Below are 108,929 nucleotides of genomic sequence, written 5' to 3' on the forward strand. Positions count from 1 at the left end.
GGTCATCTTTGCCGATGATGGCTGCGGCATGAGTCTCGATGTACGGCGGCGCGCTTTCGATCCGTTTTTTACGACCCGCCGCGACCAGGGCGGCACCGGGCTCGGCCTTCACATCGTCTACAGCATCGTCACCAGCCGGCTCGGCGGCCGCCTTGACCTTGATTCCGAACCGGGACGCGGCACGCGTGTTCAAATCGTGTTGCCGCGCGAGGCACCCCTGGAGCACGCCAAGGAAAAAGCGTCCGTGGCCTGAACGGCTCAAAGGCTCAGTTGGACTCGGCCAGCTTGCGAAGCGTCGCCGTGAAGATCTGACTGGCTTTTCCCACCAGCGCCGTGCCGCTCATCTCGGCGGCGGTGTCGGTGAAGGTGCCGGAGACGCCGATGCCGACCGGGTCCGGTCCGCCGAACAGGGGGGTGATGTCCGGGCTTGGCGTGTGACGCTGGACCAGGATTTCTCCCTTGAAGGTATTTTCCTTCACGCTGTAGCTACCGACATAGAACAGGAAGGCATCACCGCCCAGAATCTTGCCGTCGCGAAACAGCACGACGCCGCTGCCCTTGCCGGAGCGGCCGTCCTGCAGGACGACATGGATCGAATACAGCCCATTCCTCATGGCTTGGCGGCGCCAGACCCCATTTGTTTCAGTTTGTTATGCCAAAGCGCGACCTCTGCCGTCAACGCGACAGGTTAGCCAACGACATCTCAGTCTGCCCAAGCTTTATGCGTATTTCTTGTCACGCTCGAGCAATTCGATCGAAATACCCTGCGGCCCGCGGATGAAGCAGATGCGCACGCCCGGCCGAATGGTGTGGGGCTCCTTGGTGAACTCGACGCCCTTGGCCTTGATCTCGGCTGCGACCGCGTCGATGTCCTTGACCGTCAGTCCGAAGTGATCGAGCCCCTGATAGGGCGTGGCCGGCGCTGAATTGACGCCATCACCCGATGTGACGGGTGCAATGAAAACCATCGCGCCGCCGAGCCTGATGTCGATGCGGCCGGGGCCCCGAACGATCTCGCCGCCGAGAACATCTTCAAGCCAGGCGGCGGTGGCCTCCGGATCGGGACTGCGCAAATGAACGTGGTCCCAAGTTACTACCGGCATACTGCTGTCTCCCAACGATGATTTTTGCGCCGCCGTTGTGGCGGAAAGTATTGCGATACGCCAGCGACTTTAGCGGCGAGGCCGCGGCGTGGCTATCCCCAGGGCCCGCGAGCCGCGCGCCCGTTCGCGTTGGAGGTGTCACGCTTTGCTGCAACCAATTTCGGCTTTGTGAGTTGTGATATCGGCGAGGAAGCTGGCCCACTTGGCCTAGGTGGTGCGACGATGACCGATGGTTTTCTCAATATAGATTCGACCGGAATCACCCCGCGTGTCAGTCTGTCTTGGGGACATCATTCAGATCGCGCTGACGATATGCCTGCGGGTTATCTCAGGACAGCAATTGGTTGGTTGCCGGTCGCCGTGATTTTGGCGGCAGCCGGGTCTTTGCCGTTTCTGCATCTCGTTCGGGCGCCCCGTCCGGCCGTGCATCTGGCCGCCGCCGTTTCGGCGAAGCCGGCCTCGACGGTCGGCCTGGCGAAAGAACCCGTTTTCGATCCCGCCACCTCGGAAGCCGTCGTGCCGCAGCAGCCCGCGCCGGTCGACCGTCTGAAGATCGCGTCGCAGTCCTGGCGCAGGGGTGGCCTCGGCTCCAACGCCCTGGTGACGATGACGCTACGCAACGACAACAGCTACTCGGTCAGGAATATCGATATCTCATGCACCTTCCAGCGCCCGGACGGCAGCTATCTGACCAGCCGTTCGCGGACGATCACCGATGTCATCAGCATGAAGAGCCGGAAGACTTTCGCGCGGCTGCATGTCGGGTTCGTCAATGTGTACGCCGCCAAGGCGAAGTGCTCATTGGTCGCGGCAAATCACGTTTAGGTTGACGCCCGCTTCCTGCTCAAAATGACACAAATTGGCCCGGCTTCCGTCGAACCTTTTCCCGTGTTGAGGAACAAATAAAGTAATCGCCGGTTGAGCTTCCGAGCCGTGTTGCCGTGCGGGATGGAGCGCAACCAAATGCCACTGATGCGTTATTTTGCTTTCGTCGGTGGCGCCTTGCTCGCGCTCCTGTTCATCGCGAATGCCTGTTTACCGGCCTTGCCGGCGACGGAAGCTCGCTCGACCGCCGCCACAGATCTTTCCGTCATACGCATTCATTCCAACGCAAAATGGCCGGAGCGTGTGGTCTTCGATACGTCGCGTCCGACCATCGCGCCAGTTCCGGCGCCTGTGCTGGCGGAAGCGGCCCCTGCGCCGCAGCCAGCGAAGGCGGCGGCTACGCCGCCGATAAAAACCGGGGTGCGGGAGGCTTTTGCCCAGGTGCAGACCACCCCCGTCCATGTGGAGCCGAAGCGGAAGCGAAAGTCAGTGGCCAAGAACTACGGGTACGGCGGCCAGCCGCGGATTCTGGTGGCCCAGCAGCGACCTGCCGCATTTTTCGGCAACAACCTCTGGTAAGCGGACGGATCGCTCTTTTAGCGGCGCTGTCGCTGCCTGACGCCGATCCAGGTGCCCGAACATCCGTCGGATCGGTCATAAGTTCCCGAGCCTGAATCCCCCGACAAGCGCCCCTCGGCCGTGAGCGTCATTCCATTGCCGGCGCCAACCGTGTGGATGATCCCCTCCGGCGTGACGTTTCCGCCACCGCCACGGACGATCACCTTACCACCCCTGATAACTGCCGACACCGAGCCCGCACCGCGGCATCCAGCGCCCGTGAAGATCCACCGTCCGTCATAGGGATTGACCTCTGGCGCCGACGGAAACGTGGGGATGTCCACAATTGCCGGAGCCCGGTCTTTCTCCGAATTGGAGAGAAACGCCAGCCGCGTATCGCTGGCGCTGGAGACGGTGACGCCGGGCAGGATGGAAGCGGAGACGAACAGCAGCGCCAGGCATGCCAATCGCGTCGGGTTGAACGTCGTTCGTCCCATTCAATTGCGCCCCCGAGAATGGCCCGATCTATACCATGGGACCGGAGGCTGAAACCAAGGCTGAATCGGCCGTCGCGGGAAGGTCAAGTCACGCAGATTCTCGCCCGCACCCGGATGCTTTCGAACAGATGCAGCCGGGCGCGGCACAAAGAAGCGATCACCACATCGTCGGCGTGCCAAACAACGGCTGACCCTGCTGATTGAAACCGCATTCTCCGGGGACGAAGGCCGGATTGTGCAAACAGGCATTATCGAGCGAACTGTCCCAACTACCTCGCTGACGCCATTTGCTCCAGGCGAGGTAGTCGCAATACTTGCTGTGGGGATTTCCGGCTTCTCTGGTTGCGCAAAAGAGACTCTGGCCGGGATGGGCGGGAGTGGAGACGAGGTGCCGCGCCATCACGGGGGCCGTGAGCGCGCAAAGAAGGGCGGCGGCAGCGCCAAGAAGTCCGAATTTTGTCATGTGTTCCTCCCTGAATTTTCAGGCAAACATGAAGACCAAAGAGTATCCGCGAAATTCCCCCCGCCGTTCCTAAAAGATATTTGAAGCGGAGCGGCTTGCCACAGCCATCCGTTGCGCCCGGCGGCATCTCCGGTCGGCGCGCTAACCGGGTATTAACCCTATAAGTCCATGATCCAAGTCAGTTTTGGGTGGGCAATCGCGGACGGAGCCGTCGCTGAAGCGCTCACGCGACGGCTCCGTCGTTTGTTGATGATCTGAGGCTGATGCAAGTGACCAACGCATTGGAAACACAGCCAGAGGCAGAAACGCCGGACAAAGGAAAGCAGCTTGAGGCTGCAAACCAAAACATGCCATCCAGCCGCAAATCGATCTTGCTGCTGGCCTTGTTTGCTTTGATCCTCAACGGTGGGGCCGCCATCTACACGCTGCCGTCCTTCGAGATTGCCATGCCGGATTTCAACGGCATGGTGGCCGAACTGCTTCCTCACGCGTCAGCGCCGATACCGGATCCGATCGTCACCGCGGCGCTGAAGGATATTCAGTCGACGCACCTGCAATATCTGGCCGCGATGCAGGAAAGCGGAGCCTCGATTGCGCACAACACGATCCTGTTGCAGCGCGGGGCCGCGACCCTCGATTCCCTGAAGCAGGGCCTGGCGGCTCAACAAACCGACGTGAAGAAGCTTACGGCTCAGCTCTACGTATTGGCGGCGAAGGTCGACACGTTACAGAGTGCCGTGACGCCGGAGACGACCGGCTCACTGCCGCAGATGCGGGGCCGCGCCCGTTTGTCGGCGCTGGCGCGCAAGAAAACGGTGCGGCTGCCCAAGCCGGCCGGACCTGTCTCGGTTGGTGGCGCACCGCTTAGCTTCGCTCCCCCACCGCCGACGCGACCCGCGGTACAAAATCCGGAAGGCTAGGGCACGGCAAGCCGAACCGAATGCCGTCGGCCGATCAGGCTAGCGTTCAAAGCTCGTTCTGGAATAGCCCGGCACCTAATGCGCGCCCTTCAATGTACATGACGTTGTACATGTGGTTGTGGTGCCGTGGTCGCATTTCCTGCAGGCGGCCACGCACTGATCGAGTATTTTGGGACTGTAGTTGGCGATCAGGTCTTTCGCGCAACTGTTGATCGATCCCGTGGTTTCACTTTCGGGCGAACATGCGACCAGCCCGAAGGCCAGGATCACGACCAAAGCAGCGAAACGATTCATCGGGCCTCCAGCAGGCGCCTAAATCGAGATATCGAAAGCCGTGTTTTGCGACGAAGGTTTCTGGGAGTTTTCGAATTGCGTCACCGTGGCCTGATCAGCCGCGATGATTTTTGCCGCCGCCTTGGCAGCTTCATCAGCGGCGAGTTTGGCCAGCGCCTGGGCCAGCGTTGTCGCGGTCTGGGAAGTTGAACTGCTGATGGCGGTCATGGCAGCCTCAATCGGACTGAGGCTATCAACAATCAGTTCATATATTGTTAATCACGCCGAGGCCGCGCGCGCTTAGGAATTGTCTTCTTCGTCTTCCGCCAGCTCCTCGTCCAGTTCCGCCTGTTCGAGCTCCTCGATGGCGAAATCGACGACCTCGATCGCTCGCTGAACTTCAACAATCGACCGGATGGCGTTGTCGGGGGCGTCGCTGGAGGCGATGGCCTGGGCCCAGGTCAGGCGCTTATGGACGAGAGCTTCGCGCGCGTTCATCAGGTGCTTGAGGTCTTCGTCGGACATCGCGTTGCTCCCGGCTCTCTCACCGAGGTTAGCAGCGGCTCATGTCGCGAGTGTGTCCTGAGAACAAAATCAGCGTTGGCTGGCGCGGACGGTTTCGACGCACCGACCTCCAATCGCAACCAGGCGCGGGATAGATCGCTTGCGCGCTTTGTTCGGCAACAGCTTCACTGGAACATGTTGCGAGGTGTAGATCACTTTTGGTGCGCCGTCGGCGTGGCGGCTGTCATCAGACCGCCTGAGCGCTTCAAGGAAGAGGATGAATTTTTCCGCCAGCACTGCTGACCTCCAACTCCGTCGGGTTCTCGGGAATGGAGGTTTATTGGGCTATCGCGGTAGCGGCATCCCTCGCTCATACGAGGACCGGCGAACTTGCCGTCGCCGTTGCGTCTGGCGCGCTCGGAAGGATTCGAACCTCCGACCCTCGGAATCGAAATCCGATGCTCTATCCAGCTGAGCTACGAGCGCCTGCCGGTCCGATTATCAGACTTGGACTTGCGGGGCCAGCGGCCTCGCAAGTTGCCTTGCGATCGACGCGGTGAGGTGATCAGAAGCAGGGGTAGCGTCCGCCTTGTGCGTGATAGGCCGCCGATCCCTGCGCGCAGTAATTGTTCGACGGGCCGTCATAGTAGAGGAAGCTGCCGGGTTCCGGTCCCGGCCCGTAATTGTGGGTATAGCTGATCGTGTAAGGCAGCCCATACGCATGGCCATGCCAGTGGTGATGGTGGTAACGGCGTGCCTGGGCCGGGCTCATGGCCATGGCAAGCGCCGCCAGTGCGGCTGCGGTGAGGGCGAGTTTGCGGGAAATCATCAGGAATCTCCGAACGAAGCGAACCCCGGCATTTTAGGGCAAACCGGGCCCCCATCCAGAGGGAATTCGGACAGGCACCAAGGGAAATCGGGTAAATCCCTTCAAAAAACGGTCAGGTAAGCCAGAATTTCGACGTTTTCGGCGTGCTTAACGTTTTTCAAACACAGTCTCGCCAGAGTCATCACCTCTGATCCCCTGAGATTTTCAGCTCGCGATTCCGTTGTTCGACCGTCCATGCGCATCACGCTTCTCGCCCTGATCCTGATCCCGCTATCGGCCGCGTTTCCTGCGCGTGCCGATCTGCACATTACGCGTGACCACGGCGGCTATGTCGAGGAATACAAGGCGAAGTACGCCCGCATCCGCGACAACCGTGAGCGCGTGATCATCGACGGCATCTGCAACTCCGCCTGCACGCTCGTGTTCGGTATCGTGCCGATGAACAAGATTTGCGTGACGCCGCGCGCCAGCGTCGGTTTCCACCAAGCCTACTACGACAAGGCCTTCACCTTCGGCATCAAGGTCACCAGCAGCGAGGGGACGTCCGACCTGATGTCCTATTATCCGGATACGGTGAAGGACTGGATCCGGCGCAATGGCGGGCTCACCACCGAGATGAAGAAGATCAAGAACGGCACCGAGCTCTGGAAGATCGTCGACCCCTGTCCGGAAGAGTGGTGATCGCCTCTTCGCGGATCGCCTTAGAACAGATCGATCGTTCCCGACATCACCGGTACGCAACGCCCGCCGATATAGGTCGCGGTCACGATGCCACCTGTCTTTTCGGCTTCGGCTTTCAGGAGACTGGGCCGGCCCATCTCGACGCCTTGCGCGATCGTCTTCGACATAAACAACTCGCGATCCGGTCGCAATTTTGCGAGCAAGCCGATCAGCGCGACATTGGCGCTGCCGGTTGCGGGGTCTTCGGGGATGCCGTGATGCGGCGCGAACATCCGTGCGCGGATCGCCAGGCCATCTTCGGCAACGTGGGTGTAGATGAAGATGCTGGTGGCCGGCTGCTTTGCCACCTCGCGCAGGTAGACATCGGCGCGCGCGCTCGCTGCTGCGAGCTTCTCGCGTCCCTTCAACTCGGCGATGATGAACGGCGCGCCGCAGGAGGCGATGCAGGGCTTGTGGTTTTTCGTCTCAATGTCGTCCACCGACAGCCAGCAGGCGGAGGCGATCAGTTCGGTCGGGATTTCCGCACCGACCGTCAGCCGCTGCGGAGAGGCAAGGCGTGCGCCGGTCACGGTGGCGCCGTCTTTCAGGATCGAGATCGGGACGAGACCGGCCTTTTCCTCGAAGATGACGCTGTCAGTTTCGATGGCGCGGCCGTAACTTTTGCCGGCGCGGGCCAGCGCAAATGCGGTGCCGACATTGGGGTGGCCGGCGAACGGCATTTCGTAGCGCGGCGTGAAGATGCGCACCTCCGCGGTGTTGGCGGGATCTTTCGGCGGCAGCACGAAGGTCGTTTCCGCAAGATTGAACTCGGCGGCAATCGCCTGCATCTGGCCGCCCGATAATCCTTCGGCATTGAGGACGACGCCGAGCGGATTGCCGGCAAATTGCGTACCGGTGAAGACATCGACGGTGACGAAATGCAGTTTCATGTGCGTGGCTCAGATTTTCCCGGGAAACGCCGCATAATCCGAAAGCCCATTATCGCATATCGCGCGAGCTGTTTCACGGAAAACGCTCGTGATCGGCCGCGGGGCGGTAATCACTTGGCGCGCGTCTTCTCGTAGGCCTTCAGCGCGCGCTCGCGGCCCTTGCGATGATCGACGATTGGATGCGGATAGGTTGTGCCGAGCGTGATGCCGGCGCTCGCGAGCTCGAGCGGCGTGGCCTCCCACGGCTGGTGAATGAATTTTTTTGGGAGCTGCGCGAGTTCCGGCACCCAACGCTTCACGTATTCGCCGTCGGGATCGAACTTCTCGCCCTGAAGCACCGGGTTGAAGACGCGGAAATAGGGTGCGGCATCGGCGCCGCAGCCGGCGACCCACTGCCAGTTGGCGGGATTGCTCCCGGCATCCGCGTCGACCAGCGTGTCCCAAAACCATCTCTCGCCCTCGCGCCAGTCGATCAGCAGATGCTTGACCAGGAACGAGGCCACGACCATTCGCACGCGGTTATGCATCACGCCGGTGTGCCATAGCTGACGCATCCCGGCGTCGACGACGGGATAGCCCGTTTGTCCGCGCTGCCAGGCTTTCAGTGCCGCCTCGTCGTGTTGCCACGGAAAGCTGTCGAAGGAGGATTGCAGGTTGCGCGTGTCGAGATCGGGCACGTCGAACAAGAGATGCCGGCAGAATTCGCGCCAGCCGAGTTCGCTCAAGAACTTGTCGGCATCGCCTGCAAGCGTGTGGCGTTCAGCGACCGCGAAATGCGCCGCGTGCCAGACCTGCCGCGGGCTGATCTCACCGAAGCGCAAATGCGGCGACAGGCCGGAAGTGCCGTCGCGATCGGGCCGGTCGCGGTCCTCGGTGTAGCCGGCGAGAGTGTCTTTAAGAAAATGCTTCAGCCGCTTTCGGGCGGTGCTTTCGCCTGTAGTCCAGGTTGCGCGCAGGCCGCCGGCCCAGTCCGGACGCGCCGGTTCGAGCTTCAGACTTTCGACCGTGTCGCTCCGAAGGCCAGATCCGGGACGCAGATGGCGCGGGGCGGGCAGGGGATCCGGTGGCGCACCCATCGCCTGGATGCGGCGCCAGAACGGCATGAAGACCCGCATGCCTCGGCCTTCCTTGGTGCGCACCTGTTCTGGCACGGCGAGCAGATCGCCAGCAAAACTGTGCACGGTGACGCCGAGATCGTGCAGCACCGAGGCGACGTCGCGCTCGATTGCCTGGTGTGGCGCCTGCGCAATCGTATCCCAGAGCACGTCGCTGGCGGCGCTTGCGCGCACGACTTCCGCAACGATCGCGGCGGCCGGCCCCTTGCGCAAAAGCAGCGGCACGCCATGCGCGGCGAGGCTGTTCTGCAGGCTTCGTAAGGACTGCGCCAGCCACCAGCGCGCTGCACCGCCGATCGGCCGCGCGCCGGGCGACCGCGAAGTCTCGTCGAAAACGTAGAGACAGATCACCGGCCGGCGGGTCGCTGTGGCGGAATGCAGGGCGGGATGATCGGAAAGGCGAAGATCGTCGCGAAACCAGACCAGGCAGGGGGCGTCGGATCGATCAGCCATCAAGGCGTCAACTCGTTTGATGGGCACCAGGTTCATTACAAATATTGCAACCTGGCCTTCCCTGATCCGTACTACATCACAGGGACATCGGAAAAGCGCGAGGAGGCTCGCTTGCAGCGGTATGCCGTTCTTTATCTGGCGACATTGATCGTTCTGATCCCGGTCGACTTCCTGTTTTTAGGCGTCGTCGCCAAAGGCTTCTTCACATCGCAGGTCGGCGAGATGCTGGGCGAAATCCGGCTCGCGCCAGCCATCGTGTTTTATCTGTTGTATGTCGCGGGCATTCTTATCTTCGTCAGCGCGCCGGCGAATGCGACCTGGCAATCGACGCTGCTCTATGGGGCGCTGTTCGGCCTGTTTTGTTATGCGACCTTCGACCTGACATCGCTGTCGCTGCTCAAGCACTGGACCTGGCCGGTGGCGATCGTCGATGTCAGCTGGGGTGCGGTTGTAACGGCGATATCGTCTACGGCCGGGCTTCTGATCGCCAATCAGATCGCGCCGAAATAAAAATGCCCGGCGCGATAGGCGAGCGGAAGCGACGCCGTTCTTCGAACGGCTACGGGCCGGGCATTTTGTCGAAGCGGTCGCGCGCCGCTTACTTCGGCTGCGGCACGATCCGGATGTAGGGCTTCGGCGACTTCCAGCCGTTGGGATAGATGGTCTTGGCCTCGTCGTCGGAGACTGAGCCCGCGATGATGACGTCTTCGCCCTGTTTCCAGTCGGCGGGCGTCGCGACGCGGTGCTTGGAGGTCATCTGCAAGGAATCGATGACGCGCAGAATTTCCTGGAAGTTGCGGCCGGTCGTCATCGGATAGACCAGCACGAGCTTGATCTTCTTGTCGGGGCCGATGATGAAGACGTTGCGGACGGTCTGGTTATCGGCGGCGGTGCGGGTGGCAGCGTCACCCGAGGTCGAGGCCGGCAGCATGTCGTAGAGCTTGGAGACGTTATAGTCGGTGTCGCCGATCATCGGGTAGTTCGGCGCAGCACCTTGCGTCTCGCGAATGTCCTCCGACCATTTGGCGTGCTTGTCGACGGGATCGACCGAAAGACCCATCAGCTTGACGCCGCGCTTGTCGAACTCCGGCTTCAGCTTCGCCAGCGCGCCGAGCTCGGTGGTGCACACCGGAGTGAAATCCTTCGGGTGCGAGAACAGCAGCGCCCAGTTGTTGCCGATCCAGTCGTGGAATTTGATTTTGCCTTCGGTGGTTTGGGCCTCGAAATCCGGGGCCACGGCGCCAATTTGTAGAGCCATTGTCGACCTCTTGTCGTTTAAGCTGGGGATATTTCTTACGGCCAGTATAGGAGGCGGCATTCGTCAAGTGAATGACTGCCCGCAAAAACGGCAGTTTGTTCTCCGCGACGGATCGCCCCTGGCCATCTTTTTTGATAACCCACGGCCTTGGAAAAGATCTCGATCGCAGGAACGGGATACCGTTGCCAAGTCCGTTGCCCCTTGGATGCCACAATCCGGGCTGAACGCCTAGCTCTGGTCTTTCAGGAGGTTGTCCATCTGGTCTGAACCGAGGAAGCTGAGGTTGCGAAGCTTCAGTGTTCCAAGGAGAGACCAGATGAACGTCCACAAGAATGCGCCTTTGACCCCCAAAGGTCGAGAGGTGATGGTGCGAAGCGTGGTCGATGGCGGGCTGAACAAGGCCGACGCGGCTTTCCAGTTCAACACGACGCCGAAGACGGTTGCCAAATGGGTCAAGCGGTTCCGCGCGGAGGGTGTGGAAGGGTTGCGTGATCGTTCCTCCAGACCTCTTTCATCGCCAAGCCAAACCCCGCCAGCCACGTGCACGGCCGTCGAGGCCTTGCGCCGCCGGCGCCACACCGGCAAGCAGATCGCAGCCGAGGTCGGGATCTCGCCGGCCACCGTCAGCCGCATCCTTCGCCGCTTGGGACTAAACCGGATACGCGATCTGGAGCCGGCCGAACCGGAACACCGCTATGAACGCGAGAACCCAGGCGAGATCATTCACATCGACATCAAAAAGCTCGGGCGTTTCGAGCGTGTCGGCCACCGCATCACCCGCGATCGAACCGGCCAGAGCAACAGCCGCGGCGTCGGCTGGGAGTTCGTCCACGTCTGCATTGACGATCACTCCCGCGTCGCTTTCTCCGAGATCAAGCCCGACGAGACGGCTGATAGCGCCGTTCCCTTCCTCAAGGCGGCCGTGGCTTACTACAAAAGCCTCGGCGTCACCGTCACGCGCGTCATGACAGACAATGGAAGTTGCTATAAGGCTTTCGCCTTCCGTGACGCGTGCCGGGACCTGGGCCTCAAGCACATCCGCACCAAGCCCTACACGCCAAAAACAAACGGCAAGGCCGAGCGCTTCATCCAGACCGCACTTAGGGAATGGGCTTACGCCCATGCCTATCCCACATCTGATCGGCGCGCCAAGGAGCTGCCGATCTGGCTGCACCGATACAACTGGCACAGGCCCCATGGTGGTATACGATTTCAAACGCCTATCAGCAGACTCGGTCTAACCGAGGACAACCTCTTGAGGCTCCACACCTAGCCCGTGGCGGGTGGGGAGCAAATGTCAAATCCACTCCACTAGCGTCCACCGAACCCGAACGGAGATCACAGCGACAAATCGGCAACCCTGTAAAGTTTGAGTCTGCCGGGTTTCGAATCATTAACCAGTCGTTTACGCCCGCACGCCAGAACAAGAAACTGAGACTTCAGAAGAGTAACCCCAATGTCTGCCCCGTTGGCCAAGTTGGCCGAAACTGCCGCTACTCTCGAACCATCCAAGATTTCCTGCCGAGACACCGCCGCCCGCGCCCTGGGAATTGTCCGCGACGGCGTCATCACCGGCGAAGGTCCGACCACCAAGGGCCGTGTCCATTTCTCCCGCGAGCTCGATGCCGCTGACGTCGCCTGGTGCGAACGCATCCTGACGGCTTCGGCCGTCGTGGATCAGCCGGTCAGCCGGGCGGAAGCGGAGGCTCTGTTCGAGATCGACGGCGCCGCCACCGAGCGCAGCGACTCCGGACGCTTCGAAGACCTGATCGCCAAGGCCGTCGTTCATCACGCTGCGTCAGCTTCCGGTTTGCCGGTGCCGCCGCGGACGGTGGCGCTGGCGCCAGAAACGGCGATCGAGAGCTGGGCGCCTACCCAGGCGGCCAAGGTCGATGTCGAGGTGTTGAACTGGATCGCGACGCAGATGCGGGGCAGCCGGCGTCACAACCGCACGCTCGCGGCCCTGATCGCCACGATCGTCGGCGTCGCCGCCCCGCTTGCGCAACTGCCGAACATGTTCGACGTCGGCATGTAAGCCGGCGAGAGCAAGATTTCGAAGAAACGGCGGAGGTTACTTCCCCGCCGTTTTTTGTTTTCCGCTTTCGGCGTCGAGGCCAACGGTGCGGCCGGGAAAGCCCGCGACGTCGAAGTAGCGCTGCGACAGCACGCGCTGGAATTTGACCACCGTCTGCAAGCCGCTGGCGGCGGGCTTCGAGGTGATCGTGCCATCGGCCGACTTCGGCACGATGCCGTTCGGCAGCGCCTCCGACATCACCCGGCCTTGCAGGCCGCCCACGCCGGGCGCGCGCAGATCCATCAACTGAGCGATGGTGATGCCAACATCGGCGTTGTTGACCGGCAGCGCGTCGACATAGCCGGTTTTGAAGTCAGGTCCGATCGCGGCCATGAAGTTCAAGGTATCGCCGCGGCCAAAGCTGCCGTGCATGCCCTGGCCCTGACGCAGCACCGTATCGGCGATCTCCACCGAGCAGTTGCTCGGCTCACCGCAGCCTTGCGCCCAGGAGCGGAAGTTGACGACGATCGAGGGCGTCGGCGTTGTGGCTTTGCCCTTCAACCCGATCTGTGACATCTCCACGGTGCCGCGGAAACGTCCGAGCTTGTCATCGACAAACAGGCCGCTGACGTAGTCCTGCTCGAGCAACGCCTTGATGGTCTTGTCGGCGAGCTTCTTGTCGCCTTTCGGCAGATAGATCAGGTCCGATCCGCCGTTGGTGGCGACGACAACATCCGGCTTGGCGGGGTCCTGGCCCAACAGCCCATTGCCGGCCTTGGGATGCGCGCCGTCGGCCACCCTGGCATTGCTGTCGTTGGGATCGAACAGCGGCAGGTCGAGCGCTTTCGCAAGGTCGAGCGCCAGAAAGCCCATGGGCAGGAAATCCTTGGGCGTATCGTCGTAGGAAACCTTCGCCGACGGGCTGGTCTTGCTCTCCTTGGAGATCGTCGAGAAGCCGTGGTCGGAGGCGATGAGGATGTTGGTGTCGGCGGCCAGGCCGAGTTCATCCAGCGCCTTGCGCAGTGCGGCGAGATTGTTGTCGGCATTCTTGATGCCGGCAAGTGACGTCGGACCGTTGATGCCCGGCGTCACCGTGTTGAGACTGTCGCCGTGATTATGCTGGCTGCCGTCGGGATCGCGCGACCAGAACACCATCAGGAAACGTTTGTTGCGCGCCTTGAACAGCGGCAGCACGGCTTTGGTTGCGACGTCGACGAAGTAGGCCTGTTGCTCTGTGTTCGGGACCAGCGTGCCCGGCGTCTTGGCATCGCCGACCTTGCCGTTCTCGCCGCGCGGCGGTGTCGCCAGCGGCAGGCCAGCCTTGGTCAGCGCGGCCTTGATCTCGTCCGACAGCGGCACGCCGTTTTTGCCGCCGGTAGCATCGTCGAATACGATCGAATGGTTGCCGTCCGTGCCGATCTTGTCGGTGTGGTCGAAGATGAGGGTGGGGCCGACCTTGCCGAGCGCGGCGGTGCTGTAGCCCTTGAGCCGCGCCATCTTCAGGATGGTCTCTTCGTTGAGATAGTCGCCGCCAAAATGTTCGTCGACGTCGGCGATCACGGTGTCGACTTCGAGAAACGGGGTCACCGTTCCGCCCGCAGCCGTGACCGGATAGCCGGTATAGATCGTGTTGGAGAAATCGCCGGTATCGCCGAGGTAGTGGCCGGTCGCCATCGCCGACGCGTTCGCCGTGGTGAAGGTCGGAAACATCGAGTGGGAATTCTTGAAGTTGACTCCCTTGTCGCGCACCTCCGCCATGGCGGGGGCCGTCTCCGGGCTGACGATTTTCCCGCGAAGCCCGTCCGGCACGAACAGGATGACGTTGTGGGGGCGGCTGGTTTGCGAATAGGCGGCGTCCGCCGACAGGAAGATCAACCCGGCAGACAACATCATCACGGCGCGGCGCATTGTTATTCCTTAAGAATCGAAACGACGGCCAACAGACGGCCTGTTTCTGTCTAGGTTTGCCACATGACAGAATTGTTACAGCCGGCCGGTGACGCTGTGAAGGCGCGGAATTACCGCTAGCCGAATGTCTTGTTTGTCACCCTCAGGCGCTGGGCGAGCACGCGCATGACCTTCAGCGCAAAGTAGGGGGTTTGGCTGACCAGAAACAGGAATTGCTTTTCGGATACCGGTACCAGCTCGACGTCGGTGATCGCGGTCGCCGTCGCGCTGCGCGGCTCGCTGTCGATCAGGGCCATCTCGCCGAAAATACTTTCCTGGCCGAGTTCGGTGACGGTGCGGTTGCCGATCTGGATTCGAACCTGGCCGCTTTTGATCACGAAAAGCTCGTTGGCTACGTCGCCTTCGCGAAAAATGACGCCGCCCGCCTTGAACGACCGGGCCTCGATATTGTTGCCGGTCAGTACGCCAAAGCTCGTATCTTGCTGCATGGAGAGCCCCCGTTAATCGAACAGTCACATTAGGGGGCGTCGTCAGGTGGAGCAAGAATGCGAAGAACGGATCACCGCAAGTTGCGGGGGGCGTCTAACTTCGCTGGCGCGTGAACGGCCGGCAGTTGTAGGCCTTGCGGAATCCGGCGGCCTTGGCGTCGTCCTCGGAGCAGAACCAGCGGTCCGGACGCGTCAATGCCGGATAGCTCGAGCAAGCCTGAAGATGATAGATGCCGATATTGCCGGTGACCTTGGCGCGAAGCGCATACTTGCCTTTGATGCCACAGCCCGATGGCATCGCCGGGTCCTGCGGAAACAATGCATCCCTTATTTCGCGGTCCTTGTCGGACCGGCAGGCGCTGCCGAGCAGGACGCCGCCTTTTTGTCCGGTGCGGAATTCATGCGGGGCGACGAAGCAACCTTTCCATAGGCCGCGGCGATCGCCCTTGGCGTCGGTCTCGTCCTGGCCAAACCGGCTCTCGCCAGCGGCAGCAAGATTCATCGCGAAGCCGCGCCGAACCAGAAGCTGGTTCAGACTGGCGTTTTCTCCCTGGGCGGTGCAGAGGCCGAGGTGCCATTTCTTGTAGACCGCATCCGGTCCGAGATCCTCGCAATGCACGTCGCGATCACTGATCAGCTTGGTAAGCTGATCGCGCGCGTCGGCGCCGCAGGCCCAGCTATCGGCATGATCGTCGATACAGAGCTGGTCGGCCGCCGGAGCATCGATGCCGCTAAGCCGGTAGGTCACCCCGCCGACGTCGATCGTGCCGCCATCCCGGACGGCCGGGCTGGCAGCAAAGCTTGGGCTGGTGGCGAGAAGAGCCAGGGAAAGGACGAACCAACGCATGATCGAACGGGACAAATGAAAGTAACCTCAGCCAACGCCTAACACATCTTCTCGGCCAATGCTTCGGTCTTGTCGTCGCGGCGGCAATCATGCGGACCTCTGGACCTAGGTGGCTTTTTCCGGCTGGTCGTTGCTACGTCTCACCACCGTGACCGCGCGGACGCCGGTCTGCCCAGAGCAGACGCTCGCGCTCAAAGCCGATCAGGCTTCCCAACGCCGCCGCGGTCAACAGACGAAGCAGCGTCCCGACATTGGACATCTCAGGGCCATAACAGGGCAGGGTACGATAATGGAATTTTATGGGAGAAGAAAAGTTGTGGCCCGGCGGGTACGGACCGAAATGCCGGGCGCCGATCTGGTATGTGCGGTGCAACGGCAAAGCAGACTATTTTACAGCATATAACCCGTTGCCTCGGCTCGGTTTTGCTGTACGACATGGGCTCATAAACCCGCGCGCCGGCGTTGGGATTGGGAGGCCGCAAGCAGTCTTCGCATGTTCAAACGAATTTTGATCGCCAACCGCGGCGAGATCGCCTGCCGGATCATCAAATCGGCGCGCCGGATGGGTATCGAAACGGTTGCCGTTTATTCAGAGGCTGACCGCGACGCCCTTCACGTTGAAATGGCCGACCATGCGGTATTCATCGGGCCGCCGGCGGCGGCCGAAAGCTATCTCGTCATCGACAAGATCGTCGAGGCCTGCCGCTCGACCGGTGCGGAGGCTGTCCATCCCGGCTACGGGTTCTTGTCCGAGCGTGAAGCGTTCCCGCGTGCGCTTCAGAAAGCGGGAATCGTCTTCATCGGTCCCAATCCGGGCGCGATCGCCGCGATGGGTGACAAGATCGAATCCAAGAAGGCGGCTGCCGCTGCCAAGGTGTCGACCGTTCCCGGCCATCTCGGTGTGATCGAAGACGACAAGCACGCCGTGAAGATCGCCGATCAGATCGGCTATCCCGTGATGATCAAGGCGTCCGCCGGCGGCGGCGGCAAGGGCATGCGGATCGCCCATTCCAAGGCGGAAGTCGCCGAGGGCTTCAGCCTGGCGAAGGCGGAAGCGAAATCGTCGTTCGGCGACGATCGCGTCTTCATCGAGAAGTTCATCGTCGATCCCCGTCACATCGAAATCCAGGTGCTCGGCGACAAGCATGGCAACGTGATCTATCTCGGCGAGCGCGAATGTTCGATCCAGCGCCGCAACCAGAAGGTCATCGAAGAGGCGCCGTCGCCGCTGCTCGACGAGACCACACGGCGAAAGATGGGTGAACAGGCAGTCGCGCTGGCGAAAGCCGTGAACTACGATTCCGCCGGCACGGTCGAATTCGTCGCCGGTCAGGACAAGAGCTTCTACTTCCTCGAGATGAACACGCGCCTGCAAGTCGAGCATCCCGTCACCGAGCTCGTCACCGGCATCGATCTCGTCGAGCAGATGATCCGTGTCGCCGCCGGCGAGAAGCTCAAGATCGCGCAGAAAGACGTGACGCTGACCGGTTGGGCGGTGGAATCGCGGGTCTATGCGGAAGATCCTTTCCGCAATTTCCTGCCGTCGGTTGGCCGGCTCGTCAAATATCGCCCACCGGCCGAGCGAGAGACCGGCGGCGTCACCGTGCGCAACGACACCGGTGTGCAGGAAGGCGGCGAGATCCCGATCTACTACGATCCCATGATCGCCAAGCTCGTCACGCACGCGCCATCGCGCGCGGCCGCGATCGAGGCGCAATCGGTGGCGCTGGATTCGTTCTACGTCGATGGCATCAGGCACAACATTCCGTTCCTGTCGGCGCTGATGAACCACCCGCGCTGGCGCGAAGGCAAGCTCTCGACCAGCTTCATCGCCGAGGAGTTTCCGCGTGGATTTTCGGCGCGCACGCCGGACGGAGAAATCGAGCGAAAGCTAGCCGCGGTCGCCGCCGCCATCGATCACGTGCTTGGCGAACGCAAGCGGCAGATTTCCGGTCAGATGATCGGCCGGCCGGTGCGGCGCGAGAGCCGTCGCGCGGTGTGGCTCGACCGCGAGGAGATTGCGCTCGAGATCCTGCGCGAGGCCGACGATCTCGTGATCCGCTTCGTCGAGGCCGATGGCGCGACAAGTCAGCCGCACCGTGTCGCGTCATCCTGGAAGCCGGGCGAACCGGTCTGGCATGGCGCGATCGACGGTGTGGACGCCGCGATGCAGGTGCGCCCCGTTCTCAACGGCTTTCGCCTCGCGCATCAGGGTTTTGAAGTTTCCATTCAGGTCTTCACGGAGACCGAAGCGTCTGCCGCGCGCCTCATGCCGGTGACCGCCGCGACCGACACCGGCAAGAAGCTGCTGTGTCCGATGCCGGGGCTCGTGGTGTCAATTGCGGTCAGCGAGGGCCAGGAAGTCAAGGCGGGCGAAACGCTCGCGGTGATCGAGGCGATGAAGATGCAGAACGTGCTGCGCGCCGAGCAGGACGGCACGGTGAAGAAGATTTACGCGACCGCCGGCGCGACGCTGGCGGTCGATGCCCTGATCCTGGAATTCGCTTAAAACAACGTCAATTGCGAGGAGCAACGCGACGAAGCAATCCAGCGGTTGACGCGCCAGACTGGATTGCTTCGCTTCGCTCGCAATGACAGCGAGGAAGTGTCATGACTTTTGTTCATCGCCGAGAGAAATTGCGCGCGGTCCTGTCCGGATCAACCTGCATCCATCCCGGCTCGGTCTATGACGCGATTTCGATCCGGATTGCCGAGGATCTTGGCTTTGAAATTGGCATGTTCGGCGGCTCGGTGGCCTCGCTCGCGGTGCTTGGCGATCCCGACATTGCGCTGATCACCCTCACCGAATTCGCCGAGCAGATGCGTCGGATGTCGCGCGCCGCAAGCTTGCCGGTCGTGGTCGATGCCGATCACGGTTATGGCAATGCGCTGAACGTGCGCCGCACGATCGAGGAACTCGAGACCGTCGGAGCCGCGGGCCTCACCATCGAGGATACGCTGCTGCCGCCCGCTTACGGCGAGACGAAGACGCAACTGATTTCGCTGGAAGAGGGCGTCGGCAAGATGAAGGCGGCGCTGGATGCGCGGCGCGACCCGTCGCTCGTGATCATCGGGCGCACCGGTGCGGTGTCGGTCTCCTCACTGGAAGACGCGATCGCGCGCGCCAAAGCCTATGAAGCGATCGGCGTCGACGCGCTGTTCTTCACCGGCATCAAGGCGAAGGCGGAGCTGGAAGCGATATCGAAGGTGACGCGATTGCCGATCATTCTCGGCGGCACGCCCGAGGCGATGTCCGATCTCAGTTATCTTGGGGAGCAACGGGTCAGGATCGCGCTGCAAGGCCACGCGCCGATTTCGGCCGCAACGCAAGCCGTTTATGCCACGCTTAAAGCGTTGCGCGAGGGTATACCGCCAAAAGCCTTGACCGGCCTCGCATCCGCCGATTTGACCGCGAAGGTAACGCGCGAGGCCGAGGTGAATATCCGTATCGCTGAATTTCTCAGGGAGAAGCGATGACCATCGCCATCCGCCGGGTCATGATACGCGGCCGGGTGCAGGGCGTCGGGTACCGCGCCTGGGTCGATCACGAGGCGAGACGCCTCGGCCTGCAAGGCTGGGTGCGAAATCGCCGCGACGGAAGCGTCGAGGCGATGTTCGACGGCGAGGAGAAAATCGTCACGGACATGATTGCCTCCTGCCGGAAGGGACCGCCATCATCGCGGGTTGACGGGGTTACGGAGGAAACGGCGAACGAAGACGCTTTGAGGCTACGGCACTCGGGCGAAGCGTTCTCGGTGCTGCCAACGATTTGAAAAACGACGTTCGAGGGAGACTTCAATGACAAGAAAATCTGGATCGACACGAATGGCGGCAAGCCGGCGGCTGGCCTGTTTTGGCGCCCTGGTCGCGCTCGCGCTGCTCGCCGGGCAATTTGGCGCATCGGCGCAGATGCCATCCGGTTCGCTGCCGGGCGTCGATCCGGCCTTGCTTGAAGATGTCGTGGTCGGAAGCCGCATCCTCGCCGATTTCGGCGTGGTCGACGGCTTTGGTCACGTCAGCGCGCGCCATCCCACCAATCCGAACCATTTCCTGATGTCCCGCTCGCTGGCCCCGGCGCTGGTCGCCGCGGACGACATCATGGAATTCGACCTCGATGGCAATCCGGTCGATGCGCGCGGACGCAGCGTCTTTCTCGAACGCTTTATCCATGCCGAGATCTATCGGGTTCGGCCAGATGTCATGTCGGTGGTTCACACCCATTCGCCCGGCGTGATTCCATTTTCTGTGAGCAATGTACCGCTGCGGCCGATGTATCATAACCCGTCGTTCCTCGCCGTCGGCGTGCCGGTCTGGGATATCCGCAAAGACTTCGGCGATACCAGCATGCTCGTCAACAATGCGGCCATCGGCAAATCGCTTGCCGCTGCGCTCGGCGACAAGCCGGTGGCGTTGATGCGCGGCCATGGCGATGTCGCGGTCGGGCCGACGGTGAAGATGGCGGTGTTCCGCGCCTACTACACCGACGTCAACGCCAGGCTTCAGGCGCAGGCGCTCGCGCTCGGTGGGGAGCCAAATTACCTGACGCCGGGCGAGGGCGCGAAAGCCGACCAAACCAATTTCGCCGTGATGGACCGCATCTGGGGCCTGTGGCGAATGAAGGTTCTGCCGACGCTCGCCAAATAGTTTCGCGATGAGTGGAACGCGCGACGGAATGTTTCGCGTTCCCGTGTTCCGGAACTTCGCTGGCTGCCTGATCATCAAGAGGTGAGGGAACGCTGTTCGCGCTTCTCGGGTTGTCCCGCTGCAACAAGCAAAGGGAAACGACCCATGAAATTTGCGACTATGATATTTGTAGGCGCGCTTGCGCTCGCAAGTTCGATTTCGCTGGCACAGGCTGCCGGCGCGGGTGGTAGCGCAAGCGGCGGTGCGGCTGGGAGCGCTGGTGCATCCTCGTCCGGCTTGTCGTCGAGTGTGCCGACCGGCAATCCGCCCGGATCGACCACGGGTCAGGCGCGACCGGGAGCGATGGGCGATCCAGGCGGAGCCGCCGCCAACCCGTCCGGCAATTCGCTGATCAACACATCGCCGAGCGGATCGACTCTCGACCAGACGGGAACGGGAACCAACAACCGCCGCTAATCCCCAGTGCATCGAACAAGACGAAAGCCCCGCTCGGTGCGGGGCTTTTTCGTGCCATTTCGCTTCCCCAACGGGTCTTGACATCCATCCTCATATGTCAGATATTTCTGTTATGACAGAAACAGCCGCCAAAAAGAAACTCCCCTCGGCCGTCGAACGGTTCATCCTTCATTGGGGGGACATGGGCGACGAGTGGGGCGTCAATCGCTCGGTGAGCCAGATTCACGGACTGCTCTATCTTTCCGAAACGCCGATGACCGCCGAGGACATTGCGGACACCTTGGGGATGGCGCGGTCCAACGTCTCCAATTCCATCAAGGAATTGCTGTCGTGGAATCTGATTCGGCGTGTTCCGATCCTGGGTGATCGCCGCGATCACTTCGAGGCCGAAACGGACATCTGGGAGGTCGCCGCGCGTATCGCCGCCGGCCGCAAGGAGCGTGAGATCGATCCCGCGCTCGAAGCGCTTCGTGCCTGCGTCAGTGACGCCGCGGACGATCCGGCGATGGGCGCGGTCGCAAGCAAGCGGCTGAAAGAGATGCTCGCATTCACCGAACTCGTCGACCGCTGGTACGTGCAGATGCTCGACGTGCCACGGCCGCGCCTGGTCGCGCTGATCAAGCTCGGCGAAAAGATCATCAACTTCCTGCCCGGGAAAACCAAATAGGGCGGTGGACGACGGGAGCGTGCCATGACGTCGGCAAGGATTGGATCTTCAGCGTCGGCCGTCTCCCACACAAGATTATTCGATGACAATCGCTTTCGCGCCCTGCTGTCCCCAGAGGATTGGGGACGGTTGCCGGTCGCGATCTGGCGACGTTTTTCCAAGCGTTTCGTTGACGGGGCAACCGCGGTTTATGTCGGCGAGGTCGAGGAAGCGTTCTTGAGCCGCGCCGGCTGGTGGGTGGTGCAGGTGGCCCGATTGATCGGCGGTCCGTTGCCGACCACCACAGCAACGCACGTGCCGATGATCGTCACGGTGACCGAGGACGCCGCAAGCGGCGGTCAGGTCTGGACCCGCGTCTGCGCGCGACGCCGCGGGTTTCCGCAGGTCATTCACTCTGCCAAGCGTTTTGCGGGTCCGACGGGCCTCGAGGAATACATCGGCTTCGGCATCAGCATGGCGCTGAAGGTCTCCGTCAGAAGCGAGGCGCTGGTGTTTTCGAGCGCCGGTTACGTCGCACGCTTTGGCCGCCGGCGGCTGACGCTGCCGGACTGGCTGACGCCCGGCGAGTTGACGGTGACCCATACCGATCTCGGCTGCGGCCTCTTTCGCTTCACCCTTGAAATCGTTCACCCGCGTCTCGGCCGGCTGGTGCGCCAGTCGGCGGTGTTCAGGGAGGCTGCATCATGACGTCGACGCTGCTCTGGATTTTGATCAGCATTCAGATCGCGATGGGCGCGTTCGATACGTTCTACCATCACGAGATGACGGAACGCCTCGCTTGGCGGCCTTCGCAACGGCAGGAGCTCAGGCTTCACGGCGTACGCAATATTCTCTATGCGCTGTTGTTCCTGACCTTGGGCTGGCTTGAGGTGCATGGGCTCTGGGCCATCCTGATCATTGCGGTTCTCATCGCCGAAGTGGTGATCACACTGATGGATTTCGTCGAGGAGGATCTCAGCCGGAAACTTCCGGCAAGCGAACGCGTCAATCACACCCTGCTCGCTCTGAATTACGGTGCGATCCTCGTGCTGCTGATGCCGGTGCTGATCGAATGGGCAGGCCATCCGACCGGCATCGATTTCGTCTCCTATGGCACCTGGAGCCTTCTCGCCGCCGCCTCCGCCTTCGGCGTTGTCGTGTTCGGGATGCGAGACCTGGCCGCCGCCAAACGCCTTGCACGGCTGAGCGAGGCTTCTTCCGAGGGGCTTGTTGTGGTCTTGAGCGAACGGCAAACCGTGCTGGTGACGGGCGCGACCGGCTTTATTGGCAGCCGCCTTGTGGCGAGCCTGACCGAGGCCGGTCATCAGGTCATCGCACTCGTTCGCAACCCAACCAAGGCGGAGGCGTTGCATCCGCCGGTCACATTGCTCACCAGCCTCCACCAGCTGCCGGCCGACGCCAAACTCGATGCGATCGTGAATCTGGCCGGCGAGCCGATCAGCAACGGGCGATGGACGGAGGCAAAACGCCGGAAAATCATCGAGTCGCGCGTCAACATGACCGACGACATCGTCCGGCTGATCGCCCGGCTTGAACGCAAGCCGGCCGTGCTGATCAACGGCTCGGCGATCGGATGGTACGGCCTTTGGCAGGATCAGGTGCTGACGGAATCGGCGAAGTCCCACCTCTGCTTCAGCCACGAGCTCTGCGACGCCTGGGAGAGCGCAGCCAATCGCGCCGCGGACTATGGCGTCAGGGTCGTTTGCCTGCGGATCGGTCTCGTGGTCGGGACCGAAGGCGGTCTTCTCGCGCGGATGCTGATGCCGTTCGAATTCGGCCTCGGCGGACCGATGGGTTCGGGTCACCAATGGATGTCCTGGATCGAGCGCGACGATCTCGTCCGCCTGATCGCCCACGCCGTTGCCAAGCCGGATATTTCTGGTCCGATCAATGCCACGGCGCCGATTCCCGTCACCAACCGGAAATTCACTGAAGAGCTCGGACGGCGGCTCGGACGCCCGGCAATATTCCGGATTCCGGCGGCGCTGCTTCACGGCATGGCCGGGGACCTCGCCGACGAGCTTCTGCTCGGCGGACAGCGCGTCATACCGAACAAGGCGCTGAGTAGCGGCTTCGTATTCCGCCACGAAACCTTGCGCAGTGCATTCGAGGCGATTTTGTGAGGAGGGCAAGATGTCTGGCTGTTTTCGGGCTTTCGGCGGTTGGCTTGCCGGGTGTGTTACCGCAACGGCTCGTTGTTCGTTACGGCTGGATTTGCCGCGGGCGTCGCTTATTGGTGGGTCGCTGGACGGCACGCCAAGGTCGCGCCGCAGGGCAAGGCGGCGTGAAGTTCAGATCGTTTCCGGCTGGCGCTCGAACACGTCCTCGAACGCCTGCCGGAGCGCAATGTCGACATCCGGCGTCGATGGCGTGAGGCCGAGATCGGCCAGGCTGGTGACGCCGTAGCGCGGGTCGGTCACGCCGCAGGCGACAATGCCCTGGAAATGGTTGAGCTCCGGCTCGACATTGATCGAGATGCCGTGGAAAGACACCCATCGTCGCAATCGCACGCCGATGGCGGCGATCTTGTCTTCGAAGCCATTTCCCTTGTCCGGCCGGGCCACCCAGACGCCGACGCGGTCCTCGCGCCGTTCGCCGCGGACGTTGAACGCCGCCAGTGCCCGGATGATCCACTCCTCGAGGCTTGCGACATAGGCGCGGACGTCGGGCCTGCGCCGCTTCAGGTCGAGCATCACGTAGGCAACGCGCTGGCCGGGGCCATGATAGGTGAGCTGCCCACCGCGGCCGCTCTGGAAGATGGGAAAGCGGGGATCGAGGAGGTCAGCCGTCTTGCCGCTGGTGCCGGACGTGTAGAGCGGAGGATGCTCCAAAAGCCACACCAGTTCGCCTGCGCGGCCGGCGGCGATATCGGCCACGCGTGATTCCATCGCGGTGACGGCCTCAGGGTATGGAATCGCCTGGTCCGAGATCAACCACTCCACCGCAGCGCTGCCCGGAGCGCGTGCGAAGGCCGTTAAATTGAGGTTTTGGCGGTCGTTAACCATCGGCTAACCATAACGTGGTGATCTCAACTTACGCAATTTTGCGTTCGTCTGTGCGGTAGCTTGTCCAGTGCCAACTCTCGATAAAGTCAGCGTCGATCTCATGGTGGTTCTGGGAACCACGACGATGCCGATTCACCAGGTCATGCGCCTCAGCCGGGGCGCCATTATCGAACTCGACGCCACCGAGGCGGACGAAGTCAAGATCCTGGCCAACGCGCTGCCGGTAGCGTCGGGCGTCGTGCTCGTCGATCGCAACCGGATCGCTGTCGAAGTCAAGCAAATGCTGCCGAAGACCATCGGTACACGCTGAAGTAGCGCTCCCGCAAATCGTGGAATCCCGGTATTCCTGCCTTGTACCCCCATTGCCGATTTGTTACATCGGCGCCGTTGGCGCGCTGGCGCGCCGACGTTATGCCTTTCTTCTAGCGCTCGTGGCGGAATTGGTAGACGCGCTGCCTTGAGGTGGCAGTGAGTAACATCGTGGGGGTTCGAGTCCCTCCGAGCGCACCAATGGCAATAACTCATTGATGCGAAAGGGTTTCGCGATTTTCTACTCCCACTATGTTACTCTCAAGGGTGTTACTACTCGGTTCTCCACATCTCCCGCTGCTTGATCGCGCGTCTTAGTCTAGTGCTTGCTCTCCTGGTCGTTGCATCTCTATTTGAAACAACTCTCTCCGCAGGAAAACCACCATTTGCCCACGAGAGGGCAGTGGCGTAGCCCTGCGTAGAAATCGGCGGGCTCGTATTCTGATCCGCCAGCGCTACGCGATCTCCCAAGCAGCCCATTCATAATGACATGTGGGAATGGCGCTGCCCGGCCCGACTGTGTCCCTGAGCAGGTCCACTGCCTCATGCTGACGTCGCTCAATCTAAACATGTCAATGTCTCTCCATGTGCGTCCAGCATTTGCTGCTGTAGTTATCGCATCACTATTGAACCAAGGCCGAGCAAAGCTGAATCGCGATTTTCTTGCGAGCGGGCGGTAGCGTAGCCCAGAAATCGGCGGTGTTTATTCTTTCGTCCATGGTCGCCGCGCGGTCTCCAAAAGGACTTCGCGTAATGGAGGCTATGGAAAGCGGCCTAGGCCGCGACAGCCTTTGCCTTCGTAAACGCAATACCCTTGGCTTCTGTGCCAACCGCGGTGAGTACCGCGATGACGATCGCGACCAAGCCAGCCACGGCCGCAAGCGCGAGACCGTAGTTCCCGCCGAAATGTGAGGCGATGCCGGCCTGAAGCGTCGCATTTATCGATGCAAGTAGGTTGCCCAGTTGATACACAAAGCCGGGGAACGTTCCGCGGGCATTTTCTGGCGACAACTCGTTCAGATGCACGGGTATGACACCCCATGCGCCTTGTACAGTGAACTGCATGAGGAACGCGCCGACCGCGAGCAGCGCGGGACTATCCGAGAACGCCCAAAGCGGGATCACCGGCAGGGAGAGGAGGGCTGCCACGACGATGCAGCGACGTCTTCCGAAACGCTCCGACAGTGTGCCGAAGAGAATGCCGCCGCAGATGGCGCCAATATTATAAATCACTGCGATGATACCGACTGCCTGCGGAGACAGCTTGTGTTCGACCTCCAGGAACGTCGGATAGAGATCCTGCGTACCGTGGCTAAAGAAATTGAACGCCGTCATGAGTACGACAGCGTAGATACCGAGACGCCAGTGCGATTTCAGGACTGTCAATGTGTCGCCGCTCTCAACAGCTGCCTCTTTGCTGAAACTTGGCGATTCCGGCACATTGCGACGGATGTATAGGACGAGCAGGGCGGGAATCACGCCGACCATGAACATGCCGCGCCACCCGATGTAAGGGAATAGGACGCCATAGACGATCGACGCCATGAAGTATCCGGCAGGATAGCCGGATTGCAGCAGGCCCGAGACGAAGCCACGAGCATGAGGCGGAATGCTCTCCATTGTCAGCGATGCCCCGACACCCCATTCGCCACCCATGGCGACACCATAGAGGGCGCGTAGGATGATAAATATTGTCAAGTTCGGAGAAAAACCCGACGCGAATTCGAGGATTGAATAAAGCGCGATATCGATCATCAGCGTTGGCCGACGGCCCCAGCGGTCGGCGGCACGCCCAAATATGAAAGCCCCTATAGGGCGCATCGCCAAGGTCAGCAGAATAGCCAGTGTGACGTTTGAAATATCCGTCTGGAACTCAGCGGAAATATCCTTCAATACGAACACCAGCAGGAAGAAATCGAAGGCGTCCAGCGACCATCCCAGAAAGCTGGCCGCCACGACGTGTTTTTGTTCGGTGGTCCAACCTGACAACGCCTCAATGGCCATTGGTGCACCCCAAAACAGAGAAAAAGCACAGCTGTGTCTGTCTGGTAGTTGATTATAGGGGTAATCGATAGCAAGCGAATAGAACGTTCTTGAAACGCACGATATCTGCGGATTTCCATCGAACCCCAGCTGTCTTCTAAACGATGCGCTGGCGGCGGTGGTTGTTAGGCCAAGGGGCCTATAGCGTGCGCGGTGTGGGCGCCTATGGAACCATCGTTTCGAACTGGAGGACTCACCATCGAGCTCTTCGAGCCGCTGCCCGTTCGAACAGTAATCCGTCTGCGTGTTGCCGAAACTTTCTGACGATCAAGGATGTTGCATCTCCGCCGGGATAGCCAACTCCTTGATTGCTTCGCGAATAGGTTGGAATGGACCGAACTTGTGCTGTTCAGGGTCGAGACCGTCGGCGTACGGCCCGTAGGGCACGTCAACGGGTTTCTGGAGCCTTTTGGGGAAATCGTGATCAAGCTGCGCTTTGTGACGTCGCGGCTGTGAATCAATGAAGGCCGCTACATCCCAGGCATCTGTCGTAGACAGAGCTGGACTCCGCCATGTCGTACCGTTCGGCATGTTATTGTGGATGAAGTTTGCGGCATTGATCAGCCGGATCATCCCCGCGCCGCTCGCTGCGTCGCTCCAAACGATTTCGATCATGCGATCGACCATCATTCCCGATTTCACCCGGCCCGTGCCACAGGCGGCATCTTCAGAAGCGGTTTCCGCCGTTCTCGATTCAAAGTCGGCGGACAGCAGTAGCGATCCGGTAGCCGAGAAAGAGCCCCTTAGGGGCACTTGGGGGGCACCATCTACGTGAAATGTGTGACGGCGCGCTGCACGTCGAGTTGGACCCACTTGCCTATCACCGCGGCTTCGGCCGCAGCGACCTCGGCCTAGCGTGCAAAGAAGTAGGATGTTTGCCCCTTAGCCGACTTCTTTGGCTATACGCACGAGGTCCGTTAACGGGGTAAAGCGGGCGTCCCGCCCTGGGCGGGCGAACGAGCATCGCGACCATCGCTCCCGGCCACTTTATCGTTGTGAAGTTCCCGATGAGGTTTGGAGTCGCCTCGCTCGGCGGGCATCTTTGGATTTTTAAAGAGCGGGTCGAGATCAGTGATAATTCGCGCGCCACGCCCAAAAGTCAGATAAGCCCAGAACCATTGCGCGGCGACAAGCATCGGCGCTCGGACACCGATCAGAAAGTATATATGCGCGATACCCCAAAGCCACCAGGCGAGACCGCCTATCAGCTTCACGCGTCCAAAATCCTCGATTGCGGAGTGACGCCCGATAGTAGCGAGATTACCCCGATGCCGATATCGGAACGGTGCCGGCTTGTCCGTGCCAAAAGCAGCAGCCTTGATAACGTCGGCGACATAGCGTCCGCCCTGCTTGGCGGCCGGTGCGAGACCCGGAACCTTAAGGTTTTCCTTCCAGGCGATGGCCGCCGCATCGCCGATAACAAAGACGTCGGGATGGCCCGGCAACGACAAGTCAGGTTCGACCTCGATCCGTCCCGTTTGATCTGCGTCGACAGGAAGCCAACTCTTAAGGTTGGGGACGGTGACGCCTGCCGCCCAAATTATTGTCGCGCTAGGAACCAGCACTTGACCGACAAGCGCGCCTTGATTGCCACGAACTTCAACTCTCTCGTTCAATCGCACTTCAACCCCTAGCCGCTCAAGCTCTCGTTTTGCGTAGGTCGACAGCGTCGGGGGAAATGCGCGAAGCAGGCGATCGGCCGCCTCGACGAGGATCACGCGGGCCGCGCCGGGATCGATATTTCGGAAGTCGCGGGCGAGGGTAAATCTTGCGAGTTCGGCAATCGCGCCCGCCATCTCGACGCCGGTGGGGCCGCCACCGACGATCACGAACGTGAGCTGGCGTCGCCGTTCCTCCTCAGTCATGCCAACTTCAGCCAGTTCGAATGCAAGAAGAATACGCTTTCTGATTTCAGTAGCGTCGACAATCCGCTTCAATCCTGGTGCATCTGTGGCCCATTCGCCGTGGCCGAAGTAGGAATGGTAGGAACCGGTTGCGAGAATGAGGTGATCATAATTGAGAGGGGCGATCAGATTTGACCTCGCGCTTCTTCAGATCGATACCTTCGACTCTTCCCAGCACAACTCGAACGTTTTTGTGTCTCGCAAATATGTTGCGGATGGGCCAGGCGACATCAGCCGGCGACAGCGCAGCTGTGGCGACCTGGTAGAGTAGTGGCTGGAAAAGGTGATAGTTGCGCTGATCGATGACGGTGACGTCGATGGGTTGGTCGGCGAGACGCTTGGCCGCGGCAAGTCCGCCGAAACCGGCACCAACGATCACGACGTGTGCACGACGGTGTGAGGTATTCTTCAACATTGCATCAACCCTGTCATACCAACTTGTTGTTGGCCTCAATTCGCCTGACCCGTGTAAGCAGCACGTATGTGACTGGCGTTAGAGGCTCGTGCCTGAACTACGTGCTCGCTGCGCCGCTTGTTACCAAATCCGGTCGTTGGCAAAATCGATCCTGCGAGCAGCGCAGATCGTCGTGAGTGGATGCGGCGGCGCTGGGGCGGCTGACGGAAGCTGGCACAAAGCGGAACAGAGCCGCTGAAGTAGTCGCAGCGTACAAAGGCGGCGATGACGACGAGCCTCATTACGCCGCCGATCGGGAAACAGGGTTCAGAGTGCTGCGATGGAAAATGGCGCGAGGGCTATTTTCCTCGTTCTCACACGTTACGGCAATCCACGCATGATCTCTTGATCTGCTGCGGAAAGCCACCGGTCCATACATCAGGGCCAAAGCCCAACGTTGGTTCACCCAACTTTCGCTCTGAAGGCCGTCTTGGAATCCTTAACGCAGGAACTATAGTACAGGCATGATGACGCACGCGGACGTTGAGGTTGACGCCGGGAAGAAGACGTTTGCCTCCGGTCTATTACCAGATTTGATAGAGGCGCTACGGCGTTGCCGCAAAGGCAACCTTGTTGCTATCACCAGTAGCGATCCGAGCATCGGGCCCGACATCGAGGCATGGTGCCTGTTCACCCGCAACAGTCTGGTCGATATATCGGTCGAGGCAGGGCGTACGCGGTGGCTGCTCCGGCATGGTGAAGCGCCAGCGAATGTCGGCGAAGATCGGCCGGTCGGTTCTCGTCTGTGGCTTTACACCAACTTCGACTGCAATCTGAGTTGCGACTATTGCTGTGTCCGCTCCTCGCCCAGGGCGCCGCGCCGCGCGCTCGGCCTGGAGCGCGTGCAAAGGATCGCGAGCGAAGCTGCTATGCTCGGCGTCAAGGAGATTTTCGTGACTGGCGGCGAGCCCTTCATGCTGCCCGACATCGGCGAGATTATTGCCGCCTGCGCCGCGGTGGCGCCGGTCACCGTCCTTACCAACGGCATGCTGTTTGGCGGGCGCCGGCTGCAAACGCTACGCGCATTCCCGCGCGAGCGTGTCACCTTTCAGATCAGTCTCGACAGTCCGACGCCGGATCGCCATGATCAGCATCGCGGCAAGGGAACGTGGGGTCGTGCCTGGAAGGGAATCGAGCTCGTGCGCGCTGAAGGCTTCCGCGTGCGACTGGCGGCGACCGTGTCAACGGATGAAGAGGCCGAGGAGTTTTCCCGCTTCCTTCACGCGCATCGCGTCAGCAAAGAGGATCGGGTGATACGGCGGATTGCGCTGCGCGGCACTGCAACTGAAGGCATCGCCTTGGCAAGAGTGGACCTCGTTCCGGAAGTGACGATTACGGCTGAGGGCGTGTTCTGGCATCCGGTCGGAGCCGAGGATGACGATCTCCTGGTTCGCACTGAGATCTTTCCGCTCGCTGAATCGTTCGAGGCGGTTCGCCGCGCCTTCGACCGCGAGCATGAGCACCAGCAGCGGCTGGCAAAGATATTTAACTGCGCTTGATGATCGCGTGGCGACTTCTAAACTGCGGGCCGCTGCAAAAAGCCCTGCTGCGAAGATGCGTCTCGCAAGCTCGCATAAGCGTCGAGCTGCGGTGCGATCCATTGCCGCAATCCCTCCGCCTCAAGCACGGGACGGTGAATCGGGTTGTCGAAACTCATGGTGAACAGCGCCTTGGCGAAGGCGCGCTCCAAGGCAGGATCCAGATCGGAACGCGCTGTGAACATGCAATGATTGAATGGCGGCGAGGTCCAGATCTCGGTAAGCGCACCTTCCGGCACCAGACGTCCGCTCCGCACCGCGTTCCAAAACGGGCTGCCGATGGCGCCGGCGTCGACGCGACCGTCGAGCACGGCGCGAACAACATCGGATTCGCTGGTGCCGGTGTCGCCGTGCTTGCCAAGGTCTGTATTGAAGCGAAGCGATTCGTAGTCCTTCCCTTCGACCAGTCCCTCGCGGTCGAGAAAATACACCGGCAGGATGGCCGCGTGTCCGCTGTCGCGGCTACCGAGCGCGAGCGTGCGGCCTTTGAGATCGGCAAGCTTGGCCACGGGCCCGCCAGTGACCGCGACGATCTTGGTCATCCAGCCCACATCCGTATCGCGCATCGCAATCGGGCGGCATCGCCGGTTGCTCCAAAAGTCGGCTTGAACAAACGCGAGATTGGTATTCCAGCCGATGTCGATGCGCGGTTGTGCATCGCCAGACTCTGCAAGGAGGGCAGCGACCTGCGCCTCGTAGCTTTGAAACAGCACCACCTCGACTGGCACATGCGCTTCATCGTGAAAATATCGCCGCATCCCCTCCCAGATACTGACCACCTTCGGATCGTAGGCGACGGCACCAACCCAGATCGTCCGGCTCATGATCGCTCCTCGCTTTTGCGGGTCAGAACAATGGAATGCCCAATAAAGCCTTGCCGATGAACTCGCGCAATACGTCGCCGGTTGGCGCCATCACGACACCCGCATGGGCATCGCGGAACAAACGCTCGATAGCCATGTGCCTGGAGAACGCGGCACCTCCGCACGCCCGCATCGCTACCGACGTGACGGCAATTGCAACATCGCCCGCGGCCGCCTTGCTCTCAAGCACACGCAGTACAGTGGTCTCGCGCGGGCGCTCGAGATGATCGACGAGATCGTCGATGCGTGCGGCAAGACCGTCGGTGTCGATTTGCATCGTCGCAAGCTGAGCGCGAAGCGTCGGCAGGCTCTCGCCGAGCGTTGCGCCCAGATGTTCGAAACGCGCGGTTTTCAAGTGCGTCACAGTTCCCGCGACCGCCGCACGGCTGAGCCCGAGCGCGACCGCGGATGTTCCGAGGTTGAACAGCGGAAGCACGACCTCCAGCATTGCCTTGAAGCCGGCGCCGTCGTCGGTCAATTGGAAGCCGGGCTCGACCTCGCAATCCTCGAGGGTCATCGGCGCGGACGCGTTGGCGCGCATGCCAAAACCGTCCCAGGGGCCGGCAACAGACAATCCTGGCTTATTGCTGGCCACAAGATAAAGCGTGGAGTCTGTCGGACCTTTCCCGTCCGGCGCCAAGGCCGAGACGACATAGCTTTGCGCGTGGCCGGCGCTCGTCACCCAGGATTTCTTTGCTGTGATGCGCACATTGGCGCCATTGCGCTTGCCGCGCGAGACCGGCGCCCAGAAATGACTGCGCGATCCGGCCTCGCTGAACGCCAGTGTGGAGAGGTGCCGGCCGGCCGCGATATCCTTGAGCGTCGGCGCGACGGTCGCGCCCGCGCGCGCCGATGCGATCGTCGCCGTCGCGCAAATATGCATCAAATAAACCATCGCAGTAGAAGCGTCCGCTTCCGCTAGCGTTGCAACGACCGCGGCGAGCGTTCGCGGTCCGAGGCCCGAGCCGCCGATGTCGGCTGGCAGCGTGATCGCCAGCAATCCGCTTGAGCCGAGCGCGGCGATGGCCTCGGAGGAAAATCGCGCATCCTTGTCGTTTTGCCTGGCTGCCGGTACGAGAATACGATCGGCTATGTCCTTGGCTCTTGAAACTGCGGTCTCATGATCCATGACGGCCCCTCAAAATTGGCGTTGGAAATTTCAAACCCGCACTTTTGCGAGGTCGATGCTAGGTGATCCACAGCTGCAGATCAACACAAGCGGATCGTTTGTGACAAATCTGCGCCTCACCGATGGCGGGTAGCGGCGTGGAATACGGGTCAGTCGTCCCCGCTCAAATACGTTGTCGAAGGCTGACTTGTTGCGGCTCAAATTATGTTTTCTTGACGCCGGGCCATGACTGGCCGGCGCTTGCCCGCCATCCCCGAGAACGGTACCAATGATGCCCACGGCTCAACGAGGTTCGACTGGAAATGGCTGCAAGTGACGTTGGGGTCCCGCCCATCCTCGCGCAAAAGCACTATGCGCAGCCCTCCGCCTTCACGCCGGATAATCTGCTGCGCGAAGCGCGCCGGCAAAAGCGGATCGCGCCGTCCAGCATTCCCGAGATCTGCATCCTCGATCCTGACGGCGACATCTTGCGCAGCCTGCTCGGGCGCGGCGAGGCGCGGCTGGAAAAGGGATGGGCCTGCTATCACACGCAGCTCTATTCGTTCAGTCGCGGCGGAATCGACTTTGGAATAGTCGGCTGCGCCGTCGGTGCTTCATTTGCGGTGCTGATCGCCGAGGAAATGTTTGCATCGGGCTGCAAGTTGCTGATTAGCGTGACGTCCTCGGGCCAGATCGTGCCGCTCGGCCCGCCGCCCTATTTCATCCTCATCGACCGCGCGTTGCGCGATGAGGGCACCAGCTATCATTACGCGCCACCGTCGGATTACTCGTACGCGGATGCTGGATTGATCGCGGCGCTCGACGGAGCCTTTGCGGAATTTCCGGTACCGGTTCTGACAGGTGCGACCTGGACCACCGACGCGCCGTTTCGCGAGACGCAAGCGGCCATCGATGCGATGGCCAAACAAAATCTGATGGCGGTGGAGATGGAGGCCGCCGCCCTTTATGCCTTTGCGCACGTCCGGCAAAAGCCTGTGCTGTGCTTTGCTCATGTCACCAATCAAATGGGACGCGTCGACAGTGATTTTGAAAAGGGCGAGGCCGATGGCAGCCGCGATGCGCTGCAGCTGATCACGATCGCCGCGGATCGCCTGCGTTCGCGGGTCCTGCCGTGAAAGGCGCGGCGATCGGGATCATATGCAAGGCGCCACTCCCTGGCCGCTCGAAGACGCGGCTTGCAACGGCGATCGGGATCGATGCCGCGTCACAACTGTCGGCCTGCTTTTTGCGCGACGTCGCCGCCGCCATCGACGCGGTCCCGAAGAGCCTCGGCCGACGCGGCTATGGCGTCTATGCGCCCGCGGGGACCGAGCACGTCATGCGCGAACTGCTTCCGAACAATTTCGGGCTTCTGTTGCAGGCGGGCGAGGATCTCGGCGAGGTGCTGCTTGGCGCATCGCGCGCTCTGCTCGATGCCGGGCATGATTGCGTCCTGCTGGTGAATGGCGACAGCCCGACCCTGCCGACCCGCTTCCTGGTGCAGGCGATCGAAGCCTTGCGCGAGCCGGGCGACCGGATGGTGCTCGGGCCCGCCAGCGACGGCGGTTACTACCTCATCGGCCTGAAATCTCCGCATCAGCGACTGTTTACGCAGATCGCATGGGGAACGAATACCGTGGCGCGCGCCACGTGCGCGCGCGCGGACGAAATCGGGCTAGCCACGACGCTGCTGCCGGAATGGTACGATATCGACGACGTCGAAACGCTGCGCTGGCTGCAGGAGGAACTGGCCGGGCGTTCACGGCGCTTTCGCGCCGGGGGATTTGCCCCGGCAAGCCGGGCGTTTCTCAATGATGCGCCGGAGCTCAACCTGTGAGTCCGCTCGCGAGGTTGACCGGCATTGCCGCCGCTTTGATCGTTCTGACCTCGGTCACACCTTTTGCTTTCAGGACTCTTGGCGACAATGCCTACATAGCGCTGACCACCGTCGCGGCTCTCTTTACAATCGTCGCCACGCGTCTTGCCGAGCGCGCGCCACTTGATCGTGCGCTGTGGCTTATCTTTTTGGTCGCGCTCCTGCTTCGTGGCTACGTGCTGCTGTTCGATCCGCTGCTATCGAGCGATATTTATCGCTACATCTGGGACGGCAGGGTCCAGGCCGCCGGCATCAATCCGTATCGCTATTTTCCCGCCGATCCGGCACTGGCGTCCCTGCGCGACGCGGCTATCTTCCCGCACATCAACCGGGTCGGTACGGCCGCCACCATCTATCCCCCGGTCGCGCAATTCTTCTTTTTGATTGTCACGCGGTTCGGCGAAAGCGTCACCGCGATGCGGCTCGCTATGCTCGCTTGCGAGGCTGTTATCGTCGTGCTGATCATGCTGTTCCTCCGGCGCATGGAGCAGCCGGTGACGCGCGTGGTCGCCTATCTCTGGCATCCGCTTCCGATCTGGGAGATCGCCAATGGTGGCCATGTCGACGCGCTGATGGTCGCGCTGATGCTGTCCGGCCTCTGGGTTGCGTTATCCGGAAAGGCGCTGCGTGGCGCCGCCTTGATTGCGTTATCGGCACTGGTCAAGCCGTACGTGGCCCCGGTGCTGGCCGGCATCTGGCGCCCGTGGGACCTCAAGATGCCACCCGTCGTCGTCGCCATCGCTGTGCTCTGTTATCTGCCGTATCTGTCCGTCGGCTCGGGTGTGTTCGGTTATCTGACCAAAGGCTATCTGACTGAAGAGGGAATCAACGCCGGCTACGAGCTCTGGTTGCTCGCACTCTGGCGGTTGGTGTTCGGTGAACATCATGGCGATGTCACGGTCTACATGGTGCTGGCTACGCTCATTCTGCTATGCTCGGCATTGGCCGTGGCTTTCCGTTCCGATCGCAGCATCGAAACTAGCCTCGGGAGCATCAATGTGCTGCTGCTCCTCACTCTTCTGTTGTTGTCGCCGAACTATCCCTGGTACTTTCTACTTGTCACGCCGTTTGTTGCCCTGTGCGGTTCCCCGCCAAGCTGGGTCGTCTCGATCGCAGCACTTATGCTGTCCGAGCAACTGGACTGGGATTTCTACATTCCGCGAATAGTGACAAAATCGGTTCTGTTCGGAGGTCTCTTGCTGGCCTGGGCCTTGGCGGCCTGGACTAGGGGCCGGTCAAAGACCGCAAATGTGGGACTGCTGCAATGAGCGTTTCCGGCCAACCGCCAGGCACGCGCACCCCCTTCGATCCGCGCCGCTATCATGAGCAGGTCACCGCCGAGCGCACCGACGTCGCGGAGCGTCCGCCAGTTTGCCTCTATCTGGAAGTGACCAACCGCTGCAACCTGCTCTGCACCACTTGCCCGCGCACCTACGAAGAACTCGAGCCGCCGGCGGACATGGACTGGGAGCTGTTCACCTCGATCGTCGACCAGGCTCCGGACCTGGCGCGCGCGGTGCTGCATGGCGTAGGCGAGCCGATGCTGGTCGCCGACCTGCCGCGGATGGTGAGATATCTCAAGGATCGCGGCGTCTACGTGCTGTTCAACACCAACGGCACTGTGCTCAGCGTGCGCAATGGCCGTGCGCTGATCGATGCGCGCCTCGATGAGCTCAGGGTGTCGCTCGACGCGTCAAACCGCGAGAGTTTCAAGGCGATCCGCGGCCGCGACTACTTCAACCGCATCGTCCGCAATGTGCGCGCGTTTCGCGAATTGCAGGAGCGCGAAGGACACGCAAAGCCGCAGGTCTCGGTTTGGCTCACCGGCCTGAAGGATACGATCGAGGAGTTGCCGGCCTTTGTGCAGGTCGTGGCGGAGGCCGGCGTCAAGGAAGTCTATCTGCAACGGCTGGTGTTCTTTGATGAAGCCACCGTCGGCAAAGCGAAGCCGGACCAGGCGCTGTTCGAACGGCTGACAAAGGAAGAGGCGGCCTATCTACAGCACGCCGAGGACTTGGCGCGCTCGCTGGGTATCACCTTCAGCGCCTCGGGTGCGGCAAGCGAGCCGGGGCTGAGCCTGAAGGCAAGCGGTGACGGTTCGCCTTGGTCGTTGTGCCGACGGCCGTGGTCGTTGATGTATTTCACGGCCAACGGCCGTGCGCTGCCGTGCTGCATCGCGCCGTTCTCACAGCATGGCTACGAGAATTACACACTCGGCCAAGCGGGGCAGCAGTCGTTGCCGGAGATCTGGAACGGACCTGCCTATCGGGAATTTCGTGCGGCGCTGCTGTCGGACAAGCCACCCAAAGCTTGCGCCAATTGCGGCCTGCGCTGGAGCCTGTGACCGAGGTGAGCCACTCGCCCGTCGTCTCAGCGATCATTCCCTGTCTCGACGAGGAGACGGCGATCGGCCAGGTCGTGACCGTGGTACTGGCGCAGAATGTCAGCGAGGTCGTCGTTGTCGATGGCGGCTCAAAGGACTGCACGGTTGAGCGGGCAACGGAAGCCGGCGCGCGCGTCGTCGTCGAGCCGCAGCGCGGCTATGGCCGCGCCATTCAGGCCGGCATCGCCGCCGTGCGCGACGATGCCGACATTCTCGTCTTCCTCGATGGCGATGGCAGCGATCCTGGCGAATTCATCCCGGCTCTCGTCGCGCCCATCGCTGCCGACCAGGCCGTCTTCGTGCTTGGCTCGCGTGTGCGGGGAATCCGCGAGCCCGGCAGCCTCGCGCCGCAGCAGTTGCTTGCAGGTTATGTCGGCGGGCTGTTGCTGCGGCTCTTCTATGGCGCGCGTTTCACCGACCTCTCGCCATTTCGCGCGATCCGGCGGGATGCCCTCAAAAGCCTCGGCATGAAGGAAGAGACGTTCGGCTGGAACCTGGAAATGCTGATGCGCGTTGCGGCCGCGCGTTTGCCTGTGCTGGAGATCGCTGTCGGGCAGCGCAGGCGGATCGGCGGTGTCTCAAAAGTCTCGGGCAACCTCACAGCCGGCCTCAAGGCGGCTTGGTCGATCTCGACCACATTCATCCGCCTTGCGCTTGCCCTGCGGCGCCAGCAGGTCTGATCAGCGCGCCGCGGCGCTATTTTCGCAGGCGACGATGTCCTTTGGAGATTTTCGCGTAGCCGGGTCAGGCGGCGAGAATACCGCCAGATATCCGCCGTCGCCGGCGAGCTGATAGGTAGCGATCTCGCGATAGCCGACCGCGGCGAGTTCGCAACGCAATAGTTCGATCGGTGTGCCGTGCTCCGGTGTCGGTCGCTCCTGATCGACAATGCCGATGCGCGCGCTCGGTTTGAGCGCCGGCGCAAGATTGTAGAGAAAGGCGTAGGGCTGCGCGATCTCGTGATACATGTGCACAAGGATCGCGGCATCAAGTGATGAGGCAGGCAGACGCGGATCGTGCGGTTCGCCGAGCGCGAGCTTCACGTTGCTCAACTTGAGCTGCTCGATTCGCTTGGCAAGCGCGGCGAGATAGTCCGGCGTCACATCCTCCGCAATGACAGTGCCGGTCGGGCCGACGCGCGGCGACAGGCGCACGGTGTGATAGCCGCTTCCGGCGCCGATGTCGGCGACCGTCATACCCGGCTTGATCTTGAGAAGGCGCCCAATCTCGCCGTCCTCATTCAAGGCGTCGCGGCGAACTTCGGCCGAACGGCTCGGGCTGACGATCGGCGCCACCGGGCGCCGCGGCGTTGGGAACTCATCTGCCGGAATTCCCGCTGGCGCCAGGTAACCGACTTCGGTCGCCGATGTGCTCGTCACCGCTATTGCAGCAACGAGCGCCGCTGCGCCGGCCGTCTTGCGTCTCGCGATCACCCGCTAGCCCGCGACGTGGAAAAACCACCCGATCAGCCCCTTGCCATCGCGCACGTCAGCTGCGTTGCGGCGAAGCCAGCCATCAAGGCCGAGACTGCGGCCGGCGGCCCCGATCGAGAACAGGAACATCAGCACGGCCAGGAACATGTAGGTCCACGGCCATTCCGAGGAATTATCGTAAAGTCCGAGCCAGAGTTGCAGCGTATAGGCAATGGCGAGCACGCCGACGAAGCGCACCGCAAGTCCCAGCATCAGCGATCCTGCAAACACCAGTTCGGCGAGAAAAACAATCGGCCCGAAGATCGACATGTGAGTCAACACGATAGCTTTCAGAAAGTCGCGATGAAACTGGAATGCAGCGTTGGTCGACTCCTGCTCGGTCCAGTATTGCAGGCCGCCGGAAAAGGGCAGCGGCAGCTTCCACAACATGCCCTGGAACCACATGCAGCCGATCAGCATGCGAGCGAACCAGACGCCGAGATTGCGGCCGGTCCGTTGCGTCGGATCCTCCTGCCAGTTCTTGAACGCCACCACCGTTCCGAGGATCAACAGCGCGTAGAATAGCGCCAGCACCAGAAAGCGCCACTCTCCCAGTTTTTGAAAATCGCCGGTGTTCGCCGTCAGGAACGTCCAAGCATCGCTAAAGGGATTGGCCATGAGTGCATGCTCCAAGAAATCGATTGGTTATGCTGCTGTGTTCGTTGAGCGGGCGTGCCGCACGATCTTCAGGCGGCACGCCCTTAGGCTACTACGCGCGAGAGGCAGCGTGTATTACGCGGCCATCACTGCGCGTTGATCCACTTGTCCGATCCCGACAGCTTGACCGACACCTCCGTGAAGAACAGCCGGAAGTCTTTGCCGTCGATCTTGCCATGATGATCCATTGCGATCGTGAGCGGGCCGGCTTTCTTGTAATCGGTATAATCCGCCATCACGAGATGGGGCGGGGGAGTGGGCGCGCCGCGGTGGTAGACGATCTGCTGGATTTTCTTGTCGGCGCCGACATAGAGGTCCCAGGTATCGCCAGGCTGATAGCCGGCGTCAGGATATTTCACCGAGACCTTCTGCGCGGATCCTTCACTGAGCGGAAGCTTCTGCATGCCTTCGTCAGTCCCGGCCACGCCGTCCCATGCGATGCGGATCGCAAGGATCAGCCAATATTGATCATTCATGAACATTGGATCGAGCGCTTTGACGGCATCGCTCTGCTTGTCGAGATCCGAGCGCTTGTAGGTCGCCTTGACCTCTTTGCCGTCCTTGTCCTTGCCGTCATAGGAGACGGTGTCTGTCTTGGGGCTCCATTCCCAACTGCGGGCAATCTTGCCGATCGGTGAATCGACATTCCAAGTGTATCGAATGCCATCGATTTGGCTAAATGAATCAAGGCCATAGACTTTGGCAATGTCGATCGTCGAAGAGCTCTGCTGCGCCTGCGACGGCGCTGGCAGAAGCAGTAGCATGCCGAGCGCCAGCAGGATCGCATGGGCTCTCGCGTCGCGGCGCACCTGCGTAACAAAGCAGCTCATATGTGGCTCCCTCGGGTTGTTGATCCGTCGGCCTCGACCGGACCGCGGCCCGGTTCTGGCAGGACGTTCCCTTATAACTCTGGAAATTGCCTGTTGTGTGTTTTAGATGCGCTGATCCCCGAAATGGATCAAAAGACGAATTAGATAATGGAGACAGCGAGTTCGCATTCTTTGGCGAAAGCGGACGTCTGATCCAGCTATGGCAGGGTCTCGCCGGCTGATCGGGGGGGCCGAAAAAGCGAAGTCAGTTCGGAAACTGATAAGGATTTCGTACTGGGCTGGTCCGCTTCTCGTTCTTCCCCGAGGCGGGCATGTCCAATCGAAAGATCGCCGCGGAAATTGTTATTGCGGAACCGACCGTCATCACCCACCGCAACAGCGCTTACGCTCGTATGGGGGTAGCGTACCGCGACCTGCGGCGTCGCACGGACGGCGCGCTATCTAATAATTCGACTACCGGGCGCAAAAGTCCCTCGAGCAGCTTGCGCTCGGGGCGAACGCGCGCCAGCACACGAATACCGAGCAGAATGCCCAGAAGCGACTTGGAAAGATCTTCGGCTGAATGCGCTTTAGTGATGGTGCCATCTCTCTGACCATTGCTGACACACCGAAGGAAGAACCTCTCCACCTCATCGAGAAAGGCGGCGACGATATCGAGGAATTCAGCATCGTACGGAGCACTCTCGATTGCTGAGTTCACCAGCATGCAGCCGCGGCGCTGCTTGTCAGTAAGCGAGCGCTTGACGATTTCTTGCAGGAACGCGACGATAGCGTCGCGAGGGGGTAGCTTTGGCTCTATTCGGTTGATGCGCTCGCGGAAGGTCTGATCCAGATATCGGTTCAGCGCCCGAGCGTATAACGAGCGTTTGTCGCCAAAAGCGTTGTAAAGGCTCGCGCCGGCGATGTTCATTTCGTCGGCTAGATCGCGCACAGACGTCGCCTCGTAACCGCGCTGCCAGAATTTCTCGATGGCAGCGTCCAGCACCGCAGCTTCGTCGAACTCGCGTGGCCTCGCCATAGTCGCAGGTCTCCTTCGCCATCCAGCCCTCAGCGGCCGCAACGCAACTGCATAGCATTCGGGACGGTCGCCTGACAATTGCTGAGGTTCCCTAAAGCCCACCATCGGACCAGATCAGCTCGAACACGGCAATTCGTGGCTTTCATTCTAGATCGTTCGATTTATAATTAAGACGACATCGCGCCATAAGAGAACAACCAGTTGAAATTGGTGGAGGGAACTATGACCGCCCAGTCAGAAAGCGCGCTCGCTGCGACCTTGCGTGATCGATGGCCCTATTCACCGCATTATGCAAACGTCAACGGCTGGCGCATGCACTACATCGATGAAGGGAAGGGGGACCCTGTGGTGCTGCTCCACGGCAATCCGACTTGGGGGTTCCTCTACCGTGACATGATCGGGCCCCTTGTCAGTTCGGGGCGCCGGGTGATCGTGCCCGATATGATTGGATTTGGCCTGTCGGAAAAGCCGACCCGCGAACAGGCCCATTGTCTCGATGGACACATAGCCAATCTGACGGCGCTCATGCGTCAGCTCGACCTCACGCGGATCACGCTGGTCTGCCACGATTGGGGCGGGCCGACCGGGCTCTCATTCGCGATGAGCAATCCTGCTCGCGTTCGTGCGCTCACCATCATGAGCACTTGGGCATGGCCTTCGCCGCCGGCAGAATTTCACACCCGGATTTTTCCATGGCGCATGATGCACGCCCCGTTGGTCGGCCCCTATCTCCTGGGAAATCATGGCGCGCTCGCTGGACGCGGCGTTTACCTCTCCGTGGTCGATCGAGAGCGTTTTGCGCGTGCGGCACAGGCGGCCTATGAGACCGTCCTGCCGGATCCGGCGACGCGACTTCTGACCTGGGTTTGGCCACGCTGGATTCCGCTCGATGAGAACGCGCGGGCCTTTGAGCGGTTCAAATGGTTGGAGCAGAAACTATCTTCCTCCAAGCTTCCGACTTTGATCATCTGGGGCAGAGAAGACGAGGTTTTCGATGCCTCGACATTCGCCAGTCGCTTCAAGCAGCTGCTACCTCATGCCGAGGGACCCCATCTCGTCACTGGCAGGCATTTCCTGCAAGAGGACTCGGCTCCCGAGATCGCCGGGCTGATCACCTCATTTCTCGGTCGCCTTGACGGGAATGGAGGTAAGCATGACTGAAGTTGCCCCCATCAAGACGCCGAGCCTCGAAGGAAAGCGGCTTTCCTTCGCCTTGGCAGAAGACCGCCTGGCGCACTATCCCGAGTTCCGCGATTTTTTCGTCCGAACGTTTGATCTGGACCGAAAGGGACTGAGCGAACCTGGATACGTGCGCGCTCCGTCGGGAAATGCCTATGCCTTGATTTTCATCGGCAGGAGCGGAACTCCCTTTCCGTCAGGTCTGGAGATCCATGCCATCGTGGATGCCATCGAACCGATCGATGGGGATGTACTGGACCGCGATCTCTGGTCGATTCTGCGATGGATGATTGACGGCGTCGGCGTCCCCTGGACCGTTGAGGATTTTGACCGAACCGGACGCCTGTATCGGGTTCCGGCGGCTCCATCAGGCTGATGTGATCGCAACGGATGACTTTTGCACCAAAGCGGCTTGATTCATTCTAGATCACGTGATCTAAAAATAATCGGCCGTAACGATAGCTGACTGAATGAGCCCGGCCACAGTCGACAACCTCCGGGCTCAGCCCGACAGGGCCGGGCCCAACCCCTGGCGTATCGCTGGCTACCGCGTCCAATCAAAATGACAAAGGGGAGAAAGCCAATGATCCGCTTCTATTTCCACCCGACGCCCAACCCCGCGAAAGTCGCGCTGATGCTCGAAGAGGGCGGCCTGGTCTATCAGGTGGTCTCGGTTGATACGAGCAGAGGAGAGCAACATGCGGCGGCGTTTCGCGCCGTCAATCCGAACGGTAAGGTGCCTGCCATCGTCGACACCGACGGCCCAGGCGGAAAGGAAGCCAGGGTCTTCGATTCCACCGCGATCCTGCTTTACCTCGGCGAGAAGACCGGACGTCTGATGGGCTCGCCGGCGGACAAGCCGGAACTGCTGTCGTGGCTGCTCTTTATTGCGACGGGCATTGGGCCGTTCTCGGGACAGGCTGTGCATTTTCAGCATGCGGCTCCCGAAAAGCTGGTCTACGCGATCAACCGATACCGCCGGGAAGTCGAACGCCATTATGAGGTGCTCGATACCCATTTGAAAGGTCGCAAGTTCATCGTCGGCGAGGACTTCACCATCGCCGATATTTCCGCTTGGGGATGGTTGGAGCGAGCCCCACGCGTGCTGCCGGGTGAGGGTGGCCCTCTTGCAGCTTTCCCCAATATCGATCGCTGGTATCGCGCGATCGATGCACGCCCCGCCGCGGCAAGAGCCCGCGCCGTCGGAAAAGATCACGCCTTCAAAAAGGAGGTCGATGACGAGACGCGTCGCGCGCTCTTTCCATCCAACTACCCGAAGGTCGCCGGTTAGCATCAGCGAACAAATCGCGCAGGCAGATTATCGAGTGAGGTCAGATGATACTTAAGGAAAAAAAGGCGCTGATCACCGGCGGTTCCAGCGGCATCGGATTCGCGATCGCTGAAGCGATCCTTAGCAAAGGCGCAAAAGTCGCGATCACAGGCCGTCGGCCGGATGTCCTGGAAGAAGCTGCCAGACAGCTTCGTCAGGGAGGACGGAGCGTCGACGCCATTGCGGCGGATGTCAGCACGGATCAGGGGCGGGAGACGACGCTCAAGCTCGCGCTGGAGAAGCTTGGCGGCCTCGATATCCTCATCAACAATGCGGGTGGAGTGAGGGCCGGCCGGCTTGAGGACACCACGGAGGCCGAAATCAGGGCGATGATCGAGGTCGACCTGGTTGCACCGATCTTGTTGACGCGGGCGGCTTTGCCGGTGCTGCGGGCGAGCAAGGACGGCCTCGTTGTCAACGTCACCTCTGGCATCGCGCTTGTTGCGGCGCCCTTCTACGCGACCTACGCCGGCGTCAAAGGTGGTCTGGCGAAGTTCGGCGAGTCGCTTCGCCGGGAGCTGAAGGGCGAGGGGGTGCATGTCATGACGGTCTATCCCGGAGCGACCGATACGCCCATGATGCGCTCGTCGCGTGCGGGGCCAGAACTGGGCTTCACCCGTGAGCCGGCAAGCGCGGTCGCCGCCGCTGTCGTCGAGGGAATAGAGCAGGATGCCTACGAGGTCATCCGCGGCGGGGAGGCGCGGGCCAAGATGATCGCCTTGAACCGCGAGAATCCCGCGGCTCTCGACAACCGCTTCGTCGATCTGAAGTCAGCATTGGCTGAAGCGGTCCGCGATCATTCGGCACTGTAGCTGCGGAATAATATCCCTTCGCGAGGGTACGTGTTCGTGCAAACCCGCAAAGACCAAGGAGTTCGCTTGTGACCCATTTCGCACTTTATGTAGAGTTGAAGGCAAAGCCCGGTAAGGAAGAAGAAGTCGCGGCATTTCTTGCGAGTGCACGCTCTCTCGTCCTCGCCGAGGCAGGCACGGTCGCATGGTTCGCGGTACGCTTCGACAAGACGACGTTTGCGATCTTTGACGCATTCAATGATGAATCCGGACGGACCGCGCACTTAAACGGTGCGGTCGCCGCGGCACTTATGGCGAATGCGACTAATCTGCTGGCAGTTGCCCCCGAGATTCGCCAGCCAACCGTGCTGGCCGACAAGCTTCCTGCTTGACCTCGACTTCAACGTCAGTGATCCGCTCGTGGTTCTCGTACCCGAGCGGATCAACGAGGGTCAATCGAGATGCTGAAAATTTGGGGGCGAGCGAATTCCATCAATGTCCAGAAAGTCCTCTGGTGCTGTGGCGAACTCAGCTTGCAATATGATCGGGTCGATGCGGGTAACGAGTTCGGTGTTACCAAGACACCGCAATATCGTGTGCTGAACCCGAACGGACTCGTTCCCACGATCGAGGACGGCGATTTTCAACTCTGGGAATCGAACGTCATCGTGCGCTATCTCGCACAAACGAGGGGAGATGGCCGGCTCTGTCCAGCGGACATCAGGACACGGTTTGACGCGGAGCGCTGGATGGACTGGCAGGCCACCGTCTTTTGGCCGGCCTTGCGCCCACTGTTCATTGAACTGATCAGGACCCAACCCGCAAAACGAGATGCGAACGTCATCTCGAGAGCCGAAACCCTATCGCTCGCCGCCGCGCAGATCCTCAACGACCGTCTTTCCGATCATAGCTTTCTTGCCGGTGAGTCCTTTTCCATGGGGGATATTCCAGCCGCGACGACCGTTCATCGGTGGTATTCGCTGGATATCCATCACCCCAAACTGCCCAATCTCTATCGATGGTATCAGCTCATGAAAGAACGCGAGTCCTTTCGTGCGATCGTCATGACGCCTTTGAGTTAGCCCTTTGGTCTATTAATCAAATCGGCAATCAACGCAGTCTTTTCCGTCGATCGAGACGACCACATGGTCGCCGCCTTGAACAGGGTGCAGGCCAAGAGGCGTCCCTGCCAGCACGAGATCGCCGGGCTTCAAAGCCTCGCCGAAACGACGGAGGTCACTGCGAAGCCACTCGAGGGCTTCCGGAGCACCACCAGCCATGGCCCACAAGGTTCCAGTCTCCACGCTCACACCGTTGACGGAAATGGACAGGGTACGAGCGCTTGCCCAATCTTCGAGCGAGGCCGCCTTGAGATGCTCCGGGACGACCGCGCCGGCGTTGATGCCATTATTGCCGACGAGTTCGGCAAGCGTCTTCCGTGGGGCCCTGAATATGAGCTGGTGCAGCTCGATGACGGGAAAGGCCGCCGCGATCCCACCGTCAACCCCGATCCGTAACGCCATCTCGCCTTCGATCGCTGGATTGGCGTACGCCCGATGGCGAAGGGTAGCGCCGGAGCCGTGAATTTCGCTCCGAAAGAGGCGCGCATGGATCGGCCCGCTCATACCGAACTGTTCAACCACGCCGGAGCCGATGCAGCCGACCTTATATCCGGCCACCGCGTCGCCAGCAGCGCAACGCAGGTCAGCGAACTCCATTTGAATCTTGTAGGCTTCGTCCAGGGTCAGCGACATGTCCGGATCGGCGAACATGGTTCCTGGCGTGCCCCGCTGATAGTCGCGCCATTGCCGGCCGGCCAAGCTCCTCAAGGATGCAGGATCCATCATGCGCCGCCTTCCCATCGATCAGATTAGCCGGTATTTCGTAACGGCATCGCCGTTCCAGGCAAGGCCGTTGTCCGCCAGTCGCCCCGGAAGCCACATGAGCTCGAGATTGGGTCCGGCTTTCCGTCTAGCCGTCGACACGACCGAAGGCTGTGAGACGACGCCTGAGCCGTCAACGCGCGGCGTTGTAGACATCACGCAGGACGTTGGTCTCAAGCTCCAGATCCTCCAGCCGATGCTTGACCACATCGCCGGTGCTGACGATACCGGCTAGCTCTCCGCCGCGTAGTACCAGTATGTGGCGCATGTGATGCCGTGTCATCAGATTCATCGCGTGATTGACACTCTCGTCCGGAGATACGGTGGTCGCACCGTGTTGCATAATTTCCTTTACAGACATCGCCCCCGCCGTCTCGCCATAGCGAGAAAACGCATGAACGATTTCGCGTTCGGAAATGAGACCAACAACTGCGTTCCCGCTTGTCACGACGAGAGCGCCAATTCTCTCTGCGCGAAGCCGATCCGTCGCGCTCTTGATGCTGGCTTCCGGAGCTATCGTTGCGACGTCCGTGCCCTTTCGTCTCAGAATGCCTTCGATGGACATCGTCTCCTCCCATCATGTGGCCTGGCCGCTATCTCGGATGCAACCGTGCCGAAGTGGTGCGTAGTCGTCGTCGAAAACAGCATTGTGGAAGTCCTAGGCGGTTCGTGATTGGACAACAGACTGCGGCAAAGAGGCTAGGAACAACACTGCACAAACGCAAAGCAGCACGATGTCCTTGAATAAGAACTCGCCGGTCAAATTCCAGGCCATTGGGTCAGTTGACCAGCTCCATTTGACGACCCCTGGTGTCGTAAAGAAGAATGACCAAGTGATCGCGAAAGTGCCCACGCCCATCAGCGAACCGGCGGTTGACAAGATCGGGCTGAAAGCACCTGCCGCAAGCAGTGCCGCAGTAGCAAGCTCGACCACACCGAGGAAATACGCTTCTCCCCTGAAGCCGAATACCGATAACCACCAAACGAATGGACTGTTGCTGATGTACTGAACGATGCCTTGGGCCGACTGCAACGTGAACTTCTGCATGCCGAACGACACAAAGATGACAACCATGACCCAGCGGAGGATAGCCAGCAGGCGATAAGAGCCGCCTCCGCTCTCAGCAACATTGAAGGCTACTTTCATGTCGGTCAATTCCTCTCTCCTTGATTCAGATTTCAACATTTAGTTCGGGGCCGGTGATCGTTTGGTTACAACGACCGAACCGGAAAGCCGCTTTCGTTTAATCTAATCAGATCGGGCCGCATCGGCACCAAACGAGACGCCGGAGCAATCAGGTGTTCTCTGCGAGGCGTATGATATCGGCGCTCGGCCCGAAAAGAGGTCAGCGTGATCTTCGCCTGGGCAGGCTTTACCAATGAGCGATGTATCTCAATATCCGACGGCTACACATCAAAACGGCGCCACAGCCAATCGAATAAAAAAGGGCGATGTAGAACGGATCATCGATGGGACAAGCGAAGGTGAATATAAAGGCGCCCCACGCGGCGGCAGCCATTCCCGCAGTTGACGCAGTGCCTTCGAGATCGGTAGGGGCGCCTCGCCGAATCACCAGCGCCAGTCCGACTGTGAAAGGGATCGAAAGGAGAAAGATGTTGTAGATGCAGTGCAGTCCCTGCATGGGGTTGAGGCGCGACGCCGGGAGGGGAAGCCAATCTGGCATACAAAAAAGCCAACCCGACAAGAAGGACGTTGCAATCAAACCCAGGATGAATCGCAAGCTGCCGTTTGAAGTTCCGGTAGGATCAACGGACAAAATTGTAGCTATACCACCAACTGTGCCGATCAAGCCGAGACTGAGCAACTTCCACCAAAACGACGGCAGATAAATCGCGAATGCAATGTCAGGCCGGAACATTCTCGCGCCCAGGTACAAGCCCAACTCAATGACGACCAATATTATCAGTATGCGCGCTTCACCGAAGACGTTCCGCGGCCGCACCGGCTCAAGATCTCGAGACAGATGGTCTATTAGCGTTCTAGTCTGCATTTCGTCCAACTCGCAGGAATGAAATCAGCTTTTTGATGCCGCGATGAATATTCACCTTGACCAATTCGGCCGATTGGCCGCTGACCGCAGACGCTTCTTCGATACTTAGCCCTTGCAGCTTGACGAGCCTGATAACGTCGGACTGCGCAGGACTGAGCGTCGCCAATAGCTGGTCGATAGCTCGGGCGTTTTCTACGGCCTCGCCGTGGTCGGGTATGGGAAAATCATCATCCAGTGCTTCCGTGGCCTTCGTCTTTAGCGACCGCAGCAGATCAATCCATTTGTAACGCGCGATCGCCATCAGCCAGACTTCGAATGAGCGCGAAGGATCGTATGTATGTCGCTTTAGGTGGATAGCGACCAGAACTTCCTGAACAGTGTCGTCAATCATCGCCTGGGGCAGGCGTCGCGCATAGTAGGAGCGCAAGCGGATAGCAACCTGAGACAGCAGGCGATGGTACGCCTGCGAGTTCCCATTTTGAGCGGCAGCCATCATGGCGTCCCAGGGCCTCCAGCTTCCTTCCGAAGCGGACTTGTTCCCGAGAAGGTCATCATCTACCGCGCTCGGACCCTGATGCCGGAGCGCAACTACCGTGCTTGCCAAGGACCTCTCCATCCGAGGGTGTTACATGTAGTTCGGACGAGGAGGCTTAATAGTTACAATCGACGGTCGACGAAGGAGGCATCATGGCCGTAGGGAACACAGACTAGGTTATTTGCACGCGATGCGCGCTAACCGGTCGATCGCAACTGCGGACAGTAAATAGACGCATTCGGATAGTGCTCACCGGCTTTTGCGCGCTCAGCACGGTCACTCGTTTTCCAGCTCACAGAAATGTGCAGCACTTGCTAGTGGCCGCTGGTACAATATAGAACGAATGATCTAAAACAAGGCGACCGAAGTCAAATAGACGAGCCACATCTTGCAGTCCTCGGTCGCTTTTCTCGTGGCATAAGGCAATCGAAGCCGCCAGAATAACTTCATTCGTATGAGAGTCCTGTTATGGAAGAGGGCGTTAGCAAGTCCAGGCACCTAAATATGCGCCGAGCCGTGAAGAAAGAAACCCAATGCTCGGGTGACAGGCTGATTTGGGACAAACTCGCAACAGAAGCCCTGGAGCTTGCCCGGGTAACGCCCCCTGGTCCAGAGCGTAACGAGGCACTCAAATTGGCGGGCCTGCTTCGGTCTACTGCCGACGCGCGGGGATTGGTCTTTGCGACGCGGGGGAGGCCGCGAAAGTAAGCGCGCCGCAACTTATTCTCGAAGGACCACAAACGACATGCTCAGCGCTTCTGTGCAATTACCCGCCTTGCCCGAAATCCGCGTGGAAGACGCTTCCCCCGCGCTCGACCGCATCTATTCCGACATCAGGCGCGAATCGGGCACGCCGCTCGTCAATCTCATCTACCGGCACCTAGCGACCATTCCTGGTGGCCTCGAATGGGTGTGGGGATGCATCCGCATCAATTGGGGGTATCATGGTTTGCAAAGCGCCGCAGCAGCGATGCCGACGGTCGATATCGCGGCGGCCCTTCCAGCCGCCCTCTGGCGCATCGCCGGCCTCAACGATTCCGATCTCGCTGCGATACGCGCGCTTGTAGCGCAGTATAACCTCACAAACGCCGCCAATATCCTCGCTATCACTGCGCTGGCACATGTCGCGCGCAACCCCGCTTGCTGGTCGGACGGCGTCGTCTTGCAATGGACGGAGACTCAGGACGAGCCGCCGGTCGCCGCGCCTTCGCCCCTTCCGAAACTTGATGAACTCTCCGCTGACATGGCCAGTCTCGTTTACTTCGTGAACGGCCTGGGTGAGGAAGCGCAGCCGACGATGGTCGCGAGCCTGTTTCGGGAATTGACGTTGTGGCCGGGCAGCCTTGCCGTTACCGCGGCGCTCCTGACGCCGCTGGCGCAATCTGGTGAACTGGCCCGCCTGCGCCAGCAAACGACACAGGTTGCCGAAACCATCGCCAGCCAATTGATATCGTCTTCGAGAATTGGCTTTCCGCCGCCACCTCCAGCGGCGCGAGAGGCAGTGCTCAATGCGCTGGATCTTTTCAGGACGACCCTGATCGCCAAGCTGCTACCGGTCGGGCAGATCCTGTCACGAGCGCTCGCGCCGGCTTGAGCCGGAAGACTATGCGAAGTGAGACGCTATTAGAGCTTGCGTTGAGGCTCGGTCTTATGGCTCGGGCCGCCTTCATCGATTCCAGGACAGATCTTACGGGACGTAAAGTTTTGGGTCGGGCCATTCCGAAGCACCTACACCGTAAGAAATCCGACTCCATCTTTGCAGATGGAGTCGGAAGTCAGGCCTTTTAGGGTGAAAGGCTATGCTGCCTCGACCGGGGGGCGGAAGGTTGAAGCCGCTTGACGGCAGCTCGCGAAGCGCGAGGCCATGCTAGTGAATTCGTTCAGTATGTCCGAAAAGTTACAGGCCTGTTGAACGGGGTCCGACATTCCAGATTGCGGTCGTCGACCGGCGACGATCACGTCGTCGCAAGACTTGACCGGGCGCGAGCCAGATCTCGTGCGAGCGACGTGCCACGAAGCGGCGACGAAAAAAGGCGGCAATACCGGCCGCCTTTCTTGCATCGAAAGTCCATCAACCGCATACTTGAACTGGCCGCAGGCGCCAGCCATGCGTGGTGTGCACACGTCGCTCAGCTAAATGGCAGCTACCGCTGTCGTCGTATGCGTCGCTTGAGGCGTACGGGTAGTCGTAACTGTAGTCGTCATAATAGTCATACGGTCCGTAAAAGCCGTAGCCGAGCCCGAAGCGCCGCCGCCCGAAGTCGTGAAATCCGCGGCCGCGAAAACCGCCACCATCGCGGAATCCGCCACCGAGGCTGGCGCCACGAAAGCCTCCACCGTGGATGCCTCCGCCACCAAACCCGCCACCGCCAAAGCCGCCCCCATGAAAGCCGCCACCGCCAAAGCCGCCACCGCCTCCATGGCCACCTCCGCCCCCGCCACCTCCGCCCCCGCGCGCGAACGCCACCGTGGGCGAAACGAGGGCCATGGATGTAACCGCCAACAGTGCGATCATTGTCTTCCGCAACATAAGCATTCTCCCTAGTAGATAACGCAGCCAATTCGGGACTGCTCCTCGCACGTGGGAATCGTTTTGGAAAATCGCTATCGGCTTCGACGCATCGGTTACTCAACTCTCCGCGAAAATGAGTGAAGCGTTGCGCGCGACGTCGTTATCGCTTGGCAAAGTTTCTTAGAACGGTCGCTCTAAAACAGCTCGGTCAAGTTTTTCCGCCAACGGTCAGTTTTGCACTGTCGCCATTTGCGCGCGCGATATGGCGACCCGTCGGCCGCGTGATTTGCAAGCCATGCATCAGGCAGTCGCCCAATCACATCGGCTTGACTTGGTAACCGCAACGACCGGTTGGCACGAACTCACATTATAGGCGCAGGAAGTCAGTTGCCAGCGAACTCGCAACTAAGCGCTACGTGCCCGTAATACGGAGAATATCGATGATCAAAATAAAACGTCTCGCTGCGATCGCTATTTTGTCGTCGGCAATCGCAAACCATGCTCTGGCGCAGGAGGTTCCCGAAGAGCCTCGCGCTCAGCCGCAAGAGTCTTGCGGAAGGAACCCAGGTATCGGACCAGAATCTTCAGAGCGATTTATCGGCACACTGGAAAATTCAACGGTGTGGCGTGCTCCGGTCGGCCACTGTCAGCCACGCGCGGCCGATATTCTCAAATCGACGCCAAAGTCAGAGGACACTGCAAGCCTTGAGAGGGAAAACGCCATCGTTGACAGCAAGATAGGCATCTGTCGCGGATGCTGAAACCGATGCAAAGACCGATGTTGAGCGAAGGGAGCCACAAAGAGGGATGAGACGATGAAGGCCGACTTCTTCGTCCATCGGCGAGTAGAGTAGTGGTGCTTGCTCGTCGTAGCAGGCTCGTTCGCGGCCGAACGAGCCTGCTTGCTTTTTGTTGGTGAACAAGTGGCGGTTACAGGTCGAAGACGCACTCGAATCGCTTCCTCTGGACGCAGCATCGCTTCACGTCGCGCTATCCGAGGAGGAGTCGCCATGAACCGAGTGATGAAGGAATTGGGCTGGCACGATCCGCTGTCCAGCGCGAGAACTTTGGGGATTGGATCTGACGCCATCATCACCGTGTTGTTGGTCCTGCTGGTCGGAACGATCGTACTCGCCTATTTCGGATGGTCTTCCGCCGCAAGAACGGATGTCCCTCTTGCTGGATACGTCGCAATGGCGATCGGCGTGTTGGTTTCCATTGCCGTCGGAAGCGGATTGATGGCGCTGGTCTTCTACAGCAGTCGGGCCGGCTATGATGAACCGGCCAAGCTGATCACCTCGGAGAGCGACAAGACGCTGGAATAGGTCGGCGGACTAACGCGCCCCGCCCAAGCGCCTTAGTGGCTAGCGCGCCGCAGCCAATGTAGCGCTGCGTTACAGTTTATGCGAGGCTATGACTAGCTTCGATTGGCCGTAGCCGATCTAACTCAAGAAAATAGGACTACACTTGCAAGATATTCTAAACGGCATTTGGCGCGAGCTCTCGGAGCGACGCGACCGAGGTGTTTTACCGGACTATATCGCGCCGTTGGCCAAAGTAGACCCGAAGAAGTTTGGAATTGCCGTCGCCTCGAACGACGGCACGGTGACGACTGCGGGAAATGCCGATGAAGCATTTTCGGTGCAGAGCATATCAAAGGTGTTTGCGCTCACGTTGGCGCTCGGCAAAGTAGGAGATTCGCTATGGGGACGAGTGGGACGCGAGCCGTCAGGAAATCGTTTTAACTCGATCGTTCAATTGGAGCTTGAAAACGGCGTCCCTCGAAATCCGTTCATCAACGCCGGCGCAATCGTCGTTTGCGACGTTCTGCTCGCGTGCCATCAGCCCAAAGAAGTCATTGGAGAAACGTTGAGGTTCGTTCGTTTCCTGGCCGGTGCCGAGCGCGCCAGACGGGTGAATGCTCTGATGCTGACTTGTGGTCACTACGACGAATCGGGTGATTTTGCTTTTCGGGTCGGCATCCCGGGCAAGAGCGGCGTGGGAGGAGGCATATTGGCGATCGTCCCCGGCGTTGCTTCGATCGCCGTGTGGTCACCCGGCTTGAACGAGCACGGAAATTCGAAGTTGGGATCGGTCGCGCTTCAAATGCTCGCGGAAAAAATGAACTGGTCGGTATTTAGATGAGAGCTCGACGTCGATACACAATGCAATTGCCGCAATAACGAGCTCAAACATCGAACTGTCCTTACACATTCGGTACGCAGGACAGTCGCAAAATATATGGGTTTTCAAAAGGACACGGCGCGGGGCTTCCGCGCTCTATTTTGCCGCCTCCGATTTTGCCGGGCGGCGGATTCCTATGACACGTCTATAATCGGATATGTGATCCACGCTCGCATTCCTATGCCCCGATGCGCATCTCCTGGGCAAAGGAACAGAGCCATGTTGACGAAAAATATCGCCCTTGCGGCATCGATAACGATGCTGGCTGCAATCTCGGGGCTTGCACCTGCTAGCGCGGCCGGACCGCACACCCGGGATTGGCCCGCGGTGATCCGCCTCTCGGAGCAGCAACTGCGGCACGCCTTCAATGCTTCCTATCCGGCGACGCAGACAGTGACCAATGCATACCGTTATCATGGTGGGCCGAAATCGAACGATTGACGTTCGCTGGCGTGGTCTGTGCCAAATGGGCAAACTGACATCCCCGGATAAGCGCGCGCTGGCGCCGAGCCGGCCCGGCACTGCCGTAGACTGTTCGTCTAACAGGCAGGTGACGTATGCGCAGCGCCGGCCGCGCTGACGACAGGCATTGTCTCCGACTCTCGCGCGCCGGAGAAAGCGCGACAGTGCGCTCGTGCGTTTACCTTGTTAGCAAGCCGGCGTATCAATTTTTCGATTGTGGTGTACGCTCATCGGCATGCAAGTCGATGTTCGAATTGCATTGAACCAATTGTGGGACAACGGAGGGTAACATGGCCAAGAAAGCGAAGAAGGCGAAAGCAAAGAAGAAAAAGACCGCCAAGAAGAAGTAGGTCTTCGGCAACACTGCCGAAGCACATCAAAAGCTGATACGCATCAAGGCGCGTGCGCTTTGCCACCCGCGAGGCCGATTTTGCCGCGGCTTGACGAGGTTCAGCGACCCAAAATAAACCCAAGCCGGACCGGCTCGCGCGCAAGCGTTGACCGATCCGGCTTTTTCCGTTGAAGACGCCCAACCTGTCTCGCGCGGCCACGCCGTCTCACGGGCAGCGACCTGCAACGAACGTCGGCTCGACACTACAGTCCTTTCGGACCTGAACGCTTGCCGGCTTGACGTTAACGCGATGGTTATTTCTTTGCAGTCATTTTCGCGCTTCCATTTACCAGGGAGGCTCCATGTCCGACGTCACCATTCCCGGCAGCAAAATTCGCGCGTTCGTCGAACGGATCGAAAATCTAGACAACGAAGTGCAGGAACTGAACGAACAGAAGAAGGAAGTGTTTGCGGAAGCCAAGGGCGAAGGGTTTGACGTGAAGATCCTTAAGGAGATCGTCAAACTTCGAAAGCAAGACCAAGAAGAGCGCGATGAACGCGAGAGTCTGCTCGATCTCTATATGCGCGCCATGGAGCAGGCTGGACCGGAAAAGGTCGCCAAGGCTGCATAAGAAAGTATGGCGGGTTACGCTATCGCGAACCCGCCATTTCTCTACAGGCGGTCGTCAAATTTGTCGCTAATCTTGACAAAAGAGAATCTGTCGCGGCGAAACTCTTGCCGCGTTTGCCACTCGATCAGCCAAACGCCTGGCTAAGGGAGCGCCGCGGAATGAAGCCGCTCGCGCATGATCCTCGCATTCAGCCGCGTAGGCCTCAGCGACTTGCGCATCCCGCGGCGACAGCAGGCAGGCAATGCGCCGAGCCTGAGCCGCACGCGCCCACCACGCCAAGGTTTCCGACGGTGTCGCCTTGCTTCCCATGGAATCATCCATCCACCGACGAGGAAATTGATGAGCCGGCGTCAAAAGTTCAATGCTTGAAAAAAGCCGGAAATCGAGTCCATCCGATGATTCTCAATCGTTAACGGCGTCTGTCAGCCAGCCCAATTGGCCTAGACTTCCTATACTTTGGCAGTTTCGGCGCTGTGCGGATCTCCGACGAACTGAACGGTGAGACGTGGTGTTTCATTCAACTGATCAGCTTTGGCCACAAATCTCTCGAAAGTGCCGATCGACCCATCACGCATCTCATTGCGATCGAGCGTGTCTCGCCCGCGGCCGATGGCAAACCTCACCGCGAACATGGATGGGATATGTCCGGTGAGACCGCGCCGCTGCATCTCCTTTTCGACGATCTGACCTGGCAGCGGCGCTGGATCACCATCGGGATTGGCGATGGTGGCAATGAGATCGGCATGGGGTCTTTGCCCGCGGACGTCGTCGAGGCGGAAATACCCAACGGCCGAGTTATCGCAGCTACGACGCCGGCCGATTACCTTATCGTGGCCGGGGTATCGAATTGGGGGGGCTATGGGCTTCTCGCGGCCATGGCCTGCCTGCAACCGGAGAAAGCCTCCGCGTTACTGCGCCATTTTCATCGAGATATGGATCATCGCCTGCTGTCGGCGGCCGTCGAGATTGGGCAGGCTGGTGGATGACAGCCGGGTAGATAGCCCAGGACGGCCACAAATGAGCGTTGACAGAATTCCCTGGGAACAACATGCGATTCTGCTCGAGGAGATTGCGGCGGTCGTGGCCTGACGAGGCGACGGCGGAGCCGGAGTCTCACCAACGTTGACATCTCAGCGTGCGGCGGCGCGCGAATCAACCTTCGCATTCTCGTGGGATTCAGACAGCTAGACAGGCTCCGCGATAGTTCGGCATTGAAAAGTACCGTTGGCCGCGGTAAAGCACCCCACGTTCTTGGGACAAGTCGGAAGGTCTTGAAAATACTTGCATCTTCGGCGCCCTCCGAGCGCACCATGACAAAAAGCATATCTGGGAATGCCGCACCGGCTCGCCAAGGGGCAGGTACGGAAAACACGTTGACGCTTGCTCGCAGCCGCTAGACCGCCGCTGATCCCGGATACGATTGCCAGCGTATCCGGTGCTGCGCTGTCACAACGCCGGCGTATGGGCATGCGCCGGACCGGCTGGGCTGCGACTAGACCGTAAAGTTCCCTGAAGCTGTCCGCGTCATGTGGCCATGCTTGCACCGGATGGATGACGCGCATGAAGTTTCTGAGCTATGCCTATCGGTTCGCTTCCAACTTCCTGTTCCTGATACTGGTCTATTACACTCTCAACTTCCTGGACAAATATAACCAGCGCGCCGTCGTGGCGATCATGGTGCTGATCTACAGCGCGATGCGCGCGGCGTCTGCGTTGCGCTCGTTCTATTTCTATCAGCGCATCGAACGGCTGGAGGTTGAAGCACGCCGTCTCGCGGCCGCGGCAGGAGAGGGGCATTCCGCCGCATCCCAGCGCAAGCTCGTGGTCAACGAGGTTTCGAGGCTGCGCCATGCGGGCGAGATGAATGCGTATATCGATTTGCTGTTTCTCGCGCTGATCGTACTGCTTTGCGTGTCGAAGATCGTCACGAACTAAACGCGCCGCTTCCTGACCTGAACCAGCCGCTTGACCGGGCCGCGGCGCGTTGTCGTCGCAGCTCGTGTCTTTTGTCTCGACGTTTGCGCTTCGCCGCGACGGGTTTGACGGTCGGACGCATGCGCAAGCCGAGCCTGCCGGCCATTGGTCAGTGCAAGGCGCCGCGCTTCGCGCCGGGACAGGCGTCTGCTGGGCCCGGGCGCCGCGGAGGCGGTCTTGTGGACATGGCGCGACATGGCTGCGCCATGAAGGGCAACATCAAGGCCGCCTTCGATCTCGAACAGGCTCGAGGCCGGCGCGGCCAGCGTGACGGTCGCGTTTCCAGGCACAACTTCCGACGGGTCAGGCCAGGGCACGCGAGTCGGTGCGGCCTGGCCCAGCAGGGGTGACTCCTCGGCCGAATCGAAGCCGGCGCGCGACGGCACGGGAAGGCTGCCGACATGGACAAAGACGAAGTTCGGCACCTGCGGCCATTGAGCGATCGAGTCGGGCGCGGGGTGGAACAGCCACTGCTGCGGCTCTGTCGGCGTTGCCGGCCGCTCCGCGGTCGCCGGCACCACGTGCACGATGCGATAGCCGCGCGCTTTCAGCGTCTGGAGAATCCGCGGCAGCGCGGCAACCGTGCGCGCCTGGATGTCGTGAAGCAGCAGGATGCCCTTTCCCTTGGCCTCGAGCCGGCTGACGGCGAGATCATAGACACGTGCAGACGAAATATGCCGCCAGTCGTCGGCGAGAAAATCGGCGCTCCAGGTCTGAATGCCCTGTTCGGCAAGGTAGTCCTCGACATTGTCGGCGCGCAGAAGTCCGGGAATCCGGAAAAACGGCGCCAGCGCATCGGCATTGTCGCCGAGAGCGGCTTTCGTTGATGCGATACCGTCCTCGATCTCCTGCCTGGCGCGATCGGTCGCCATGCGATTCATGCTCAACGGGTGAGTCTGAGTGTGCGTGCCGATGGTGTGGCCCGCGGCCAGCAGCTTGCGCACGCCTTCCGGATTGGCGCGCGCCTGGCCACCAATGGTGAAGAAGGTCGCCTTCACGCACTCATCGGCGAGAATATCCAAAACCTTGTTGCTGTTCTTCGGCAGCGGCCCGTCGTCGAATGTCAGCACCACCTCGTGGTCGGCCAGCGGCAGCGTTTCCGGATACTGCATGGTGCCAATGCGCGGATGCTGGCGCGGATCGACCACCAGCGTCCGGGACACGCCGAGCGCGTTGGGATTGCCGGGGCAATCGGCAGCGAGCGCCGCATGGGCAGCAAAACCACCGAGCACGGCCAAAGCCAAAGCAGCCTGCCGCCACCACCGAACGCCACGCCACGCCTCACTCATAAAATAGCTTCCGTCACTCATGCCAAACCGATCATGCCACGCTGGAATGTGAATGCGGCCTGAATTGCCAGACGTCCACACCTGTTTTTCGGGGGCTTAGTGCCCGCCGGCCGCCGCAGCTCTGGCCGGTTTGACGTGAACGATGTGATAGCCGTTGTCGCGGAGATACCGCAAGAAGGCCGGCAGCATCGCGGCCGTTTGAGCCTTGGTGTCGTGGAAAAGAATAATGCCCTTGCCGGCGGCAGCAAGGCGCTCGCTAATCAGCTGCAATTCCTGCTTCGGCGTCATCCTGTTCCAGTCGCTAGCCCAAAGATCGGCGCCGAACACGACAATTCCGCGCGATTGCAGCAGGTCGAGCGTTGCCGGCGTCGATTCGAAGCCGGGGAAACGGAAAAACGGTGCGATCGGGGTCGCTGTTCCCCGCAACGCCGATTCGACCGCCGAAATGCCATGATCGATCTCAGCGATCGCAGCTGCCGGCTTGATCCGCTTCAGGCTTGGATGCGACCAGGTGTGCGTCCCGATGGTGTGGCCCTCGGATGCGATCCGGCGCGCCAGTTCCGGATGCGCAGAAGCGTTCCTGCCGATCAGAAAGAAGGTGGCGTGAACGCATTCCCGGGCGAGTGCGGCGAGCACCCGTGACGTGGTAGCGGGCCAGGGGCCATCGTCGAAGGTCAGAACGACCTCGTGATCGGCAAGTGGCAGCGTTTCGGAGAAGCTCTTTAGCCCCACCCGCGGCGTCGTGGCGGCATCGAGGCCGAGAATGCGCGAGGTGCCAAGGCTGCCTGCACGCGGGCACGGCCCGTCAGGCGCGCTCGCAGCGTGGGCGGCGCCGGTCAAAGCGGGCCAGATCAACGCCAGCCCGACCAGCACAGCCGACGGCGAGATATTCGCCTGACGGCATCGGTCTAGCCACGATGAATTGCAGCGCTGCATGAGCAGAAACCTCGATAGCCTTGGAATGCCAGCCAAACCGAAGGAGAAAAAGTATCGTTAATCGAACCTTAACGCGGATCGGCGATCATCTCATGTCAACGGGCCGATGCCGTGTGCTTTTGACGGCCCGCAATGCACGCGAGATGAGGCGAGAATGCAACGTCTTCGGCTGAAAGCGGATGGACGCATTGTCGAGTTGAGGGACGGGCAGGAGTTTCCGCTCGCGCCTTTCATGGAGACGTCAGCGCCCACGGTCGTTTCCGAGGCAGCGCTTGCTGTGCCGCGTGGCGTAGAAGCACCCCCGACGGTGCGTGACCTTCGCCGCCGGGTCCGTTTGACCCAGTTGGAATTCGCAAGCCGCCTCGGCGTTCCCGTCGAGACGATCCGCAATTGGGAGCAGGGCAAGCGCATGCCGCGCGGACCGGCCCGCGCGCTGCTGGCCGTGATCGCGCACGCACCCGACGCCGTGTTCTCGGCGCTCGCCAAGCCCTGACTTTCGCTTCAGACGTCAGCTTCCCATCGCCCGCCAGGCGTTGGAGGCAAATTGTCTCCGCCAGGTGACGATCACGACCGCCGCCGTTGTAGCGAACAAGACCCAGGGGCTGACAAACCAGCCGAGATAGCCGAGCGCGAAAAAGAACGCGCGCTGTCCGCGGTTGAAATGCCGTCCCGCCGTCTCGAACATTCGCGTGGTCCGGATCACATGCGCTTCGGCCTGCGGCGTATCGCGCTGCGACGCCGGTGGCATCGCGCCAAGCAGGATGGCCACGTAGTTGAACAGCCGATAAGCCCAGGCGAATTTGAAAAACGCGTAGATGAAGATCAGAATCAGCCCGACGCATTTGATCTCCCACAGCGCCGGCGAGGGGCTCATATCGATCGGAAGCGTTTGCAACACGGCGAGCGCATCGTTGGTCGAGCGCAGCAACGCCAGCGCACCACCGACCGCGATAAGGCTGGAAGAGGCGAAAAAGGCCGTTCCGTTCTGCAAGGAGGCCATGATCTGCATATCGACCATTCGGGCCTCGCGGTCGAGCAAGCGGCGGATCCACACCTCGCGATAGACATGCATGCGAGCCGAAAGGCTGTCGCGCCCGTAAGCGCTGCGTTCGAGGGTGTAGGCATAGACCGCCCATTCGAGGGCGAAAAACCCGGCCGCCAGGATATCGACGAGATAGTCGCGCATGCGTGGTCCCTGTTGAGGTCCGCGGATGCTGCCATGCTAGCGGCCCGATTCCAACATTCGCATCCCTTCGCCGCGGGCTTATTTGCGAATGTTGGAGTCAAAGGACATTCGCTATTCGAACTTGCCGCTAGGTGGCTAGCGAATGCCAAATCCACGCCGCGAGATTGACGGCGGCAACGGGCGGTGGTTTTTGAGGTTGTCTTGAACACGCATCCCCGAGGATAGACCGAGATGACCCTGAAGCTCGTGATCGGCAACAAGAACTATTCATCGTGGTCAATGCGGCCGTGGCTCGCGCTTCGCGCCAACGATATCCCGTTCGAGGAGATTTTCATTCCGCTCTATACGGGCGCGGCGGACAAGCAACGTATTCTCGACTTCTCGCATGCGGGCAAGGTGCCCATCCTGGTCGATGGCGAGGTCACGGTATGGGATTCGCTTGCGATCATCGAATACGTCGCCGAGCGTTTCCCGGAAAAGCGGCTCTGGCCCGAACATCCAGCCCACCGCGCGCACGCGCGGGCGGTTTCGGCCGAGATGCATTCGGGCTTTGCGGCGCTCCGCAATGAATGCGGCATGAACCTGCATCGGCCGGTGCGCGCGATCGAGTTGTCGGAGGATGCGCGCGCCAACATCGCACGCATCGAAGAGATCTGGGCCGATTGCCGCAAGCGCTATGGCCGGTCCGGGCCGTTTCTGTTCGGCCGCTTTGGCGCTGCGGATGCGATGTTCGCGCCGGTGGTCCATCGCTTTCGCACGTACGCGGTCGCGGTGAGCGAAGAGACGCAACGCTACATGGACGCGATGATGGCGTTGCCCGCGTTTGCCGAATGGACCAAGGCGGGCCTCGCCGAGACGATCGTCATCGAGAAGTTCGAAACCGCCTGATTTTCTCGAATCATTTCTGTCCGGAGAAAACAAGCGCGCGAGCGGGGCTGACTTCCCGGTTCCACGGGAACCCGTGGTATTCATATTTATACTTTTAACGAAACTGTTTGCACCTGCGAGCGTTAGGAGGGCTGAAGCTGTTTGTTGGGGGTTGATGATGGTCGGAAGGGCGTATCTGTCGCGTCAAATGACGGCGCTGTTGAATTTCGCGCGCCAAACGAACAACCCCGAACTATCAGCCTTGTTGGTGCAAAAGGCCGCCCGCCTCAAGTCGCAGGCCGACGAGATCACCCCGCCCGAGGACATCGGTCCGAGGCCGCCCGATGTGGAGCCGGCACCGCCGTTTCGCAGGGGGTGATCCGTCGGCATTGTTGCGTCCCATGTGATGGATTTGTGATGCCGGCCGAAGCGGACCGGAGATTCAAAACCCCCGACTTCAAAACGGTCTTGAGGGCTGAACTCGCGGCTTGACCTCGCCATGCAAAAGCAGTCTGAATCTGGAACCGACGTCGTTCAATTTACCCAAAAGGGGTTCGACCATGGGAATTCTCGATTCGCTGGAAAATTCGCCCGCCTTCAAGAGCGCGCTAGGGCAGCTGGGAGGCGCCGTTCTACCGGCTGTGCTCAGCGAGGTGCTGGGCAGCGGTAGCCAGGGCGGATTATCCGCGATCGTAGCCAAGTTGCAGCAGGCTGGTCTTGGCGATCAGGTGAAATCCTGGCTCGGTAACGGACAGAATCTGCCGATCACCGCGCAGCAACTGCAAGAAGTGCTGGGTAGCGACGCGGTCAGGCAGCTCGCAGCCAAGTACAACATTCCCGTCGACCAGATCACCCAGATCCTGGCGCATCAGATCCCGAACGCCGTCGACAAGGCGAGCCCCGACGGCAAGCTGCCGCACAGCGCCTGAATTCGAAGAACAGCGCCTGACCGCCGCCGGGCTGCAACGCCCGGCGGTATTATTTGCCCGCCCGCACCTCTGGTTCCCAGGTGCGGTTTTTTGTGCCCATGGAACCCGTCAATCGGGCGGCCGCCACACCCGTTACCGGCAATTTATCTAACTGAAAATCCTGCAAAATCGTCGTATTTGCCATGTCCGTATCGCGCTGGCCAAAAAGTGAAACAGCGTGCTATAAAGTCGCAGTTTTCAGTCAGCCAAAGCAGCGGGGACAAACGCAGAAGCTGACGAATTTGCGTAATGGAGATGGGCGTTGACACATAAGTACAGGGTTGGAGAGACGGTCTATTTTACTGCCAGCAACGTCGCGCGTCCGGCCGCGAGCGGAACTTACGAAGTGATCCGCCTGCTTCCGACCGACGGAGACGACTGCCAGTACCGGATCAAGAGCTCCACTGAAGTGTTCGAGCGGGTTGCCAAGGAAAGCCAGCTCGCGATTTCCTGATCGGATGCATCGGCGGTGAAGCGGTTTTGCGCTTCACCCGCCGTCAAAAGGCCCCGTTCGCTGAAGTAGGTTGCTGACTACGCCGGTGCGGCGCGTTGGAAGCTGCATGCGGCTGCATGGCGGTACGCGTGCGTTTCCGAAAATATCTCGCGCAAGGCGTATGTCTTGTGAGAGGAGCTTGCTTCGCAAGCCTGCACATGACGATGCACCTTTGCTGCGCCGGTGGAGGGGATTTGACATTCGCTACTGACCTAGCCGCAAATTCGGAAAGCGACCGCTAGGGGATATCGCGCATGAACTGGGCCTGGGCCAACACACTCGACCAGCTGTGGCGTACGCCCACATTTCCGATGTGGCTCACATTGGCCGCGGCGGGATTTTTCGCCGTCATCGTGCTCATCACCTTGCTGCGGGCGGAAAAGTCGGTGGCGAATGGGGCGCTGACCGTCATCACGCTGTTGGCCGTCGGGATCGCCCTCGCTGCGACGATTCGGGGTTTCGGTTTGAGCAGCACCGGCACCACCGAAGACAGTGCGCCTTCGACGACGAGCGTGGCCAGCACACCGGCACTCTCTTGCGTAGACGACCTGGCAGGCGAGGCGGTTTTGACTGCCTGCGAAAAGGCCGTGTTTGGTTCCCCGGAGGCAACCGCGGCGGCACTGTCCTACGCCGCGCGCCAGATCACCCTCCTGACCGCTTATGGCGACGTGGTCGCGGCGAACAAGCGCATGACGCCGGCTCTCGAGGCGCTGCGTCGCGCCGTGGAGCACGACCGCTACGGGCTGATGGCCGAGGTGCTGGTGGCCCGTGACCATTGCACGCCGTCGGATTGCGCCGCGTTCAGATCCCTGATCGACCGCAGCCGCATCGCCGCGAATATCGAGGAACGGACCTACGAGGCGATGATCGCGCGATATTCGCCGCTCTGGAATGCACCGCCGGCAGCAGCGTCGGCGGTAGCGGCGATCCCGCCGCTCATTCCTGGCGTGCCAACGGGCAGGCCGACCAATGCGGAATTTCCGAGCGCCTCCTCGACGCCGCCTGTCAGTATCATGACGGCGGAGCCCTCAACCGCATCGGCGTCGCGTCAGCCCGCGACGGTGGCAACGACGCCCGCGCCATCGCCGAAACCGACGCCGCCGGCAACGCCAGCCGTGTCGGCGGCCAAGAAGCAGTCGGCCGCGCCAAAGGCGGCAGCCCATACGCCGCCGCCGGCACCGGCCACGTCGCTGGCGCCGACGGCAGCGCCGGCGGCTTCCTCGGATTGATCCCCGCTATTATCAGCGGACCTGACATTCGCTTGACGAGCCTGCGGCCAAGCCGATAGCGAATATCAAATTCCAATCTTTGAACTTAGGCAAAAATGCCGCTTCATCTCATCAAGCTTTGCGTCGGCTGCGATTCCGTGAAGGACCTGAAAGACTGGGTCGCCGAACGGATGAAGGCCGCCAAAAAGAAGGGCCAGCCGGCCCACCATGTCCACGTGACGCGGATAACCCCCAAGCGCGTCGAGGAGATCCTTGCCGGCGGTTCGCTCTATTGGGTGATTCGCGGCGAAATCGCCGCGCGCGAAAAACTGATCGGCATCGAGCCGTTTCGGGACAAGGACGGCATCGGCCGGTGCCGGCTCGTGATGCAGCCGAAGATCATTCCGGTTTCGCCGCGTCCGATGCGGCCGTTCCAGGGATGGCGGTATTTTGACATGAACAGCGCGCCGCCCGATCTCACGAAGTCGGCGGCATCAGGCGTTGCCGCGATGCCCGAACCAATGCGCCGCGAATTGCGCGATCTCGGACTGCTCTAACTCTTCAGACGGCGATATTGTCGATCAGCCGTGTGGTTCCGATCCTGGCGGCGACCAGGATGCGCAACGGTCCATCCTTGATCGAGGTGACCGGGGCGAGCGTTTCGGCGTGCCGGGTTTCGAAATAGTCCACCGCAAAGCCGGCGGCGCTGATGGTTTCGATGGCATGGGTTTGCGCGGTTTGAAGGTCCTCGCCGGCGCGCAAGCGGCGCGCGGTTTCCTTCATGGCTTGAAACAGCGTGGGCGCAACGCGGCGTTGTTCCGCCGACAGGTAGACGTTGCGGGACGACATCGCGAGGCCATCACGCTCGCGAACGGTTTTGGAACCAATCACCTTGACACCGAGGTCGAGGTCGGTGGCCATGCGCGCGACGACCCGCAATTGCTGGAAGTCCTTTTCGCCGAAAATCGCGACGTCAGGCCGGCATTGCGTGAACAACTTGCCGACCACGGTGGCGACGCCGCCGAAAAAGTGCGGGCGGAAACGGTCCTCGAGATCCGCCGTCGCCGGCCCCTCGGTGAGGATCCGGCTCGCGAAGCCGTCCGGATACATGGTGCCGACGTCGGGATTCCAGATCAGATCGACGCCTTCCGCCGTCAGCTTGGCGAGGTCTTCTTTCCAGGTCCGCGGGTAGGACCCGTAATCCTCCGTGGGTGCAAACTGCGTGGGATTGACGAAGATCGATACCACCACCTTGCGTGCGCGCCGCTTCGCCAGTCGAACTAGCGACACATGGCCGTCATGGAGTGCACCCATGGTCGGCACCAGCGCGATCGTGGCTTTCCGGACACGTAGACCATCGAGCGCGCGGCGAAGCGCGGGGATGGTGCGGGCGATCATGGGGCGTGATGGCATCGGGTCTCGATCTTCGGGGCGGGGAGGAGGAGTGGCGGGCGTCAGTGGTTGCGGCCCGGCAGCGGGACACCGCCCGACTCTATCAAGCTCCGCGGTCTGTCGCCAAGCGCGGCAACAGCCAGCCGGCGTTGTCGCCGATCGGCATGCCCCGCGCGCGTCCTGCATCCGGGTGAGGCGTGCGATTCATCATAACGGCAGGCTCGCTGTCGATTTGCGATGACGTTTGCGCATTTTACTTGACCGGGCACGCGCGGAATTTGAAGATGACGAAAGGGGAGTCACCGGCATGTTGCTACAGACTAGTCAGGGTCAATCAGGCTCGGCTCATGTCGTAGTGCTGGGCAATGAAAAAGGCGGCTCCGGCAAGTCCACTACCGCGTTGCACATCGCCGTCGCTCTGCTGAAAGCCGGCCAGCGGGTGGCCACCATCGACCTTGATTGCCGCCAGCAAAGCTTCACCCGCTACATCAACAACCGCCGCGCATGGGCGAGCCGGACCGGCCTCGCTCTCGAGATCCCGGTGCATCGCTGCATCAAGCTCGGCCAGACCATGCAGATCGCCGAAAACGAGATGACCGAATTCGAGCAATTCGAAGAATCGGTCAGGGAGGTCGAGCACAGCTTCGATTTCATCGTGATCGATACGCCGGGTTCCGACAGCTACCTGATGCGGCTGGCGCATTCGATGGCCGACACGCTGGTCACGCCGATCAACGACAGCTTCCTCGATTTCGACGTCCTTGGAACCGTCGATCCCGAAACCTATTCGGTCACCGGCGAAAGCCATTACGCCGAGATGGTGCGCGATACGCGGCGCAAGCGACGCCAGATCGACGGCGTCAGCACCGACTGGATCGTCGTCCGCAACCGTCTGTCGATGCTCGGATCGCGCAACAAGCAGCTTGTTGCCGACGGACTGAACGAGCTGTCGTTGCGGCTCGGCTTCCGCTCGGTCGATGGATTTGCCGAGCGCGTCGTGTACCGCGAATTTTTCCCGCGCGGCCTGACCGCGCTTGACGACCTCGATGAGGAAACGCTGGGGACGCGCCCGAATCTCGGGCATGTAACCGCCCGCGAGGAGGTCACAAGCCTGCTGCGCCAGCTCAAATTGCCTCTGGATGAGCGCGGCCGCCGTCGCGCCGCCAACCGCGCCGAATGGTTCGGTCAGGTCGACAAGCCGCTGGAACTGCACGACATCATCAGCGCCTGAGCCCTGGCAGGCTCTGAATGCACTGTCCCCGCCATCGGGCCGCTGCCCCGTCGGTGCCTTCCAAAACCTTCCTAAAATTGTCCGGACCGGTGACACGGCCGGTTCACTAAGCCCGTGTTTTACCGGGCTTTTACCCAAAACCTGAACCTGCTCTTGATGGCGGACTGGCCATTTGCGCTTCCGTTCGGCCGGTCTTTTCGGGACAGGAAATGCTCGCGAAATAGTGCGCCGCACAATGATCGGGCGGTGAAGTGCCAATTTTTGGTCTTTCTGTCACGGCAGTGTGAATTTATATTATGGGCACGTGACGAAACGTCTGGACGTTATTCAGACAGTTCAGGCGGCCGGCAGAGGACGATCATGAAACGTGGAATTGCCGTTCTGCTTTCCCTGTCGGCTGTGGCGGCCGCAGGCTACTTCACCGTCAGCAAATGGGCGATCCGTCATGAGACGCTGATGTTTCACGATGAGTCGCGGGGCGGCCGTCCGGTGGAAATTGACATCGCTGTTCGTCGTGACCGTGAACTGCAGGCCGATGCCGGCATGGTCAAGCTGCCGGTGGCGATCCTCAATCACGGCAACACCGTCAAATTCACCGAATACTCCTTCCTGACAAATCTGTTTGCCGCGCGCGGCTACATGGTGGCGAGCATTCAGCACGACCTCGCAACTGACGCGCCGCTCGTGACCAAGGTCGGCGAGCTCTACGTCGGGCGTCTGCCGCAATACCATCGCGGCGTTGCCAACATTCGTTTTGCGATCGACGAGCTGAAAAAAGTCCAGCCCAATGCCGACTACGATCACCTCACCATGGTCGGGCATTCCAATGGCGGCGATATCTCGATGTATTTCGCCAAGCTCTATCCCGAACAGATCAAGAAGGTGGTCACGCTGGATAACCTGCGCGTGCCGTTCATGACCGATGGCCGGTTCAAGATCATTTCGTTCCGTTCGAAGGATCCGGTCTTCAAGCCCGATCCGGGTGTCATTCCTGACGATGAAATCTGCGAGAAGGCGGGGATCACGGTGGTGCGCACCTCGTTCCAGCACAATGATATGCGCGATACCGGCTCTGACGAGGCGAAGATGCAGATCCAGGAGACGCTGGACAAGATGCTGGACGACGACAGCGACCTTCGGCCCGCTGACACCAGCAAGCCGCCGGTCATGACCGATGCCGGTCCGGTGGCGCCTTACGCGCCGGTTGCGCGCAACTAACGGCAACTAACGCTGCCTCGAGATTGACCGGCTGAAGACCGCAACCCACATTGGGGGTTGCGGGAGCATGTGATGGCCGGCGAGCCCACCAATCCAAAGTCTGACCACGAAGTGACGCGCGGGCGTGACGGCAATTCGTTGCCGGAACGCGAGCCGTCGACGTCAGACGATATCGCCGCCTTCGTCGCCAAGGCGAAAGCAATGTCGCCCTTTACGCCCAGCAGCAAGGGACGGCTCGTCTTTGCGCTCGACGCCACCATGAGCCGGCAACCGACATGGGATATGGCGTGCGCGTTACAGGCCGACATGTTCCGCGAGGCGGCTTCGCTCGGCAGCCTCGACATCCGCCTGATCTATTATCGCGGCCTCGACGAGTGCCGGGCTTCGAACTGGATTTCCGACAGTGCGACGCTGGCAAAGCTGATGGGCAAAATCGATTGCCGCGGCGGCAATACCCAGATCGGCAAGGTGCTGTCGGAGGCGCGGCGCGAGGCCGTGGCCTCCGGCGTCAGGGCGGTGGTGTTTGTCGGCGATGCCATGGAGGAAAACGTCGACGACCTCTGCGTGAAGGCCGGTGAACTCGGTTTGCTCAAGGTGCCGGTGTTCATGTTCCAGGAGGGCCGCGACGCCGCGGTCGAGCAGGCGTTTCGGGAAATCGCGCGGCTGACGGGCGGGGCGTGGTCGCGGTTCGATCCGGGCGCTGCGGCGCAACTGCGCGAGCTGTTGCGCGCCGCTGCCGCTTATGCCGCCGGCGGGCGCGAGGCGCTGCTGCGGCTTTCGCGCAACGACGTTGGCGCCGCCAATCTGCTTGGCCAGATGAAATGACACTAGTAATCTAGCGTGGCTTTGGCTCAGAAGTCCGCATGACGAACTCGCGGCAGCAACGATGCGGACTTCTGATCCGCCACACTAGGTGGTCGCCGATCTGGCGAGCTCCTCGAGCAACGCGGCAAGCCTGCCGGCGACGGCTTCCTCGCCGCTCACGCCGTGCCGTGTCGCAAGCCAGGCCGGATCGTTCCAGGACAGCCGGGTTTCGCCGGAGGCGTCCTGCCAGACCAGCGCCTTGAGCGGAAGGTCGATCCCGATCGTCTGCATGGCCTGCATCAGCGGTGTACCGCCTTTGGCGTTCCCGAAGATCAGAAGTTCAGTCGGCCGCAACGAGAGACCGGCGGCCGAGGCGCCCTCGGCGTGATCGATGCGGGCAAACACCGTCAGGCCCTTGGCTTTAACCGCGGCTTCCAGCCGGCTCATGGTCGCCTCGGGCGGGTGGTTGCTCTTGATGGTCGTCAAACCCGGCACTGCCATGTTGGCCTCCGATCGAGTTGCACCGTGAGAGGGGCAGCGTAGCGCAACGCCAGCGCGCTTTTTTGACGACGCGGGGCGGGACGGTGAGGGACCGGCATGTTTTTTTGGCCCGCGCCAATTATATTGCAGGCATGCCCACGCTGATCGCAGGCGCCGTCGCCGTTATCGTTCTTTATTTGCTGCTGCAAATGTTTCGCGCGGCCAACCCGGCTGTGCTGGCACGGGCCGTCAAGATCGTGGGCGGCGTGCTGGCGCTTGCGGTCGCGGCTTTCACTGGAATCAAGGGCGAACTCGCGGTCGCTATTCCGCTCGGGATATTCGGTGCGGGGCTGTTGGGATGGGCGCCGTTCGGAACGCCGGGCTTTGGTCCGATCGGTGGAATCTTCGGGGGCGGCGGGACGCGCTCAAGCGGTCAAGCCTCGCGCGTGCGCTCACGGTTCTTCGAGATGACGCTGGATCACGACACCGGCGCGCTGACGGGAACGATTATTGCTGGTCCTCATGCCGGGCGCACGATGGAAGATTTCGACCTTCCGGCGCTGCTTGCAATGTTTGGCGAACTGGACGCCGAAAGCGTGCCGTTACTTGAAAGCTATCTGGACCGCCGGTTTCCCGCCTGGCGTCAGCACGCGCAGGGAGACGCGGCAGGGCGGCAACGCGGCGCGACGGCGTCCACCAAAATGACGGACGAGGAGGCCTATCAGATCCTTGGCTTGAAGCCGGGAGCGGGGCGCGACGAAATCGGCCGAGCCCACCGTGCCCTCATGAAGAAACTGCATCCCGACCAGGGGGGGTCGACGTACCTCGCTGCCCGTGTAAACGAGGCCAAGGAGGTTTTGCTTCGTACGCATCACAACTAACTCCGGTACGCCATCAAACGCAGAAAGCCGCGAGCCGCCTTCTTCCATCCGCTGACGCCGCTACCGCCCGCCGTTATCCGGCGTGGCTCACCCCCTTAAGGCTTAACCGGAAAGTCTTGACGAGAAGTTGCAAACGAAACGGGCGGCCCCAACAAGAGGGCCGCCCGTCAATGCATTCAGTGTCCAGTTGGTTGGTTAGTTACGAACCGTCATGCAGGAAATGTCGCTGCGCTTGAGCGTCTTGCAGACCGCTTCGGCCTGATCGCGGTCGAGGCCGGCGAAGCGGGCCCGGAACAGCTTGCGGTCGCCTTTGGCCATGACCGGCTCGGTGAAGGGTTCGGCCTTGTTCAGGAGGCCATGCGCCTGATTGCGTGCGGCATCGATGCGCTGGCGGGCGTCGCTTTCGCTTTCAAGCGCGCCGACCTGGACGATCCATCCGCTGTGGACGGTGACCGCGGCGTCCGGCTTGTCGTTATTGGCGGGCGGCGCGCTTTGCGGCTGCGGGGTGGTGCGGGGCCAGGGATCGGCATAGGCCATCGCTTGCGCAGGCTGTGAGGCGGGCAGGTTGGAGGCGGGCAGAACGCCCAGAATGCCGTTGCCGGTACCATGGCCCGGCGGTTGCGGCGGCAGCTCGGCGCGCGGGGCCTCGGGCTTGGCGGCGCTGGTGTCAGGCTTCACGTTGTCGGTTTTGGCGCTGTCCATCTTGGCAACGACCGTGGTCGAAGCATCTGGGGCGTCGGCGCGGGGGGCAGAGGAAATCGCGTTGGTGACCGAGGGCGCCGGCTGAACGGGGCCTGCCGAGGCTAGCTTGACCTGACCGGCCTTGATCTGAACGGTCTTCACCTTCACCGGCTTCATCGGTTCGGCTGAACCGGGGATCGCAGCCGCCGCCTGGGCCTGCAGCACACCGCTGGTCAGCGGCGCGGGCTCGGTCCTGACCTGCTCGGTGGTCTTGGTTTGATCGGTCTTGATGTCCGATTTCGCCTGCGATGCGTCGGCGCGCGCCTGCGCCATCAGCGAGGCGGCCGCTGCCGGCCGTGGCGGCGCGGGGGCGATCGAAACCGGAGCGGATGTAGCCTGGGCGGCCGCTGGCGCATCATCGTCGGCGCTGGCGACCTCGACACTGCTTTCGGCAGGAGAGCCGCGTTCGGCGATCGCGGCGACTGTGCGCTTGCTAGAGGCCTTTTCGAGGTTTTCGGCCAGAAGGTTGCGCATGATGGCGTCGCGGGAGCTGCCGCTGCGTCCGCCCATGACGACGCCGACCAGATGACGGTTGCCCCGGCGCATCGATGTCACGAGGTTGAAGCCGGAGGCGCGCGTGTAGCCGGTCTTGATGCCGTCGACGCCTTCGACGCTGCCCAACAGGTGATTGTGGTTGGCGATCGAATGGCCGCGGAACGTAAACGAGGCGGTCGAGAAGTAGCGGTAATAACGCGGAAAGCGGTCCTGGATCGCGCGGCCGAGCGTCGCCTGATCGCGCGCGCTCGTCACCTGTTCGTCATCGGGCAAGCCGGAGGCGTTGCGGTAAGTGGTCTTGCTCATGCCCAGCATGTGCGCTTTTCGGGTCATCAGCGCGGCGAAGTTGTCCTCGTCGCCGCCGAGCGCTTCGGCAATCACGACAGCAGCGTCATTGGCAGAGCGCGTCACCAGGCCCTTGATCGCGTCCTCGACGCGGATGGTCTGGCCGGGCAGCAATCCAAGCTTGGTCGGATCCTGTTCGGAAGCGTGCCTGGAGACGGGCATTTCGGTGTCGAGCTTGATCTTGCCGGAGTCGAGGCGCTCGAACAGCAGATAAAGCGTCATGATCTTGGTGAGCGAGGCCGGATGGCGGCTGGCGTCCGGGTTGCTCGACGTCAGCGTTGCGCCGGAATTAGCGTCGACGATGATCTGAGAAAAGGAGGGGCTGTAGCTCTCACGGTCTTCGGAGTGCGACCGGTAATGATGTACGGTGTGATGATAGTGCCGGTAACGGCGCGCCTCGGCGATATCGGTGGTGAAAGTGATGGCGGCAGTAACCGCGACGAAACCGAAAGAGCAGACTCGCAGACGGCGCGAGGTAACCAGGTTGCTTCGAAGCATGAACTTTCCCGTCCCATTTTCTGTCTTGATCACCGGTTCGTGAGGCCAAATTATGCCCGACGATCCCGTGACGTTCCCTGTTCAGAAGCCGGCTAAGGGCTCATTCCGCTCCGCCGGCCGACAGTCCGCCATTCTAGCTAAGACGCTGTTCGCAAACAGATTTCTGCGTCCGCCCCAAGCCGGGCAGACCTGAGGAATCAGGTTAGGAGGCCGCGGTTTCCAAATGATTAAGAAAGGCTTGCGGAAAAGCACGGGATTCGAAGTTTTCAATGTACCAGCAAGGTCCCCTTGTGCAATGCACAAACCGTACCCGGGCAAACCCGGTCCCTTGGTTCTGGTGGGCAAGGGGGCCGAACCTCGCAAGGCCTCACCGGGCCGTAGCCGGCCGCGTACAACGCTGCCGGCTGCGATGCAGGCGCTCGCTTGCCCAGCCCACCGGAGTGGCTCCGAAATCGCGGCGAGCCGCGTCTGATACGGGCGGCGAAACAGCCCCAACAAGTTTGCGAGGGCAACGCGCTGCTTTGTCAAAGCGGAGCGAATTGACTAAGCTGCTCGGGAACACCACCGAGGGAATCGGGTTTGCTGCAAGCCAGGCGATCGTGACGCTTACGCGTATCTTCCAAGCTTGCAGCCGGACGAAGCTGAACACATATTCTCCCTCGCGCGGCAGGTCGCAAAACGGCCCGGCACGGGCCGTACGGTCAGGAGGTGCTTTCGGAGTTGGCCGTTGGTTCGTGTCGTTCCAGAACCTCTGCGGTCGTTTTTCGGCTTTCCCAACACAACTTCAAACGCCAGAACTTCAAGCGCCCCTGTCATGTTACGTCTGATTACCAGCCCAGATCCGCACCCATCGTCGATCGCCGCATTCGCTCCGCGAATGTCCAACGATGAAAACCGCAGTGGCGGAACCGGCGGCCCGGCGACTTCGGTCATTACCAAGGTCAAGCCGAAAACCAAGCGACCCAACCTCTACCGCGTGTTGATCCTGAACGACGACTACACGCCGATGGAGTTCGTGGTTCACGTCTTGGAAAAGTTTTTCCAGAAGGATGTCGAGGCCGCGACCAAGATCATGCTGCACGTCCATCATCACGGGATCGGCGAATGCGGTATTTTCACCTACGAAATCGCCGAAACGAAAGTAACGCAGGTGATGGATTTTGCGCGCAAGCATCAGCATCCCCTGCAATGCGTGATGGAAAAAAAATGACGTCGCGCCCCGGTTAAAAGGCCGGGCTTTCTACCTATTCCAGTTTTTCATAGCTTGAAATCGGAACGGGTCTTGCATCGCGTAAGGCGCGTTAACCGCGAAAGTACGGGCGAGCCCACCCTTTCACTTTAGCGTGCGGGGAGAACTTCGCGAGCCGGTCTTTTGCAACAGCCGGACGCAACTATATTATACGGCAAAGGTTGTTGTTGCCTCACCGGTCAACGACGATCATGATGGCAGGGGGCCACAGAGGACGCGAATGCCGACTTTTTCCCAAAGCCTAGAGCAATCCCTGCATCGTGCACTGGCGATTGCGAACGAGCGTCATCACCAATATGCGACGCTCGAACATCTGTTGCTGTCGCTGATCGATGACGGTGACGCCGCGGCCGTGATGCGCGCATGCAGCGTCGATCTCGACAAGCTGCGCACCAGCCTCGTCAACTATCTCGAAACCGAATTCGAAAACCTGGTGACCGACGGCGCCGACGACGCCAAGCCGACGGCCGGCTTCCAGCGCGTGATCCAGCGCGCCGTGATTCACGTGCAGTCCTCGGGCCGCGAAGAGGTCACCGGCGCCAACGTTCTCATCGCGATCTTCGCCGAGCGCGAGAGCCACGCCGCCTATTTCCTGCAAGAGCAGGACATGACGCGTTACGACGCGGTCAACTACATCAGCCACGGCATTGCCAAGCGGCCCGGCGTATCCGAGGCGCGCCCGGTTCGCGGCGTCGACGAAGAAACCGAGACCAAGGGCAACGAGGACGCCAAGAAGAAGGGCGAGGCGCTCGAGACCTATTGCGTCAACCTCAACAAGAAGGCGCGCGACGGCAAGATCGATCCGGTGATCGGACGCAACGCCGAAATCAACCGCGCCATCCAGGTGCTGTGCCGCCGGCAGAAGAACAACCCGCTGTTCGTCGGTGAAGCCGGCGTCGGCAAGACCGCGATCGCCGAGGGCCTCGCCAAGCGCATCGTCGACAGCGAGGTGCCGGAGGTATTATCTGCTGCCACCGTGTTCTCGCTCGACATGGGTACGCTTTTGGCCGGCACGCGTTACCGTGGTGATTTCGAGGAGCGCTTGAAGCAGGTGCTCAAGGAACTCGAAGCGCATCCGAACGCAATCCTGTTCATTGACGAGATCCACACCGTGATCGGCGCCGGTGCCACATCCGGCGGCGCGATGGATGCTTCCAACTTGCTCAAGCCGGCCTTGGCCTCGGGCACCATCCGCTGCATGGGCTCGACAACGTACAAGGAATATCGCCAGCACTTCGAGAAGGACCGCGCACTGGTGCGGCGCTTCCAGAAGATCGACGTCAATGAGCCGACGGTGGACGACGCGATTGCGATCCTCAAGGGGCTGAAGCCTTACTTCGAGGACTATCACCGGCTGAAATACACCAACGAGGCCATCGAGGCCGCGGTGCAACTGTCGTCACGCTACATCCACGACCGCAAGCTGCCCGACAAGGCGATTGACGTGATCGACGAGTCCGGTGCGGCGCAGATGCTGGTCGCCGAAAACAAGCGCAAGAAGACCATCGGCATCAAGGAAATCGAAACGACCATCGCCACGATGGCGCGGATTCCGCCCAAGAGCGTCTCCAAGGACGACGCCGAGGTGCTCAAGCACCTCGAGCAGACCTTGAAGCGGGTGGTGTTCGGCCAGGACAAGGCAATCGAGTCGCTGTCGGCTTCGATCAAGCTGGCGCGTGCTGGTCTGCGCGAACCGGAAAAGCCGATCGGCTGCTACCTGTTCTCCGGCCCCACCGGCGTCGGCAAAACCGAAGTGGCGAAGCAGTTGGCGGCCTCGCTCGGGGTCGAACTCTTGCGCTTCGACATGTCCGAATACATGGAACGGCACACCGTGTCGCGCCTGATCGGTGCGCCTCCCGGCTATGTCGGCTTCGACCAGGGCGGCCTGCTCACCGATGGTGTCGATCAGCACCCGCATTGCGTGGTGTTGCTCGACGAAATCGAGAAGGCGCATCCCGATCTTTACAACGTGCTGTTGCAGATCATGGATCACGGCCGGCTCACCGATCATAATGGCAAGCAGGTCAACTTCCGCAACGTGATCCTGATCATGACCACGAATGCGGGCGCAGCAGATCTTGCCCGCCAGGCGTTCGGCTTCACGCGCTCGAAGCGCGAAGGCGACGACCACGAGGCGATCAACCGGCAGTTTGCGCCGGAATTCCGCAACCGCCTCGATGCCATCGTCTCGTTCGCGCATCTCAACGCGGACGTGATCGGCATGGTGGTCGAGAAGTTCGTGCTTCAGCTCGAGGCGCAGCTCGCCGATCGCGACGTCACGATTGAACTGTCCGAGCCCGCCAAGGCCTGGCTGGTGCAGCACGGTTACGACGAACAGATGGGCGCGCGGCCGATGGCGCGCATTATCCAGGAGCACATCAAGAAGCCGCTGGCCGACGAGGTGCTGTTCGGCAAGCTTAAGGGCGGCGGTCATGTCCGCGTCGTGCTGGTCAAGGACGAGGCGACATCCCAGGACAAGATCGGCTTCGATTTTGTCGAGGGCCCGGTCACGCCGAAGCCGGAGAAGCTGCCGGGTACCCGTAAGCGCACCGCGCCGCGCAAGCCGAAGCCAAACGGCCCCGGCGGCGGCAGCGGGCCCAAGGGCCCAGCCTCCCGCGGGCCGCTGGTGAAGGCTTAGGAGCCAGTCAAACAAGCGATAAGATAAAGCCGGCGTGTCGCGAGACCGCCGGCTTTGTCATTTGAGAAACAGGCGCGGGGAGGCGACCATGATCATCGAAAATCAGGCCACGGTGACGCAGGCGGTGGAAGAGGCCGTCTCCCGCGTTGAAGACCCGCGCTTGCGCGAGATACTGCTGGCGCTGGTGCGGCACCTCCACGGCTTTGTCCGCGAGGTCCGCCTGAGCGAGCGCGAGTTCGGCGATGCCGTGCGTGTCATCGCCGAACTCGGCCACAAGACGACGGCCTCCCACAACGAGGTCATGCTGATGGCGGGCTCGCTCGGTGTGTCGCCGCTGATCTGCCTGCTCAACAACGGTAACAACGGCCAGACCGAAACCCAGGCCAACATGCTCGGACCGTTCTGGCGCGACGACCAGCCGCTCTGCGCAAGCGGCGCGTCGCTGGTGCGTTCGCCGACCCCGGGGGCGGAACTGCGGGTTTCGGTGTCTCTTGAAGACCCCGCCGGCCATCCCGTCGCGGGCGCCGAGGTCGATGTCTGGCATTCCTCGCCGGAAGGTCTCTATGAAAACCAGGACCCCAAGCAGGCCGAGATGAACCTGCGCGGGCGCTTCATTTCCGGTGAAGATGGAAAGTTTCATTTCCGCAGCGTCAAGCCGGCAGGCTATCCGATTCCGGTCGATGGGCCGGTTGGGGATTTGGTCCGCGCCACATGCCGCCATAACTTCCGCCCCGCCCACCTGCACTTCATGGTGTTCAAGCCCGGTTTCAAGACGCTGATCTCGCAGGTTTACTCACCGGATGATCCCAATATCGATTCCGATGTGCAGTTCGGCGTCACGCGCGCGCTGATCGGCAAATATGTTCGTCACGACAATCCGTCGGACGAATTTGGCTTCGCGGCGCCCTGGTATTCGCTCGATCAGCGTTTTGTGCTGGAGGCGGGTGAAGCGCGGCGGCCGATGGCGCCGATCCGCGGCAAGGTGCAGGCCGCATCACGCTGATGCCGTGCGCTCGTCGCGCGAGCGCGCCTTGAAAATATGTTCATGAACATGGTCGACGCTCGGTCCACGCAAATTGCGTTGTGATTCAAACACAACGCGCGTCGCTCGATCGTGTCGCAATATGTCGGTCAATTGCAGGACATGTAAGCTTCACGCGACAGACATGCCGCGCAGCTAGCGTCTCGTCGCTCGGTGCGGAAGCAGTTTCTCCCTGCAAAGAATTTCCGCGCTTCGATTTCCCATGAAATGAAGAATGGAGGCCGCCTTGATTCGTCACGGAGCTGTCACTCTTTTTGCCGTTTTGCTCAGCGGCGCTTATGCAAATGCTGCGGACCAGACGCAAATTGGCGCTGGAATTACGCGAGCGCAGCAGATTGGATCTGCATCGCAACTCGTCCAGTCGGCTGTCGATGTCCTGGTCCGGAATGCGGAACGGATTCAAGAGCCCCAGCTTCGTAATGTGACGCTGGATTCCTTCCTTAATCCCAACACCTGCATCCGTCACCGGGCTCACGTGACCGACTCGGTCAAGAGCCAGATCCTTGCCACGCTCGTCGCGCAGAATCTCGTCAATCCAAACGATGCCGCCAACATCACCGGTGGCGTCAAGGCCGGCGTGTTTCCGCCCGTTGTCAATGACGGTTCGGCGTGCCCGACATTACCGATGACGTTCAAGGCGACGCCCGGCAGCAATTTGGGCGGCCACCACTCCTATCCCGGTGGCTTGGCGGTGCATGAATCCTTCAACGATCAGAGCTCGATCAATTTCGCCGATACCTATCGCGGCGAATACGGCATCATCGGCCGGCATGATCTTCCGATCGCGACCGGCATAAGTCGGGACCGGGATGATGCGGATATCAACATCAATCAGGACGTCGTGCTCGCAGCGCCGATCTGGCACGATTGGGCAAAGATGATGGTGTTCCAGTGGAACGCCGACGGCACCGAGTTCACCGAGCTGAATTTCGGCGGTACCGGAACCAACGACAATTTCGGCGCGCCCGGCGATTCCCGCACCGGCGGCCATCACATCATCAGCATCGCCGAAACCATGGCGCGCGGTCTTTCGCCGCTCGTCGTGATCACGCAAGCCTCGGCCCATTCCGCGCCGACACTCGGCAACGAATTCAAGGTCGTGAACTGGCTGCGGGCGGCTGCGATCCTCGCGCAGATCGATCCCGTCGCGAAGGGCTATCTTGTTGAGGACAACGGGCAGCTTCGTCTGCCGCCGCTGGCTCAACTTGGCTCAGGCACCGACCTCGCCGCTGCGGGGCAGGGCAACCTGCTCATCGAATATCAGATCCACAACCTGTCGGACTCCGACTTCGTCAACTCCATCCCCGCCGTCACCACCGTCCAGGTGCTGCTGGCCGAGGTGGCGCCGCAGTTCGGATACGATGCCGGCGACGTGTCACGGTACAACAACTTCTTCCGCAACGTCGTGCTGTCCAACCTCAGCCCGGAACGGCTGATGGTGCTCTACGACAAGCAGGGCATCGAGCGGTTCGTCGACGAGATCCGCAAGCTCCGTCACCTGCACCTGATCTGACCCGCGAAAATGCGTGAAGTCTTCGGGCTCGGCCTTGGCCGACGCCCGAGGACTTCCGGCCGTCGTTGAGGGATTAGCGGATCAGTCCCGCGAGCCTCGGCAGCGTCAGGCTGATCGCGGGAATGCAGATGATCAACAGAAGCCCAATGAACAACGCGAGCATGTAGGGCAGATAGGTCCGGAAATGCTCGCCGACGTTCAGCTTTGCAAACCTCAGCGCCATCAGAAGTCCGACGCCCATCGGCGGCAGGAAAAGACCGATCCCGACGGCCGCGGTCTGGACGATGTTGAAATGAATGGGATCGATGCCCATCGATTCCGAAATTGGAAATACCACGGGAATGAGCACGACCGCGGCGGGCAAGCCTTCCAGCACCATGCCGAACAAGCAGCTGACAACAGCGGTGACCGCGAGAAACAGCCACGGATGACCCTTCAGCGGCGATAGCAGGTCGCCGAGGAGTTGCGGCACGCCGCTCACGCCCATCAGATACTGATAGACAGACGCGACCGCGAGCAGGAATACCACAGCCGCGGTGAGGATCGCGCTGTCATAGGCGATACTCACCATCTCGCGCCAGGAGACGTTGCGGTAATAGAGCTTTGCCGCAAGGAAAGCGTAGCCGGCGACCACCGCGCCGGCCTCGGTCGCGGTGATGATGCCGAGAATGAAACCGGCCAAAATGACAAATGGCACCACCATTGGCACCGCGGCATGCAGCGCCGCTTCGCCGAGACGCTTGAGGCTTGGCCGGGTATCGACCGGCCAGTTCTTCTGCCGCGCACGGATGTAGACCACCGCCATCAGGCAGAACATGATCACCATGGCCGGGATGAATCCGGCGACAAACAGCGCCACCGCCGATGTGTTGGTGACCTGCGCGATCACGATCATGAAGATCGCCGGCGGCACCAGCATGCCCATCGCGGTGCCCGCCGCGATCAGGGAGGCGGAGTCGCGCCGGTCGTAGCCGGCCTTGGTCAAAGGCGGCATCAACGCCGAGCCCAGCGCCGAGACTTCCGCCATTTTCGACCCGCAGATGTCGGAGAAGAAGTAGGCGACGACGATCACCGACATGCCCAAGCCGCCCTTGACCCAGCCGATCAGGGCCCGAGCCAGTTCGACCAGTGCATGGCTCATGCCGCAGCGCTCCATCAGATTGCCGGCAAAAACAAAAGCCGGGATCGCGAGCAGCACCCAGCTCTGCGAGCCCGACACCAGCGCGGAAGAGAGTTGCTGCATCGGATAGCCACCGATCCACAGGCCCGCGATGCCGGCGACCGCGAGCGCGAACACGATCGGCATCGACAGCAGGATCAGAACGACGAAGATGACGGCGACCGTAGCAAGCAACATGTACGGGTGCCTTAATGCGGAGAGTCGGGTTGCGGCAACGGCGACAGCATTTCAGCAAGGCCGTAGATCGCAATCAGGATGCCGCCGACGAGGGCCGAAGCGTAGAGCCAGGCGAGGCTGATTTCGAGGCCGGGCGTCGTCAAGGCGCGGTTGAGTACACAAAGCTTCCAGCCGTACCACGCGACGAGAAGGCCGACGCCCGCGATCAGCGCGTGGTTGAAGCGCCTGATCCAGAGCTGTGAGCTCTCCGGCAGGCGATGCACGAACACGGACAGCGCAAAATGCGAGCGCGACTGAAGGCCGATCGCAGCACCAATCAGCGTCAGCCAGGCGAGCGATAGTTCGCCGACTTCCTCGACCCAGGTGAACGGGACCGGATCGACATCGAGCCAGTCCGTGATCGCGCCGACGAAATAACGCAGGATGACGCCGACCAGAAGATTGACGATGGCGAGCACGATCAGCGCCGTGACCGCAACTTTCGGGGCGGTTTTGAGGATCCGCAGCATGCGCGTCAAAATTCCGGGAGGAATGCGTTCAGTGGCGGCTTAAGCCTTGAAACCTTCGATCTCGTCCCACAGTGCGCCGTATTGCGACTTGTAGGCCGGCCAGATCTTCTGTTGCGCCACTTTGCGGAATTCGTCGACCTTGGCTTCGACCACGGTCATGCCAAGCGGCTCCAGCAGCGCCTTGGCCTCAACAAAATTATCGACCGACTCGGTCTGCTGGCGAATCTTTTCCTGGGCCGCGCGCGACAGGTCGAGAACGAGCTTCTGCTGGTCGCCCGTCAGGCCGTTCCAGATGTCGAGGTTCATCACCGCGTTGGTCGGGCCGTAGTTGTGGTAGGTGAGGGAGGCGTATTTCGAGACTTCGTAAATCTTGAGCGCCTTCATGTTGACGACGGGCAGATCGCCGCCGTCGATCACGCCTTGCTTGGCGGCGGTGATGACCTCGCCATAGGCCATCGGCACCGCATTGCCGCCGAGCCCATTGATGGTGTCGCCGAAGATCTTCGACTGCTGGACGCGGATCTTCATGCCGCGCAGGTCTCTCGGCTCGACGATCGGCTTCTTCGAAGTCCAGAAATGGCGGAAGCCGTAATCGAAATAGCAGAGTACCTTGAGCTTGTAGTTGTCCTCGATCTGCTTGCTCAGCTTGTCACCGACCTTGCCGTTGAACATCGCGTAAGCGGTGGCGTAATCCTTCACCAGATAGGGGACCAGGAAAGCGCCCATCTCCGGGAAGATCGTGGCGGCCGCGCCCGCGGGACTCCCCATCGCAACGCTGCCGGACTTCACTGCGTTCATGATCTCGAGCTCTTGCGGGATCAGGGTCTTGCCGAAGAACTGCATTTCGAGCGCGCCGTTGGAGCGAGCGGTTAGCTCCTTTGCCATCCAGTCGAAGGCGACCGCCGCCGATTCCGGCACTGCGTTAATGTGCGCGAACACCAGCTTCTTGGGCTGAGCCTGCGCAAAGACGGGCGCGCCGCCGGTGGCGAGAATGCCTGCCAGGCCTCCGCCGGCGCGCAAGAGCGTGCGGCGATTGACGATGAGGCGGCGCTCGGACGTGGCGGGCATCAGAATTCCTCCGGCTGTTTTCTTTGTTTGTTTTTGTCATTGTTGGCCCGGCTCGTTGACCCGCCGGGCGGCCGTAAGCTGACAGAAGTGTGCTTCCGTTGAAAGTGCGATATTCGTCGCAACCTTCGCAGCCGCAAAAAGCCGCCATCCGTTACGGCGCACCGACCTTGGCGTTGAGGTGGCGCACTTCCCACGGCAGGATGATTTTCTTGAAGATTACCGGGTCCGGCCAGGTGTCAGCGGTGCGGCCCATGTGCCCGCCAATGGGGTTGATCCAGGCTTCCCGCGGTTCGGTGCCGCTGTTGATCAGCAATTCGAGGTCGTCGATCGGTACTTGCGTATCGCGCGTGCCGCCCACGACCAGAATGGGTGCGGCCGGCTTGCCGAGCAGGCCCTGCGTTTGCAGCGACATCTTCGGCAGGAACGCGATCAGTTCATCTGATGATTTCATGCCATAGACGAACAGGCTCGCTGGCACGTAGTCGAACAGGTATTCACGCGTGTACATCCGTGCGCGAAAAAAATCCGGCTGGAACGTGCGATGAATCGGCGGCGACTGCGTCACGGCACCGACCAGACGCTTGGCTTCGGTGTGGGCGAGTTTCGCCGCCCAGTACGCGCCAAAGCTCTGGCCGTGGACAAGGATGCGGTTCTTGTCGACCTCGGGCCTGGTCGCGAGATAGTCGAGCACGCGCGAATAGATCTGGTCGGCGGTCTCGTCGGCCTTGCGCGGAGACTGGCCGGTGCCGGGACTGTCGACGGCAAAGAATCCAATGCCTTCGGGAATGGCGGCCGCGTAAGTCTCGGCGACGGTTTCCTTGCGGCTGTCGAGGCCGGAGATCGCGAGCACCAGCGGCACCGGCCGCGGCGCGTTGGCCGGCAATCTCAGATAGCCGGTGATTTCCTTGTCGCCGTACGGGATGTGCACGACTTCGAGCGGCGGATAGAAGTAGCGGGCGTGCTGCAAATAGGCATCGATCGCTTTCTGATACGCGGCCTGCTTGCCCTGGGATGTCGGCGCGGGCCACTGGCCGAAATAATACAGCCGCCAGGCGCGAACGAAATTGGCGTCGGCTTCCTTGGGGTCGGCGGTGGCCTTGGCTTTGGCCATGTAGGTGTCCGCGACTGCACTCCAGGCCGCGGCCCATTCGTCCGGATCGCGGCTCTTGATGCGTCCAAGCGCCTCGGCTGCGTCAGCCGGCTGAATGCCAAGCGCCGGATACGCGCCGGTCTGGGCTCGCGCGAGCGTCTCGGCCTTGATCTCGTCGATGGTGCGGTCGGTGGTTTGCGCAGAGGCGGGTTCGCAGGCCAAGCCCAAGAGGGCGGCGGCGACAATCAATGAGAGCCGGCGCATTGTTTTTGTGTCCTCCCTATTTTGCCGCGATTATGGGCGGGCGAGGGAGGGGACACAAGGGATGGTCTGTGTGGCGGAGAGGTCTAGCCTTCGCCGATCAGTTCTTTGATGCGGCGCTGCAACTGGCGCTTCTTTTTTTCGCTCCGGCGCAGCCGTTCAGCGAGGTCCGAGCCAGGCAGTTCGTAGGAGTGGTCCGGGCTGAACGCCACGCCAACGAAATTGTCGCGCCACCAGATGATCTTGGCCACGACCGAACGGCCCTTGCGCGCGATCGTCAACCGCAGGGAATCCTTTGGGATGCCGAGCGGGCTCTTGAATTCGAGATGGGCGCCGCTTTCCGAAATGTTGCGCACCACGCAATCCCTGGACGCGCCACCTTCGGCGATCTCGGCGGTCCCGCCGTAAATCACCTTGTCACGTGGGCTATGGCGTCGCTCAGGCATCGAAAACTCCCAATCGGAAACCTGATCTATTACGCGAGCCGGTGGCGCATAAAAGGGCAGCGGGGCCAAAAAGCCGCGTTAACGTAAATCGATTTTTGAAGACTAGTGGTCCGATTCTAACATTTGCACCCCGATCTGGCTGGCATTCTTGCAAATGTTAGAATCAAAGGACCACTAGCAAATATAGGTTTCTAGTGGAGTTTTGGATTTGACATTCGCATTACGCATTCCGGGTGACAGGAAGCGAATGTCAAATCCACTCCACTAGGCCGCAAACGACGAGAATAAGGACGATTTTACGCTTTCAGGCAGCCGTCAGGCGGCCGTGTCGCGCAAGGTCCGCGCAATCTCCTTCTGTGCGTCGAATTCGCGCCGGCGCCGCGCCAGTTCCTCGGCGCTCAGCGCCGCGACGTTGTTGTAATCGCGCTTCCAGGCAGGATCGACGCTCCAGCGCAGCGGCGACTGCACCGTGGTTTGCGCGGAAGGTGCGGTCTCCAGCACGCGCAGCGCCAGCTCAAGCGTGAATACCTGCGACGGCACGTCATGCGGCTTGCCGGCGGAGTTGCCGAGCGGAAAATCCGAGAACAGGAAGCGGGGCACTGCCGCATGTTCAACGATGTCCTTGGCGCACCCCATCACGACCGTTGGAATGCCGTTGGCTTCGAGATGCCGCGCGACGAGGCCTATCGTTTGATGGCAGACCGGGCAGTTCGGGACTAGCACAGCAGCGTCGACGCCATCGTCCCGGCAGCGGGCGAGGATCTCAGGTGCGTCGGTCTCGTTCGTCACGCGATGGCTGCGATTGGTCGGTGCGCCGAAGAAACGGGGGCCCACTTCGCCAATACGTTTTTCGGCGGCGAGGCGCAGCAATTGCGGCAGCGGGAACCAGGTGCCGCTGTCCTCGGCCGAGGTGTGCACCCGGTCATAGGCAATGTGCGAAATCCGCAAATCATGTGTCTTTGAAGTGTCGCCGTCATAGACAGAATAGAACTTGGCGCCGCCGTTATATTTCGCGCCTGGACCTTGGTCGCCCTTGCTGGGATCGAAGGGGGCTGCCGTTGTAATGAGGGCGATACGGGATTGTGCGAGCGGCTTGCGCAAGGGTTGGAACGGGGCCTCGACATAATGCGCCCACCGGTAGGGCGTGCTGTAACCGATCGCGGCGTAATATTCCCGCGTGCGCGCCATGTAGGGAATCGGCGCATCATCGTCGGGCGCAAAGCGGTCGTCGGAGGGAACAGGCATGTTGGAAAGCTCTTATCAAAGCGCCATCATCGAATGATAGCTAAACTGCGCCAAGCGCCTGTCAAGGATGGTTTCACCAGGGACGGTGCCAAAGGTTGATCGCGATGCGAGGTTTCAGGGGGGCGGTCTGGTTTCTGCTTGGGGTCGCGCTGCTCGCTTGCATCGCGGGCGCGGCCGCAGAGGAAACTGCGCCAGCCAGTGACGGTTCGCAGGGCGCTAAGCCGGCTGTCGAAGAACCCGCCAATTCGCAAGCAAAGCCGCCGGAAGAAAAGCCTGCGGAAAAGGCGCGAGAAGACCAGCCTCAACAAAAGCCGGAAGAGAAACCCTCGGAGAATGCAGGCAGCAAGCCGCCGGACAAGCCGGTCAATCAGGATACAAGGGAGTCCGTGTGCCTGATGATCGAAGCGGCGGCGAGGGCCAACAATCTGCCGCTCGAGTTTTTTGCTCGCGTCATCTGGCAGGAGAGCCGCTTTCAGCCGGACGCCATCGGGCCGATGACCCGCAGTGGCCAACGTGCCCAAGGCATCGCGCAGTTCATGCCAGGCACTGCGAACGAGCGGCGCTTGCTCGATCCTTTTGATCCCGTCCAGGCGCTGCCGAAGTCCGCCGAATTCCTCGCCGAGTTGCGCGGCCAGTTCGGTAATCTCGGGCTGGCGGCGGCGGCCTATAATGCAGGTCCGCGGCGGGTGCAGGAATGGCTGGCCGGGACAGGACCGATGCCAGCCGAGACACGCCACTACGTTTCTGTCATTACCGGCGCCACCGTCGAGGAATGGCAGGCCGCGGGGCGGGGCGGTCAGATCTCGGACCGCGCCGTTGCGCGCACCACCTGCCAGGATCTGATGGCGCTGCTCAAGCGCGCGCCGAATTACTTCGTCAGCCGGCTTGAGGAGAGCGTGCAACTCGGCGCCGCCCAGCCGTGGGGCGTGCAACTGGCCGGCGGATTCGATCGCAACATTGCGATGGCCTCGTATTCGCGCGCGATGGCGAAACTGCGCGGCGTGATCGGCGACCAGACGCCGACCCTGCTCAGTTCGCGGAACCGCAGCCGCGGCATGCGGGCCTTCTATCAGGTGCGCATTGGCGCGGACACACGGCCGGCAGCCGACGACCTCTGCAACCGCATCCGACGCGCCGGCGGCGCCTGCTTTGTGCTGCGAAATATCCAGGGCTGATCCCGGCTCGTCATGCACGCCGGTGGAGTGGATTTGACATTCGCTACCCGCCTAGCGGCGAGCTCATAAAGCGAATGTCAAATCCGAAACTCCACTGGAGACCTATATTTGCTAGTGGTCCTATGATTCTAACATTCGCAAAAGTACCCGCCTCGATAGGATGCGAATGTTAGAATCGGACCACTAGAGCATGCCAGCCGTGAAGCACCTTCGCTTGACGCCCGTCTGAATAGAAGCGTTAAGGGGGGCCTCAGACCACCCCACCTCATCCTGCAATGTCGTTCCCACCGCTCGATTCACCTCAATGGCACCGGCCGCTGCGCGCGTACGGCTACGGTATGTCGGCAGTTCGATCGACGATTCTCTCGGCTGTGCTGTTCGTCACCTATATTGGTATCGGCGCGCTGGCCCATGACACGCATTTCTCGCTGGCCTGGGCCTTGTTGTCGACGCTGCTGGTATGGGCTGGTCCGGCGCAGATCATCCTGATCTCGACACTCGCCTCCGGTGCGCCCATCGTGCAGTCGGCGATCGCGGTGACCGTGAGTGCGATCCGGCTGTTTCCGATGGTGATCTCGGTGTTGCCGATGATGCGCTCGCCCGAAACCAAAAAACGGCAGCTCATACTGGTCGCCCATTTCACCGCGGTGACGCTCTGGGTCGAGTGCTATCGTTTTCTGCCGCATGTGCCGCGCGACCGCCGCATTGTCTTTGTCCACGGGCTCGGCAGCGGGCTGGTGTTGATCGGTCTGGTTGCCACCACGATCGGCTATGAGCTCGCCGCGAACCTGACCCAGACCTACGCCTCGGCGATCCTGTTGCTGACGCCACTGGCGTTTCTGTTTTCGACGGCCCGCAATTCCAAGGAGCTCGCGGACGTGCTGGCGCTGGGACTCGGGCTTGCGTTCTATCCGCTGGCCTCGCTGCTCGGTAGCGGTTTCGACATCCTCATCAGCGGCGTTGCGGCCGGCACCATGGCCTTTGCCGTCCACAAGTGGCGCGAGGCGTCATGAGCAGTTTCGTGAACGATTTCTTTGGCGACTGGCACCCGCTTGTCGTGCTGCTGCTGGCGGGCGTGATCCCGAACCAGATCTGGCGCATGCTCGGCCTGTGGCTCGGCGGCGGCATCGACGAGGGCTCCGATCTCCTGATGTGGGTCAAGGCAGTCGCCACCGCGATCCTTGCCGGCGTGATTGCCGAGATTTTGGTGCACCCGCCGGGTGCGCTCGCGAGTGTCCCGGACTTTTTGAGATACGGTGCGTTGATCGTCGGTTTCATCGTCTTCATGCTGACGCGGCGCTCGATCTTCGCCGGCGTGGTTTCGGGCGAAGTTGTGATGCTGGTCGGAAAATGGTGGCTTGGCTGATCGTTCTATTGCTGATTTGATTGTTTCGCTCGCGCAATGTCGCTAGCGGAGGAAACACATGGGCGGACAGTTCAAGTCAGCCTTCATCGTTACGCTCACTAGCGCGGTGACCTATTTCGCCGTGACAGCAGCTCCTGCCGCCGAGTTTCCGGCGCGTCCGCTACGGCTCGTCGTTCCCTATTCCGCAGGCGGCCCGACCGATGTCGTCGGGCGGGTGGTTGCGGATTATATGGCCAGGGATCTCAAGCAGGCGACGTTTGTCGAAAACAAGCCCGGCGCGCAGGGCGCGATCGGGGCCGAAGCGGTCGCTCGCAGCGACGCAGATGGCTACACGCTGCTGGTCGTGTCCGGCTCGATGTTCACGCTCAATCCCATGCTCTACAAGAAGCTCGCCTACGATCCCGACCGGGATTTTCGGACGCTTGCGATCGTCACCGAAGACCCGCTGGTCATGGAGGTCCATCCCTCCGTGCCGGCGAAGACGGTCGGGGAATTTGTCGCTTACGCCAAACAAAATCCGGGCAAGCTCAGCTTCAGTTCGGCCGGAACGGGGGGCGTGATTCATCTTGCCGGCGAGATGTTCAAGCAGATGGCCGGAATCGAGATGACGCACGTGCCCTATAAGGGCGCTGGCCCCGCCATGGTCGATCTTCTTGGAGGCAACGTGCAACTGATGTTCGATTCCTTTGGTACCGCGTTGCCTCCGGTTACGGCCGGATCAACGCGGGCGCTGGGCGTGAGTTCGGCTGAACGACGCCCTGAAATGCCTGACGTGCCGACGATTGCCGAGAGCGGCTTTCCCGATTACCTGGTCAGCGTCTGGTTTTCCGTTGCGGTGCGCGCCAAGGTGCCGGAAAATGTCGCTGGCGTTCTGAAAGCGAGCCTCGACCGGGCGATGGCGGACGAGGCCTTCCGTGCATCGCTTCGGAAAATCGGCTACACGGTGAAGCGCCCGCAGAGCGCGGGCGAGATTACCAAATTCATCGAGGACGATCGTGCCCGGTGGTCGGCGGTGGTCAAGGCGCGGAATATCTCACTGGACTAAAGCGATGACTGTGGAAGCACAATTGCGCGAGGGCGAAGTCGCCGTCGACATGCCCGAGACCAAAGATGCCGGCCTCGTTTTTATCGGCCGCATCCGAACGCCCTGGAAAGCGCGCGAGGAGACGCCGCGGCAGGGCAGTCAGCAGGGGCCGATCTGCCGGATCGAGATTTTCGAGCCGTGGGTGCCGGCGCTCCAGGGCGTCGAGTTCTACGAACATCTCGAGGTGATCTACTGGCTGCACCGGTCGCCGCGCAATCTCGTGCTGCAGAGTCCGAAGAAGAACGGAAAAACCCGCGGCACATTTTCGCTGCGCTCGCCGGTCAGGCCCAATCCGATCGGCACCTCGATCGTCAAGTTCGTGGGCATCGAGGGATCGAGCGTATTGGTGCGCGGGCTCGACTGTCTCGACGATACCCCGCTGATCGATCTCAAACCTGACCGTTGCGATTTCTCGCCGCTCGCGGCGCAGAGAACAGAGACGAGCGAGGCGGAGTAGCCGCTATCCCTTCAACGCCGCGACGAGCTTGGCGGCATTGGCCTCCAGCACCGCGGCCTCTTCCTTGCGGCTTGCCGGCGGCAACAGCGCCACGCCCTCGTGGCGCGGCATCACATGCATGTGCAGGTGAAACACGACCTGTCCGCCGGCGGGTTCGGAGAACTGCTGCACCGTGATCCCGTCGGCGTCGTACGCCGTCATCGCCGCGCGCGCGATTTTTTGTCCGACACGCGCAACATGAGCGAGGTCGTCAGGCGTGATGTCGAGGATGTTGCGAGCCGGCGCCTTCGGGATCACCAGCGTATGGCCGGAACAACGCGGCATGATGTCGAGAAAGGCCAGCGTGTGCTCGTCCTCATAGACCTTGTAGCAGGGAAATTCGCCGCGAAGGATTTTTGCAAAGGGATTTTGCGGGTCATAGGCGGGCATGAATAACTCCTGATCTAATCGTTGTCCGAGTCGCCATCGCTTTTACGGAACGGTCCGGCCTCGGTGAGCTCGCGGCCCATTTCGGCGACATAGGCGCGCTCGCGCTTGAGATAATCCTTGATGGCGTGACGCAGGCCGGGATCGGCGATGAAGTGAGCCGAATAGGTGGTTTGCGGCAGGTATCCCCGGGCGATCTTGTGCTCGCCTTGCGCGCCGGCTTCAACCGTTTTCAGACCGTGCGTAATGGCGTACTCGATCGCCTGATAATAGCACACCTCGAAATGCAGGAACGGATGATGCTCGATCGCACCCCAGTTGCGACCGAACAGCGTATCCGAGCCGATGAAGTTGATGGCCCCCGCAATCCAGCGGTCGTTGCGCCGCGCCATGATCAGCAGCACGTCTTTCGCCATGGTCTCGCCGATCAGCGAGAAGAACGATCGGGTGAGGTATGGCCGGCCCCATTTGCGCGAGCCGGTCTCCATGTAGAATGCAAAGAACGAGTCCCAGGCTTCCTCGGTGATATCGCTGCCATTGAGTGCATGGATGGTGATGCCGTTCGTGACCGCCTCGCGCCGTTCGCGCTTGATCGCCTTGCGGTGGCGCGAGTTCAGCGTGGCGAGGAAGTCGTCGAAGCTGCGGTAGTCCTGATTGCGCCAGTGGAATTGCTGGTCGGTCCGTTGCAGGAAGCCGTGATCGGCGAGCAGTTTCCATTCCGATTCACGCGCGAACGTCACATGCACGGAAGAGGCGTCCATCGCTTGGCATAGCGCCATCAGGCCTTGCGCCAGCGCGCTGCGGATTTCGTTCTGATCGACGTCAGGGCGGACCAGCAGGCGAGGGCCGGTGGCAGGCGTAAACGGAACCGAGGCCTGAAGTTTCGGATAATAGCTGCCACCTGCGCGATCGTAGGCGTCCGCCCAGCCGCGGTCGAAGACGTATTCGCCCTGCGAATGCGATTTCAGATAGCAGGGCACGATGCCGGCGATGACGCCGTCGCGGCGGGCGAGCAAGTGCCGCGGACCCCAGCCTGTGCGCGGCGTAGCTGAGCCGGACGCCTCCACGGCCGAGAAAAAGGCATGCGAAACAAAGGGGTTGTAATGGCTTTTGAAGCCAGCGGGAGAGCCGTCCGGGCAGGCTCGTGGATTGGCGCAGGCGTTCCATTCCTCAGCCGTGACCTGGCTGACGGAAGAAACCGCTTCGAGGGTGATTTCAGATGAATCCATGCGGTAACGGCTGGCCTAGAGCTCTCTGATCAGCCATCGCCCGTGGCCGTGATCTCCCTTGATAACATTGTGCAATGCGGGGCGGACTTCAAGGTGCTGAAATCAAGGCCGGAACCCTTCAAAGATCATTTGATCGGCATAGCGGGCGGCGCGCGCCCGTTGTTCTGATGTCCGCACGGTCCAGGTCAGGAGCGGCAGGCCAAAGATATGGCGTGCGATCCAGGGTGCGGGCGCCGGCAGGTCGTTGACCCAATAGGCGACAAATTGCGGCCGGGTTCGTAATGCGTGTTTGAGATGTCGCATGCCGTTCCGCTGGCTTGGCGAGGCCTCAGGCCAGTCGGCTTCCGTGTAGTCGCTTTGCGCGACGATGCCGCGCGGCAGATCCGGAATGATGTCCCGAAGCGCGACGACCTGATCCGGATCGAAGGACATGCCGGCTACCGGTCCCGAATAGGATTTCAGGACTTCCGCCATGCGCGTCACCAGCCGGCGGTCGCCGTCGAAATGGCTCTTGACCTCGACGACGATGGGAACGCGGCCCCTCGCGAGAATGCAGAGGTCGGCAAGCGACATCATCCGCTCGGATGTGTCCTTGAAGCGAACGTCTTTCAGCGCGCTCGAACTGAGGCCGAGCAGGGCGCCCGAGCCTTCGGTGAGACGGCCGAGTGCATCGTCATGATGCACCATGGCCTCGCCATCGGCGGTAAGCTGAATATCGCACTCGATGGCGAAATTGCCCTCGATGGCGGCAAGTGCTGCGCCCGGCATGTTCTCGACGATGCCGCGCGCACGATCGTGCAGGCCACGATGGGCCACCGGCCGCGCCGTCAGCCACTCGGGCGCGCGCATCGCGAGCTCCTCGTTTATGAGATCTCGAACACCCCTTCGACCTCGACCGAGGCGTCCGCCGGCAGCGCGGACACGCCGACCGTCGTGCGGGCGTGCCGGCCCTTGTCGCCGAACGCTGCGACCATCAGGTCGGAGGCGCCGTTGAGCACTTTCGGTCCATCGAGAAAGTCGGGCGCCGAATTCACGAAACCACCGAGGCGAACCACGCGCGCCACTTTGTCGAGGTCGCCGATCGCGGCTTTGACCTGCGCCAACAGATTGATGGCGCAGCCGCGTGCGGCGGCAGCGCCTTGCTCGATCGTGACACCGGCGCCGAGCTTGCCTTTGGAGATCAGCTTGCCGTCCGCGCCGAGGCAGACCTGACCGGAAACGAACAGAAGGTTTCCGCTGCGTACGAACGGCACGTAATTCGCCACCGGATTCGGCGGCTCATGCAGGGTGATGCCCTGGGATGCCAGTTTCTGTTCGACCGTACCCGCCATGTTTTGTCCCCACTAGGATGCATCCGGCCACAACCGACCGGGACGCTTTGTTTCGCGCATCGCACCGCCAGTTGCAAGCGAGTGGCGGGTAGTGGAGCGGATTTGACGTTCACTACCCGACTGGCCGCGAGGCTGCTGAGCCAATGCCGAAAAACATGGCAAAGCGGCATTTTCCGCCATTTGGCCGCAGTTGCGGCGCAATCAGACGATGAATATTCTGACGAAACCTTCTGATTGAGTCCGGTCCGACGAAGAAATGGTGTGACGTTTTCCCATACAGGGGCAGACGTGCGCGGGCTGTGCTTGACGGCAGGAACCAGTCGCTCCGAAGGAAGAACCGATGGCCCGCGCATTCCGGATTTTGTCTCCCAACGTCAAGTCGCTGCCATTGGCCCTGGCAGTTTCGGCGGTGACCATGGGGTTTGCCGGAAGCGCCGTAGCCGCGGCAAACAGCAGTTTTCTGTCCCACCAGGCGCTGTATGAACTGAGCCTTGTGAAGTCGCGCGCCAACTCGATCAGCAGCGCACGCGGCCGCATCCTCTACAGCTTCACGGGAAGCGCCTGCGAAGGCTATACCTCCGAATTCCGCCAGGTGTCGGAGATGGACAACGGCGAGAACAAGGTGACCCTGTCCGACCTTCGCTCGACATCCTGGGAAGATGCCGCCGGCAAGACCTACCGCTTCAAGATCGATTCGCGGATGAATGACGTCGACACGGGGCCGATCGACGGGATCGCGGAGCGGGTCGGCGACCACATCACGGTGAAACTGAAGCAGCCGCAGGCCAAGACCTTCAACCTCGATGGCTCGATTGTATTCCCGACCGAGCAGATCCAGCACATCATCACGGCGGCCAAGGATGGCAAAACCATCCTGGAGCAGACCGTCTATGACGGATCGGACAATGGCGAAAAGGTATTCAATACGCTGGCGGTGATCGGTCAGCCGATCCAGGGCGACAAGACCATCGCCTCGCCCGATCCATCGACCGAAAACGACGTGATGAAGTCGACCACGCGCTGGCCAGTGACGGTGAGCTACTATGATCACGATGCCAAGCGCGAGGAAGGCGAGCAGGGGCCGCTCTATGCGATGTCGTTCGAACTGTTCGAGAACGGGGTGTCGCGCGCGCTGGTGCTCGACTACAACGACTTCGTGATTTCCGGCGCGCTCGGAAAATTCAACGTAAAGGATGCCAAGCCTTGCAAGTGACCTTCGGGGTGCATCGCGCCCCCGGAGGTCATACGCGCGCTTGACCCGCGTATCCACGTCTTGCTGCATCAAGGAAGGCGTGGATGGCCGGGCTATAGGCGAGCGGAAGCGACGCCGTTCTTCGAACGGCTATGCCCGGCCATGACGAGGGACAGATTTAGTCGTCGTCTTCCGTCTTCTCCGGCCCCTCATAGGCAATTCCGCGGATCACGGCGGCGTTGCCGAATTTCTTGCGCAGGCCGTCGATGGCGCGTTCCGCATCCGCCGAGCGCCGATCGAGCATGTCGGTGTCGTGGGCCTGCGAGCCCGGACGAAGTGCACTGACGCCTGTGCCCATCAGGCGGAACGGCGTGCCGTCGATTTCCTTCGCCAGCATTTCGCGCGATATCGCAAAAATCTTGGCCGCGAGCTGGGTCGGCGCGTGAATCGACTGCGAGCGGGTGCGCTGGCGGAAATCGGCGGTCTTGAGTTTGAGCGTGATGGTCGATCCCGCAAGCTCGCTGCTCTTGAGCCGGCTTGAGACCTTTTCCGACAGCCACCACAACAGTCTTTCAAGGGTCGCAAAATCGCGGATGTCGTTCTCGAAAGTGGTCTCGTTCGAGATCGTCTTGGCGCCGCGATCGGCCACCACGCGGCGGTCGTCGATCCCCCGCGCCAACCGCCACAGCCGCTGTCCCTCGGCGCCGAACTGCTTCATCAGCTCGGCTTCGTCGGCGTGCTGCAAATCCGCGATCAGGCGAAAGCCGCGCTGGACCAGGCGTTCCTGGGTCGCAGGCCCGACGCCGAAGATGAAGTTGACCGGCTTGTCCGCCAGCATCGTCCGCGCGTCGTCCTGATCGAGCGTTGCGAAGCCGCGGGGCTTGTCGAGATCGGAGGCGATCTTGGCAAGAAACTTGTTGCAGGAAAGCCCGACCGACACCGTGACGCCGATCTCGCGTTCGATCGTTTGCGCAAAACGCGCCAGTACTTTGGCTGGAATCATGCCGTGCACACGTTGGGTGCCGCTGAGGTCGAGGAAAGCTTCATCGATGGACAGTGGCTCGACCAGCGGCGTGAGCGCCTGCATCGCGCGGCGCACCTCGCGGCCAACGCGGACATACTTGGCCATGTCCGGCCGGATCACGACCGCCGAAGGGCAGAGATCCAGCGCCTTGAACATCGGCATCGCCGAGCGAACGCCATAGGTGCGCGAGATATAGCAGGCGGCCGAGACCACGCCGCGTTTGCCGCCGCCGATGATGACCGGCTTGTCGGCCAGTTCCGGGTTGTCGCGCTTCTCGACGGTGGCATAGAAAGCGTCGCAATCGATGTGAGCGAGGGTGAGCGAGGGAAGCGCGCGGTGACGCACCAGCCGCGGCGAGCCGCAGGCGCGGCATCGTTTCGCGGTGATGTCCAGATCGCTGAAGCAATCCCTGCAAAAGCAGGTCGGGCCTTCTGCAACTGGCAGGCTTGGGGTCACGGCACGTCGCGTTCCCAATCAGGATCATTGAGAGCCTGATGGGCCGCGGCCACGTTGGTCGGATGAAGCTGCGAAGCTTCCGCAAATGCCTTCACGGTCGCGTCATCGCGCATCACGAAATCAAGCACGCTCGCCAGGAATCGGGGATCGGCCGCTGCACCACGCAGTGTCTCCGGACCGATCCCGCTCTCGGCCAGGAACCTGCCCAGCCTCTCGGGATCGCCCGCGACAAAGGAAAGCGCCTGAATGGCAACGATTTCAGCTACTTCCCGGGGGTTCCGTTTTGATTTTCTCAAAGTCCCGATTTGCCTTTCCGTAACTTATGGTCTCTAGTTTCTAAACGATCATGCCCGAGTCTGCGGAACCTGTTCAAGCAACTGGCAACCACGTCGTGGAAGTCGAGCCCCGGCTTAACGGGTTGGAGCGAATCTGGCGCTAGTTTGATTTCACTTTTTGATGGGGTGAACGGCGCTGAGGGTTTTGCCCTCGATGCCTGCATTGAGAGTGGAGGGGCGGGATGGCCAAGACCGTCCTGATCGTGGAGGACAACGAGCTCAATATGAAGCTCTTTCGCGATCTGCTTGAAGCGCACGGCTATCAGACCTCCGGCACCAGTAATGGTTTCGAAGCGCTCGATCTCGTGCGCAAGCTTCGCCCCGATCTGATTTTGATGGATATCCAGCTTCCGCAGGTGTCGGGCCTCGAGGTCACGCGATGGATCAAAGACGATCCGGAGCTGCGTGCCATTCCGGTGGTCGCTGTTACCGCGTTTGCCATGAAGGGCGACGAAGAACGCATCCGCGAAGGCGGCTGCGAGGCGTATTTGTCCAAGCCGATCTCGGTCGGCAAGTTTATCGAGACCGTCCGGCGGTTTATCGGATAAAGGGTTTTCAAGATGTCCGCGCGTGTTCTTGTCGTCGACGATGTTCCTGCCAATGTCAAACTGCTGGAAGCGCGGCTGTCGGCGGAATACTTCGATGTGCTGACCGCCTCGAACGGCACTGAGGCGCTGGCAATGTGTGCGCGCGCCGAGTGCGACATCATCCTGCTCGACGTCATGATGCCGGATATGGATGGTTTCGAGGTCTGCCGCCGGCTGAAGTCGAACCCCGCCACACACTACATTCCCGTCGTCATGGTGACGGCGCTCGATAGTTCGTCCGACCGCGTCCGCGGTCTGGAGGCCGGTGCCGATGATTTCCTGACCAAGCCGGTCTCCGACGTGGTCCTGATTGCCCGTGTGCGCTCGCTGACCCGGCTCAAGATGATGACCGACGAATTGCGGATGCGCGCCATCACCTCACTCGAGATCGGCGTTCAGGCGCCGGAGCGCAGCGCGGTCGCTGACACCGGCAAGGGCGGCCGCGTCTTGCTGGTCGACGATCGCCCGTCATCCTATGAACGGCTGGTGCCGGTTTTGACCGGCGAACACGCCGTCGACCTCGAAACCAATCCCTCGGAAGCGCTGTTTCGTGCCGCCGACGGCGACTACGACCTTCTGATCGTCTCGCTCGGTCTCGATAATTTCGATGGCTTGCGGCTGTGCAGCCAGGCGCGCTCGCTCGAGCGCACCCGCCACGTGCCGATTTTGGCGATCGCGGACGCCGATCACAATACGCGGCTGCTGCGGGGACTCGAGATCGGCGTCAATGACTACCTGCTGCGCCCCGTCGACAAGAACGAGCTTCTGGCGCGCGCGCGTACCCAGATCCGCAAGCGCCGCTATACCGATCATCTGCGCGACAACGTGCAGAACTCGATCGAGGCCGCGATTACCGACGCGCTGACCGGCCTGCATAACCGCCGTTACATGGAAAGCCATCTGGCGACGCTCGCCGAACAGGCCTCCAGCCGCGGCAAGCCGCTCGCGGTGATGATGCTCGACATCGACTTCTTCAAGTCGATCAACGACAATTACGGCCACGACGCCGGCGACGATGTGCTGCGCGAATTCGCGGTGCGAGTGCGCAAATCGATCCGCGGTATCGATCTCGCCTGCCGTTATGGCGGCGAGGAGTTCGTGATCGTGATGCCTGAAACCGACATGCATGTCGCCGGCATGGTGGCCGAGCGCCTGCGGCGCTCCATCGCGGGTGAGCCCTTTGTCGTCAACAAGGGCGAAAAACGCATCGAGGTCACGATCTCGATCGGGCTTTCGACGCTTGAGACCAAGGGCGAGGCGGTCGCCGACGTGCTCAAGCGCGCTGACGTTGCGCTCTATCGCGCCAAGCACGATGGCCGCAACCGCGTGGTCGCGAACGCCGCCTGATTCATACCGCTACGCTTTGAGCCGCACACCGGCGCCCGCCAACAGTACCTTTGCAGCCTCCTTTGCCGCCCGCGCCATCTTTGGATCGTCGCGCACCAGATCCTGCGCGATCGAACCGTCGACGAGGAGCACGAGTTGCGTCGCGAGCCCTTCCGCGTCCGCCACGCCCAGCTTCACGAGAAGGTCGCGAAACCAGAGCCGACGGCTCTCCTTGAAATCGATGGCGATCTTTTTCACTGACTTGTCGCTGGGTCCCATCTCGGCGACCGCGTTGACAAAGGGGCAGCCGCGGAAATCCTTCGCCGAAAAACGCCGCTCCAGCGAATCGAAGGTGCCGAGAATCTGCTCGACCGGGGATTTGTCCGAAGGGCGCGGTTGCACGAAGCGGCGCTCCAGATAGGCCGATATCAGCGCGTCCTTTGACGGGAAATGGTTGTAGAGCGTGCGCTTGCTGATGCCGATTTCGGCTGCAATCGTATCGACCCCGATCGCCCTGATCCCCTTGAGATAAAACAGCCGGTCGGCGGTTTCGAGAATCCGCTCCTTCATGCTCGGCTTCTTGCTTGCTTCGGCGGGCAGGTTTGCCATGCGAATACGCCAACCCTCTCGAACTTGACAGCGAGACAGCATTATAGGCTAATTACACAGGTCTGTGTACTTATTTCGGCTGACGGAAATAAGATGTTTCGCGGGCCGAGGCGGGAGAACAAGAACAATGCCCCTGTTGCAGGTCCTGCGTCCGACATTGCCGATCCTGATCGGCACCTCGCTCATGCTGACGTTGAGCATGGGACTGCGCCAGTCGCTCGGCATCTTCATGCAGCCGCTGACCCATGACATCGGTATATCCGTCTCCGATTTCACCCTCGCCATCGCCGTGCAAAACCTCGCCTGGGGCTTTCTGCAGCCGTTGGCGGGCGCGCTGACGGTCCGCTTCGGCTTCCGCTCCATCATGGTGACAGGTGCGGCCGCCTATATCGCCGGTCTTGTGCTGATGGCGACCGCGCATGGCCTCGTCAGCGTGATGATCGGCGGCGGGTTGCTGATCGGGATTTCGCTTGCCTGCACGGCGGCGGCGATCGCGATGTCGGTTGCGGCGCGCGCGGTCCCCGCAACCGTGCGCTCGACCGTCCTCGGCCTCGTTTCCGGTGCGGGCTCGCTCGGCGCGCTTTTGTCCGCGCCGGTCGGACAAATTCTCAGTGCGGATTATGGCTGGCGGGTAGGGCTTGCCGGTTTTGTGGTGCTGGCCATCGCGATGATTCCGGCTGCGTGGCTTGCCGGCCGCATCGACGCCATTCCGCTGCCCAAGCCGTCAGGTGACGACATCGGCGACAATTCGGCGGGTGCGGCGGTCAGGCTTGCGTTCGGCAATGCCTCGTTCGTGGTGATGACCTGCGCCTATTTCGTCTGCGGCATGCAGCTCGTGTTCCTGACCACGCATCTGCCGTCGTACCTTGCGATCTGCGGCATGGACCCCATGCTGAGCGCGCAGACGCTTGGCATGATCGGCGGCTTCAACGTGCTCGGCAGCATTTTCTTCGGCTGGGCCGGGCAGCGCTGGAGCAAGCTCGCGCTGTTGGGCGGCATCTATATTTTACGCTCGCTCGCGCTTGCCTGGTATTTCACGCTGCCGCCGACACCAGCCAGCACACTCCTGTTCGGCGCGATCATGGGCTTCCTCTGGATGGGGGTAGGTCCGCTGGTTGCGGGTGCGGTCGCCGAAATGTTCGGACTGAAATGGCAGGCGATGATTCAGGGGCTGGCTTTCATGAGCCATCAGCTCGGTAGTTTCCTCGGCGCCTTCGGCGGCGGCCTGCTCTACGATTCACTCGGCTCCTACACCATGGCCTGGCGGATTGGCGTCGCGCTAGGGCTCGCCGGCGGCATCATCCAGGTCGCGTTCGCGCTGATCAGGCCAGCCGCGCCACCGATGCTGAAGACGGCATAGGCCCGCGATAAAAGACGCTGAAATAAAAAACGGGGCCCATAGGGCCCCGTTTTATTTCTGCCGCTGGTCGCACGAGATCTTACTTGATCTTGGACTCGCGGAATTCGACGTGCTTGCGCGCGACCGGGTCGTACTTCTTCTTGACGAGCTTGTCGGTCATGGTGCGCGAGTTCTTCTTGGCGACGTAGTAGAAACCGGTGTCTGCCGAAGAGACGAGCTTGACCTTGATGGTGACCGCCTTGGCCATGTTCGAAAACCTTTAGCTTATGGAATAGGGCGCGGGCCACGGGGGGCCTCTGCGTTCGGGCGCAACCTAGCTTCAAACCGCCCAAAGTCAAGGTTTTGGCGGCCAAAACCTTCGAAAATCGGTCCAAAATCCTTGCTTTTGCGCGTATTCTGCTCGCAAAGTAGGTACCGCACTTTTGCGGAATACGCGCGTTACCTCTCAAAGAAGCGGTTTTTCGGCCGCGGAAGGCCGAGATTCTCGCGTAAGGTCGGCCCTTCATATTCCTTCCGGAAGATCCCGCGCTTCTGGAGTTCCGGCACCACCTTGTCGACGAAGTCGTTAAGACCCTGGGGCAGGTACGGGAACATGATGTTGAAGCCGTCGCTGCCGTAGCCCGTCAGCCACTCTTCCATCTGGTCGGCGATCGACTGCGGCGTGCCGACAAACGACAGTCCGCCATAGCCGCCAACGCGCTGGGCAAGCTGGCGCACGGTAAGTTTGTCGCGCGCCGCGAGATCGACCATGCGCTGCCGTCCGCTCTTGCTCGCATTGGTCTCGGGGATCGGCGGCAACTGGCCGTCGGGATCGAAGCTGGATGCGTCCGTGCCCAGGATCACCGAGAGCGAGGCAATGGCGCTGTCGTAATGCACCCGGCTGTCGAGCAGCGCGCGCTTCTCTTTGGCATCGTCGATGCTGTCGCCCACCACGACGAATGCGCCGGGCAGAATCTTCAGGTGTTCGGGATTGCGGCCGATCTTCTCCATCCGCCCCTTGATGTCGGCGTAGAGTTTTTGCCCGTCGGCCAGGCTGCCGCCACCGGTAAAGACAGCTTCCGCCGTTTCCGCTGCGAGTTGGCGGCCGTCATCGGATGCGCCGGCCTGCACGATGACCGGCCAGCCTTGCACAGGGCGGCCGATATTGAGCGGGCCGCGCACCGAGAGATATTCTCCCTTGTGGTTGAGCGTGTGCATCTTGTCAGGATCGAAATAAAGCCCGCTTTCGACATCGCGCACGAAGGCATCGTCGGCAAAGGAATCCCACAGCCCCGTGACGACGTCATAGAATTCGCGGGCGCGCTTATAGCGCTCGGCGTGCTCCATGTGCTCGTCGAGCCCGAAATTCAGCGCCGCGTCCGGATTCGACGTCGTGACGATATTCCATCCCGCACGCCCGCCGCTCAGGTGGTCCAGCGAGGCAAAACGGCGGGCGACGTGATAGGGCGCGTCGAACGTGGTCGAGCCTGTCGCGATCAGTCCGATGCGCTCGGTCACCGCAGATAAAGCCGAGAGCAGGGTGAACGGCTCGAACGACGTCACGGTGTGGCTGCGCTTGAGCGCATTGATCGGCATGTTCAAGACAGCCAGATGGTCGGCCATGAAGAAGGCATCGAACTTGCCGGCTTCCAGCCTCTGGATGAGCTGCTTGATGTGGGCGAAATTGAAATTGGCGTCAGGCCAGGCGCCGGGATAGCGCCACGCGCCGGTATGAATGCTGATCGGCCGCATGAAAGCGCCGAGCTTGAGTTGCCGCCGTGCCATCGCCCCAATCCGTTTTGGTTATCGCTACGCACTAAGATAGGCACGGCAGGCCGAGCTGCCATTGCTGTCAGGCGGGAAGATTATTTTGTTTTTGTGCAACTACGCGATGAAGCTGTTATTTGCGATCACCGCCGCGTGATGAAACCACGCGTCAGCCTTATGAAGCGCCGAGTACATCCCGGCGCATCCGCACCCCGCCGCCTTCCGCACGGAAGAACGGCACTTCGGCGTCGTGACGCAACGGGCCGGTCGATAGCCGCTGCGCGAGTTCTTCGAGCACGCGTGTGGTCATCCGGTGCAGATCGGCGAGCGGTTTCGATCCGAGCTCGACCCATACCAGCTCGACAAGCTCCGCATCGGCATGCACCACGCCCTCGACGCGATGGGCAATGGCCGAGGCGTCCGCCGTAAAGAAGCGGGTGTCGTAACGCCTGACGCGGCCGGGCGGGGTGATGGCACGCGCGATCAAGAACAGACCGGAGGGATCGGGCAGGAGGCCGGCGTCGGTGAAGGGCTTCCATGGGCCGGACAGTGCAGGCGTCTTGCCTTCCGCCTTGCGCCCGAGACACAGGCCGGTTTCCTCGCAAGCCTCGCGGATGGCGGCGACCGCGAGCGCGCGGGCGCGCGAAGTGGTGATCCTGGGGCTGCCTTTGAGCAGGTTCGCTTCAAGCGCTGAAGGAATGGGACCCGCGAGTGGGATGCGATTGTCTGCGCTATCGACCCGGCCACCGGGAAAGACGATCTTGCCGGGCTGGAACACCACCTTGTCGTGACGGCGGCCGACCAGAACCCTCGGCGTTGCGCTTGAGCGATCGACCAGGATTAGCGTCGCGGCATCGACGGGCCGGCGATAAGGGAAGTGGTCGGCTTCCTTATCCTCGTTCTTGGGCGCGCGCTCGCTCATTTCCCCCATGGCCTCTCGTTTCTTATACGAGAGGTCTAGGGTTCGGGATGGGCTTCGTCAAATCCGTGCATGCGCAGCGCCCATTGCACGCCCACCACGGCGCCCTTGACGGGTTGCAGCAACGCAAGCGAGGCCACAACGGTCAGCGGCAGATAGATCGCCAATTGAAGTGCGACCGGCGGCGCGTAGTCGGTCTCAATCCACAGCGCCAACGGCACGATGATGTGGCCAACGATGACGATCACGAGATAGGCCGGCAGGTCGTCGGCGCGGTGTGGTGTGAAATCCTGTCCGCACACGGAGCAGGCGTTGTCGACTTTCAAAAAAGCACGAAACAATTTGCCTTCGCCGCAACGCGGGCAGCGGCCACGAAAGCCGCGCTTGATGGATTGCCAGACGTCACGCTTTTCCTGCAGCGCGGTCTCCCGGCTCCAGGCGGTCTGAGGTGGGCTTACCGTTTCCATGACTTGCCTCGCTTCGCTTTCTTGCCGGCATTCGCCTTGTCCGGTTTGCGGCGCTTGTCGCGCGGGCTGCGGCCGGGGAAAGTCTTCGGCCGCTGTTGCGCCCCGCGTCTGTGGCCGCGGGCGGGAACGTTGCCTTCCGAGATCAATTCGAACCGCAACGCGCCGGCAATTGGTGCTGCTTCTACCAGACGAACGTCGACCACGTCACCTAATCTGTGCATGGCTCCGCTGCGCGAGCCGATCAAGGCGTGGCGCTTCTCGTCATAGTTGAAATACTCGTCTCCCAGCGAGCGGATCGGAATCAATCCATCCGCGCCGGTATCCGTCAGTTTCACGAACAGGCCTGAGCGCGTCACGCCGGAAATACGGCCCTGAAAGGTCGCACCGACGCGATCAGCGAGGAAATGCGCGATCAGGCGATCGGCCGTCTCGCGCTCGGCCTTCATGGCACGACGTTCCGTGACGGAGATCTCGGCGGCCACTTCGCTCAAATTCTCTGCCGTCTCAGTGTCCGGCAACGCACCTTCGCCAAGCCCGAGCGCGCGGATCAACGCGCGATGCACGATAAGATCGGCGTATCGCCTGATTGGCGAAGTGAAATGCGCGTAGCGGCGCAGGTTCAGGCCGAAGTGGCCGTAATTCTCCGACGAATATTCGGCCTGCGCCTGTGAGCGCAGCACCACCTCGTTCACCAGCGACTCGGCGTCGTGGCCCTTGACCTGAGCCAGCACGCGATTGAACACGGCCGGCCGCAAGGCACCGGCTTTGGCGAAAGGCAAATCGAGCGTTTTCAGGAATTCCTGCAACGCATGAACTTTTTCGAGCGTCGGTTCGTCGTGCACCCGGTAGATCAGCGGCAGCGATTTCTTCTCCAGCATTTCAGCTGCGGCGACGTTGGCCAAAATCATGAATTCTTCGATCAGCCGGTGCGCGTCCAGCCGTTCCGGCACGACGACGCGGTCGACGGTGCCGTCGGCTTTGAGGAGAATCTTGCGCTCGGGAAGGTCGAGATCGAGCGGGTCGCGCTCGTCGCGCGCCCGCTTTGCGGTCGCGTAGGCTGCATAGAGCGGTCTCAGGATCGGGTCGAGCAGAGGACCCGTGGCGTCGTCGGGGCGGCCGTCGATCGCGGCCTGCGCCTGCGCGTAACTCAGTTTGGCGGCCGAGCGCATCAGCACGCGATGAAACGTATGCGATCGCTTGCGCCCATCGGCTCCGATCACCATGCGCACCGCGAGCGCGCCGCGCGGCTCGCCCGGCACCAGCGAGCACAAATTGTTGGAGATGCGCTCGGGCAGCATCGGCACGACGCGATCGGGGAAATAAACCGAGTTGCCGCGCAACAACGCATCGCGGTCGAGCGCCGAACCCGGCCGGACGTAGAAGGCGACGTCCGCGATCGCGACATGGACGATGTAGCCGCCCTTGTTGTTCGGATCGGAGTCCAGTTCGGCATGGACCGCGTCGTCGTGATCCTTGGCATCCGGCGGGTCGATGGTGACGAGCGGTACGTCACGCCAGTCCTCGCGGCCTTTCAAGGTGGCGGGCTCGGCTTCCTCCGCCTCGCGCATCGCGTCTCTTGAGAAGGCCTGCGGAATGTCGTGGGCATGAATCGCGATCAGGCTGATCGCCTTTTCGGATGCGATCGATCCCAGCTTCTCCTTGACCTTGCCGGAGGCGAGGCCGAAGCCGCGCGAGCGAACCAGATCGACGCTGACGAGATCGCCGTCCTCGGCGCCGAGCGTGCATGGCTTAGCGATGTTCAGCTCGCGACCGGCCTGTTTTTTGTCGACCGGGATCAGGCGGCCGCTTCCGTCGACATTCTTGCGGAATATGCCGAGCACGCGCGTCTTGGCGTGATCGAGCACTTTCAGAATGCGGCCGCGATAAGCGACACCGTCGCGGACGTGGTCATCGAGTTTTTCGGCGCGGAGCAGCACGCGGTCGCCGACGCCGGCTGCGGTGCCCGGCTGGACCCGTCGCGGCATGTGGATGCGGATCTTCGGCGGCTCGCCGCGTTCAACCTCATCCCATTCGGCGGGAGTGGCGATGAGCTCGCCGTCGCTGTCGCGGCGCGCGATATCGGCGAGCACGGTTGCGGGCAGGGTTTCAGGCTCGGCGATTTCCTTGCCGCGCTTCTGGATGATGCCTTCGTCTGCGAGTTCGCGCAGCAATCGCTTCAGCGCGACGCGGTCGGCGTTCTTGAGACCGAACTCGCGCGCGATCTCACGGGTTCCGATCTTGCCCGGATAGGCGCGAATGAAAGCGACGATGGCGTCCGTCGAGGGAAAGCCGCTGTCGCGCTGTTTTGCCACGCTAGTGCCCACTTTCCGAAGTTCGTGCACCGCCTCTGCACCCACCTTTCACGAACTTCGGGAAGTCATGGGCACTAGCAAACAAAATCGTTCTAGTGTGCCGCTTGTCCATTTGAAGTTCCTGGGCGAAGTCCGCCGCTTGTGGTGCAGGAACTTCAAATGGGCGGCGCACTATCCGCTAGCCTTGCTCTTCTTGGCGACGGGTTTTGCGGCCTTCTTGGCCGAAGTTTTGGCCGTCACCGGCGCGCGTGCTTTCGAGGTCGCTTCCGGCTTCGGCTTGGCGGCCGCTTTCTTGGCTGCGGCCGTCTTTGCAGGCTTCGCCGTGGATGCATCCGCAGCCGGCTTGGCAGCCTCTGCCTTTGCGGCCTCTTTCTTAGCGACTTTGGGTTTCGCGGCCTTCTTGCCGCCGCGCTTGGCGCCGCCGCCCTTGGCTGCGCGTTCGTCGATCAGCGCGATCGCTTCGGCCAGCGTGACCGCATCCTTATCCTTGTCGCTCGGGATCGTCGCATTAATGCCGCCCGCGGTGACATAGGCGCCATAGCGGCCGTTCTTCATAGCCACAGCGCCAAGCGAAGGATGATCGCCAAGCGGCTTACCGGGATCGGCGCCGAAACGACGTCCGCTCGGACCCTTCGCCACTTTCTCGGCGATCAGTGTGACGGCGCGGTTCAACCCGATGTCGAAGACCTCATCGCCGGCCTCGAGGCTGGCATAGGTCTTGTCGTGCTTCACGAACGGCCCGAAACGGCCGAGGCCCGCCGTGATCGGCTGGCCGGTTTCGGGATGCAGGCCGATTTCGCGCGGCAGCGACAGCAATTTGAGCGCCAGCTCGAGCTCGACATCGGCCGGCGAAATGTTTTTCGGAATGCCGGCGCGCTTCGGCTTTTCGCCTTCCGCGTAATCCTTCGCCTCGCCGAGCTGGATGTAAGGACCGAAGCGTCCGGCTTTGACGATCACGTCGCGGCCGGTCTCGGGATCCTGACCCAGCACGCGGTCGGCGCTGGCTTCGCTGTCAGCGGCGAGCGGCCGGGTATAGCGGCATTCCGGATAGTTGGTGCAGCCGACGAAGGCGCCGAACTTGCCGGCCTTCAGGTTGAGCCGTCCGGTGCCGCAGGTCGGGCACTGCCTCACATCTCCGCCATCGGCGCGGGGCGCATAGATATGCGGACCCAGCATCTCGTCGAGGGCATCGAGCACTTCGGCGACGCGCAGATCCTTGATGTCGTTGACGGCGCCGATGAAGCCGCTCCAGAAATCCCTCAGCACGTCCTGCCAGGAAATCTCGTTGTTCGAGATCCGGTCGAGCTGTTCTTCCAGTCCTGCCGTGAAGTCATATTCGACATAGCGGGCGAAGAAGTTTTCCAGGAACGCGACCACGACGCGGCCCTTGTCCTCGCCGTGCAGCCGCTTTTTCTCAAGCCGCACATAGCCGCGGTCCTTGAGCACCTGGAGGATCGAGGCATAGGTCGAGGGACGACCGATACCGAGTTCTTCCATGCGCTTGACCAGCGACGCTTCGGAGAAGCGCGGCGGCGGCTCGGTGAAATGTTGCGTGACGGCGAGGTCCTGACGCTTGACGTTCTCGCCTTCGCTCATCGCGGGCAGGCGGCGGCTCTCGTCATCGTCGGCATCGTCGTCGCGGCCTTCCTGATAGAGCGCGAGGAAACCGTCGAACTTGATCACCTGGCCGGAGGCGCGAAGCTCGAGCGTGCGCGAACCGGCTTTCGCGGTGATATCGACGGTGGTGCGTTCGAGTTCGGCGGATTCCATCTGGCTTGCGATGGTGCGGGTCCAGATCAGCTCGTACAGCTTGGCCTGTTCCGGATCGAGCCGGCGGCGCATGTCGTTCGGCCGCCGCGACAGATCGGTCGGACGGATCGCTTCGTGGGCTTCCTGCGCGTTCTTGGCCTTGGCCTGATACTGGCGCGGGGCTTCCGGCACATAGGCGTTGCCGTAATCCTCGCCGATCACCTTGCGCGCTTGCGTGATCGCCGAACCGTCGATCTGAACGCCGTCGGTTCGCATATAGGTAATGAGACCGGTGGTCTCGCCGCCGATATCGATACCTTCATAGAGGCGCTGCGCGATCCGCATGGTGTGCGCGGGCGCAAAGCCAAGCTTGCGGCTGGCTTCCTGTTGCAGTGTCGATGTCGTGAACGGGGCTTGCGGATTGCGCCGGCCCGGTTTGGCCTCGACGGAAGTGACTACAAAGGTGGCGGCGTCCAGTGCTTTCTTGAAATCCTCGGCTTCCGCGCCGGTGCCGATATCCAGGCGCTGGATCTTCTTGCCGTCGGCGCCGACAAGCCGCGCCTCAAAGGTATCGCCGCGCGGGGTCGTCAGGGTGGCCACCAGCGACCAGTATTCGCGGGCGACGAATTTCTCGATCTCGAGTTCGCGGTCGCAGACGAGCCGCAGCGCCACGGACTGCACCCGGCCGGCCGAGCGCGCGCCGGGCAGTTTGCGCCACAGCACGGGCGAGAGGGTGAAGCCGACGAGGTAATCGAGCGCACGGCGCGCCATATAGGCATCGACCAACGCGCCATCGATCTGGCGCGGATGCTTCATCGCGTCGGTGATCGCCTGCTTGGTGATGGCGTTGAACACCACGCGCTCGATCGCATGATCCTTCAACGCGCGCTTTTCCTTCAAGACCTCCAGGACGTGCCAGGAGATCGCTTCACCCTCGCGATCGGGGTCGGTCGCCAGAATGAGCTTGTCGGCGCCCTTCAGCGCCTTGGCGATATCGTTCAGCCGGCTCGCGGCCTTGGGATCGACCTCCCAGATCATCTGGAAGTTGGCGTCGGGATCGACCGATCCGTTCTTGGCGGGGAGGTCCCGAACGTGGCCGAACGATGCCAGCACTTCATAGGAAGCGCCCAGATACTTGTTGATCGTCTTGGCCTTGGCCGGCGACTCCACAATGACGATATTCATGCCATTCCAATAGCTTAGGGAAAAAAGAAAGGCCGGTTCCGCGAGACTCGCGCCAGCCGTTTCGAACCGAACATGGGTGGTGAGGCCGCCCCTGTCAAATCGACAGCCGTTGAAAGCAGCGAGATGAGGGTAATTTCTACCTCATACAGGTTGTAAAATATGTATCAAAGGTTGTATTTGCGGCCGGCTTTAAGGCGGGAGATCAGGCGGTCGCTCGCCGCTTCGGCTTGCCCGGTGGCCGTGCCTTCAAGGTCGTGTCGGCGGGGCCAAGCAGGCGACCATCGCGGGAATAAAGAGCGAGCTTTTCGACCGGACGGCCCGTCTCGCGATCCACGAGCAGGGTTCCGATCTCTTCGGGATGGGCGTCGAACGCCTCGGTCCATTGCCGGAGCGCCACGATGACCGGGAAGAGCCCGCGGCCTTTATCGGTCAGCACATATTCCTGGTAGGCGCTGCCGTCGGATGCCGGCGCGGTCGCGAGTATCTTTTCGTCCACCAGCATGCGCAGCCGCGCGGTGAGGATGTTCTTGGCGAGCCCGAGACTCTTCTGAAACTCGCCGAAGCGGCGGCGGCCGAGCAGCGCGTCGCGGATGATCAGGAGCGACCACCAGTCGCCGATCACGTCGAGCGCGCGTGCGATCGGGCAGGCGTCGCCCTCAAAGCTGGTCCGTTTCACGGTTCGTCTCCGTCTTCCTGACCGGTCCGGTGGATAAGCGCCATCACGGTCTTGTGTGGTTGCACGATTAAACCAGACAGCCTACGTAGGCAACTAAGTTTAATAATGCAACCACATAACCAGGAGGCTTCCATGGCCAACAGACTCGTAAACAAGACGGCACTCATCACCGGCGGCAACAGCGGCATCGGGCTTGCGACCGCCCGGCTCTTCGTGGCCGAGGGTGCGAAGGTGACCATCACCGGCCGCAACAAGGAGACGCTTGCGGCCGCGGCCAAGGAACTGGGGCCGAATGCGCTGGCGATCGTAGCCGATGCCAATGACGTCGCGGCCACCGAAGCCGCCGTGAAGCAGGCGGCGGAGAAATTCGGCAAGCTCGACATCGTCTTTGCCAATGCCGGCATTCCCGGCAACACGCCGGTCGGCAAGACCACGCTTGAAGCCTTCGAGCAGGTGATCCGCACCAACCTGACGTCCGTGTTCTTCACCGTGCAGGCGGCGCTGCCCTACCTGAACGACAACGCGTCCGTCGTCCTCAACGGCTCGGTGATCTCGGTGCTCGGCAATCCCGGCTATTCGGCTTACGCCGCCACCAAGGCGGGCGTGACCGCGATGGCACGGGTGATGGTCTCCGAGTTGTCGCCGCGCGGTATCCGCATCAACGTCGTGGCGCCGGGCGCCGCGCGCACGCCGATCTGGAATGGCGCGGCACCGACCGCGGACGCTTTCGCCGCGCTGGAAAAGCGTATCGCCGGCACGACTCCGTTGGGGCGGATCGCCGAACCGGATCACATTGCCAAGACCGTGCTGTTTTTGGCGTCAGACGACGCGGCCCATGTGCAGGGTCAGGAGATCTTCGTCGATGGCGGCGCGACCAGTTCGCCGGCAGGCGCACCGGTGTTCCGCGGCTAATCAATCGAGCAGTGAAAGAGCCCGCTGTCACGACGACAGCGGGCTCTTTCTAATTATCGTCAGGCTGCGCGGAGGTTGGTCACGGCCTCGAGCGCGCCGGCGAGCGCCTTTTCGCGATGCTCGGGACCGACTTGAATGCCTTCGGCCAGGATGAATTCGAGATTGGTGACGCCGATGAATCCGAAGATTCCGCGAAGATACGTTTCCAGATGTTCGAGCGCGGCTGCGGGCGTGCCCGCGCCATAGAAGCCGCCGCGCGAGATCGCGACGATGACGCGCTTGTGGCCAGCCAGCCCTTGCGGCCCTTGGGCGTCGTATTTGAAGGTCTTGCCGGCAACGACGATGCGGTCGATCCAGGCCTTGAGCTGGCTTGGAATGGTGAAGTTGTACATCGGCGCGCCCAGCACGATCGTGTCGGCGGCCAGAAATTCCGCAAGCACTGCCTGGCTCGCGGCCATGTCCTGCGCGAGCCCCGCATCGGCGCTGGCTGCCCCCTGCGCGGCCGCGAGGTGCGCTCCGGAAAGGTGGGAAAGCGGGGTAGCACTGAGGTCGCGGTAGGTAATGTCGAGGCTGGGGTTTGTCTGGCGCAGCCGGTCGACGATGGCCGCCGACACTTGCCGGCTGACGGAATGCGGGCCGAGGACGCTGGAATCGATGTGGAGCAGTTTTTTCATGGTGAGCACCTTGGTATTGGTTTGTAACTCACGCTATATGAGTGACTATCCTTGAACCCCACAAGAACGCACTTTTTTGAAACCCGGGCACATTCTTGAAACCTGAGAACACCAGAGTTCCTGTTCTTCCTCCTTCACCGGCCCAGCACGAAGGCTGCCGCGGCG

122 protein-coding genes, 2 tRNA genes and 3 pseudogenes (2 of these 127 running past the window's edge) are annotated in these 108,929 nt (G+C 61.3%); 65 read left to right on the forward strand and 62 right to left on the reverse strand.

Annotation, left to right across the window (positions count from 1 at the left end; genetic code table 11):
- Positions 1–253 carry the 3' end of a PAS domain S-box protein gene (locus BUA38_RS30095; protein ID WP_072823722.1) on the forward strand. It extends 2,420 nt beyond the left edge of the window, so only the last 253 of its 2,673 coding nucleotides appear in the window; the start codon falls outside the window, past its left edge; the stop codon is at positions 251–253.
- Positions 254–266: 13 nt separating this feature from the next.
- Here BUA38_RS30095 and BUA38_RS30100 read toward each other — a convergent pair whose 3' ends face one another.
- The gene (locus BUA38_RS30100; protein ID WP_072823724.1) at positions 267–614 is read right to left on the reverse strand and encodes a GrlR family regulatory protein; all 348 of its coding nucleotides are present in this window, start codon (positions 612–614) and stop codon (positions 267–269) included.
- Positions 615–719: 105 nt separating this feature from the next.
- Positions 720–1,103 (reverse strand): VOC family protein, encoded by a 384-nt coding sequence (locus BUA38_RS30105; RefSeq protein ID WP_072823726.1) that lies wholly within the window; start codon positions 1,101–1,103, stop codon positions 720–722.
- Positions 1,104–1,451: 348 nt separating this feature from the next.
- Here BUA38_RS30105 and BUA38_RS38665 point away from each other — a divergent pair, with 348 nt between their 5' ends.
- Together BUA38_RS38665 and BUA38_RS30115 are read left to right on the forward strand one after the other, a co-directional pair.
- A complete protein-coding gene (locus BUA38_RS38665; RefSeq protein WP_172806116.1) occupies positions 1,452–1,928 on the forward strand; it encodes a hypothetical protein in 477 nt (158 codons plus the stop codon).
- 138 nt (positions 1,929–2,066) lie between these two features.
- Positions 2,067–2,507, forward strand: coding sequence for a hypothetical protein (locus BUA38_RS30115; protein WP_072826545.1), 441 nt, complete (start codon positions 2,067–2,069; stop codon positions 2,505–2,507).
- Between the two features lie 17 nt (positions 2,508–2,524).
- On the opposite strand, the gene BUA38_RS30120 is transcribed toward BUA38_RS30115, so the two are convergent.
- Positions 2,525–2,983, reverse strand: a complete 459-nt coding sequence (locus tag BUA38_RS30120) for a hypothetical protein (RefSeq protein ID WP_072823730.1) — start codon at positions 2,981–2,983, stop codon at positions 2,525–2,527.
- Positions 2,984–3,140: 157 nt separating this feature from the next.
- A complete protein-coding gene (locus BUA38_RS37250; protein ID WP_156898801.1) occupies positions 3,141–3,446 on the reverse strand; it encodes a hypothetical protein in 306 nt (101 codons plus the stop codon).
- Positions 3,447–3,793: 347 nt separating this feature from the next.
- On the opposite strand from BUA38_RS37250, the gene BUA38_RS30125 reads away from it, so the two are divergent.
- The gene (locus BUA38_RS30125; protein ID WP_244553103.1) at positions 3,794–4,366 is read left to right on the forward strand and encodes a hypothetical protein; all 573 of its coding nucleotides are present in this window, start codon (positions 3,794–3,796) and stop codon (positions 4,364–4,366) included.
- 75 nt (positions 4,367–4,441) lie between these two features.
- Here BUA38_RS30125 and BUA38_RS30130 read toward each other — a convergent pair whose 3' ends face one another.
- The 6 genes from BUA38_RS30130 to BUA38_RS30155 all read right to left on the reverse strand — a co-directional run bounded on the left by BUA38_RS30130 (position 4,442) and on the right by BUA38_RS30155 (position 5,972).
- Positions 4,442–4,660, reverse strand: a complete 219-nt coding sequence (locus BUA38_RS30130) for a hypothetical protein (RefSeq protein WP_072823732.1) — start codon at positions 4,658–4,660, stop codon at positions 4,442–4,444.
- 18 nt (positions 4,661–4,678) lie between these two features.
- On the reverse strand, positions 4,679–4,867 hold the full coding sequence (locus BUA38_RS30135) for a hypothetical protein (protein ID WP_072823734.1): 189 nt from the start codon (positions 4,865–4,867) through the stop codon (positions 4,679–4,681).
- Positions 4,868–4,939: 72 nt separating this feature from the next.
- Positions 4,940–5,164, reverse strand: a complete 225-nt coding sequence (locus BUA38_RS30140) for a hypothetical protein (protein ID WP_072823736.1) — start codon at positions 5,162–5,164, stop codon at positions 4,940–4,942.
- Positions 5,165–5,233: 69 nt separating this feature from the next.
- Complete coding sequence (locus BUA38_RS30145; RefSeq protein WP_072823738.1) at positions 5,234–5,440, reverse strand: hypothetical protein; 207 nt, start codon at positions 5,438–5,440, stop codon at positions 5,234–5,236.
- 112 nt (positions 5,441–5,552) lie between these two features.
- Positions 5,553–5,629 (reverse strand) — tRNA-Arg (locus BUA38_RS30150).
- A 79-nt stretch (positions 5,630–5,708) separates the two neighbouring features.
- Entirely contained in the window at positions 5,709–5,972 is a 264-nt protein-coding gene (locus tag BUA38_RS30155) for a hypothetical protein (protein ID WP_072823740.1), read from the reverse strand.
- 234 nt (positions 5,973–6,206) lie between these two features.
- Here BUA38_RS30155 and BUA38_RS30160 point away from each other — a divergent pair, with 234 nt between their 5' ends.
- Complete coding sequence (locus BUA38_RS30160) at positions 6,207–6,653, forward strand: hypothetical protein (protein WP_072823742.1); 447 nt, start codon at positions 6,207–6,209, stop codon at positions 6,651–6,653.
- Between the two features lie 20 nt (positions 6,654–6,673).
- On the opposite strand, the gene BUA38_RS30165 is transcribed toward BUA38_RS30160, so the two are convergent.
- Together BUA38_RS30165 and BUA38_RS30170 are read right to left on the reverse strand one after the other, a co-directional pair.
- On the reverse strand, positions 6,674–7,582 hold the full coding sequence (locus tag BUA38_RS30165) for a PhzF family phenazine biosynthesis protein (RefSeq protein WP_072823744.1): 909 nt from the start codon (positions 7,580–7,582) through the stop codon (positions 6,674–6,676).
- A 110-nt stretch (positions 7,583–7,692) separates the two neighbouring features.
- Positions 7,693–9,150 (reverse strand): cryptochrome/photolyase family protein, encoded by a 1,458-nt coding sequence (locus BUA38_RS30170; protein WP_072826547.1) that lies wholly within the window; start codon positions 9,148–9,150, stop codon positions 7,693–7,695.
- A 111-nt stretch (positions 9,151–9,261) separates the two neighbouring features.
- Between BUA38_RS30170 and BUA38_RS30175 the strand changes: the two genes are divergently transcribed.
- Entirely contained in the window at positions 9,262–9,660 is a 399-nt protein-coding gene (locus BUA38_RS30175) for a DUF2177 family protein (RefSeq protein ID WP_072823746.1), read from the forward strand.
- Positions 9,661–9,748: 88 nt separating this feature from the next.
- Here the strand turns inward: BUA38_RS30175 and BUA38_RS30180 are convergent, their stop codons facing one another.
- The gene (locus tag BUA38_RS30180) at positions 9,749–10,408 is read right to left on the reverse strand and encodes a peroxiredoxin (protein WP_072823748.1); all 660 of its coding nucleotides are present in this window, start codon (positions 10,406–10,408) and stop codon (positions 9,749–9,751) included.
- Between the two features lie 316 nt (positions 10,409–10,724).
- On the opposite strand from BUA38_RS30180, the gene BUA38_RS30185 reads away from it, so the two are divergent.
- Positions 10,725–11,681 (forward strand): IS481 family transposase, encoded by a 957-nt coding sequence (locus BUA38_RS30185; RefSeq protein WP_072823754.1) that lies wholly within the window; start codon positions 10,725–10,727, stop codon positions 11,679–11,681.
- 183 nt (positions 11,682–11,864) lie between these two features.
- Complete coding sequence (locus BUA38_RS30190; protein ID WP_072823758.1) at positions 11,865–12,443, forward strand: hypothetical protein; 579 nt, start codon at positions 11,865–11,867, stop codon at positions 12,441–12,443.
- Positions 12,444–12,479: 36 nt separating this feature from the next.
- On the opposite strand, the gene BUA38_RS30195 is transcribed toward BUA38_RS30190, so the two are convergent.
- The 4 genes from BUA38_RS30195 to BUA38_RS38560 form a co-directional block, all read right to left on the reverse strand.
- Complete coding sequence (locus tag BUA38_RS30195) at positions 12,480–14,330, reverse strand: alkaline phosphatase family protein (RefSeq protein WP_072823762.1); 1,851 nt, start codon at positions 14,328–14,330, stop codon at positions 12,480–12,482.
- A 116-nt stretch (positions 14,331–14,446) separates the two neighbouring features.
- The gene (locus BUA38_RS30200; protein WP_072823765.1) at positions 14,447–14,818 is read right to left on the reverse strand and encodes a Crp/Fnr family transcriptional regulator; all 372 of its coding nucleotides are present in this window, start codon (positions 14,816–14,818) and stop codon (positions 14,447–14,449) included.
- Positions 14,819–14,912: 94 nt separating this feature from the next.
- Positions 14,913–15,665, reverse strand: coding sequence for a thermonuclease family protein (locus BUA38_RS30205; protein WP_072823769.1), 753 nt, complete (start codon positions 15,663–15,665; stop codon positions 14,913–14,915).
- 133 nt (positions 15,666–15,798) lie between these two features.
- Positions 15,799–15,924, reverse strand: a complete 126-nt coding sequence (locus tag BUA38_RS38560; RefSeq protein WP_276328149.1) for a hypothetical protein — start codon at positions 15,922–15,924, stop codon at positions 15,799–15,801.
- A gap of 234 nt (positions 15,925–16,158) precedes the next feature.
- Here BUA38_RS38560 and BUA38_RS30210 point away from each other — a divergent pair, with 234 nt between their 5' ends.
- The 8 genes from BUA38_RS30210 (at position 16,159) to BUA38_RS30245 (ending at position 23,555) form a co-directional block, all read left to right on the forward strand.
- A complete protein-coding gene (locus tag BUA38_RS30210) occupies positions 16,159–18,174 on the forward strand; it encodes an acetyl-CoA carboxylase biotin carboxylase subunit (RefSeq protein WP_072823772.1) in 2,016 nt (671 codons plus the stop codon).
- Positions 18,175–18,275: 101 nt separating this feature from the next.
- Complete coding sequence (locus BUA38_RS30215; protein ID WP_072823774.1) at positions 18,276–19,142, forward strand: isocitrate lyase/PEP mutase family protein; 867 nt, start codon at positions 18,276–18,278, stop codon at positions 19,140–19,142.
- Complete coding sequence (locus BUA38_RS30220) at positions 19,139–19,438, forward strand: acylphosphatase (protein ID WP_072823776.1); 300 nt, start codon at positions 19,139–19,141, stop codon at positions 19,436–19,438. The genes BUA38_RS30215 and BUA38_RS30220 overlap by 4 nt, the downstream gene beginning before the upstream one ends.
- Before the next feature lie 25 nt (positions 19,439–19,463).
- Positions 19,464–20,309: a class II aldolase/adducin family protein gene (locus BUA38_RS30225; protein ID WP_083587838.1), complete on the forward strand. Its 846-nt coding sequence runs from the start codon at positions 19,464–19,466 to the stop codon at positions 20,307–20,309.
- Positions 20,310–20,453: 144 nt separating this feature from the next.
- A complete protein-coding gene (locus BUA38_RS30230; RefSeq protein ID WP_156898802.1) occupies positions 20,454–20,765 on the forward strand; it encodes a hypothetical protein in 312 nt (103 codons plus the stop codon).
- A 112-nt stretch (positions 20,766–20,877) separates the two neighbouring features.
- On the forward strand, positions 20,878–21,432 hold the full coding sequence (locus BUA38_RS30235; RefSeq protein WP_072823780.1) for a GbsR/MarR family transcriptional regulator: 555 nt from the start codon (positions 20,878–20,880) through the stop codon (positions 21,430–21,432).
- Positions 21,433–21,456: 24 nt separating this feature from the next.
- Positions 21,457–22,119, forward strand: coding sequence for a DUF4166 domain-containing protein (locus BUA38_RS30240; RefSeq protein WP_072823782.1), 663 nt, complete (start codon positions 21,457–21,459; stop codon positions 22,117–22,119).
- Positions 22,116–23,555, forward strand: a complete 1,440-nt coding sequence (locus BUA38_RS30245; protein ID WP_072823784.1) for a TIGR01777 family oxidoreductase — start codon at positions 22,116–22,118, stop codon at positions 23,553–23,555. The genes BUA38_RS30240 and BUA38_RS30245 overlap by 4 nt, the downstream gene beginning before the upstream one ends.
- Positions 23,556–23,723: 168 nt before the next feature.
- Here BUA38_RS30245 and lipB read toward each other — a convergent pair whose 3' ends face one another.
- Positions 23,724–24,437: a lipoyl(octanoyl) transferase LipB gene (gene lipB, locus BUA38_RS30250; protein WP_072823786.1), complete on the reverse strand. Its 714-nt coding sequence runs from the start codon at positions 24,435–24,437 to the stop codon at positions 23,724–23,726.
- A gap of 67 nt (positions 24,438–24,504) precedes the next feature.
- Between lipB and BUA38_RS30255 the strand changes: the two genes are divergently transcribed.
- Both BUA38_RS30255 and BUA38_RS30260 read left to right on the forward strand, forming a co-directional pair.
- Positions 24,505–24,747, forward strand: a complete 243-nt coding sequence (locus BUA38_RS30255) for a FliM/FliN family flagellar motor switch protein (RefSeq protein WP_072823788.1) — start codon at positions 24,505–24,507, stop codon at positions 24,745–24,747.
- A gap of 115 nt (positions 24,748–24,862) precedes the next feature.
- Positions 24,863–24,947, forward strand: a tRNA-Leu gene (locus BUA38_RS30260).
- Between the two features lie 573 nt (positions 24,948–25,520).
- Here the strand turns inward: BUA38_RS30260 and BUA38_RS30265 are convergent.
- The 3 genes and pseudogenes from BUA38_RS30265 to BUA38_RS30275 form a co-directional block, all read right to left on the reverse strand.
- Entirely contained in the window at positions 25,521–26,750 is a 1,230-nt protein-coding gene (locus BUA38_RS30265) for an MFS transporter (protein WP_072823789.1), read from the reverse strand.
- Between the two features lie 306 nt (positions 26,751–27,056).
- Positions 27,057–27,371 (reverse strand): annotated as a pseudogene (locus tag BUA38_RS30270) (c-type cytochrome); the annotation flags it as partial.
- Positions 27,372–27,706: 335 nt separating this feature from the next.
- Positions 27,707–29,108: pseudogene (locus BUA38_RS30275) on the reverse strand (NAD(P)/FAD-dependent oxidoreductase).
- Positions 29,109–29,611: 503 nt separating this feature from the next.
- Here BUA38_RS30275 and BUA38_RS30285 point away from each other — a divergent pair.
- Positions 29,612–30,646, forward strand: a complete 1,035-nt coding sequence (locus BUA38_RS30285) for an Rv1681 family radical SAM protein (RefSeq protein ID WP_197685885.1) — start codon at positions 29,612–29,614, stop codon at positions 30,644–30,646.
- A 17-nt stretch (positions 30,647–30,663) separates the two neighbouring features.
- Here the strand turns inward: BUA38_RS30285 and BUA38_RS30290 are convergent, their stop codons facing one another.
- On the reverse strand, positions 30,664–31,509 hold the full coding sequence (locus BUA38_RS30290) for a phosphate/phosphite/phosphonate ABC transporter substrate-binding protein (protein WP_083587839.1): 846 nt from the start codon (positions 31,507–31,509) through the stop codon (positions 30,664–30,666).
- A gap of 22 nt (positions 31,510–31,531) precedes the next feature.
- Positions 31,532–32,677, reverse strand: a complete 1,146-nt coding sequence (locus BUA38_RS30295) for an acyl-CoA dehydrogenase family protein (protein ID WP_072823799.1) — start codon at positions 32,675–32,677, stop codon at positions 31,532–31,534.
- 302 nt (positions 32,678–32,979) lie between these two features.
- Here BUA38_RS30295 and BUA38_RS30300 point away from each other — a divergent pair, with 302 nt between their 5' ends.
- The 5 genes from BUA38_RS30300 to BUA38_RS30320 are packed head-to-tail and all read left to right on the forward strand — an operon-like array spanning position 32,980 to position 37,595.
- On the forward strand, positions 32,980–33,792 hold the full coding sequence (locus BUA38_RS30300; protein ID WP_072823801.1) for a nucleoside phosphorylase: 813 nt from the start codon (positions 32,980–32,982) through the stop codon (positions 33,790–33,792).
- Positions 33,789–34,493, forward strand: coding sequence for a TIGR04282 family arsenosugar biosynthesis glycosyltransferase (locus tag BUA38_RS30305; protein ID WP_072823803.1), 705 nt, complete (start codon positions 33,789–33,791; stop codon positions 34,491–34,493). Before BUA38_RS30300 ends, BUA38_RS30305 begins: the two co-directional genes overlap by 4 nt.
- Positions 34,490–35,800 carry a glycosyltransferase 87 family protein gene (locus tag BUA38_RS30310; RefSeq protein ID WP_072823805.1) on the forward strand — a complete coding sequence of 437 codons (1,311 nt, stop codon included), beginning with the start codon at positions 34,490–34,492 and terminating at the stop codon, positions 35,798–35,800. The genes BUA38_RS30305 and BUA38_RS30310 overlap by 4 nt, the downstream gene beginning before the upstream one ends.
- Positions 35,797–36,876: a radical SAM/SPASM domain-containing protein gene (locus tag BUA38_RS30315; protein WP_072823807.1), complete on the forward strand. Its 1,080-nt coding sequence runs from the start codon at positions 35,797–35,799 to the stop codon at positions 36,874–36,876. Before BUA38_RS30310 ends, BUA38_RS30315 begins: the two co-directional genes overlap by 4 nt.
- A gap of 5 nt (positions 36,877–36,881) precedes the next feature.
- A complete protein-coding gene (locus BUA38_RS30320) occupies positions 36,882–37,595 on the forward strand; it encodes a glycosyltransferase family 2 protein (protein WP_072826550.1) in 714 nt (237 codons plus the stop codon).
- On the opposite strand, the gene BUA38_RS30325 is transcribed toward BUA38_RS30320, so the two are convergent.
- The 3 genes from BUA38_RS30325 to BUA38_RS30335 form a co-directional block, all read right to left on the reverse strand.
- Positions 37,596–38,348 (reverse strand): class I SAM-dependent methyltransferase, encoded by a 753-nt coding sequence (locus BUA38_RS30325; RefSeq protein ID WP_425304933.1) that lies wholly within the window; start codon positions 38,346–38,348, stop codon positions 37,596–37,598.
- A 3-nt stretch (positions 38,349–38,351) separates the two neighbouring features.
- Entirely contained in the window at positions 38,352–39,005 is a 654-nt protein-coding gene (locus tag BUA38_RS30330) for a hypothetical protein (RefSeq protein ID WP_072823809.1), read from the reverse strand.
- Positions 39,006–39,130: 125 nt separating this feature from the next.
- Entirely contained in the window at positions 39,131–39,874 is a 744-nt protein-coding gene (locus tag BUA38_RS30335) for a hypothetical protein (RefSeq protein ID WP_156898803.1), read from the reverse strand.
- A 311-nt stretch (positions 39,875–40,185) separates the two neighbouring features.
- On the opposite strand from BUA38_RS30335, the pseudogene BUA38_RS38885 reads away from it, so the two are divergent.
- A pseudogene (locus tag BUA38_RS38885) lies at positions 40,186–40,233 on the forward strand (hypothetical protein); the annotation flags it as partial.
- Positions 40,234–40,256: 23 nt separating this feature from the next.
- Here BUA38_RS38885 and BUA38_RS30345 read toward each other — a convergent pair.
- Positions 40,257–40,892: a TetR/AcrR family transcriptional regulator gene (locus BUA38_RS30345; protein ID WP_072823811.1), complete on the reverse strand. Its 636-nt coding sequence runs from the start codon at positions 40,890–40,892 to the stop codon at positions 40,257–40,259.
- A gap of 222 nt (positions 40,893–41,114) precedes the next feature.
- Between BUA38_RS30345 and BUA38_RS30350 the strand changes: the two genes are divergently transcribed.
- The 6 genes from BUA38_RS30350 to BUA38_RS30375 all read left to right on the forward strand — a co-directional run bounded on the left by BUA38_RS30350 (position 41,115) and on the right by BUA38_RS30375 (position 45,274).
- Entirely contained in the window at positions 41,115–42,053 is a 939-nt protein-coding gene (locus BUA38_RS30350) for an alpha/beta fold hydrolase (RefSeq protein WP_072823813.1), read from the forward strand.
- Positions 42,046–42,447, forward strand: coding sequence for a hypothetical protein (locus BUA38_RS30355; protein WP_072823815.1), 402 nt, complete (start codon positions 42,046–42,048; stop codon positions 42,445–42,447). The genes BUA38_RS30350 and BUA38_RS30355 overlap by 8 nt, the downstream gene beginning before the upstream one ends.
- Positions 42,448–42,654: 207 nt before the next feature.
- A complete protein-coding gene (locus BUA38_RS30360) occupies positions 42,655–43,362 on the forward strand; it encodes a glutathione S-transferase family protein (RefSeq protein ID WP_072823817.1) in 708 nt (235 codons plus the stop codon).
- 44 nt (positions 43,363–43,406) lie between these two features.
- Entirely contained in the window at positions 43,407–44,213 is an 807-nt protein-coding gene (locus BUA38_RS30365) for an SDR family NAD(P)-dependent oxidoreductase (RefSeq protein ID WP_072823819.1), read from the forward strand.
- 68 nt (positions 44,214–44,281) lie between these two features.
- Entirely contained in the window at positions 44,282–44,584 is a 303-nt protein-coding gene (locus BUA38_RS30370; protein ID WP_072823821.1) for a putative quinol monooxygenase, read from the forward strand.
- Positions 44,585–44,653: 69 nt separating this feature from the next.
- A complete protein-coding gene (locus BUA38_RS30375; protein WP_072823823.1) occupies positions 44,654–45,274 on the forward strand; it encodes a glutathione S-transferase family protein in 621 nt (206 codons plus the stop codon).
- A 12-nt stretch (positions 45,275–45,286) separates the two neighbouring features.
- Here the strand turns inward: BUA38_RS30375 and BUA38_RS30380 are convergent, their stop codons facing one another.
- The 5 genes from BUA38_RS30380 to BUA38_RS30400 form a co-directional block, all read right to left on the reverse strand.
- On the reverse strand, positions 45,287–46,039 hold the full coding sequence (locus BUA38_RS30380; RefSeq protein WP_172806117.1) for a 2-keto-4-pentenoate hydratase: 753 nt from the start codon (positions 46,037–46,039) through the stop codon (positions 45,287–45,289).
- A gap of 169 nt (positions 46,040–46,208) precedes the next feature.
- Positions 46,209–46,640: a CBS domain-containing protein gene (locus BUA38_RS30385; protein ID WP_072823825.1), complete on the reverse strand. Its 432-nt coding sequence runs from the start codon at positions 46,638–46,640 to the stop codon at positions 46,209–46,211.
- A 93-nt stretch (positions 46,641–46,733) separates the two neighbouring features.
- Positions 46,734–47,222, reverse strand: coding sequence for a DUF417 family protein (locus BUA38_RS30390; protein WP_072826554.1), 489 nt, complete (start codon positions 47,220–47,222; stop codon positions 46,734–46,736).
- 226 nt (positions 47,223–47,448) lie between these two features.
- The gene (locus tag BUA38_RS30395; protein ID WP_072823827.1) at positions 47,449–48,087 is read right to left on the reverse strand and encodes an NrsF family protein; all 639 of its coding nucleotides are present in this window, start codon (positions 48,085–48,087) and stop codon (positions 47,449–47,451) included.
- Positions 48,077–48,583 (reverse strand): sigma-70 family RNA polymerase sigma factor, encoded by a 507-nt coding sequence (locus BUA38_RS30400; RefSeq protein ID WP_072826555.1) that lies wholly within the window; start codon positions 48,581–48,583, stop codon positions 48,077–48,079. The genes BUA38_RS30395 and BUA38_RS30400 overlap by 11 nt, the downstream gene beginning before the upstream one ends.
- A gap of 829 nt (positions 48,584–49,412) precedes the next feature.
- Between BUA38_RS30400 and BUA38_RS30410 the strand changes: the two genes are divergently transcribed.
- Positions 49,413–50,216, forward strand: coding sequence for a hypothetical protein (locus BUA38_RS30410; RefSeq protein ID WP_172806118.1), 804 nt, complete (start codon positions 49,413–49,415; stop codon positions 50,214–50,216).
- 477 nt (positions 50,217–50,693) lie between these two features.
- On the opposite strand, the gene BUA38_RS37720 is transcribed toward BUA38_RS30410, so the two are convergent.
- Positions 50,694–51,152: a hypothetical protein gene (locus tag BUA38_RS37720; protein ID WP_072826556.1), complete on the reverse strand. Its 459-nt coding sequence runs from the start codon at positions 51,150–51,152 to the stop codon at positions 50,694–50,696.
- 422 nt (positions 51,153–51,574) lie between these two features.
- Between BUA38_RS37720 and BUA38_RS37270 the strand changes: the two genes are divergently transcribed.
- The 7 genes from BUA38_RS37270 to BUA38_RS30445 all read left to right on the forward strand — a co-directional run bounded on the left by BUA38_RS37270 (position 51,575) and on the right by BUA38_RS30445 (position 56,678).
- Complete coding sequence (locus BUA38_RS37270) at positions 51,575–51,895, forward strand: hypothetical protein (RefSeq protein ID WP_156898806.1); 321 nt, start codon at positions 51,575–51,577, stop codon at positions 51,893–51,895.
- Between the two features lie 249 nt (positions 51,896–52,144).
- The gene (locus BUA38_RS30420) at positions 52,145–52,459 is read left to right on the forward strand and encodes a hypothetical protein (RefSeq protein ID WP_083587841.1); all 315 of its coding nucleotides are present in this window, start codon (positions 52,145–52,147) and stop codon (positions 52,457–52,459) included.
- A gap of 142 nt (positions 52,460–52,601) precedes the next feature.
- Positions 52,602–53,279, forward strand: a complete 678-nt coding sequence (locus BUA38_RS30425; protein WP_244553104.1) for a glutaminase — start codon at positions 52,602–52,604, stop codon at positions 53,277–53,279.
- A 258-nt stretch (positions 53,280–53,537) separates the two neighbouring features.
- Positions 53,538–53,759, forward strand: coding sequence for a hypothetical protein (locus tag BUA38_RS30430; protein WP_072823834.1), 222 nt, complete (start codon positions 53,538–53,540; stop codon positions 53,757–53,759).
- 714 nt (positions 53,760–54,473) lie between these two features.
- Entirely contained in the window at positions 54,474–54,743 is a 270-nt protein-coding gene (locus BUA38_RS30435) for a DUF2312 domain-containing protein (RefSeq protein ID WP_072823836.1), read from the forward strand.
- Positions 54,744–55,216: 473 nt separating this feature from the next.
- A complete protein-coding gene (locus BUA38_RS30440) occupies positions 55,217–55,729 on the forward strand; it encodes a glutamate cyclase domain-containing protein (RefSeq protein WP_072823838.1) in 513 nt (170 codons plus the stop codon).
- 574 nt (positions 55,730–56,303) lie between these two features.
- Positions 56,304–56,678 (forward strand): hypothetical protein, encoded by a 375-nt coding sequence (locus BUA38_RS30445; protein WP_072826558.1) that lies wholly within the window; start codon positions 56,304–56,306, stop codon positions 56,676–56,678.
- On the opposite strand, the gene BUA38_RS30450 is transcribed toward BUA38_RS30445, so the two are convergent.
- Together BUA38_RS30450 and BUA38_RS30455 are read right to left on the reverse strand one after the other, a co-directional pair.
- A complete protein-coding gene (locus BUA38_RS30450; RefSeq protein WP_083588115.1) occupies positions 56,675–58,006 on the reverse strand; it encodes a polysaccharide deacetylase family protein in 1,332 nt (443 codons plus the stop codon). The two genes, BUA38_RS30445 and BUA38_RS30450, sit on opposite strands and share 4 nt — an antisense overlap.
- Before the next feature lie 96 nt (positions 58,007–58,102).
- Entirely contained in the window at positions 58,103–58,942 is an 840-nt protein-coding gene (locus BUA38_RS30455) for a polysaccharide deacetylase family protein (RefSeq protein ID WP_083587843.1), read from the reverse strand.
- Positions 58,943–59,096: 154 nt separating this feature from the next.
- Here BUA38_RS30455 and BUA38_RS30460 point away from each other — a divergent pair, with 154 nt between their 5' ends.
- Entirely contained in the window at positions 59,097–59,435 is a 339-nt protein-coding gene (locus BUA38_RS30460) for a helix-turn-helix domain-containing protein (RefSeq protein WP_072823840.1), read from the forward strand.
- 15 nt (positions 59,436–59,450) lie between these two features.
- Here the strand turns inward: BUA38_RS30460 and BUA38_RS30465 are convergent, their stop codons facing one another.
- Positions 59,451–60,128, reverse strand: coding sequence for a DUF599 domain-containing protein (locus tag BUA38_RS30465; RefSeq protein WP_072823842.1), 678 nt, complete (start codon positions 60,126–60,128; stop codon positions 59,451–59,453).
- 231 nt (positions 60,129–60,359) lie between these two features.
- Here BUA38_RS30465 and BUA38_RS30470 point away from each other — a divergent pair, with 231 nt between their 5' ends.
- The 3 genes from BUA38_RS30470 to BUA38_RS30480 all read left to right on the forward strand — a co-directional run bounded on the left by BUA38_RS30470 (position 60,360) and on the right by BUA38_RS30480 (position 61,924).
- Complete coding sequence (locus tag BUA38_RS30470; RefSeq protein ID WP_072823844.1) at positions 60,360–61,016, forward strand: glutathione S-transferase family protein; 657 nt, start codon at positions 60,360–60,362, stop codon at positions 61,014–61,016.
- Positions 61,017–61,173: 157 nt separating this feature from the next.
- Positions 61,174–61,374, forward strand: a complete 201-nt coding sequence (locus tag BUA38_RS30475; RefSeq protein WP_072826560.1) for a hypothetical protein — start codon at positions 61,174–61,176, stop codon at positions 61,372–61,374.
- Positions 61,375–61,555: 181 nt separating this feature from the next.
- Complete coding sequence (locus tag BUA38_RS30480; RefSeq protein WP_072823846.1) at positions 61,556–61,924, forward strand: YidB family protein; 369 nt, start codon at positions 61,556–61,558, stop codon at positions 61,922–61,924.
- 49 nt (positions 61,925–61,973) lie between these two features.
- On the opposite strand, the gene BUA38_RS38565 is transcribed toward BUA38_RS30480, so the two are convergent.
- On the reverse strand, positions 61,974–62,108 hold the full coding sequence (locus BUA38_RS38565) for a hypothetical protein (protein ID WP_276328150.1): 135 nt from the start codon (positions 62,106–62,108) through the stop codon (positions 61,974–61,976).
- 117 nt (positions 62,109–62,225) lie between these two features.
- Between BUA38_RS38565 and BUA38_RS30485 the strand changes: the two genes are divergently transcribed.
- The 3 genes from BUA38_RS30485 to BUA38_RS30495 all read left to right on the forward strand — a co-directional run bounded on the left by BUA38_RS30485 (position 62,226) and on the right by BUA38_RS30495 (position 64,221).
- Positions 62,226–62,417: a hypothetical protein gene (locus BUA38_RS30485; protein WP_072823848.1), complete on the forward strand. Its 192-nt coding sequence runs from the start codon at positions 62,226–62,228 to the stop codon at positions 62,415–62,417.
- A gap of 293 nt (positions 62,418–62,710) precedes the next feature.
- Complete coding sequence (locus tag BUA38_RS30490; protein WP_072823850.1) at positions 62,711–63,685, forward strand: hypothetical protein; 975 nt, start codon at positions 62,711–62,713, stop codon at positions 63,683–63,685.
- Between the two features lie 95 nt (positions 63,686–63,780).
- Positions 63,781–64,221 carry a DUF1489 family protein gene (locus tag BUA38_RS30495; protein WP_072823852.1) on the forward strand — a complete coding sequence of 147 codons (441 nt, stop codon included), beginning with the start codon at positions 63,781–63,783 and terminating at the stop codon, positions 64,219–64,221.
- 4 nt (positions 64,222–64,225) lie between these two features.
- Here BUA38_RS30495 and panC read toward each other — a convergent pair whose 3' ends face one another.
- Entirely contained in the window at positions 64,226–65,077 is an 852-nt protein-coding gene (panC, locus tag BUA38_RS30500) for a pantoate--beta-alanine ligase (protein WP_072823854.1), read from the reverse strand.
- 286 nt (positions 65,078–65,363) lie between these two features.
- On the opposite strand from panC, the gene BUA38_RS30505 reads away from it, so the two are divergent.
- From BUA38_RS30505 to BUA38_RS30515, 3 genes are all read left to right on the forward strand, one after another.
- The gene (locus tag BUA38_RS30505; protein WP_072823856.1) at positions 65,364–66,287 is read left to right on the forward strand and encodes a division plane positioning ATPase MipZ; all 924 of its coding nucleotides are present in this window, start codon (positions 65,364–65,366) and stop codon (positions 66,285–66,287) included.
- Positions 66,288–66,647: 360 nt separating this feature from the next.
- Positions 66,648–67,505, forward strand: a complete 858-nt coding sequence (locus tag BUA38_RS30510) for an alpha/beta fold hydrolase (protein WP_072823858.1) — start codon at positions 66,648–66,650, stop codon at positions 67,503–67,505.
- 72 nt (positions 67,506–67,577) lie between these two features.
- The gene (locus BUA38_RS30515; protein ID WP_072823860.1) at positions 67,578–68,330 is read left to right on the forward strand and encodes a hypothetical protein; all 753 of its coding nucleotides are present in this window, start codon (positions 67,578–67,580) and stop codon (positions 68,328–68,330) included.
- Positions 68,331–68,414: 84 nt separating this feature from the next.
- On the opposite strand, the gene BUA38_RS30520 is transcribed toward BUA38_RS30515, so the two are convergent.
- Positions 68,415–68,810, reverse strand: a complete 396-nt coding sequence (locus BUA38_RS30520; RefSeq protein WP_072823862.1) for a DUF302 domain-containing protein — start codon at positions 68,808–68,810, stop codon at positions 68,415–68,417.
- Positions 68,811–68,941: 131 nt separating this feature from the next.
- Between BUA38_RS30520 and BUA38_RS30525 the strand changes: the two genes are divergently transcribed.
- A complete protein-coding gene (locus tag BUA38_RS30525) occupies positions 68,942–69,670 on the forward strand; it encodes a DnaJ domain-containing protein (protein WP_072826561.1) in 729 nt (242 codons plus the stop codon).
- A 195-nt stretch (positions 69,671–69,865) separates the two neighbouring features.
- Here the strand turns inward: BUA38_RS30525 and BUA38_RS30530 are convergent, their stop codons facing one another.
- Positions 69,866–71,749, reverse strand: a complete 1,884-nt coding sequence (locus BUA38_RS30530) for a serine hydrolase (RefSeq protein WP_072823864.1) — start codon at positions 71,747–71,749, stop codon at positions 69,866–69,868.
- A gap of 877 nt (positions 71,750–72,626) precedes the next feature.
- Here BUA38_RS30530 and clpS point away from each other — a divergent pair.
- The 3 genes from clpS (at position 72,627) to BUA38_RS30545 (ending at position 76,639) form a co-directional block, all read left to right on the forward strand.
- Positions 72,627–72,959 carry an ATP-dependent Clp protease adapter ClpS gene (clpS, locus tag BUA38_RS30535; protein ID WP_072823866.1) on the forward strand — a complete coding sequence of 111 codons (333 nt, stop codon included), beginning with the start codon at positions 72,627–72,629 and terminating at the stop codon, positions 72,957–72,959.
- 259 nt (positions 72,960–73,218) lie between these two features.
- On the forward strand, positions 73,219–75,636 hold the full coding sequence (gene clpA / locus BUA38_RS30540) for an ATP-dependent Clp protease ATP-binding subunit ClpA (RefSeq protein ID WP_072823868.1): 2,418 nt from the start codon (positions 73,219–73,221) through the stop codon (positions 75,634–75,636).
- 88 nt (positions 75,637–75,724) lie between these two features.
- Positions 75,725–76,639 carry a dioxygenase gene (locus tag BUA38_RS30545; RefSeq protein ID WP_072823870.1) on the forward strand — a complete coding sequence of 305 codons (915 nt, stop codon included), beginning with the start codon at positions 75,725–75,727 and terminating at the stop codon, positions 76,637–76,639.
- 85 nt (positions 76,640–76,724) lie between these two features.
- Here BUA38_RS30545 and BUA38_RS37725 read toward each other — a convergent pair whose 3' ends face one another.
- Complete coding sequence (locus BUA38_RS37725) at positions 76,725–77,153, reverse strand: hypothetical protein (RefSeq protein ID WP_172806119.1); 429 nt, start codon at positions 77,151–77,153, stop codon at positions 76,725–76,727.
- On the opposite strand from BUA38_RS37725, the gene BUA38_RS30550 reads away from it, so the two are divergent.
- On the forward strand, positions 77,154–78,191 hold the full coding sequence (locus BUA38_RS30550) for a hypothetical protein (protein WP_156898807.1): 1,038 nt from the start codon (positions 77,154–77,156) through the stop codon (positions 78,189–78,191). It begins immediately after the preceding gene.
- A 73-nt stretch (positions 78,192–78,264) separates the two neighbouring features.
- Here BUA38_RS30550 and BUA38_RS30555 read toward each other — a convergent pair whose 3' ends face one another.
- The 6 genes from BUA38_RS30555 to BUA38_RS30580 all read right to left on the reverse strand — a co-directional run bounded on the left by BUA38_RS30555 (position 78,265) and on the right by BUA38_RS30580 (position 84,167).
- Positions 78,265–79,548 (reverse strand): TRAP transporter large permease, encoded by a 1,284-nt coding sequence (locus tag BUA38_RS30555; protein ID WP_072823874.1) that lies wholly within the window; start codon positions 79,546–79,548, stop codon positions 78,265–78,267.
- An 11-nt stretch (positions 79,549–79,559) separates the two neighbouring features.
- Positions 79,560–80,057, reverse strand: coding sequence for a TRAP transporter small permease (locus BUA38_RS30560; RefSeq protein WP_072823876.1), 498 nt, complete (start codon positions 80,055–80,057; stop codon positions 79,560–79,562).
- A gap of 39 nt (positions 80,058–80,096) precedes the next feature.
- A complete protein-coding gene (locus tag BUA38_RS30565) occupies positions 80,097–81,125 on the reverse strand; it encodes a TRAP transporter substrate-binding protein (RefSeq protein WP_072823878.1) in 1,029 nt (342 codons plus the stop codon).
- A 151-nt stretch (positions 81,126–81,276) separates the two neighbouring features.
- Complete coding sequence (locus BUA38_RS30570) at positions 81,277–82,479, reverse strand: alpha/beta fold hydrolase (protein WP_072823879.1); 1,203 nt, start codon at positions 82,477–82,479, stop codon at positions 81,277–81,279.
- Between the two features lie 83 nt (positions 82,480–82,562).
- Positions 82,563–82,922 carry a PilZ domain-containing protein gene (locus BUA38_RS30575; RefSeq protein WP_072823881.1) on the reverse strand — a complete coding sequence of 120 codons (360 nt, stop codon included), beginning with the start codon at positions 82,920–82,922 and terminating at the stop codon, positions 82,563–82,565.
- 315 nt (positions 82,923–83,237) lie between these two features.
- Complete coding sequence (locus BUA38_RS30580) at positions 83,238–84,167, reverse strand: glycine/sarcosine/betaine reductase selenoprotein B family protein (protein ID WP_072823883.1); 930 nt, start codon at positions 84,165–84,167, stop codon at positions 83,238–83,240.
- A 104-nt stretch (positions 84,168–84,271) separates the two neighbouring features.
- Here BUA38_RS30580 and BUA38_RS30585 point away from each other — a divergent pair, with 104 nt between their 5' ends.
- From BUA38_RS30585 to tsaA, 5 genes are all read left to right on the forward strand, one after another.
- A complete protein-coding gene (locus BUA38_RS30585; RefSeq protein WP_072826562.1) occupies positions 84,272–85,342 on the forward strand; it encodes a lytic transglycosylase domain-containing protein in 1,071 nt (356 codons plus the stop codon).
- Positions 85,343–85,617: 275 nt separating this feature from the next.
- On the forward strand, positions 85,618–86,355 hold the full coding sequence (locus BUA38_RS30590; RefSeq protein WP_072823885.1) for an AzlC family ABC transporter permease: 738 nt from the start codon (positions 85,618–85,620) through the stop codon (positions 86,353–86,355).
- A gap of 8 nt (positions 86,356–86,363) precedes the next feature.
- Positions 86,364–86,708 carry an AzlD domain-containing protein gene (locus BUA38_RS30595; protein ID WP_072826563.1) on the forward strand — a complete coding sequence of 115 codons (345 nt, stop codon included), beginning with the start codon at positions 86,364–86,366 and terminating at the stop codon, positions 86,706–86,708.
- Between the two features lie 58 nt (positions 86,709–86,766).
- Positions 86,767–87,753, forward strand: coding sequence for a Bug family tripartite tricarboxylate transporter substrate binding protein (locus tag BUA38_RS30600; protein WP_072823887.1), 987 nt, complete (start codon positions 86,767–86,769; stop codon positions 87,751–87,753).
- Positions 87,754–87,757: 4 nt separating this feature from the next.
- The gene (tsaA, locus tag BUA38_RS30605) at positions 87,758–88,249 is read left to right on the forward strand and encodes a tRNA (N6-threonylcarbamoyladenosine(37)-N6)-methyltransferase TrmO (RefSeq protein WP_072823889.1); all 492 of its coding nucleotides are present in this window, start codon (positions 87,758–87,760) and stop codon (positions 88,247–88,249) included.
- Between the two features lie 3 nt (positions 88,250–88,252).
- On the opposite strand, the gene BUA38_RS30610 is transcribed toward tsaA, so the two are convergent.
- From BUA38_RS30610 to BUA38_RS30625, 4 genes are all read right to left on the reverse strand, one after another.
- Positions 88,253–88,678: an HIT family protein gene (locus tag BUA38_RS30610; RefSeq protein WP_072823891.1), complete on the reverse strand. Its 426-nt coding sequence runs from the start codon at positions 88,676–88,678 to the stop codon at positions 88,253–88,255.
- A 14-nt stretch (positions 88,679–88,692) separates the two neighbouring features.
- On the reverse strand, positions 88,693–89,904 hold the full coding sequence (locus tag BUA38_RS30615; RefSeq protein ID WP_072823893.1) for a GNAT family N-acetyltransferase: 1,212 nt from the start codon (positions 89,902–89,904) through the stop codon (positions 88,693–88,695).
- A 102-nt stretch (positions 89,905–90,006) separates the two neighbouring features.
- Positions 90,007–90,753, reverse strand: a complete 747-nt coding sequence (locus tag BUA38_RS30620) for a glycerophosphodiester phosphodiesterase (protein WP_072823895.1) — start codon at positions 90,751–90,753, stop codon at positions 90,007–90,009.
- 14 nt (positions 90,754–90,767) lie between these two features.
- Positions 90,768–91,235, reverse strand: coding sequence for a RidA family protein (locus tag BUA38_RS30625; protein ID WP_072823897.1), 468 nt, complete (start codon positions 91,233–91,235; stop codon positions 90,768–90,770).
- A gap of 340 nt (positions 91,236–91,575) precedes the next feature.
- Here BUA38_RS30625 and BUA38_RS30630 point away from each other — a divergent pair, with 340 nt between their 5' ends.
- Complete coding sequence (locus BUA38_RS30630; RefSeq protein WP_072823899.1) at positions 91,576–92,448, forward strand: cell envelope integrity EipB family protein; 873 nt, start codon at positions 91,576–91,578, stop codon at positions 92,446–92,448.
- A 157-nt stretch (positions 92,449–92,605) separates the two neighbouring features.
- Here BUA38_RS30630 and BUA38_RS30635 read toward each other — a convergent pair whose 3' ends face one another.
- Positions 92,606–93,907 carry a DNA polymerase IV gene (locus tag BUA38_RS30635; RefSeq protein WP_244553105.1) on the reverse strand — a complete coding sequence of 434 codons (1,302 nt, stop codon included), beginning with the start codon at positions 93,905–93,907 and terminating at the stop codon, positions 92,606–92,608.
- Positions 93,904–94,203, reverse strand: coding sequence for a DUF3572 domain-containing protein (locus BUA38_RS30640; RefSeq protein ID WP_072823903.1), 300 nt, complete (start codon positions 94,201–94,203; stop codon positions 93,904–93,906). Before BUA38_RS30640 ends, BUA38_RS30635 begins: the two co-directional genes overlap by 4 nt.
- A 221-nt stretch (positions 94,204–94,424) precedes the next feature.
- Here BUA38_RS30640 and BUA38_RS30645 point away from each other — a divergent pair, with 221 nt between their 5' ends.
- Both BUA38_RS30645 and BUA38_RS30650 read left to right on the forward strand, forming a co-directional pair.
- Positions 94,425–94,790, forward strand: coding sequence for a response regulator (locus BUA38_RS30645; RefSeq protein WP_027538546.1), 366 nt, complete (start codon positions 94,425–94,427; stop codon positions 94,788–94,790).
- 12 nt (positions 94,791–94,802) lie between these two features.
- Positions 94,803–96,176 carry a PleD family two-component system response regulator gene (locus BUA38_RS30650; protein ID WP_072823905.1) on the forward strand — a complete coding sequence of 458 codons (1,374 nt, stop codon included), beginning with the start codon at positions 94,803–94,805 and terminating at the stop codon, positions 96,174–96,176.
- Positions 96,177–96,185: 9 nt separating this feature from the next.
- Here the strand turns inward: BUA38_RS30650 and BUA38_RS30655 are convergent, their stop codons facing one another.
- Positions 96,186–96,725, reverse strand: coding sequence for a TetR family transcriptional regulator (locus BUA38_RS30655; RefSeq protein ID WP_172806173.1), 540 nt, complete (start codon positions 96,723–96,725; stop codon positions 96,186–96,188).
- 166 nt (positions 96,726–96,891) lie between these two features.
- Here BUA38_RS30655 and BUA38_RS30660 point away from each other — a divergent pair, with 166 nt between their 5' ends.
- Positions 96,892–98,124: an MFS transporter gene (locus tag BUA38_RS30660; RefSeq protein ID WP_072823909.1), complete on the forward strand. Its 1,233-nt coding sequence runs from the start codon at positions 96,892–96,894 to the stop codon at positions 98,122–98,124.
- Positions 98,125–98,203: 79 nt separating this feature from the next.
- Here BUA38_RS30660 and rpmG read toward each other — a convergent pair whose 3' ends face one another.
- From rpmG to BUA38_RS30695, 7 genes are all read right to left on the reverse strand, one after another.
- Positions 98,204–98,371: a 50S ribosomal protein L33 gene (rpmG, locus tag BUA38_RS30665; protein WP_045008041.1), complete on the reverse strand. Its 168-nt coding sequence runs from the start codon at positions 98,369–98,371 to the stop codon at positions 98,204–98,206.
- A 191-nt stretch (positions 98,372–98,562) separates the two neighbouring features.
- Entirely contained in the window at positions 98,563–99,888 is a 1,326-nt protein-coding gene (locus BUA38_RS30670) for an LLM class flavin-dependent oxidoreductase (RefSeq protein WP_072823911.1), read from the reverse strand.
- A gap of 157 nt (positions 99,889–100,045) precedes the next feature.
- The gene (locus BUA38_RS30675; RefSeq protein WP_156898809.1) at positions 100,046–100,801 is read right to left on the reverse strand and encodes an NUDIX hydrolase; all 756 of its coding nucleotides are present in this window, start codon (positions 100,799–100,801) and stop codon (positions 100,046–100,048) included.
- A gap of 26 nt (positions 100,802–100,827) precedes the next feature.
- Complete coding sequence (locus BUA38_RS30680) at positions 100,828–101,256, reverse strand: DUF983 domain-containing protein (protein WP_072823915.1); 429 nt, start codon at positions 101,254–101,256, stop codon at positions 100,828–100,830.
- Positions 101,244–103,568, reverse strand: coding sequence for a ribonuclease R (gene rnr, locus BUA38_RS30685; protein WP_072823917.1), 2,325 nt, complete (start codon positions 103,566–103,568; stop codon positions 101,244–101,246). Before rnr ends, BUA38_RS30680 begins: the two co-directional genes overlap by 13 nt.
- A gap of 171 nt (positions 103,569–103,739) precedes the next feature.
- Positions 103,740–106,502: a type I DNA topoisomerase gene (topA, locus tag BUA38_RS30690; protein WP_072823919.1), complete on the reverse strand. Its 2,763-nt coding sequence runs from the start codon at positions 106,500–106,502 to the stop codon at positions 103,740–103,742.
- Positions 106,503–106,704: 202 nt separating this feature from the next.
- Positions 106,705–107,178, reverse strand: coding sequence for a winged helix-turn-helix transcriptional regulator (locus tag BUA38_RS30695; protein ID WP_072823921.1), 474 nt, complete (start codon positions 107,176–107,178; stop codon positions 106,705–106,707).
- 132 nt (positions 107,179–107,310) lie between these two features.
- On the opposite strand from BUA38_RS30695, the gene BUA38_RS30700 reads away from it, so the two are divergent.
- Positions 107,311–108,090 (forward strand): SDR family oxidoreductase, encoded by a 780-nt coding sequence (locus tag BUA38_RS30700; protein ID WP_072823923.1) that lies wholly within the window; start codon positions 107,311–107,313, stop codon positions 108,088–108,090.
- A 59-nt stretch (positions 108,091–108,149) separates the two neighbouring features.
- Here BUA38_RS30700 and BUA38_RS30705 read toward each other — a convergent pair whose 3' ends face one another.
- Positions 108,150–108,764: an FMN-dependent NADH-azoreductase gene (locus tag BUA38_RS30705; protein ID WP_072823925.1), complete on the reverse strand. Its 615-nt coding sequence runs from the start codon at positions 108,762–108,764 to the stop codon at positions 108,150–108,152.
- A gap of 95 nt (positions 108,765–108,859) precedes the next feature.
- Between BUA38_RS30705 and BUA38_RS30710 the strand changes: the two genes are divergently transcribed.
- On the forward strand, positions 108,860–108,929 hold the 5' portion of the coding sequence (locus BUA38_RS30710; protein WP_072823927.1) for a winged helix-turn-helix transcriptional regulator. 335 nt of this gene lie beyond the right edge of the window; only the first 70 of its 405 coding nucleotides appear in the window; it begins with the start codon at positions 108,860–108,862; its stop codon lies beyond the right edge, outside the window.

This window comes from Bradyrhizobium erythrophlei (genome assembly GCF_900142985.1).
Lineage (GTDB): Bacteria > Pseudomonadota > Alphaproteobacteria > Rhizobiales > Xanthobacteraceae > Bradyrhizobium > Bradyrhizobium erythrophlei_B.

Excerpts from the sequence above, each read along its gene's own strand:
- BUA38_RS30185 (WP_072823754.1), top strand. The coding sequence starts at position 10,725 with ATGAACGTCCACAAGAATGCGCCTTTGACCCCCAAAGGTCGAGAGGTG.
- BUA38_RS30465 (WP_072823842.1), bottom strand. The coding sequence starts at position 60,128 with ATGCGCGACTATCTCGTCGATATCCTGGCGGCCGGGTTTTTCGCCCTC.
- BUA38_RS30630 (WP_072823899.1), top strand. The coding sequence starts at position 91,576 with ATGGCCCGCGCATTCCGGATTTTGTCTCCCAACGTCAAGTCGCTGCCA.
- BUA38_RS30705 (WP_072823925.1), bottom strand. The coding sequence starts at position 108,764 with ATGAAAAAACTGCTCCACATCGATTCCAGCGTCCTCGGCCCGCATTCC.
- BUA38_RS30140 (WP_072823736.1), bottom strand. The coding sequence starts at position 5,164 with ATGTCCGACGAAGACCTCAAGCACCTGATGAACGCGCGCGAAGCTCTC.
- BUA38_RS30225 (WP_083587838.1), top strand. The coding sequence starts at position 19,464 with ATGACAAGAAAATCTGGATCGACACGAATGGCGGCAAGCCGGCGGCTG.
- BUA38_RS30515 (WP_072823860.1), top strand. The coding sequence starts at position 67,578 with ATGGCCGGCGAGCCCACCAATCCAAAGTCTGACCACGAAGTGACGCGC.
- BUA38_RS30385 (WP_072823825.1), bottom strand. The coding sequence starts at position 46,640 with ATGTCCATCGAAGGCATTCTGAGACGAAAGGGCACGGACGTCGCAACG.
- BUA38_RS30520 (WP_072823862.1), bottom strand. The coding sequence starts at position 68,810 with ATGGCAGTGCCGGGTTTGACGACCATCAAGAGCAACCACCCGCCCGAG.
- BUA38_RS30445 (WP_072826558.1), top strand. The coding sequence starts at position 56,304 with ATGAAGTTTCTGAGCTATGCCTATCGGTTCGCTTCCAACTTCCTGTTC.
- BUA38_RS30245 (WP_072823784.1), top strand. The coding sequence starts at position 22,116 with ATGACGTCGACGCTGCTCTGGATTTTGATCAGCATTCAGATCGCGATG.
- BUA38_RS30625 (WP_072823897.1), bottom strand. The coding sequence starts at position 91,235 with ATGGCGGGTACGGTCGAACAGAAACTGGCATCCCAGGGCATCACCCTG.
- panC (WP_072823854.1), bottom strand. The coding sequence starts at position 65,077 with ATGCCATCACGCCCCATGATCGCCCGCACCATCCCCGCGCTTCGCCGC.
- BUA38_RS30450 (WP_083588115.1), bottom strand. The coding sequence starts at position 58,006 with ATGAGTGAGGCGTGGCGTGGCGTTCGGTGGTGGCGGCAGGCTGCTTTG.
- BUA38_RS30575 (WP_072823881.1), bottom strand. The coding sequence starts at position 82,922 with ATGCCTGAGCGACGCCATAGCCCACGTGACAAGGTGATTTACGGCGGG.
- BUA38_RS30545 (WP_072823870.1), top strand. The coding sequence starts at position 75,725 with ATGATCATCGAAAATCAGGCCACGGTGACGCAGGCGGTGGAAGAGGCC.
- BUA38_RS30565 (WP_072823878.1), bottom strand. The coding sequence starts at position 81,125 with ATGCCCGCCACGTCCGAGCGCCGCCTCATCGTCAATCGCCGCACGCTC.
- BUA38_RS30200 (WP_072823765.1), bottom strand. The coding sequence starts at position 14,818 with ATGCAGCAAGATACGAGCTTTGGCGTACTGACCGGCAACAATATCGAG.
- BUA38_RS30380 (WP_172806117.1), bottom strand. The coding sequence starts at position 46,039 with ATGATGGATCCTGCATCCTTGAGGAGCTTGGCCGGCCGGCAATGGCGC.
- BUA38_RS30160 (WP_072823742.1), top strand. The coding sequence starts at position 6,207 with ATGCGCATCACGCTTCTCGCCCTGATCCTGATCCCGCTATCGGCCGCG.
- rpmG (WP_045008041.1), bottom strand. The coding sequence starts at position 98,371 with ATGGCCAAGGCGGTCACCATCAAGGTCAAGCTCGTCTCTTCGGCAGAC.
- clpS (WP_072823866.1), top strand. The coding sequence starts at position 72,627 with ATGTCCAACGATGAAAACCGCAGTGGCGGAACCGGCGGCCCGGCGACT.
- BUA38_RS30590 (WP_072823885.1), top strand. The coding sequence starts at position 85,618 with ATGTCGTTCCCACCGCTCGATTCACCTCAATGGCACCGGCCGCTGCGC.
- BUA38_RS30125 (WP_244553103.1), top strand. The coding sequence starts at position 3,794 with ATGCCATCCAGCCGCAAATCGATCTTGCTGCTGGCCTTGTTTGCTTTG.
- BUA38_RS30345 (WP_072823811.1), bottom strand. The coding sequence starts at position 40,892 with ATGGCGAGGCCACGCGAGTTCGACGAAGCTGCGGTGCTGGACGCTGCC.
- BUA38_RS30510 (WP_072823858.1), top strand. The coding sequence starts at position 66,648 with ATGAAACGTGGAATTGCCGTTCTGCTTTCCCTGTCGGCTGTGGCGGCC.
- BUA38_RS30335 (WP_156898803.1), bottom strand. The coding sequence starts at position 39,874 with ATGAGCTGCTTTGTTACGCAGGTGCGCCGCGACGCGAGAGCCCATGCG.
- BUA38_RS30585 (WP_072826562.1), top strand. The coding sequence starts at position 84,272 with ATGCGAGGTTTCAGGGGGGCGGTCTGGTTTCTGCTTGGGGTCGCGCTG.
- BUA38_RS30355 (WP_072823815.1), top strand. The coding sequence starts at position 42,046 with ATGACTGAAGTTGCCCCCATCAAGACGCCGAGCCTCGAAGGAAAGCGG.
- BUA38_RS30645 (WP_027538546.1), top strand. The coding sequence starts at position 94,425 with ATGGCCAAGACCGTCCTGATCGTGGAGGACAACGAGCTCAATATGAAG.
- BUA38_RS30240 (WP_072823782.1), top strand. The coding sequence starts at position 21,457 with ATGACGTCGGCAAGGATTGGATCTTCAGCGTCGGCCGTCTCCCACACA.
- BUA38_RS30120 (WP_072823730.1), bottom strand. The coding sequence starts at position 2,983 with ATGGGACGAACGACGTTCAACCCGACGCGATTGGCATGCCTGGCGCTG.
- BUA38_RS30570 (WP_072823879.1), bottom strand. The coding sequence starts at position 82,479 with ATGCGCCGGCTCTCATTGATTGTCGCCGCCGCCCTCTTGGGCTTGGCC.
- BUA38_RS30580 (WP_072823883.1), bottom strand. The coding sequence starts at position 84,167 with ATGCCTGTTCCCTCCGACGACCGCTTTGCGCCCGACGATGATGCGCCG.
- BUA38_RS38565 (WP_276328150.1), bottom strand. The coding sequence starts at position 62,108 with ATGGCAAATACGACGATTTTGCAGGATTTTCAGTTAGATAAATTGCCG.
- BUA38_RS30420 (WP_083587841.1), top strand. The coding sequence starts at position 52,145 with ATGAACCGAGTGATGAAGGAATTGGGCTGGCACGATCCGCTGTCCAGC.
- BUA38_RS30490 (WP_072823850.1), top strand. The coding sequence starts at position 62,711 with ATGAACTGGGCCTGGGCCAACACACTCGACCAGCTGTGGCGTACGCCC.
- BUA38_RS30430 (WP_072823834.1), top strand. The coding sequence starts at position 53,538 with ATGTTGACGAAAAATATCGCCCTTGCGGCATCGATAACGATGCTGGCT.
- BUA38_RS30290 (WP_083587839.1), bottom strand. The coding sequence starts at position 31,509 with ATGAGCCGGACGATCTGGGTTGGTGCCGTCGCCTACGATCCGAAGGTG.
- BUA38_RS30435 (WP_072823836.1), top strand. The coding sequence starts at position 54,474 with ATGTCCGACGTCACCATTCCCGGCAGCAAAATTCGCGCGTTCGTCGAA.
- BUA38_RS30610 (WP_072823891.1), bottom strand. The coding sequence starts at position 88,678 with ATGCCCGCCTATGACCCGCAAAATCCCTTTGCAAAAATCCTTCGCGGC.
- BUA38_RS30315 (WP_072823807.1), top strand. The coding sequence starts at position 35,797 with ATGAGCGTTTCCGGCCAACCGCCAGGCACGCGCACCCCCTTCGATCCG.
- BUA38_RS30195 (WP_072823762.1), bottom strand. The coding sequence starts at position 14,330 with ATGCGCCGCGCCGTGATGATGTTGTCTGCCGGGTTGATCTTCCTGTCG.
- BUA38_RS30700 (WP_072823923.1), top strand. The coding sequence starts at position 107,311 with ATGGCCAACAGACTCGTAAACAAGACGGCACTCATCACCGGCGGCAAC.
- BUA38_RS30180 (WP_072823748.1), bottom strand. The coding sequence starts at position 10,408 with ATGGCTCTACAAATTGGCGCCGTGGCCCCGGATTTCGAGGCCCAAACC.
- BUA38_RS30650 (WP_072823905.1), top strand. The coding sequence starts at position 94,803 with ATGTCCGCGCGTGTTCTTGTCGTCGACGATGTTCCTGCCAATGTCAAA.
- BUA38_RS30165 (WP_072823744.1), bottom strand. The coding sequence starts at position 7,582 with ATGAAACTGCATTTCGTCACCGTCGATGTCTTCACCGGTACGCAATTT.
- BUA38_RS30620 (WP_072823895.1), bottom strand. The coding sequence starts at position 90,753 with ATGCGCGCGCCCGAGTGGCTGACGGCGCGGCCGGTGGCCCATCGTGGC.
- BUA38_RS30130 (WP_072823732.1), bottom strand. The coding sequence starts at position 4,660 with ATGAATCGTTTCGCTGCTTTGGTCGTGATCCTGGCCTTCGGGCTGGTC.
- BUA38_RS30615 (WP_072823893.1), bottom strand. The coding sequence starts at position 89,904 with ATGGATTCATCTGAAATCACCCTCGAAGCGGTTTCTTCCGTCAGCCAG.
- BUA38_RS30285 (WP_197685885.1), top strand. The coding sequence starts at position 29,612 with ATGATGACGCACGCGGACGTTGAGGTTGACGCCGGGAAGAAGACGTTT.
- BUA38_RS30190 (WP_072823758.1), top strand. The coding sequence starts at position 11,865 with ATGTCTGCCCCGTTGGCCAAGTTGGCCGAAACTGCCGCTACTCTCGAA.
- BUA38_RS30680 (WP_072823915.1), bottom strand. The coding sequence starts at position 101,256 with ATGGAAACGGTAAGCCCACCTCAGACCGCCTGGAGCCGGGAGACCGCG.
- BUA38_RS37250 (WP_156898801.1), bottom strand. The coding sequence starts at position 3,446 with ATGACAAAATTCGGACTTCTTGGCGCTGCCGCCGCCCTTCTTTGCGCG.
- BUA38_RS30115 (WP_072826545.1), top strand. The coding sequence starts at position 2,067 with ATGCCACTGATGCGTTATTTTGCTTTCGTCGGTGGCGCCTTGCTCGCG.
- BUA38_RS30330 (WP_072823809.1), bottom strand. The coding sequence starts at position 39,005 with ATGGCCAATCCCTTTAGCGATGCTTGGACGTTCCTGACGGCGAACACC.
- BUA38_RS30135 (WP_072823734.1), bottom strand. The coding sequence starts at position 4,867 with ATGACCGCCATCAGCAGTTCAACTTCCCAGACCGCGACAACGCTGGCC.
- tsaA (WP_072823889.1), top strand. The coding sequence starts at position 87,758 with ATGACTGTGGAAGCACAATTGCGCGAGGGCGAAGTCGCCGTCGACATG.
- BUA38_RS30360 (WP_072823817.1), top strand. The coding sequence starts at position 42,655 with ATGATCCGCTTCTATTTCCACCCGACGCCCAACCCCGCGAAAGTCGCG.
- BUA38_RS30205 (WP_072823769.1), bottom strand. The coding sequence starts at position 15,665 with ATGCGTTGGTTCGTCCTTTCCCTGGCTCTTCTCGCCACCAGCCCAAGC.
- BUA38_RS37270 (WP_156898806.1), top strand. The coding sequence starts at position 51,575 with ATGATCAAAATAAAACGTCTCGCTGCGATCGCTATTTTGTCGTCGGCA.
- topA (WP_072823919.1), bottom strand. The coding sequence starts at position 106,502 with ATGAATATCGTCATTGTGGAGTCGCCGGCCAAGGCCAAGACGATCAAC.
- BUA38_RS38560 (WP_276328149.1), bottom strand. The coding sequence starts at position 15,924 with ATGTCCAATGTCGGGACGCTGCTTCGTCTGTTGACCGCGGCGGCGTTG.
- BUA38_RS30655 (WP_172806173.1), bottom strand. The coding sequence starts at position 96,725 with ATGAAGGAGCGGATTCTCGAAACCGCCGACCGGCTGTTTTATCTCAAG.
- BUA38_RS30170 (WP_072826547.1), bottom strand. The coding sequence starts at position 9,150 with ATGGCTGATCGATCCGACGCCCCCTGCCTGGTCTGGTTTCGCGACGAT.
- BUA38_RS30350 (WP_072823813.1), top strand. The coding sequence starts at position 41,115 with ATGACCGCCCAGTCAGAAAGCGCGCTCGCTGCGACCTTGCGTGATCGA.
- BUA38_RS30470 (WP_072823844.1), top strand. The coding sequence starts at position 60,360 with ATGACCCTGAAGCTCGTGATCGGCAACAAGAACTATTCATCGTGGTCA.
- BUA38_RS30235 (WP_072823780.1), top strand. The coding sequence starts at position 20,878 with ATGACAGAAACAGCCGCCAAAAAGAAACTCCCCTCGGCCGTCGAACGG.
- BUA38_RS30525 (WP_072826561.1), top strand. The coding sequence starts at position 68,942 with ATGCCCACGCTGATCGCAGGCGCCGTCGCCGTTATCGTTCTTTATTTG.
- BUA38_RS30530 (WP_072823864.1), bottom strand. The coding sequence starts at position 71,749 with ATGCTTCGAAGCAACCTGGTTACCTCGCGCCGTCTGCGAGTCTGCTCT.
- BUA38_RS30480 (WP_072823846.1), top strand. The coding sequence starts at position 61,556 with ATGGGAATTCTCGATTCGCTGGAAAATTCGCCCGCCTTCAAGAGCGCG.
- BUA38_RS30100 (WP_072823724.1), bottom strand. The coding sequence starts at position 614 with ATGAGGAATGGGCTGTATTCGATCCATGTCGTCCTGCAGGACGGCCGC.
- BUA38_RS30375 (WP_072823823.1), top strand. The coding sequence starts at position 44,654 with ATGCTGAAAATTTGGGGGCGAGCGAATTCCATCAATGTCCAGAAAGTC.
- BUA38_RS30555 (WP_072823874.1), bottom strand. The coding sequence starts at position 79,548 with ATGTTGCTTGCTACGGTCGCCGTCATCTTCGTCGTTCTGATCCTGCTG.
- BUA38_RS30220 (WP_072823776.1), top strand. The coding sequence starts at position 19,139 with ATGACCATCGCCATCCGCCGGGTCATGATACGCGGCCGGGTGCAGGGC.
- BUA38_RS30675 (WP_156898809.1), bottom strand. The coding sequence starts at position 100,801 with ATGGGGGAAATGAGCGAGCGCGCGCCCAAGAACGAGGATAAGGAAGCC.
- BUA38_RS30265 (WP_072823789.1), bottom strand. The coding sequence starts at position 26,750 with ATGGCCATTGAGGCGTTGTCAGGTTGGACCACCGAACAAAAACACGTC.
- lipB (WP_072823786.1), bottom strand. The coding sequence starts at position 24,437 with ATGGTTAACGACCGCCAAAACCTCAATTTAACGGCCTTCGCACGCGCT.
- BUA38_RS30560 (WP_072823876.1), bottom strand. The coding sequence starts at position 80,057 with ATGCTGCGGATCCTCAAAACCGCCCCGAAAGTTGCGGTCACGGCGCTG.
- BUA38_RS30460 (WP_072823840.1), top strand. The coding sequence starts at position 59,097 with ATGCAACGTCTTCGGCTGAAAGCGGATGGACGCATTGTCGAGTTGAGG.
- BUA38_RS30505 (WP_072823856.1), top strand. The coding sequence starts at position 65,364 with ATGTTGCTACAGACTAGTCAGGGTCAATCAGGCTCGGCTCATGTCGTA.
- BUA38_RS30670 (WP_072823911.1), bottom strand. The coding sequence starts at position 99,888 with ATGGCACGGCGGCAACTCAAGCTCGGCGCTTTCATGCGGCCGATCAGC.
- BUA38_RS30300 (WP_072823801.1), top strand. The coding sequence starts at position 32,980 with ATGGCTGCAAGTGACGTTGGGGTCCCGCCCATCCTCGCGCAAAAGCAC.
- BUA38_RS30230 (WP_156898802.1), top strand. The coding sequence starts at position 20,454 with ATGAAATTTGCGACTATGATATTTGTAGGCGCGCTTGCGCTCGCAAGT.
- BUA38_RS30155 (WP_072823740.1), bottom strand. The coding sequence starts at position 5,972 with ATGATTTCCCGCAAACTCGCCCTCACCGCAGCCGCACTGGCGGCGCTT.
- BUA38_RS30215 (WP_072823774.1), top strand. The coding sequence starts at position 18,276 with ATGACTTTTGTTCATCGCCGAGAGAAATTGCGCGCGGTCCTGTCCGGA.
- BUA38_RS30475 (WP_072826560.1), top strand. The coding sequence starts at position 61,174 with ATGGTCGGAAGGGCGTATCTGTCGCGTCAAATGACGGCGCTGTTGAAT.
- BUA38_RS30660 (WP_072823909.1), top strand. The coding sequence starts at position 96,892 with ATGCCCCTGTTGCAGGTCCTGCGTCCGACATTGCCGATCCTGATCGGC.
- BUA38_RS30210 (WP_072823772.1), top strand. The coding sequence starts at position 16,159 with ATGTTCAAACGAATTTTGATCGCCAACCGCGGCGAGATCGCCTGCCGG.
- BUA38_RS30295 (WP_072823799.1), bottom strand. The coding sequence starts at position 32,677 with ATGGATCATGAGACCGCAGTTTCAAGAGCCAAGGACATAGCCGATCGT.
- BUA38_RS30105 (WP_072823726.1), bottom strand. The coding sequence starts at position 1,103 with ATGCCGGTAGTAACTTGGGACCACGTTCATTTGCGCAGTCCCGATCCG.
- BUA38_RS30455 (WP_083587843.1), bottom strand. The coding sequence starts at position 58,942 with ATGCAGCGCTGCAATTCATCGTGGCTAGACCGATGCCGTCAGGCGAAT.
- BUA38_RS30600 (WP_072823887.1), top strand. The coding sequence starts at position 86,767 with ATGGGCGGACAGTTCAAGTCAGCCTTCATCGTTACGCTCACTAGCGCG.
- BUA38_RS30365 (WP_072823819.1), top strand. The coding sequence starts at position 43,407 with ATGATACTTAAGGAAAAAAAGGCGCTGATCACCGGCGGTTCCAGCGGC.
- BUA38_RS37720 (WP_072826556.1), bottom strand. The coding sequence starts at position 51,152 with ATGTTGCGGAAGACAATGATCGCACTGTTGGCGGTTACATCCATGGCC.
- BUA38_RS30400 (WP_072826555.1), bottom strand. The coding sequence starts at position 48,583 with ATGATGGCTGCCGCTCAAAATGGGAACTCGCAGGCGTACCATCGCCTG.
- clpA (WP_072823868.1), top strand. The coding sequence starts at position 73,219 with ATGCCGACTTTTTCCCAAAGCCTAGAGCAATCCCTGCATCGTGCACTG.
- BUA38_RS30390 (WP_072826554.1), bottom strand. The coding sequence starts at position 47,222 with ATGAAAGTAGCCTTCAATGTTGCTGAGAGCGGAGGCGGCTCTTATCGC.
- BUA38_RS30495 (WP_072823852.1), top strand. The coding sequence starts at position 63,781 with ATGCCGCTTCATCTCATCAAGCTTTGCGTCGGCTGCGATTCCGTGAAG.
- BUA38_RS30395 (WP_072823827.1), bottom strand. The coding sequence starts at position 48,087 with ATGCAGACTAGAACGCTAATAGACCATCTGTCTCGAGATCTTGAGCCG.